The organism is Nocardia sp. GP40 (genome assembly GCF_050434125.1).
GTDB lineage: Bacteria > Actinomycetota > Actinomycetes > Mycobacteriales > Mycobacteriaceae > Nocardia > Nocardia albiluteola.
Genome location: NZ_JBNPVW010000011.1, coordinates 1 through 113,279 on the forward strand (window position 1 = coordinate 1; position 113,279 = coordinate 113,279).

The 113,279-nt window shown below is 68.4% G+C and carries 108 protein-coding genes, 1 pseudogene and 1 riboswitch (1 of these 110 running past the window's edge); of the genes and pseudogenes, 49 read left to right on the forward strand and 60 right to left on the reverse strand.

What is annotated here, in order from left to right:
* Together ABH933_RS29165 and ABH933_RS29170 are read right to left on the reverse strand one after the other, a co-directional pair.
* Nucleotides 1-683 (reverse strand): reverse transcriptase domain-containing protein (locus ABH933_RS29165; protein WP_429422575.1); only part of this gene is annotated, 683 nt, incomplete at its 3' end.
* Nucleotides 684-1,314: 631 nt separating this feature from the next.
* Nucleotides 1,315-2,742 carry a DHA2 family efflux MFS transporter permease subunit gene (locus tag ABH933_RS29170; RefSeq protein ID WP_429422573.1) on the reverse strand — a complete coding sequence of 476 codons (1,428 nt, stop codon included), beginning with the start codon at nt 2,740-2,742 and terminating at the stop codon, nt 1,315-1,317.
* A 135-nt stretch (nt 2,743-2,877) separates the two neighbouring features.
* Between ABH933_RS29170 and ABH933_RS29175 the strand changes: the two genes are divergently transcribed.
* Together ABH933_RS29175 and ABH933_RS29180 are read left to right on the forward strand one after the other, a co-directional pair.
* On the forward strand, nt 2,878-3,444 hold the full coding sequence (locus ABH933_RS29175) for a TetR/AcrR family transcriptional regulator (protein ID WP_429422572.1): 567 nt from the start codon (nt 2,878-2,880) through the stop codon (nt 3,442-3,444).
* Between the two features lie 147 nt (nt 3,445-3,591).
* A complete protein-coding gene (locus ABH933_RS29180) occupies nt 3,592-5,025 on the forward strand; it encodes a purine-cytosine permease family protein (protein ID WP_429422570.1) in 1,434 nt (477 codons plus the stop codon).
* A 62-nt stretch (nt 5,026-5,087) separates the two neighbouring features.
* Here ABH933_RS29180 and ABH933_RS29185 read toward each other — a convergent pair whose 3' ends face one another.
* From ABH933_RS29185 to infC, 4 genes are all read right to left on the reverse strand, one after another.
* Nucleotides 5,088-5,885, reverse strand: a complete 798-nt coding sequence (locus tag ABH933_RS29185) for a TrmH family RNA methyltransferase (protein ID WP_429422568.1) — start codon at nt 5,883-5,885, stop codon at nt 5,088-5,090.
* A 38-nt stretch (nt 5,886-5,923) separates the two neighbouring features.
* Nucleotides 5,924-6,304 carry a 50S ribosomal protein L20 gene (rplT, locus tag ABH933_RS29190; protein ID WP_025348785.1) on the reverse strand — a complete coding sequence of 127 codons (381 nt, stop codon included), beginning with the start codon at nt 6,302-6,304 and terminating at the stop codon, nt 5,924-5,926.
* A gap of 86 nt (nt 6,305-6,390) precedes the next feature.
* Nucleotides 6,391-6,585: a 50S ribosomal protein L35 gene (gene rpmI, locus ABH933_RS29195; RefSeq protein WP_215922975.1), complete on the reverse strand. Its 195-nt coding sequence runs from the start codon at nt 6,583-6,585 to the stop codon at nt 6,391-6,393.
* A 69-nt stretch (nt 6,586-6,654) separates the two neighbouring features.
* The gene (infC, locus tag ABH933_RS29200) at nt 6,655-7,353 is read right to left on the reverse strand and encodes a translation initiation factor IF-3 (RefSeq protein WP_429422608.1); all 699 of its coding nucleotides are present in this window, start codon (nt 7,351-7,353) and stop codon (nt 6,655-6,657) included.
* Between the two features lie 310 nt (nt 7,354-7,663).
* Between infC and ABH933_RS29205 the strand changes: the two genes are divergently transcribed.
* From ABH933_RS29205 to ABH933_RS29215, 3 genes are all read left to right on the forward strand, one after another.
* Nucleotides 7,664-8,011, forward strand: coding sequence for a DUF1844 domain-containing protein (locus ABH933_RS29205; RefSeq protein WP_215922974.1), 348 nt, complete (start codon nt 7,664-7,666; stop codon nt 8,009-8,011).
* 166 nt (nt 8,012-8,177) lie between these two features.
* On the forward strand, nt 8,178-8,471 hold the full coding sequence (locus tag ABH933_RS29210) for a hypothetical protein (protein WP_429422565.1): 294 nt from the start codon (nt 8,178-8,180) through the stop codon (nt 8,469-8,471).
* Nucleotides 8,468-9,775: a hypothetical protein gene (locus ABH933_RS29215; RefSeq protein WP_429422563.1), complete on the forward strand. Its 1,308-nt coding sequence runs from the start codon at nt 8,468-8,470 to the stop codon at nt 9,773-9,775. The genes ABH933_RS29210 and ABH933_RS29215 overlap by 4 nt, the downstream gene beginning before the upstream one ends.
* Nucleotides 9,776-9,812: 37 nt before the next feature.
* On the opposite strand, the gene ABH933_RS29220 is transcribed toward ABH933_RS29215, so the two are convergent.
* Both ABH933_RS29220 and ABH933_RS29225 read right to left on the reverse strand, forming a co-directional pair.
* Nucleotides 9,813-11,081: an RNA polymerase sigma factor gene (locus ABH933_RS29220; RefSeq protein ID WP_429422562.1), complete on the reverse strand. Its 1,269-nt coding sequence runs from the start codon at nt 11,079-11,081 to the stop codon at nt 9,813-9,815.
* Nucleotides 11,082-11,426: a YciI family protein gene (locus tag ABH933_RS29225; protein ID WP_215922970.1), complete on the reverse strand. Its 345-nt coding sequence runs from the start codon at nt 11,424-11,426 to the stop codon at nt 11,082-11,084.
* Nucleotides 11,427-11,647: 221 nt separating this feature from the next.
* On the opposite strand from ABH933_RS29225, the gene ABH933_RS29230 reads away from it, so the two are divergent.
* The 6 genes and pseudogenes from ABH933_RS29230 to ABH933_RS29255 all read left to right on the forward strand — a co-directional run bounded on the left by ABH933_RS29230 (nt 11,648) and on the right by ABH933_RS29255 (nt 17,711).
* Nucleotides 11,648-11,980: an ArsR/SmtB family transcription factor gene (locus tag ABH933_RS29230; protein ID WP_215922969.1), complete on the forward strand. Its 333-nt coding sequence runs from the start codon at nt 11,648-11,650 to the stop codon at nt 11,978-11,980.
* Nucleotides 11,981-12,103: 123 nt separating this feature from the next.
* Nucleotides 12,104-12,988, forward strand: a complete 885-nt coding sequence (locus tag ABH933_RS29235; protein WP_429422559.1) for a TIGR03620 family F420-dependent LLM class oxidoreductase — start codon at nt 12,104-12,106, stop codon at nt 12,986-12,988.
* A 98-nt stretch (nt 12,989-13,086) separates the two neighbouring features.
* A complete protein-coding gene (locus tag ABH933_RS29240; protein ID WP_429422557.1) occupies nt 13,087-14,484 on the forward strand; it encodes a hypothetical protein in 1,398 nt (465 codons plus the stop codon).
* 69 nt (nt 14,485-14,553) lie between these two features.
* Nucleotides 14,554-15,780: an AAA family ATPase gene (locus ABH933_RS29245; protein ID WP_429422555.1), complete on the forward strand. Its 1,227-nt coding sequence runs from the start codon at nt 14,554-14,556 to the stop codon at nt 15,778-15,780.
* Nucleotides 15,777-17,005: pseudogene (locus ABH933_RS29250) on the forward strand (vWA domain-containing protein). The gene ABH933_RS29245 and the pseudogene ABH933_RS29250 overlap by 4 nt, the downstream one beginning before the upstream one ends.
* A gap of 22 nt (nt 17,006-17,027) precedes the next feature.
* On the forward strand, nt 17,028-17,711 hold the full coding sequence (locus tag ABH933_RS29255; RefSeq protein ID WP_429422553.1) for a DoxX family protein: 684 nt from the start codon (nt 17,028-17,030) through the stop codon (nt 17,709-17,711).
* Between the two features lie 467 nt (nt 17,712-18,178).
* Here ABH933_RS29255 and ABH933_RS29260 read toward each other — a convergent pair whose 3' ends face one another.
* Nucleotides 18,179-18,460, reverse strand: coding sequence for an alpha/beta fold hydrolase (locus ABH933_RS29260; RefSeq protein ID WP_429422552.1), 282 nt, complete (start codon nt 18,458-18,460; stop codon nt 18,179-18,181).
* A gap of 114 nt (nt 18,461-18,574) precedes the next feature.
* Here ABH933_RS29260 and ABH933_RS29265 point away from each other — a divergent pair, with 114 nt between their 5' ends.
* Complete coding sequence (locus tag ABH933_RS29265; protein ID WP_429422550.1) at nt 18,575-19,267, forward strand: carbon-nitrogen hydrolase family protein; 693 nt, start codon at nt 18,575-18,577, stop codon at nt 19,265-19,267.
* 37 nt (nt 19,268-19,304) lie between these two features.
* Here the strand turns inward: ABH933_RS29265 and uvrA are convergent, their stop codons facing one another.
* The gene (gene uvrA / locus ABH933_RS29270) at nt 19,305-22,286 is read right to left on the reverse strand and encodes an excinuclease ABC subunit UvrA (RefSeq protein WP_429422548.1); all 2,982 of its coding nucleotides are present in this window, start codon (nt 22,284-22,286) and stop codon (nt 19,305-19,307) included.
* 148 nt (nt 22,287-22,434) lie between these two features.
* Complete coding sequence (locus tag ABH933_RS29275) at nt 22,435-23,586, reverse strand: beta-ketoacyl synthase N-terminal-like domain-containing protein (protein ID WP_429422546.1); 1,152 nt, start codon at nt 23,584-23,586, stop codon at nt 22,435-22,437.
* A gap of 242 nt (nt 23,587-23,828) precedes the next feature.
* On the opposite strand from ABH933_RS29275, the gene ABH933_RS29280 reads away from it, so the two are divergent.
* Both ABH933_RS29280 and ABH933_RS29285 read left to right on the forward strand, forming a co-directional pair.
* Complete coding sequence (locus ABH933_RS29280) at nt 23,829-25,172, forward strand: diguanylate cyclase domain-containing protein (protein ID WP_429422544.1); 1,344 nt, start codon at nt 23,829-23,831, stop codon at nt 25,170-25,172.
* Nucleotides 25,173-25,320: 148 nt separating this feature from the next.
* On the forward strand, nt 25,321-27,615 hold the full coding sequence (locus ABH933_RS29285; protein ID WP_429422542.1) for a HelD family protein: 2,295 nt from the start codon (nt 25,321-25,323) through the stop codon (nt 27,613-27,615).
* Between the two features lie 86 nt (nt 27,616-27,701).
* Here ABH933_RS29285 and ABH933_RS29290 read toward each other — a convergent pair whose 3' ends face one another.
* Together ABH933_RS29290 and ABH933_RS29295 are read right to left on the reverse strand one after the other, a co-directional pair.
* The gene (locus ABH933_RS29290) at nt 27,702-28,157 is read right to left on the reverse strand and encodes a universal stress protein (RefSeq protein WP_429422540.1); all 456 of its coding nucleotides are present in this window, start codon (nt 28,155-28,157) and stop codon (nt 27,702-27,704) included.
* A gap of 409 nt (nt 28,158-28,566) precedes the next feature.
* Nucleotides 28,567-29,430 carry an AraC family transcriptional regulator gene (locus tag ABH933_RS29295; protein ID WP_429422538.1) on the reverse strand — a complete coding sequence of 288 codons (864 nt, stop codon included), beginning with the start codon at nt 29,428-29,430 and terminating at the stop codon, nt 28,567-28,569.
* Between the two features lie 77 nt (nt 29,431-29,507).
* On the opposite strand from ABH933_RS29295, the gene ABH933_RS29300 reads away from it, so the two are divergent.
* Together ABH933_RS29300 and ABH933_RS29305 are read left to right on the forward strand one after the other, a co-directional pair.
* Entirely contained in the window at nt 29,508-29,993 is a 486-nt protein-coding gene (locus ABH933_RS29300) for a VOC family protein (RefSeq protein ID WP_429422536.1), read from the forward strand.
* Nucleotides 29,994-30,002: 9 nt separating this feature from the next.
* Nucleotides 30,003-30,410 carry a DUF3224 domain-containing protein gene (locus ABH933_RS29305; protein ID WP_429422534.1) on the forward strand — a complete coding sequence of 136 codons (408 nt, stop codon included), beginning with the start codon at nt 30,003-30,005 and terminating at the stop codon, nt 30,408-30,410.
* A 62-nt stretch (nt 30,411-30,472) separates the two neighbouring features.
* Here ABH933_RS29305 and uvrB read toward each other — a convergent pair whose 3' ends face one another.
* Both uvrB and ABH933_RS29315 read right to left on the reverse strand, forming a co-directional pair.
* The gene (uvrB, locus tag ABH933_RS29310; RefSeq protein ID WP_429422532.1) at nt 30,473-32,641 is read right to left on the reverse strand and encodes an excinuclease ABC subunit UvrB; all 2,169 of its coding nucleotides are present in this window, start codon (nt 32,639-32,641) and stop codon (nt 30,473-30,475) included.
* A gap of 60 nt (nt 32,642-32,701) precedes the next feature.
* A complete protein-coding gene (locus ABH933_RS29315) occupies nt 32,702-33,712 on the reverse strand; it encodes a hypothetical protein (RefSeq protein WP_429422530.1) in 1,011 nt (336 codons plus the stop codon).
* A gap of 121 nt (nt 33,713-33,833) precedes the next feature.
* Here ABH933_RS29315 and ABH933_RS29320 point away from each other — a divergent pair, with 121 nt between their 5' ends.
* The 4 genes from ABH933_RS29320 to ABH933_RS29335 all read left to right on the forward strand — a co-directional run bounded on the left by ABH933_RS29320 (nt 33,834) and on the right by ABH933_RS29335 (nt 36,366).
* A complete protein-coding gene (locus ABH933_RS29320; RefSeq protein WP_429422528.1) occupies nt 33,834-34,133 on the forward strand; it encodes a PadR family transcriptional regulator in 300 nt (99 codons plus the stop codon).
* Nucleotides 34,130-34,918: a hypothetical protein gene (locus tag ABH933_RS29325; protein ID WP_429422526.1), complete on the forward strand. Its 789-nt coding sequence runs from the start codon at nt 34,130-34,132 to the stop codon at nt 34,916-34,918. Before ABH933_RS29320 ends, ABH933_RS29325 begins: the two co-directional genes overlap by 4 nt.
* A gap of 237 nt (nt 34,919-35,155) precedes the next feature.
* Complete coding sequence (locus ABH933_RS29330; protein WP_429422524.1) at nt 35,156-35,758, forward strand: hypothetical protein; 603 nt, start codon at nt 35,156-35,158, stop codon at nt 35,756-35,758.
* Between the two features lie 80 nt (nt 35,759-35,838).
* On the forward strand, nt 35,839-36,366 hold the full coding sequence (locus tag ABH933_RS29335) for a DUF402 domain-containing protein (protein WP_429422522.1): 528 nt from the start codon (nt 35,839-35,841) through the stop codon (nt 36,364-36,366).
* Between the two features lie 7 nt (nt 36,367-36,373).
* Here ABH933_RS29335 and coaE read toward each other — a convergent pair whose 3' ends face one another.
* Nucleotides 36,374-37,561, reverse strand: coding sequence for a dephospho-CoA kinase (gene coaE, locus ABH933_RS29340; protein WP_429422520.1), 1,188 nt, complete (start codon nt 37,559-37,561; stop codon nt 36,374-36,376).
* 321 nt (nt 37,562-37,882) lie between these two features.
* Here coaE and ABH933_RS29345 point away from each other — a divergent pair, with 321 nt between their 5' ends.
* Nucleotides 37,883-38,095 carry a hypothetical protein gene (locus ABH933_RS29345; protein ID WP_429422518.1) on the forward strand — a complete coding sequence of 71 codons (213 nt, stop codon included), beginning with the start codon at nt 37,883-37,885 and terminating at the stop codon, nt 38,093-38,095.
* A gap of 18 nt (nt 38,096-38,113) precedes the next feature.
* Here the strand turns inward: ABH933_RS29345 and ABH933_RS29350 are convergent, their stop codons facing one another.
* The 3 genes from ABH933_RS29350 to ABH933_RS29360 all read right to left on the reverse strand — a co-directional run bounded on the left by ABH933_RS29350 (nt 38,114) and on the right by ABH933_RS29360 (nt 42,131).
* A complete protein-coding gene (locus ABH933_RS29350; RefSeq protein ID WP_429422516.1) occupies nt 38,114-39,643 on the reverse strand; it encodes an alkaline phosphatase family protein in 1,530 nt (509 codons plus the stop codon).
* Between the two features lie 155 nt (nt 39,644-39,798).
* On the reverse strand, nt 39,799-40,731 hold the full coding sequence (locus ABH933_RS29355) for an SMP-30/gluconolactonase/LRE family protein (protein WP_429422514.1): 933 nt from the start codon (nt 40,729-40,731) through the stop codon (nt 39,799-39,801).
* 125 nt (nt 40,732-40,856) lie between these two features.
* Complete coding sequence (locus tag ABH933_RS29360) at nt 40,857-42,131, reverse strand: sigma-70 family RNA polymerase sigma factor (protein ID WP_429422512.1); 1,275 nt, start codon at nt 42,129-42,131, stop codon at nt 40,857-40,859.
* Between the two features lie 285 nt (nt 42,132-42,416).
* Here ABH933_RS29360 and ABH933_RS29365 point away from each other — a divergent pair, with 285 nt between their 5' ends.
* Nucleotides 42,417-42,641 (forward strand): hypothetical protein, encoded by a 225-nt coding sequence (locus ABH933_RS29365; RefSeq protein WP_429422511.1) that lies wholly within the window; start codon nt 42,417-42,419, stop codon nt 42,639-42,641.
* Nucleotides 42,642-43,413: 772 nt separating this feature from the next.
* Nucleotides 43,414-43,914: a MarR family winged helix-turn-helix transcriptional regulator gene (locus ABH933_RS29370; protein WP_429422509.1), complete on the forward strand. Its 501-nt coding sequence runs from the start codon at nt 43,414-43,416 to the stop codon at nt 43,912-43,914.
* Here ABH933_RS29370 and ABH933_RS29375 read toward each other — a convergent pair.
* Nucleotides 43,874-45,061 (reverse strand): amidohydrolase family protein, encoded by a 1,188-nt coding sequence (locus ABH933_RS29375; protein WP_429422507.1) that lies wholly within the window; start codon nt 45,059-45,061, stop codon nt 43,874-43,876. The two genes, ABH933_RS29370 and ABH933_RS29375, sit on opposite strands and share 41 nt — an antisense overlap.
* A 102-nt stretch (nt 45,062-45,163) precedes the next feature.
* Here ABH933_RS29375 and ABH933_RS29380 point away from each other — a divergent pair, with 102 nt between their 5' ends.
* Together ABH933_RS29380 and ABH933_RS29385 are read left to right on the forward strand one after the other, a co-directional pair.
* Entirely contained in the window at nt 45,164-45,769 is a 606-nt protein-coding gene (locus ABH933_RS29380; protein ID WP_429422505.1) for a nuclear transport factor 2 family protein, read from the forward strand.
* A 53-nt stretch (nt 45,770-45,822) separates the two neighbouring features.
* Nucleotides 45,823-46,065: a muconolactone Delta-isomerase family protein gene (locus tag ABH933_RS29385; RefSeq protein WP_429422503.1), complete on the forward strand. Its 243-nt coding sequence runs from the start codon at nt 45,823-45,825 to the stop codon at nt 46,063-46,065.
* Nucleotides 46,066-46,183: 118 nt separating this feature from the next.
* Here the strand turns inward: ABH933_RS29385 and rpsA are convergent, their stop codons facing one another.
* On the reverse strand, nt 46,184-47,662 hold the full coding sequence (gene rpsA, locus ABH933_RS29390; protein ID WP_215923285.1) for a 30S ribosomal protein S1: 1,479 nt from the start codon (nt 47,660-47,662) through the stop codon (nt 46,184-46,186).
* A 295-nt stretch (nt 47,663-47,957) separates the two neighbouring features.
* On the opposite strand from rpsA, the gene ABH933_RS29395 reads away from it, so the two are divergent.
* On the forward strand, nt 47,958-48,836 hold the full coding sequence (locus ABH933_RS29395; RefSeq protein WP_429422500.1) for a class I SAM-dependent methyltransferase: 879 nt from the start codon (nt 47,958-47,960) through the stop codon (nt 48,834-48,836).
* Between the two features lie 352 nt (nt 48,837-49,188).
* On the forward strand, nt 49,189-50,205 hold the full coding sequence (gene speB / locus ABH933_RS29400) for an agmatinase (RefSeq protein WP_429422499.1): 1,017 nt from the start codon (nt 49,189-49,191) through the stop codon (nt 50,203-50,205).
* A 26-nt stretch (nt 50,206-50,231) separates the two neighbouring features.
* On the opposite strand, the gene ABH933_RS29405 is transcribed toward speB, so the two are convergent.
* From ABH933_RS29405 to gcvP, 6 genes are all read right to left on the reverse strand, one after another.
* The gene (locus tag ABH933_RS29405) at nt 50,232-53,297 is read right to left on the reverse strand and encodes a protein kinase domain-containing protein (protein ID WP_429422497.1); all 3,066 of its coding nucleotides are present in this window, start codon (nt 53,295-53,297) and stop codon (nt 50,232-50,234) included.
* 98 nt (nt 53,298-53,395) lie between these two features.
* Nucleotides 53,396-54,778 carry an L-serine ammonia-lyase gene (locus ABH933_RS29410; protein ID WP_429422495.1) on the reverse strand — a complete coding sequence of 461 codons (1,383 nt, stop codon included), beginning with the start codon at nt 54,776-54,778 and terminating at the stop codon, nt 53,396-53,398.
* Nucleotides 54,779-54,831: 53 nt separating this feature from the next.
* A complete protein-coding gene (glyA, locus tag ABH933_RS29415) occupies nt 54,832-56,100 on the reverse strand; it encodes a serine hydroxymethyltransferase (RefSeq protein WP_429422493.1) in 1,269 nt (422 codons plus the stop codon).
* The gene (gene gcvH / locus ABH933_RS29420; RefSeq protein ID WP_429422491.1) at nt 56,097-56,501 is read right to left on the reverse strand and encodes a glycine cleavage system protein GcvH; all 405 of its coding nucleotides are present in this window, start codon (nt 56,499-56,501) and stop codon (nt 56,097-56,099) included. Before gcvH ends, glyA begins: the two co-directional genes overlap by 4 nt.
* 96 nt (nt 56,502-56,597) lie before the next feature.
* On the reverse strand, nt 56,598-57,713 hold the full coding sequence (gene gcvT, locus ABH933_RS29425) for a glycine cleavage system aminomethyltransferase GcvT (RefSeq protein WP_429422489.1): 1,116 nt from the start codon (nt 57,711-57,713) through the stop codon (nt 56,598-56,600).
* Nucleotides 57,710-60,541, reverse strand: a complete 2,832-nt coding sequence (gene gcvP / locus ABH933_RS29430; RefSeq protein ID WP_429422606.1) for an aminomethyl-transferring glycine dehydrogenase — start codon at nt 60,539-60,541, stop codon at nt 57,710-57,712. Before gcvP ends, gcvT begins: the two co-directional genes overlap by 4 nt.
* 261 nt (nt 60,542-60,802) lie before the next feature.
* Nucleotides 60,803-60,910, reverse strand: a riboswitch (glycine riboswitch).
* Nucleotides 60,911-61,267: 357 nt separating this feature from the next.
* Between gcvP and lipA the strand changes: the two genes are divergently transcribed.
* Both lipA and lpdA read left to right on the forward strand, forming a co-directional pair.
* Nucleotides 61,268-62,203, forward strand: a complete 936-nt coding sequence (gene lipA / locus ABH933_RS29435) for a lipoyl synthase (protein WP_429422487.1) — start codon at nt 61,268-61,270, stop codon at nt 62,201-62,203.
* A gap of 56 nt (nt 62,204-62,259) precedes the next feature.
* A complete protein-coding gene (lpdA, locus tag ABH933_RS29440; RefSeq protein ID WP_429422485.1) occupies nt 62,260-63,633 on the forward strand; it encodes a dihydrolipoyl dehydrogenase in 1,374 nt (457 codons plus the stop codon).
* A gap of 35 nt (nt 63,634-63,668) precedes the next feature.
* Here the strand turns inward: lpdA and ABH933_RS29445 are convergent, their stop codons facing one another.
* The 7 genes from ABH933_RS29445 to ABH933_RS29475 form a co-directional block, all read right to left on the reverse strand.
* A complete protein-coding gene (locus ABH933_RS29445) occupies nt 63,669-65,207 on the reverse strand; it encodes a PucR family transcriptional regulator (protein WP_429422483.1) in 1,539 nt (512 codons plus the stop codon).
* A gap of 193 nt (nt 65,208-65,400) precedes the next feature.
* Entirely contained in the window at nt 65,401-66,903 is a 1,503-nt protein-coding gene (locus ABH933_RS29450) for an aldehyde dehydrogenase family protein (protein WP_429422481.1), read from the reverse strand.
* An 81-nt stretch (nt 66,904-66,984) separates the two neighbouring features.
* Entirely contained in the window at nt 66,985-68,409 is a 1,425-nt protein-coding gene (locus tag ABH933_RS29455) for a purine-cytosine permease family protein (RefSeq protein WP_429422479.1), read from the reverse strand.
* Nucleotides 68,410-68,475: 66 nt separating this feature from the next.
* On the reverse strand, nt 68,476-68,871 hold the full coding sequence (locus ABH933_RS29460) for a hypothetical protein (RefSeq protein WP_429422477.1): 396 nt from the start codon (nt 68,869-68,871) through the stop codon (nt 68,476-68,478).
* Nucleotides 68,872-68,878: 7 nt separating this feature from the next.
* A complete protein-coding gene (locus ABH933_RS29465; RefSeq protein ID WP_429422475.1) occupies nt 68,879-70,519 on the reverse strand; it encodes a GMC family oxidoreductase in 1,641 nt (546 codons plus the stop codon).
* 259 nt (nt 70,520-70,778) lie between these two features.
* Entirely contained in the window at nt 70,779-71,465 is a 687-nt protein-coding gene (locus ABH933_RS29470; protein ID WP_215923270.1) for a response regulator, read from the reverse strand.
* Complete coding sequence (locus ABH933_RS29475) at nt 71,462-73,138, reverse strand: ATP-binding protein (protein ID WP_429422473.1); 1,677 nt, start codon at nt 73,136-73,138, stop codon at nt 71,462-71,464. The genes ABH933_RS29470 and ABH933_RS29475 overlap by 4 nt, the downstream gene beginning before the upstream one ends.
* Nucleotides 73,139-73,324: 186 nt before the next feature.
* On the opposite strand from ABH933_RS29475, the gene ABH933_RS29480 reads away from it, so the two are divergent.
* The 4 genes from ABH933_RS29480 (at nt 73,325) to ABH933_RS29495 (ending at nt 76,658) form a co-directional block, all read left to right on the forward strand.
* A complete protein-coding gene (locus tag ABH933_RS29480) occupies nt 73,325-74,200 on the forward strand; it encodes an ABC transporter ATP-binding protein (protein WP_245402077.1) in 876 nt (291 codons plus the stop codon).
* The gene (locus ABH933_RS29485; RefSeq protein ID WP_429422470.1) at nt 74,197-75,096 is read left to right on the forward strand and encodes an ABC transporter permease; all 900 of its coding nucleotides are present in this window, start codon (nt 74,197-74,199) and stop codon (nt 75,094-75,096) included. Before ABH933_RS29480 ends, ABH933_RS29485 begins: the two co-directional genes overlap by 4 nt.
* 60 nt (nt 75,097-75,156) lie before the next feature.
* Nucleotides 75,157-76,212 carry an ABC transporter substrate-binding protein gene (locus ABH933_RS29490; protein WP_429422469.1) on the forward strand — a complete coding sequence of 352 codons (1,056 nt, stop codon included), beginning with the start codon at nt 75,157-75,159 and terminating at the stop codon, nt 76,210-76,212.
* Nucleotides 76,213-76,343: 131 nt separating this feature from the next.
* Nucleotides 76,344-76,658 (forward strand): hypothetical protein, encoded by a 315-nt coding sequence (locus tag ABH933_RS29495; RefSeq protein WP_429422467.1) that lies wholly within the window; start codon nt 76,344-76,346, stop codon nt 76,656-76,658.
* Between the two features lie 182 nt (nt 76,659-76,840).
* Here ABH933_RS29495 and ABH933_RS29500 read toward each other — a convergent pair whose 3' ends face one another.
* The 4 genes from ABH933_RS29500 to ABH933_RS29515 all read right to left on the reverse strand — a co-directional run bounded on the left by ABH933_RS29500 (nt 76,841) and on the right by ABH933_RS29515 (nt 79,739).
* The gene (locus ABH933_RS29500) at nt 76,841-77,551 is read right to left on the reverse strand and encodes a hypothetical protein (protein ID WP_429422466.1); all 711 of its coding nucleotides are present in this window, start codon (nt 77,549-77,551) and stop codon (nt 76,841-76,843) included.
* 188 nt (nt 77,552-77,739) lie between these two features.
* Nucleotides 77,740-77,931: a hypothetical protein gene (locus ABH933_RS29505; RefSeq protein ID WP_429422465.1), complete on the reverse strand. Its 192-nt coding sequence runs from the start codon at nt 77,929-77,931 to the stop codon at nt 77,740-77,742.
* Entirely contained in the window at nt 77,931-78,803 is an 873-nt protein-coding gene (locus ABH933_RS29510; protein WP_429422463.1) for an SPFH domain-containing protein, read from the reverse strand. The genes ABH933_RS29505 and ABH933_RS29510 overlap by 1 nt, the downstream gene beginning before the upstream one ends.
* 81 nt (nt 78,804-78,884) lie before the next feature.
* Nucleotides 78,885-79,739, reverse strand: a complete 855-nt coding sequence (locus ABH933_RS29515; protein WP_429422461.1) for a helix-turn-helix transcriptional regulator — start codon at nt 79,737-79,739, stop codon at nt 78,885-78,887.
* A 101-nt stretch (nt 79,740-79,840) separates the two neighbouring features.
* Between ABH933_RS29515 and ABH933_RS29520 the strand changes: the two genes are divergently transcribed.
* Together ABH933_RS29520 and ABH933_RS29525 are read left to right on the forward strand one after the other, a co-directional pair.
* The gene (locus ABH933_RS29520) at nt 79,841-80,545 is read left to right on the forward strand and encodes an SDR family NAD(P)-dependent oxidoreductase (RefSeq protein WP_215923262.1); all 705 of its coding nucleotides are present in this window, start codon (nt 79,841-79,843) and stop codon (nt 80,543-80,545) included.
* The gene (locus tag ABH933_RS29525; protein WP_429422460.1) at nt 80,542-80,691 is read left to right on the forward strand and encodes a hypothetical protein; all 150 of its coding nucleotides are present in this window, start codon (nt 80,542-80,544) and stop codon (nt 80,689-80,691) included. The genes ABH933_RS29520 and ABH933_RS29525 overlap by 4 nt, the downstream gene beginning before the upstream one ends.
* Before the next feature lie 98 nt (nt 80,692-80,789).
* On the opposite strand, the gene pspM is transcribed toward ABH933_RS29525, so the two are convergent.
* The 5 genes from pspM to pgsA all read right to left on the reverse strand — a co-directional run bounded on the left by pspM (nt 80,790) and on the right by pgsA (nt 84,805).
* Nucleotides 80,790-81,626, reverse strand: coding sequence for a phage shock envelope stress response protein PspM (pspM, locus tag ABH933_RS29530; RefSeq protein WP_429422458.1), 837 nt, complete (start codon nt 81,624-81,626; stop codon nt 80,790-80,792).
* 323 nt (nt 81,627-81,949) lie between these two features.
* Nucleotides 81,950-82,768 (reverse strand): phage shock protein PspA, encoded by an 819-nt coding sequence (pspA, locus tag ABH933_RS29535; protein ID WP_215923261.1) that lies wholly within the window; start codon nt 82,766-82,768, stop codon nt 81,950-81,952.
* Nucleotides 82,769-83,048: 280 nt separating this feature from the next.
* Complete coding sequence (locus ABH933_RS29540) at nt 83,049-83,417, reverse strand: helix-turn-helix domain-containing protein (RefSeq protein ID WP_429422456.1); 369 nt, start codon at nt 83,415-83,417, stop codon at nt 83,049-83,051.
* A gap of 189 nt (nt 83,418-83,606) precedes the next feature.
* Entirely contained in the window at nt 83,607-84,104 is a 498-nt protein-coding gene (locus ABH933_RS29545; RefSeq protein ID WP_429422454.1) for a CinA family protein, read from the reverse strand.
* Entirely contained in the window at nt 84,101-84,805 is a 705-nt protein-coding gene (pgsA, locus tag ABH933_RS29550; RefSeq protein ID WP_429422452.1) for a CDP-diacylglycerol--glycerol-3-phosphate 3-phosphatidyltransferase, read from the reverse strand. Before pgsA ends, ABH933_RS29545 begins: the two co-directional genes overlap by 4 nt.
* 107 nt (nt 84,806-84,912) lie before the next feature.
* Here pgsA and ABH933_RS29555 point away from each other — a divergent pair, with 107 nt between their 5' ends.
* Together ABH933_RS29555 and ABH933_RS29560 are read left to right on the forward strand one after the other, a co-directional pair.
* Nucleotides 84,913-85,458 (forward strand): amino-acid N-acetyltransferase, encoded by a 546-nt coding sequence (locus tag ABH933_RS29555; RefSeq protein ID WP_429422450.1) that lies wholly within the window; start codon nt 84,913-84,915, stop codon nt 85,456-85,458.
* Between the two features lie 15 nt (nt 85,459-85,473).
* Complete coding sequence (locus ABH933_RS29560) at nt 85,474-85,758, forward strand: YciI family protein (protein WP_429422448.1); 285 nt, start codon at nt 85,474-85,476, stop codon at nt 85,756-85,758.
* Between the two features lie 55 nt (nt 85,759-85,813).
* Here ABH933_RS29560 and ABH933_RS29565 read toward each other — a convergent pair whose 3' ends face one another.
* Complete coding sequence (locus tag ABH933_RS29565; RefSeq protein ID WP_429422447.1) at nt 85,814-86,821, reverse strand: GlxA family transcriptional regulator; 1,008 nt, start codon at nt 86,819-86,821, stop codon at nt 85,814-85,816.
* Between the two features lie 75 nt (nt 86,822-86,896).
* On the opposite strand from ABH933_RS29565, the gene ABH933_RS29570 reads away from it, so the two are divergent.
* From ABH933_RS29570 to ABH933_RS29590, 5 genes are all read left to right on the forward strand, one after another.
* The gene (locus tag ABH933_RS29570) at nt 86,897-87,499 is read left to right on the forward strand and encodes a TetR/AcrR family transcriptional regulator (RefSeq protein WP_429422445.1); all 603 of its coding nucleotides are present in this window, start codon (nt 86,897-86,899) and stop codon (nt 87,497-87,499) included.
* Between the two features lie 140 nt (nt 87,500-87,639).
* Nucleotides 87,640-88,602, forward strand: coding sequence for an alpha/beta hydrolase (locus tag ABH933_RS29575; RefSeq protein ID WP_429422443.1), 963 nt, complete (start codon nt 87,640-87,642; stop codon nt 88,600-88,602).
* A 212-nt stretch (nt 88,603-88,814) separates the two neighbouring features.
* On the forward strand, nt 88,815-90,551 hold the full coding sequence (locus tag ABH933_RS29580) for a thiamine pyrophosphate-dependent enzyme (RefSeq protein ID WP_429422604.1): 1,737 nt from the start codon (nt 88,815-88,817) through the stop codon (nt 90,549-90,551).
* Between the two features lie 63 nt (nt 90,552-90,614).
* The gene (locus ABH933_RS29585; protein ID WP_429422441.1) at nt 90,615-91,892 is read left to right on the forward strand and encodes an MFS transporter; all 1,278 of its coding nucleotides are present in this window, start codon (nt 90,615-90,617) and stop codon (nt 91,890-91,892) included.
* A 23-nt stretch (nt 91,893-91,915) separates the two neighbouring features.
* Nucleotides 91,916-92,347: a TIGR03668 family PPOX class F420-dependent oxidoreductase gene (locus tag ABH933_RS29590; protein ID WP_429422439.1), complete on the forward strand. Its 432-nt coding sequence runs from the start codon at nt 91,916-91,918 to the stop codon at nt 92,345-92,347.
* Between the two features lie 302 nt (nt 92,348-92,649).
* Here the strand turns inward: ABH933_RS29590 and ABH933_RS29595 are convergent, their stop codons facing one another.
* From ABH933_RS29595 to ABH933_RS29620, 6 genes are all read right to left on the reverse strand, one after another.
* Nucleotides 92,650-93,270 carry a hypothetical protein gene (locus ABH933_RS29595; RefSeq protein WP_429422438.1) on the reverse strand — a complete coding sequence of 207 codons (621 nt, stop codon included), beginning with the start codon at nt 93,268-93,270 and terminating at the stop codon, nt 92,650-92,652.
* A 526-nt stretch (nt 93,271-93,796) separates the two neighbouring features.
* Nucleotides 93,797-94,369, reverse strand: coding sequence for a CopD family protein (locus tag ABH933_RS29600; RefSeq protein WP_429422436.1), 573 nt, complete (start codon nt 94,367-94,369; stop codon nt 93,797-93,799).
* 41 nt (nt 94,370-94,410) lie between these two features.
* On the reverse strand, nt 94,411-94,731 hold the full coding sequence (locus ABH933_RS29605) for a type II toxin-antitoxin system PemK/MazF family toxin (RefSeq protein ID WP_429422434.1): 321 nt from the start codon (nt 94,729-94,731) through the stop codon (nt 94,411-94,413).
* Nucleotides 94,728-94,952 carry a hypothetical protein gene (locus ABH933_RS29610; protein ID WP_429422432.1) on the reverse strand — a complete coding sequence of 75 codons (225 nt, stop codon included), beginning with the start codon at nt 94,950-94,952 and terminating at the stop codon, nt 94,728-94,730. Before ABH933_RS29610 ends, ABH933_RS29605 begins: the two co-directional genes overlap by 4 nt.
* Before the next feature lie 61 nt (nt 94,953-95,013).
* Nucleotides 95,014-97,635 (reverse strand): DNA translocase FtsK 4TM domain-containing protein, encoded by a 2,622-nt coding sequence (locus ABH933_RS29615; RefSeq protein ID WP_429422430.1) that lies wholly within the window; start codon nt 97,633-97,635, stop codon nt 95,014-95,016.
* A 251-nt stretch (nt 97,636-97,886) separates the two neighbouring features.
* Nucleotides 97,887-98,723, reverse strand: a complete 837-nt coding sequence (locus ABH933_RS29620; protein WP_429422428.1) for a PhzF family phenazine biosynthesis protein — start codon at nt 98,721-98,723, stop codon at nt 97,887-97,889.
* A gap of 85 nt (nt 98,724-98,808) precedes the next feature.
* On the opposite strand from ABH933_RS29620, the gene ABH933_RS29625 reads away from it, so the two are divergent.
* Nucleotides 98,809-99,684, forward strand: a complete 876-nt coding sequence (locus tag ABH933_RS29625) for a LysR family transcriptional regulator (RefSeq protein ID WP_429422426.1) — start codon at nt 98,809-98,811, stop codon at nt 99,682-99,684.
* 85 nt (nt 99,685-99,769) lie between these two features.
* Here ABH933_RS29625 and ABH933_RS29630 read toward each other — a convergent pair whose 3' ends face one another.
* The 3 genes from ABH933_RS29630 to dapA form a co-directional block, all read right to left on the reverse strand.
* Nucleotides 99,770-100,393 carry a TIGR03085 family metal-binding protein gene (locus tag ABH933_RS29630; RefSeq protein WP_429422424.1) on the reverse strand — a complete coding sequence of 208 codons (624 nt, stop codon included), beginning with the start codon at nt 100,391-100,393 and terminating at the stop codon, nt 99,770-99,772.
* 169 nt (nt 100,394-100,562) lie between these two features.
* On the reverse strand, nt 100,563-102,665 hold the full coding sequence (locus ABH933_RS29635; RefSeq protein ID WP_429422422.1) for an RNase J family beta-CASP ribonuclease: 2,103 nt from the start codon (nt 102,663-102,665) through the stop codon (nt 100,563-100,565).
* Nucleotides 102,662-103,570, reverse strand: a complete 909-nt coding sequence (gene dapA, locus ABH933_RS29640) for a 4-hydroxy-tetrahydrodipicolinate synthase (RefSeq protein WP_429422420.1) — start codon at nt 103,568-103,570, stop codon at nt 102,662-102,664. The genes ABH933_RS29635 and dapA overlap by 4 nt, the downstream gene beginning before the upstream one ends.
* 146 nt (nt 103,571-103,716) lie before the next feature.
* Between dapA and ABH933_RS29645 the strand changes: the two genes are divergently transcribed.
* On the forward strand, nt 103,717-104,232 hold the full coding sequence (locus ABH933_RS29645; protein WP_429422419.1) for a hypothetical protein: 516 nt from the start codon (nt 103,717-103,719) through the stop codon (nt 104,230-104,232).
* Nucleotides 104,233-104,264: 32 nt separating this feature from the next.
* Here the strand turns inward: ABH933_RS29645 and ABH933_RS29650 are convergent, their stop codons facing one another.
* The 4 genes from ABH933_RS29650 to ABH933_RS29665 all read right to left on the reverse strand — a co-directional run bounded on the left by ABH933_RS29650 (nt 104,265) and on the right by ABH933_RS29665 (nt 107,736).
* The gene (locus ABH933_RS29650) at nt 104,265-105,317 is read right to left on the reverse strand and encodes a hypothetical protein (RefSeq protein ID WP_429422417.1); all 1,053 of its coding nucleotides are present in this window, start codon (nt 105,315-105,317) and stop codon (nt 104,265-104,267) included.
* The gene (locus tag ABH933_RS29655; RefSeq protein WP_429422415.1) at nt 105,304-106,659 is read right to left on the reverse strand and encodes a sensor histidine kinase; all 1,356 of its coding nucleotides are present in this window, start codon (nt 106,657-106,659) and stop codon (nt 105,304-105,306) included. The genes ABH933_RS29650 and ABH933_RS29655 overlap by 14 nt, the downstream gene beginning before the upstream one ends.
* A gap of 76 nt (nt 106,660-106,735) precedes the next feature.
* Nucleotides 106,736-107,413, reverse strand: a complete 678-nt coding sequence (locus tag ABH933_RS29660) for a response regulator transcription factor (RefSeq protein ID WP_215923240.1) — start codon at nt 107,411-107,413, stop codon at nt 106,736-106,738.
* 146 nt (nt 107,414-107,559) lie between these two features.
* A complete protein-coding gene (locus ABH933_RS29665; RefSeq protein WP_429422413.1) occupies nt 107,560-107,736 on the reverse strand; it encodes a peptidoglycan-binding domain-containing protein in 177 nt (58 codons plus the stop codon).
* A gap of 167 nt (nt 107,737-107,903) precedes the next feature.
* Between ABH933_RS29665 and ABH933_RS29670 the strand changes: the two genes are divergently transcribed.
* Together ABH933_RS29670 and ABH933_RS29675 are read left to right on the forward strand one after the other, a co-directional pair.
* On the forward strand, nt 107,904-108,083 hold the full coding sequence (locus tag ABH933_RS29670; RefSeq protein ID WP_429422412.1) for a hypothetical protein: 180 nt from the start codon (nt 107,904-107,906) through the stop codon (nt 108,081-108,083).
* 250 nt (nt 108,084-108,333) lie between these two features.
* The gene (locus ABH933_RS29675) at nt 108,334-108,954 is read left to right on the forward strand and encodes a DUF4232 domain-containing protein (RefSeq protein WP_429422411.1); all 621 of its coding nucleotides are present in this window, start codon (nt 108,334-108,336) and stop codon (nt 108,952-108,954) included.
* 13 nt (nt 108,955-108,967) lie between these two features.
* Here ABH933_RS29675 and ABH933_RS29680 read toward each other — a convergent pair whose 3' ends face one another.
* On the reverse strand, nt 108,968-109,774 hold the full coding sequence (locus tag ABH933_RS29680) for an LLM class flavin-dependent oxidoreductase (protein ID WP_429422410.1): 807 nt from the start codon (nt 109,772-109,774) through the stop codon (nt 108,968-108,970).
* 47 nt (nt 109,775-109,821) lie between these two features.
* Nucleotides 109,822-110,274 (reverse strand): flavodoxin family protein, encoded by a 453-nt coding sequence (locus ABH933_RS29685; RefSeq protein WP_429422408.1) that lies wholly within the window; start codon nt 110,272-110,274, stop codon nt 109,822-109,824.
* Between the two features lie 73 nt (nt 110,275-110,347).
* On the opposite strand from ABH933_RS29685, the gene ABH933_RS29690 reads away from it, so the two are divergent.
* On the forward strand, nt 110,348-111,064 hold the full coding sequence (locus ABH933_RS29690; protein ID WP_429422602.1) for a GntR family transcriptional regulator: 717 nt from the start codon (nt 110,348-110,350) through the stop codon (nt 111,062-111,064).
* Between the two features lie 104 nt (nt 111,065-111,168).
* Here the strand turns inward: ABH933_RS29690 and ABH933_RS29695 are convergent, their stop codons facing one another.
* Nucleotides 111,169-112,008, reverse strand: a complete 840-nt coding sequence (locus tag ABH933_RS29695; protein WP_429422406.1) for an SDR family NAD(P)-dependent oxidoreductase — start codon at nt 112,006-112,008, stop codon at nt 111,169-111,171.
* A gap of 68 nt (nt 112,009-112,076) precedes the next feature.
* On the opposite strand from ABH933_RS29695, the gene ABH933_RS29700 reads away from it, so the two are divergent.
* Both ABH933_RS29700 and ABH933_RS29705 read left to right on the forward strand, forming a co-directional pair.
* Nucleotides 112,077-112,670, forward strand: coding sequence for a TetR/AcrR family transcriptional regulator (locus ABH933_RS29700; protein ID WP_429422404.1), 594 nt, complete (start codon nt 112,077-112,079; stop codon nt 112,668-112,670).
* Between the two features lie 189 nt (nt 112,671-112,859).
* A protein-coding gene (locus ABH933_RS29705; RefSeq protein WP_429422402.1) for a pyridoxamine 5'-phosphate oxidase family protein crosses the window boundary here: on the forward strand, nt 112,860-113,279 show its 5' portion. It continues 24 nt past the right edge of the window; only the first 420 of its 444 coding nucleotides appear in the window; the start codon lies at nt 112,860-112,862; its stop codon lies beyond the right edge, outside the window.

A 113,279-nucleotide genomic window follows, 5' to 3' on the forward strand; every position in this document is an offset into this window, starting at 1 on the left:
GCATCCCCATCCGCGAACGCACCCACACCGACACACCCGCCAACGAGAACACCGACACGGAGGGCGAACATTGCCAACTGCGTTGGGGGCGTACACGGCCCGCCCTGCGGGATTCCGCGGTCGCGGGCGACCACGGTCCCATCGGGTTGCTGCAGCCCCGCGGTCAACCACCGCCGCACATACAGCACGATCCACCGCTGATCGGTATGGTGCTCCACCGCCTTGAGAACGAGATCATGATCGAGGTTGTCGAAGAACCCTTTGATGTCGAGATCGATCACCCAGTCCGTTCGCCAGCACCGCTGACGGCACGTCCCGACCGCGTCCAACGCGCTACGGCCGGGCCGATATCCGTAGGAATCGGGATGGAAAACCTTCTCCACCTCCGGTTCCAGATACATAGCCGCCACCGTCTGCGCGATCCTGTCAGCGACCGTCGGCACCCCGAGGATCCTCACCCCACGACCTCCCAGCTTCAGGATCTCCACCATCCGCACCGGCGGAGGGAAATAGCTGCCCGACGACATCCGATTCCACAGCCGATACAGATTGCCCTTCAGGTCAACCTCGAACTGCTCGATCGACTGCCCATCGATCCCGGCCGCTCCCCTGTTCGCCTTGACCCTGCGATACGCCTCGAAAACCATGTGCTTGGAAATACCGAACGACTTTGATCCACTCATCTGGCTCCTCCCGGCACCGCCGGTTGACCACCAAGCAGAACCCGATGATCCGTCCCCTTCGCTCCACCCGCATTACCGGGCTTCCTCACTACTACGAGACGGTCTGCCCCCGTGCCCCGCAACGGTACTCGACCTCTCGCGGTGGTGTCCGCTCGAGGAACTCCCTCTCGTCGCCGGCCAACGGCTCGGCAACAGTGTCGGGGCGACAGGTTCCCACGTTCCGTGCAAGAGCCCGGATCAGGCTCGCGCCGCCTATACGCCGGACGCCATCTGGGCAGTAAACAGGTAGCCCCCAGACTCATCCCGGAACCCAGATCATGCCCCGGTTTCGACGTCACTGTAATCATTTACGACACATCATCAGCGGTTCGCTTGCGCTCGCCTTCCTGACCCATACCTGACGCGATCTCCGTCGCGCCTTTTCCGTAGCGCTCACCACGAGCGGCACTTAACCGCCGCAACCCACGGTGGTTTGGGGCCTCTCCCTGCAGAGCGACCCCGGAGGACCTACCTCCATCTCTCACACAGCATCGCCTCCAGCAGAGCCCGAACTTCCAACTCCGCCTTCGGCGTTCGTGGCACACGACCTGCGCTGATATGGTCGAGTAATGCGTTGCGGCACAGTCCATCTTCAGCTCGCCGGGACGATCCGGCGGGGAAGCAGCAATGCAACGACCGCACCGATCGCCACCACCACAGCGCCCAGCCAGACCGCGGGCACCAACCCGTCGACGTAACCCTGCGGGCTCAGGTACGACCCGCGCGAGGCGAACACCGAGGACAGCACCGCCACGCCCATCGCCACACCCACCTCGCGGACTGTGTTGTTGGTGCCCGACGCCATCGCGCGATCCTCGGGCGCCGCGCTCGCCATCACCACCGTGGCACCCGGCGCGAAGGTCAAACCCATGCCGATGCCGGCCAGCACGAACGGGCCGACGAACGCGCCGAAGCCCGACCCGACCGTGGTGATCGCCGCCATCCAGCCCAGCGCCGCAGCCAGCAGCGCATAGCCGCCCACCAGCAGCGTGCGCGCACCGACTCGATCGACGACCAGCCCGGCAACCGGCGCCACCACCATCGGGGCCATCGTCCACGGCAGGGTGCGGATACCCGACTGCAACGGGCTGAGGTGCTGCACCACCTGGAAGTACTGCGCCAGCAGGAAGATCGCGCCGAAGACGCCGATCGCGAAGGTGAACGACGTCACGTTCGTCACCGCGAACGCGCGCGATCGGAACAGCCGCAGCGGCAGCATCGGATCCGTCGTCCGCAGTTCCCACCCGATCATGACCGCGAGCAGCACGCCGCCGGTCACCAATGCGACCAGCACCCGCGCCGAGGTCCACCCGTCGCCCGAGCCGTGCACGACGCCCCACACCACGGCGAGCACACCACTCGCGGCGAGCACCAGCCCGACCGGGTCCAAACGCCTACTGCCGCTGCGTGATTCGCCGATCACCCGCGCGACGACCGGTAGCACCGCGATGCCGATCGGCACGTTCAGCCAGAAGATCCACTGCCAGCTCAACCCGTCGACCACCGCGCCGCCAACGACCGGACCGACCGCGATTCCCAGCCCGGAGATGCCGCCCCAGATTCCGATCGCAACGCTGCGCTTGTTCTCCGGCACCGCGGCCGAGAGCAACGTCAGCGACAGCGGCATGACCGCCGCAGCACCGAAGCCCTGGACGGCGCGTGCGGCGATGAGCATCCACGGCTCGGTCGCCAGCGCGCAGGCCGCGGACGCCGCGGTGAACAGCGCGATGCCGCCCATAAACATCCGCCGCCGCCCCAGCCGATCGCCGAGCGCCGAGGCGGTCAGCAGGAGCGAGGCGAACGAGAGCGTGTAGGCGTTGACGAACCACTGCAGATCGGTCAGCGAGGCGCCGAGGGCGTGCTTGATGACCGGCAGCGCATTGGTCACGACGAGGTTGTCGAGCGTGACCATGAACATGGGGACACCCACCGCGACCAAGACGGCAGCGATGGACGTGCGGGGGCCGGAATCGGTCGGTGCGAGCCGCGCGGATCGCGCGGGGTCGAGGGTTGTGGCCATGAGTGAGTTCCTTTGTTGTTATCGACTGATAACTTGATGCCGACGACAGTATGCATCCACTGATAAGATGTCAAGAGCTCCGGAATCCGGTCGCAACGACCCGAACTCCGGCCGATACGAGCAAGGAGGGCGACGGTGACCTCGACCCGGATACGCTTGACCGCCGAGGAACGCAGCGAGCAGGTACTACGGGCCGCGGTCGGCGCGTTCGCCGAATCCGGTTACGCCGCAACGAAAACCGACGAGATCGCGCGCCGAGCCGGAGTATCCCAGCCGTACGTCATCCGGCTCTTCGGCTCCAAACAGCGCCTGTTCGTCGCCTCCACGAACCGCGCCTGCGACCGTATCGAGGAGATCTTCCGGCAGGCGGCCGCCCGGATTCCGGCCGACGCCGACCCCGCGGGCAAGCTGCGAACCCTCGGCGGGGCATACCAGAGATTCCTGTCCGAACCCGAACTACCGCTGGTACTGCTGCACGGATTCTCCGCCGGCTCCGATCCCACGATCGGCACCGAGGTCCGCGACCGATTCGGCGGGATGTACCGCCTGATCCGCGAGCTCACCGGTGCCACCCCGGACCAGGCACAGCATTTCCTGGCGACCGGCATGCTCATGACCGTCATGACCGCGATGCAGGTCGTGGGCCCGAACGCCGTGCCGACCCCCTGGGCCGACGAGATCGCCGCCTGCTTCGACGCCTGATCCGCTCGCCGCCGATTGTTGACAACGACCTGTATATACAGGAATATACCTCTGGGTCGATCCAGTGACCCAGAGCACTATCGAACGCATGCTAGATCCCTCGCCGCACGTGATGTAGTTGCTCCCCCTCCTCACGGAAGGCACCGCATGTCAGCCACCGAGCAGTCCGGCACCGGCCGGGCCCTCGAACACCGCACCATCGAGGTCATCCCCGACGCGGAGAGACACGGCACGCCGTTCAATCAATTCACCCTGTGGTTCGGGGCGAACATGCAGATCACCGCGATCGTGGACGGCGCATTGGCGGTGGTCTTCGGCGCCGACGCGCTGTGGGGCATCGTCGGCCTGCTCATCGGCAACGTGCTGGGCGGCATCGTGATGGCGCTGCACTCCGCGCAGGGACCGCGGCTGGGTATGCCGCAAATGATCTCCAGCCGTGCACAATTCGGTGTGCTGGGCGCGGTGGTGCCGCTGGTGCTGGTGATCGTCATGTATCTCGGCTTCGCCGCGACCGGCACCGTGCTCGCCGGTCAGGCCGTGGACAAGCTACTGCACATCCACACCCCCGCGGTCGGAATCATCGTCTTCGGCGCGCTCACCGCAGTCGTCGCGGTGACCGGCTATCGGTTGATCCACGTCATCGGCCGGATAGCGACCGTCGCCGGCGCACTCGGGTTCACCTACCTGACCGTGCGCCTGTTCACCCAGCACGATGTCGGCCACTACGTGGGGACCAAGCCGTTCGACATCGCTACCTTCGTGCTGGCAATCTCGCTGGGCGCCGGCTGGCAGCTGACCTTCGGCCCGTATGTCGCCGACTACTCGCGGTACCTGCCACGTTCGACCAGCGCCCGCGCCACCTTCTGGGCGACTCTGGCCGGCAGCGTGCTCGGATCGCAATGGTCCATGACGCTCGGCGCGCTGGTGGCGGCCGTGGCCGGCAAAGCGTTCCTGGGCGACCAGGTCGGTTTCATCGGCAACCTCGCCGGACCGGCCGTACTCGGGATCCTGATCTACCTGGTGATCGTGGTCGGCAAGCTGACGGTGAACTGCCTCAACGCCTACGGCGGATTCATGTCGATCCTGACCTCGGTGACCGCGTTCACCGCCCGCTCGCGCACCACGCAGGCCGCGCGGACCGCGTACATCGTCGGCTTCATCGTCGTCTCGATGCTCATCGCCATCGCCGCCAGCTCCGACTTCCTCAGCAACTTCGAGAATTTCGTGCTCGTGCTGCTGATGGTGTTCATCCCGTGGAGCGCCATCAACCTGACCGACTACTACCTGATCTCGCGCGAGCGCTTCGACATCCCGGCGCTGTACGACCCGAACGGCCGCTACGGCCGCTGGAACATCGCGGCCCTGGCCTGCTACGTCATCGGCATCGTCGCGCAGATCCCGTTCACCGCGCAGACCCTCTACACCGGCCCGATCGCCAAAGCCCTTGGCGGCGCGGACATCTCCTGGATTGTCGGCATCGTCGTCACCGCGGCCCTCTACTACCCCCTCGCCCGCCGCACCGCCAATCCTCCGGCCCACATGATCTATCCCGAGGAGATCTCGGTCCCCACCGCAGGCTGAACCACGGTGGCACCGCAGCCGGACGGCGCCCGCGAATCTACCCCGCGCGGACCGTCGTCCGGTCAGCGGCGATGCTGGACGCGGGCGCTCGCGTAGAGGCAGATCGCCGCGGCGGCGGCCAGATTCAGGCTTTCCGCGCGGCCGTGGATGGGGATGCGGATGCGGTGGTCGGCGCGGGCGGCGACGGCGGGATCGAGGCCGTGGGCCTCGTTGCCGAACAGCCAGGCTACCGGGCCGGACAGGATGTCGTCGGCGGCGTCGAGATCGATCTCGCCGCGGGCGGTGGTGGCCAGGACGGTGATTCCGGCCTCGGTCAATGCCGCCAGGACGGAATCGATGTCGCGGTCGCGGGCGACGGGCACGTGGAAAAGGCTTCCAGCACAGGCGCGGACGCACTTGCCGTTATGGGGGTCGACCGAATCACCGGCCAGCACAACGCCGTTCGCGCCAACCGCATCGGCGACCCGGATCAGGGTGCCCGCATTGCCCGGATCGGCGATCTCGACGGGTACCGCGAGCATCGCTGGCTGCGGCGAAAGCAGCTGCGCCAGTGGCACATCAACCAGACGGCATACCGCGACCAACCCGGGCGGCGTGACCGTCTCCCCCAGCTGCTCGGCGGCCCGCTCGCTCACCAGCGTGGTGCGCACACCCGCGGCGGCGGCGCCCGCCACCAGCTCGTGCTCGCGTTCGGCGGCGCGGTTCGAATAGAACAGCTCCTCGACGCGCTCGGTATCCAGCGCCGCGGCAACCGAATTCGCGCCCTCGGCCAGGAACAGCCCGGTCCGGCGGCGATGGGCGCCGCGATGCAGCTTGACAGCGGAAACGACCCGGGGATTGCGCTCGGAGAGCGCATCCACGGGTCGTTCCCGATGCTGAGTGTTCAACTGTCGCCGGATCAGGCGGCCGGGGCGTTGACATCCTCCGGCAGGGCGGCCTTCGCGACCGCGACCAGGCCGGCGAATGCCTCGGCGTCGGAGACGGCGAGCTCGGCCAGGATCTTGCGGTCCACCTCGACACCCGCGGCCTTCAGGCCCTGGATGAAGCGGTTGTAGGTGATGTCGTTCAGGCGGGCAGCCGCATTGATGCGGGCGATCCACAGCTTGCGGAAGTCACCCTTGCGCGCGCGGCGGTCGCGGTAAGCGTAGGTGAGCGAGTGCAGCTGCTGTTCCTTGGCCTTGCGGTACAGCCGCGAGCGCTGCCCGCGGTAGCCCTTGGAGGCCTCGAGAACGGAACGGCGCTTCTTCTGAGCGTTGACGGCCCTTTTGACGCGTGCCACTGGTCAGTCCTTGTTCGATAGTGGGGCGCTCACAGCGCCCGAGGTGGTCGGGGATGCGTCCGAGGAACGGATCGCGGGGAGCCGGCTCAGATACCGAGCAGCTTCTTGACGCGACGGACATCGGCTTTCGCGACGACCTCCGTGCCATCCAGACGACGAGTCCGGCGTGTGGGCTTGTGCTCGAGCAGGTGGCGACGGTTCGCCTGCTGACGCAGCAGCTTGCCGCGACCAGTGACCTTGAATCGCTTCGAGGCGCCGCTGTGGCTCTTCATCTTCGGCATGGATTCCTCATATCTGTCTCATGCCACGGGCAGCGCTCAGCGCCGCCGATGGCAACTTTCGTATCGGTTCTACTGCGGGTTGGCCGCTTCGGCCTCCGGCGCGGGAGCCGCAGGAGCTTCCTGGGCCTCCGGAGCGGCCGGCGGCGGCTGCGAGGTCGACTGCTGCGACACCGTCTGCTGCGCCTTCGCCCGCGTCTTTGCGCCCTTGTGCGGCGCGAGGACCATTGTCATGTTCCGGCCGTCCTGCTTGGCCGAAGTCTCCACGAAACCCAGATCGGCGACGTCCGCGGCCAGGCGCTGCAGCAGCCGGAATCCGAGCTCGGGCCGCGACTGCTCGCGGCCACGGAACATGATCGTCACCTTGACCTTCGACCCGGCCTCGAGGAAGCGCATCACGTGACCGCGCTTGGTCGCGTAGTCGTGGTCGTCGATCTTCGGTCGGAGCTTCTGCTCCTTGATCACGGTCTGGACCTGGTTCTTCCGAGACTCGCGCGCCTTCTGCGCGGTCTCGTACTTGTACTTGCCGTAGTCCATGATCTTGCACACCGGCGGACGCGCGTCCGGTGCGACCTCGACCAGGTCGAGGTCTGCCTCCAGAGCGACGCGCAGTGCATCTTCAACACGCACGATCCCAACCTGCTCGCCGCCGGGTCCGATGAGGCGGACCTCCGGTACGCGGATGCGATCGTTGATGCGGGTCTCAGTGCTGATGGGGCCTCCTAGGTCAAGCGGTGTCGTCCAACGACCGCTGTAACTGCAACCCCATATCCAACACGAAAGCCCCGTTTCGGTATTTCAACCGCCACGGGGCCCGAGTGTCGACCGGCCTTCGATGCGCACACGCCACATCGACCTGTGCCGCATCGAGCAGCACACAAACCCATCGCTATACGATGGGCGACCGGACCGTTCAACCAAGCATTGCTGCCGGTAGACGGTGGGAGTCGGGCTCCACTTACTGCCCCGGACACGAGTCCAGGGCGGTCGTTGCCGTACAGCCTAACATCGCCACACTGCAGACTCCCAATCGGCGTCCCCCGCGACCTGCGACATCGGCGTCGATGGGATGCTACCGACCATGAGTGAATCCCCCCTCGACGAGCCGGACGTCCGCGAACTCGCCGATATTCCGGCCGTCGAGGTGATCAGCCGCGCCGCGGTCATGCTGATGAGCTCCGCCGCCGAGAAGCTCGGCCTCGCGGACCCCGATCCCGACACCAGCGCGCGCCGCGACCTGGACGAGGCGCGCCGCGTGATCACCGCGCTCGCCGGGCTCATCACCTCCTCGGTGGAGTACCTCGGCCCACACGCCGGACCCCTGCGCGACGGCCTGCAGTCGTTGCAGCGCGCGTTCCGCGAGGCCTCCGCCCACCCCGACGAGCCGGGCAAGGGCCCGGGCGAGAAGTACACCGGCCCCGTGTACTGACGAACACGACCGCCCGCCATGCCGTTGTGACACAGGACAATCGGCCGCAGTGACGACTATCACTCCATCCGGTATGGTTTTCCGCGACGAAAGTGCCTGACAACCCTATGATTCGGGGTGCGCGCGCACGGGTAATCCCCGCGCCGACGCAAGGTTCAGGAGAGTCATGAGTGAGCGAGTGATGGGCACAGGGTATGGCGGGCACGACCACGCGCAGCGCCGGCGCCGCGGCGGCGTGAACGCGAAAGCCGAACTCGCACAGGAGTTGAACGGCCCCGTCGCCGCGTGCGACCAGCTGACAGATCAGGAAGCGGCGGATCTGCTGGCCCTGTTCCGTTCCGCGCGGCAGGCCGAGGCCGTCGCCCTCGCCACGGCCATCGACGACATGATCGACGTGCTGCCCCGCCCGTTCCGCACCGTTGCCAGGCGAATCATGTTCGGGGACATCGTTCACCGATGACCAACCTGGTAACCCGCGCACAGGTCATCCTGCTGGCGCGCACGCTGCATGTGCCGCCGGAGCGGCTGGCCCATCTGGAACGACTCGGCGCCGTTGCGCTGCATGAGATTCAGGAGCGCATGGCGGGCATCATCTTCGAGCAGCACAAAGAGACCTTCAAGCGCATCAGCCGGCTCGTGCCGTTAATCCCGCTGAACGTGTCGATGCCGCTCGTGCAGCGCATCATCCCGCCCGCCATCACGGGGCGGGCGGCCGGCACCGTCGGCGTCGACCACCCGAAGAAGGCCGCGGAAACCATTGCGCTGCTGGGCACCTCGTACGCCGCGGACAGCGCCGCCTACATGGACCCCGCCACGCTCGGGCAGCTGGCCGATGTCGCCCCGGCCGCACCGCTCATCCGGATCGTGAACGAGATCCTGCGCCGCCACGACTATGTGACGGTCGCCCCGTTCCTGGCGCATGCGACGCCGAGCCTGATCGCGGCCTTGGAACAGGGCGCGCGGGACGACGCCGGCCTGATCCACGCGGCCTCCTACGCCTACTCCGCCGAGAGCGTCGGTGCGATCATGCGCCAGTTGGTCAGCGGTCCCGCACAACGGATTCCGCGGATGGTGCGCACCGTCCTGGCCGGACCGCCGGATCTGCAACTAGCGGCGCTATCGGTCTTCGCCCGCTGTGAGCCCGAGGTGATCCGCACCATCGGAGATATCCTGTTCGCCGTCGGATCACCCCCGGCGATCGGTAATCTCATCACCGGCGCGATCCGCGTCGGCGCGGTCCCGGAAATGCTGGTGCTGGCCGGAAACCTGAGCCGGCAGTCGCTCGGGAAGATGGCCGCAAATCCGGCATTCGACAATTACGACACCATGGGCGCGATAGTCGCGGCACTGCGCGGCCACTCCGAACCGAACTGCTGGCGAGGGTTTTTCGCGCTAGCCGCCCGCACCGGCACCGATGTGCAGCGACGCACGGCACGCCTGCTGGCGGGGCTGCCGGACGCGATGGTGATCGACCTGCCCACGCGCGCCACCGAGGCCGATATGTGGCCGATGCTGTTGCAGCTCATCGCGGTTGCGGATCCGACCGTGCAGGACCGGTTCGGCACGGCCTGGGCGACGCTCTCGGCCGAGCGCCGCGCCGGGCTGCAATGGCACATCCACGAGCATCGCCTCGACGCCAGACTTTCCGCGATCACCGAGGCCGCACCGACGATGTCGGTGGAGGAGGTCTTCTACCAGCGCCGCAAGAGCCGTCGCCACCTGGGCACCGCCGACAGCCCGGCCGACAACTGGAATCCCTGGTAGGCCACGGCATTCCGGCGCGGCATAAGGGGGCGGCGGCTCAGTCCGAAGGCTCGCGCCGCAGGCCGTGCAGGCGGTCCCGCAGGTAGTCCTGTTCGGCCGCATTGGCGGTGAGCGCGAGCGCCGCATTGAACGCCGCCTCCGCCTCGTCGTCGCGTCCCAGTCGGGTGAGCAGGTCACCCCGGACGGCGTGATACAGGTGATAGTCGTCCAGTTCCAGCCCATCGACGAGCGCGAGTCCCACTGCGGCGCCGTCGATCTCGGCGATCGCGACGGCCCGGTTCAGCGCCACGACAGGGCTCGGCGCCACGGCCATGAGCTGGTCGTAGAGCTGCGCGATCTGGCTCCAGTCGGTCGCGGCGGTCTCGATCGCATCCGCGTGCACCGCGTTGATCGCCGCCTGTATCTGATACGGCCCGGGCCGGTTGCGGCGCAGGCACCTCCGCACCAGCTCCTGCCCCTCCGCGATGAGCGCCGGATCCCACTCCCGGCGATCCTGCTGCGCCAGCGGCACCAGCACGCCCGCGGCGGCGGTGCGGGCGGCGCGGCGAGACTCGGTGAGCAGCATCAGGGCCAGCAGGCCCAGGGCCTCGGGCTCGTCGGGCATCAGCTCGACCAGGGTGCGGGTGAGCCTGATCGCCTCCGCGCACAGATCCGGCCTGGTCACACCCTCACCCGCGGTGGCCGTGTGGCCCTCGGTGAAGATCAGGTACAGCACCGTCAGCACGGCGCGCAGGCGCTCGGGCAGATCGGCGTCCTGCGGCACCCGATACGGGATGCGCGCGGCGCGGATCTTGGCCTTGGCTCGCGAGATGCGCTGCGCCATGGTCGATTCCGAGACAAGGAACGCGTGCGCGATCTGTGGAGTCGACAGCCCGCCGAGCAGGCGAAGGGTCAGCGCCACCCGGCCGGCGGGCGCCAGCGCCGGATGGCAGCAGGTGAATATAAGGCGCAGCCGGTCGTCTCGCACCGCACCCTCCTCGACGGGGTCGGATTCGATGTCCAGGTATTTCTCCGCCCCACCGCCCCGCAGCCGCGCGGCCTCGGCCAGCTTCCCCGCCCCGGCCGCATCGCGCCGCAGTCGATCCACGGCCCGGTTGCGGGCGGTCGTGATGATCCAGCCGGGCGGGCTGGGCGGCACCCCCTCGGTGGGCCAGCGCTGGGTCGCGGTGGTGAACGCGTCCTGGACCGCGTCCTCGGCGAGATCGATATCGCCGAAGACGCGGATCAGGCTCGCCACGGCGCGGCCATAGTGCTCGGCGAACACCGCCTCGATGGCCGAGACCGACTCCGCCGCACCGGAACTCATCTATTCGCCCACGAACGGCCGGACCTCGATCGGGAGCCCGCCGAGGATCTCGGCCAGCCGCCGCCCCCACGACATGGCGGCGTCCAGGTCGGCGACGTCGATGATGCTCAGGCCCGCCAGATACTCCTTGCTCTCGACGTAGGGACCGTCGGTGACCAGGGCCTCGCCCCGGTCCGCCCGCACCACGGTGGCGGTGTCGGGCGCGTGCAGGCCGCCGGAGAACACCCACGCACCCGCGGCGCGCAGATCGTCGTTGAACGCCTCCACCTCGCGCATGATCTCGTCCAGATTTTCCGGGGGCGTCCCGCCCTCGGGCTGGTAGATCCCGAGCAGATACCTGGTCATGCCGTGCCCTCCTCGTCGCGCCGATCGATGCGGACCGCGCCGGCGGCCGCCGATGTCATCACGTCCATTGTGTTCGCTCCCATCTCCGAACCGGCCGTGCGCCGGCCCTCGTGATCTATACGAACGGACGGCCCCGGATTCGACATGCCCCGAAGACGCGACGAGGTCCACACATATCGACGTCCTTCGAATTGCCGATTATCGCCGCTTATACTCGAGGCATGGCGACGACTCCGACGACAGCGGATCCTCGCCTGATCCAGGCGCTGCGAGCCCTGGCGAACCCGATTCGCCTGCAGATACTGCAGTGGCTGCGGGATCCCGAGGCCAACTTCGTCCTGGAGGGGGCGATGGCCGATCCGCACGAGGTGGGCGTCTGCGTGACCCACATCCAGGCCACGATCGGCCTGGCACAGTCCACCGTGTCCGCTTACATGGCCGAGCTGGAGCGCGCCGGACTGGTCCGCGCCACGCGGATCGGTAAGTGGACGCATTATCGCCGCGATGAAGAGCACATCGCCGAGCTGGTCACCGCGCTCGGCCGAAATCTCTAGCGGCGCAAGCTGATCCGGACCACCCGGCGCGAAGGCAACCCCACGTCTTTCATATCGATAATTTGCGATGCTACGATACATCGAGAGTTTCCGATTTAACGATGCATTGCAAGGAGTCACCCGATGAACACCATCGCCGGCCAGAACCTGGGCAGGTTCGGGATCTACGCCTTCGGGTTCGAGCACCGATCGGCCGCGGGGATCCGCTCCGATATCGAGGAATTGGAGGAGCTCGGCTGGCCGAGCCTGTGGTTCCCGGAGGTCGGCGGCCGCGAGGCGTTCACGCTCGTGAGCCTCCTGCTCGCCGCAACCCGCCGGATGCGCATCGTCAACGGGATCGCCAGGATCGGGCAGCGCACCGCCACCGCCACCCAGGGCGGCGCCCTGCTGCTCGCCGACGCCTATCCCGGCCGGCACACCCTCGGCCTCGGCATCGGCGACGGGCTACCCGGAGTACCGCCACTCGCCGCCATGAACGGCTACCTCGACCAGCTGGATGCGCTCGCGGCCGGCGCCTCGCAACCGCGGATCCCCCGCGTGCTGGCCGCCTACGGCCCCCGGATGCTCGAACTCGCGCGCGACCGCGCGGCGGGCGCCCACACCTACAAGGTCAATGTCGATCACACCGCCCGGGCGCGAGAAATACTGGGGCCGAACGTATTTCTCGGCGTCGAACACGCGGCACTGTTCGAGTCCGACCCCGCCACCGCGCGCGCGATAGCCCGCGAACACTTGCACATCTACCTCACCACCCCCTTCAACGTGGCCAAGTACCGTCGCCTGGGCTACTCGGAGGACGACATCGCCGGAGGCGGCAGCGACCGCCTTGTCGACGACCTGGTCTACTGGGGCGAACCCGGCGCCGTCGCCGAGAAGTTGCGCGCGCACATCGACGCGGGCGCTGATCACCTTGCCGTGCAGGTGATCGGCGTCGAGCCGGGCCGATCGGCGATGCCGCAGTGGCGACTGCTCACCGAAGCGCTACTCCCCCAGAACATCACCGCATGATTTACCCCTGGCCCGGAACCGGGGCCGTCGTATATGGTCGTTGCGATGACTATTCATTCCGATCAAAGATCGGGGGTCTCGTTCGTGGGTGAGTGCTGATGAGCGCTCCGATCACGAACGGGAACGATTCCCGAATTTCACTCTGGCTGCGCGTGCGCGAGTTCGCCGTGCCGCCCTCCATGATCGAGACGGCGACCACCCGGCGTTGCGCCGGAGACTGGGCCGGGGCATGTGCGGCAGCCGGTTTCGATGTCGACATCGACCTGCGGTCATTGGCCCGCACCCGCGGACGGGAACTTGCCGCGCGCGTGCGGGCCGATCTGCGCCGGCTGGCGCCGGATCTGCTGCGTTGGCACATGCCCCGGATCGCTCCCGACGGGCTGCTTCGGCCCGGCCTGACGATGTCGTTGCTGCGGTATGGCCCCGATATCTCCGGAAGTCCTTCCAGTAGTAGAGATTCGGTGCATCTTGTGGTCCGCACCGCACCCGCGTGGGCGGATGGCGGCCAGCGCATCGGGCTCGCGCTGTGGGACGAATCCCGGCCCGGCAGCGGTCCGCATCCGCATCCACGGCCCGACCCGCGTTTCCGGCTCGACCTCCACCGTCACCTGTGGGACGCCGACCAGGTCGGTGAGTTACGAATCCGCTCCGGGGCAGAGCAATTCACACACGACGACGGTGTGGACCCCGCGGTCCGCGAGCGAGCACCGCGGGGCTGCGCCATCGATCGCTGGGCGGCCGAGGCGGAAATTCTGCTGCGGGCGCAGGGCCGCCCCGCCGGTCCGCTGCTGGTGCGATACGGGGCTCGACGGCGGATGATCCTCGAATTGTCCTCGTACGGAGACGATCCCCCGGTCCTGCGCATCGCCGAGAGATACCCGCCCGCCGAAGTTTCCGCGCTGCCGATGCTGCCGCACGCGGCGACCTGGACGCTGCCCGATCTGGAATTGATTCGCGCCGGGGCGATCTCGGCCGATCGGCTGCATCCACTTGTCGCTTCGGCACTCGTACCCGGCCACACGCCGGACGCGGTTCCCCGCGACGCCGACCGGGCGAGCGGGGAGTATCCGGTGGACTGCCGGGGTGAGTGGCACCGAATCGGGCTGGTGGACGGGGTGCTGACCGCACTGGATCACAGTCCGGCCGAGATTCGGCGGGAAGAGCTGCTGGTCGCACTGACCGGCACTCCGGTGCCCTGCCTGCGGGCCATCGACCAGGCGCATCGCCATCCGGATTGTCTTGCGGGCGTTCGTGAACGCCTGAGTCACGGCGATGTCGCCGGTGCCCTGGCGGTCGTCGAGAGCCTGCTCGGACCGGACGCGTCGCTGCGCGACGGAGCGCTGCGAGACGAACTGGAGTCGGCCGCGCGGCGGCGGATCACCTACGGGCTGTTCCGGGCCGGGCTGACGACGCCGGGTCCGGACTCGACGCACGCTCCCCGGCGCCCGCGCCGCGCACATCCGCGCCGCGCGATGCGCACCACTCCCACGCGCTGATTGCACGCCGCACCAGCCTGCGACCCGCGATATCCACTCAATTCTTTTCTACCCGAAGGTGATTCGCATATGAACGTAACTCTGCCGTCCCCGGCCACCCAGCTCGACATCGCCGCCGACCTGCTGACCCTGCTGGGCGAGACCACCACCGAGCCCCGCACCGATATCCAGCTCGAGGCCCTGACCATTGCCGTAGCCGCCGACCTACCGGTGCTCCTGTGGGGCGAGCCGGGCATCGGGAAGACCGCGGCCCTGACCCAGCTCGCCGAATCCCTGGACCTTCCGCTGACCACCGTGATCGCGAGTGTGCATGAGCCGTCGGACTTTTCGGGCCTGCCCATCATCGGAGACGACCCCGCCGCGCAGGGCATCCCGATGGCGCCGCCGGACTGGGCCGTGCGCCTCGTGCGGACCGGGCGGGGACTGCTGTTCCTGGACGAACTGTCGACCGCACCGCCCGCGGTGCAGGCCGCCCTCCTGCGCCTGGTCCTGGAGCGGCGAATCGGCGCACTCCGGCTCCCCGCCGGTGTCCGCATCGTCGCCGCGGCCAACCCGCGCTCGTCGGCGGCCGACGGCTGGGAGCTGAGCCCGCCGCTGGCCAATCGCTTTGTGCACCTGCAGTGGACCCACGACCACGACGTGGTCGTCCGCGGCCTCGGCGGGACCTGGCCGCGCGCAACCCTTCCCGCGCTCGATCCCGAAAAACTGCCCGACGCTGTGGCTTTCGCTCGGCGTGCGGTCTGCGGACTGCTCGCGGCCCGCCCCAAGCTCGTGCATCAGCTGCCCGGCAGCGAGACACGCCGGGGCGGCGCGTGGCCCTCACCGCGCAGCTGGGAGATGGCCCTGCGGCTGGTCGCCTTCGCCACCGCCGCCGGCGCCGGACCGGATGTGCTCTCCCTGCTGGTGCGGGGCGCCGTCGGGGACGGCCCCGGCTTCGAACTGCTGACCAGCATCGACCGGATGGATCTGCCCGATCCGGAGACGCTGCTCGCCGATCCGGCCGCCGCCGACCTCCCCGAACGCGGAGACCTGCGCCAGGCGGTGCTCGACGGCGTCGTCGCCGCGGTCCGCAAGCGACCGGAACGATCCCGCTGGGACGCGGCCTGGGCGGTGCTGGTCAGGGCCGTGGAGACCGGGGCGCCGGACCTGGTGGTCGTCCCGGCGACCACCCTCGCCACGCTGCGCCGGGACGATTGGGAGGTACCGGCGGCGATCGAACAGCTCGCCGGTGCGGTGTCGATATCCCGGGGAGCCGAACGCGCCGCGGCCCGCATCGCGGCGGGAGCGGCGAAATGACCACGGGGACAATGGAACTGGATACCGACAAGCTGTTCACCGCCCGCCTGCTGGCCGTGCGCGCCCGACCCTACCTGGCGACCGCGCTGTACGCGCTGCACCTGCTCGAGTCGCACGCGGTACCGACGATGGGCGTGGATCGGTACTGGCGGTGCTACGTTTCACCCGCGTTCGTGAACTGCACACCGGTGGAGGAACTCGCCTCGATTCTGGTGCACGAGGTGTCGCATCTGCTGCGCGAACATCACCGGCGCAGTGACCGATTCGCCCGCGAACACGATCTGGCCGGCCCCGCGGAACGACTGCGGATGAACATCGCCGCCGATGCCGAAATCAACGACGACGCGTTCGGCGAGGGATTGGTCCAGCCCGAAGGGGCGGTCATGCCACAGACTTTGGGGCTACCCACCGGCGAGCTCATGGAGGACTACCTGCGCCGGTTCCGGCTGGGACACAACACGCAGGACTTCGCGTGGCTCGACTGCGGCAGCGGCGCGGACGGACTCGACCGGGAATGGGACCTGGGCCCCGACGGCGCGGACGGGCTCAGCGAACAGGAGCGCGAGGCGGTCAGATTCCGTGTGGCACAGGGCATTGCCGGCCACCCGGGAGACGCCCCCCGGGGATGGCGGCGCTGGGCGGAGGAGGCGCTGCATCCGCCCCAGCCCTGGCGTGATCTGTTGCGGGCCGCCATCCGCGCGGCGGCCTCGGCCCCGGCATCGGCGACGACTACACGTACGGTCGGCCCGCGCGCGGCTCGGCCGGGCTACCCGGTGTCGTCTTGCCGAGCCTGCGGCACACGCCGCCCCGGGTCAGCGTCGTCATCGACACCTCGGGCTCGGTCAGCGACGCCGAGTTGGGCAGTGCGCTCCTGGAAACCGCGGCCGTCTCCCGCGCCGTCGGCGGTCGCCGCGACCTGCTCACCGTGCTGTCCTGTGACGCGGCGGCACGGATCGCGGATCCGCTGTGCCGCGCCGACGGGATACCGCTGATCGGCGGCGGGGGCACGGATCTGCGGACGGGTTTCGTCAAGGCCCTACGCGCACAACCCCGCCCGGATGTGGTCGTGGTGCTGACCGATGGTTACACACCGTGGCCCGACCGCCGTCCGGCCTGCCGCACCGTCGTCGGTCTGTTCCGCCGAGAGCGCTCATGGAGCGAGGACAATCCGGACTACATCCCGAAGCGGCCGCCCGCGTGGGCGCGGGTGGTCCACATCGGATGAGGGAGCGGTCGGGTGAGCAGGATTGTCAGCCGGTCTGATCCTGCCGCCGCTGATCGGAATCGCACCCGCATTAGCGATCGCCGCGGCGGTGGGTCTCGTCCTTATTCAGGTCGGAGACATCGCCCTGCACGTGTCCCGGCGCGAGTTCTCCGCGCTCGGACTCAACGTCGTCCTGCTGCCCCTGGCCGGGGTGCTGGCTGGGCACATCCTGGGTCTGAGCACCCGAGCGAGATGCGTTCCATGCCGAGCTGATGCCATGGGTTACGACCTCCACATCACTCGAACCACCGATTGGTCGCGCAGTTCCGAGCGCCCGATCGACGAAGAGGAATGGTGCGCGGCCGCCGACGCTTGGCCGGGCATGAGCCGGCACGACGGCTCCCATTACGCGTTGGCTTACCCCGGCGAGCGCTCGCCGGGGTCGCTGTATTGGCGGGAGGGCGCGATCGTCGTCCGCGTGTGGAAGGTGGAGGCCGACGTCGCTCGGCTCGCGGAGAGTCTGAACGCCTATCTGATCGGCGACGAAGGCGAGCGCTACTACCCCGACAGCACCGTGCGCCGGTCCGGTGAGTTCCCGCCGGACAACCCCCCGGGAGAAGCACAGGACGACGAGCCGGCGATCACACCGCTAGAGCCGCGTACCGTCACCGCAGCGCAGGCCGAGGCCATCCGTGCCTGGGCGCGCAGCAAGGGTCGATCCATCTGAGCAAGGGCACTATATCCGGATGCACCCCGAGGTGTAGTCGGGAAGCGGTTCCGCAGTAGCGGAAGGTAGCGCCGACCACACACTCTGCACGGATCCCTCCCTAGCGCCTATGCCCCGGAAGATGCCGCAGCACAAGCCCGCATGACAACCTCGGCCCACACCTGCGGATCTGTCGCCCAAAAGTTGTGGGCGACACCAGGTATCTCCTCGAAGGCACCGTGCGGCACCAGCGTCGCCAGTTGCCGCAGCGGCCACGAGGGCCGGATATCATGCTGCGGGGCAATGAATTTCATGTGGACAGGGGAGTCGGCCAGTCGCCGCAGCAGGCCGGGCTCGTGGATCCAACGCACGAAGGACTCACCGAGTGCCGCGTGAACGGCCGGCTCCCAGTTGTGCCCTGCCACGCCGACCACGGACCGGACGCGATCGGGGTGATCCAGCGCGTACCGCACCGCCAGGTCGGAGCCTCAGGAGTGGCCGAGCACCGCCCACGCCTCGGCACCCGCCGCCCGGCGCACCGCCTCGAGATCGGCTACCGCCCGGTCCAGGTCGTGCGGCCCGCCCCCGGAGCGTCCGACGCCGCGGGGCTCCGGATACCAGGCCCGCATGCCGCGCGGAGCCAGGCGGTCGTGCTCGAGATAGTGGACGCAGCCCGGCCCGCCGGACAGCACGACGACATCCGGACCGCGTCCGGTAACGCCGACGTGCAGCGGTACACCGTCATCGGCGGTGACCGTCAGTGATCGCATGTCATCCCTCCCCGCGAAGGCGCCGATGCGCCACCTCGCCGTGGCAGCAAATCACATTCGCGGCGCGGGCCGTCACCGGTTATTCTCTGCACGGCTCGGGATCGGAGAAAGAACATGCGTCAGGCCTTGCGAATCGCGGTAGCGCAGCCGCGCTGCGTCGCGCACGACGTCGCCGCGAACGCGGTCGCGCACGCCGAGCTGATCACCGCGGCGAACGCGCGCGTGGTGATTTTTCCGGAGATGTCCCTGACCGGATACGAATTGGACGCGCGGGTCGTCGAGCCACAGGACGCGCGGCTGGCTCCCATCATCGCCGCCTGCGCGCGGACCGGCACGATCGCGCTGGTCGGCGCGCCGGTCCCCGGACCGTCCATCGGCATCCTGGCCGTCGATCACACCGGCGCCCGGGTGGCCTACCGGAAGGTGTACCTGCACGGCAGCGAGGCCGCGCGATTCCGCCCGGGTGAGCCCGCGGTGCTGGAAATCGACGGCTGGCGGTTGGGGCTGGCCATCTGCCGCGATACCGGCCTACCCGAACACGCCGACCGGACCGTCGCGTACGGCATCGACGGCTATGTCGCCGGTGTGGTGCACGGTCGCGACGAGGCCGATCTGCACAGCGAACGCGCTCGCAGGGTGGCGGCCGACCACGGCATATGGGCGGCCACCGCCGCGTTCGCCGGGCCCACCGGCGGGGGTTTCGACAGCACGTCCGGTCGGTCCGCTATCTGGTCCGCCACGGGGATTCCGCTGGCCGAGGCCGGAACCGAACCCGGCGACTTCGCCTGCCACACCTTCGAGCCGTAACTCCCGCGAAGCAAACCCGAAGCACCACACCGGGCTCTCAGCGCAGCGCGGCAGCCTTGCGACGAGCGGCAGCGGCCTTCTTCGGGTCCTTCTCTACCGGCTTCTCGACCGCCGCCTTCTTCGCCGCCGCCTTGCGGGCCGGCGCCTTCTTCGCGGGGGCGGGCGGTGCGGCGAGAACCTCCTTCAGGAACTGCCCGGTATAGCTATCCCCCACCGCCGCAACATCTTCCGGCGTGCCCTGCGCGACGACGGTCCCGCCGCCCGAGCCGCCCTCGGGGCCCATATCGATCACCCAGTCGGAGGTCTTGATGACGTCCAGATTGTGTTCGATGACGATGACGGTGTTGCCCTTGTCCACCAAGCCGTTGATGACCTTGAGGAGCTTGCGGATGTCCTCGAAGTGCAGGCCGGTGGTCGGCTCGTCCAGGATGTAGACGGTGCGGCCGGTGGAGCGCTTCTGCAACTCGGCCGAGAGCTTGACGCGCTGGGCCTCGCCGCCGGACAGGGTGGGGGCGCTCTGGCCGAGGCGGACATAGCCCAGCCCGACATCGACCAGGGTCTTCAGGTAGCGGTGGATCGAGGTGACCGGCTCGAAGAACTCCGCCGCCTCCTCGATCGGCATGTCGAGCACCTCGGCGATGGTCTTGCCCTTGTAGTGCACCTCGAGGGTTTCGCGGTTGTAGCGGGCGCCGTGGCACACCTCGCACGGCACGTACACGTCGGGCAGGAAGTTCATCTCGATCTTCAGCGTGCCGTCGCCCGAGCACGCCTCGCAGCGGCCGCCCTTGACGTTGAACGAGAACCGGCCCGGCTGATAGCCGCGCACCTTGGCCTCGGTGGTCGCGGCGAACAGGGTGCGGATCTTGTCGAAGACGCCGGTGTATGTCGCCGGATTCGAGCGCGGGGTGCGGCCGATGGGGGACTGATCGACCTGCACCAGCTTGTCCAGATGGTCCAGGCCGTTGACCCGGGTGTGGCGGCCCGGCACCTGGCGGGCGCCGTTGAGCTTGTTGGCCAGGACGGTCGCGAGAATGTCGTTGACCAGAGTCGACTTACCGGATCCGGAGACGCCGGTGACCGCGGTGAGCACGCCCAGCGGGAAGGCCACGTCGATGTCGCGCAGATTGTGCTCCGTCGCGCCGACGACGGTGAGCTGCTTCTTCTTGTTCACCGGACGCCGCATCAGCGGCACGTCGATCTGCTCGCGACGCGAAAGGTACGCGCCCGTCAGGGAATTGGAATCCTCCAGCAGGCCGGGATAGGGGCCGCTGTACACCACCTGGCCGCCGTGCTCGCCGGCCATCGGGCCGATGTCCACCACCCAGTCCGAGGCGTGGATCGTATCCTCGTCGTGCTCGACGACGATCAGGGTATTGCCCAGATCCCGTAGGCGCGTGAGGGTTTCGATGAGCCGGCGATTGTCGCGCTGGTGCAGGCCGATGGACGGCTCGTCCAGCACGTACAGCACGCCGACCAGCCCCGACCCGATCTGGGTGGCCAGCCGGATGCGCTGCGCCTCACCACCGGACAGCGTGGCCGCGGCGCGTGAGAGCGTCAGGTATTCCAGGCCGACGTCCAGCAGGAAGCCCAGCCGCGCCTGGATCTCCTTGAGCACCTGCCCTGCAATGGCGGCCTCACGATCCCCCAGGCGCAGCGAGTTCAGGAACTTCGAGCAGTCGCGGATGGAGAAATCGGACACCTCGGCGATCGACCGGCGGCCCTCCTCGCTGTTCAGCGTGACCGCGAGGATCTCCGGGCGCAGCCGCGCACCGTCGCATACCGGGCACGGTACATCGCGCATGTAACCGTCGTAGTGCTCCTTCATCTGCTCGGACTCGGTGTTCTCGAGCCGACGCTGCAGGAAGGGCATCACGCCCTCGAAATCGGCGTAGTACGAACGCTTGCGGCCGTAGCGGTTGGTGTAGGACACGTGCACCTGTTCGGAGCTGCCCTCCAGCACCGCCTTGCGGGCCGCCCGTGGCAACTCGTTCCAGGGCGTGTCCATCGAGAAGCCCAGCGCCCCGGCCAGACCCGAGAGCAGGCGGGTGAAGTACTCCGCGGTCTGCCCGCGCGACCACGGCGCGATGGCGCCCTCGTTCAGGCTGAGCTCCCCGTCGGGCACGACCAGATCCGGGTCGACCTCCTTGCGGATGCCCAGGCCCGTGCAGTCGGGGCAGGCGCCGTACGGCGAGTTGAAGGAGAACGAGCGCGGCTCGAGATCCTCGATGTCCAGGGGATGCCCGTTGGGGCAGGCCAGCTTCTCGGAGAAGCGGCGCTCACGGTCGTGCGCGTGCTCGTCGCGATCGACGAAGTCGAGCACCACGATGCCGTCGGCCAGCCGCAGCGCCGTCTCGATCGAATCGGTGAGGCGCTGCTTGGAGCCGGCCTTCACCGCGAGGCGGTCGACGACCACCTCGATATCGTGCTTCTCCTGCTTCTTGAGCTTGGGCGGCTCGGTGAGCGGATACACCACGCCGTCGACCCGCACGCGCGAATAGCCCTGGGAATTCAGCTGATCGAACAGATCCACGAACTCACCCTTGCGGGTGCGCACCACCGGCGCCAGCACCTGGAACCGGATCCCCTCCTCCATGGCCAGCACCTGATCGACGATCTGCTGCGGGGTCTGCTTGGCGATCAGCTCGCCGCACACCGGGCAGTGCGGGGTTCCCGCGCGCGCGTACAGCAGGCGCAGATAGTCGTGCACCTCGGTGATGGTGCCCACGGTAGAGCGAGGGTTGCGGTTGGTCGACTTCTGGTCGATCGAGACCGCGGGCGAGAGGCCCTCGATGAAATCCACATCGGGCTTGTCCATCTGCCCCAGGAACTGTCGCGCATACGCCGACAGCGATTCGACGTAGCGGCGCTGCCCCTCGGCGAAGATGGTGTCGAACGCGAGACTCGACTTACCGGATCCGGACAGGCCGGTGAACACGATGAGACTGTCGCGCGGCAGGTCGATATCGACCCCCTTGAGGTTGTGCTCACGCGCACCCCGCACCGTCAGGCGATCCGCCACAGGCCGTCCCTTCCCATCCGTCTTTCCGGCATCGACTACTACCCCGCCGCCATGCTAGGCACCCCCACCGACAAGTTTGCTTCGCAGCGGCGAAGGGAGGGCCGGACCAGGGATTTCGGCTGACGTGATCGCAGCCGTACACACCAGACTACTGGGCGCGATGCTCACCCAGAACGACGACCGAATTGTGGCCGCCCATCCCCAGCGACGTCTTCACCGTGATCCCGCCCTCGCACGGGACCGGCCCATCCAGCAGCCGCGGGTGCGCGGGCGCGACGATCGGTGCGGCGGGCACGATGCCGCGCTCGTAGCCCAGTGCGGCCACCGCCACCTCGACCCCCGCGGCCGCGCCCTGACAGTGACCGGTCAGCGGCTTGACCGAGTACATCTCCGGCCGATCACCGAAAATCCTTGCCAGCACCTCGGTTTCGGCCTCGTCACACTGGCGGGTGCCGGGCCCGTGCGCGTTGTAGTACCGCACCTGCTCCGGAGAAACCCCCGAGACGTCGAGGGCGCGGGTGACACAGTCGAAGATCTGTTCGTGGCTCGGCTCGACCGACACCACGTGATAGGCGTCGTTGGTCATGGCGCCGCCGAGCACGTCGGCGTACGGCGCGTCCGCGTCGCGAGTGAGCACGAACGCCGCGGACGCCTCGCCCATGCAGAAACCGCGGCTACCCTGCTGGAACGGGCGGCACGCGTCGAGCGCCTCGGCGTCGTCCACCGCCGCGCCCATCCTGACGAAGTGCTCGAGCATGTCGGGGGTCGCCGACAGGTCCGTGGTCACGCAGATCACGTCGTCGGCGATGCCCTGATCCAGCCACATCCGGGCGGTGATCAGCGCGACGTTCGCCGAACTGCAGGCCGCGGACACGTTCATCGACGGTCCGTGGAAGCCGAATTCCTGCATCAGCACCGCGATCGGCGTGGAGGGTAATAGTCGGAGGTAGTCGCGCGAGCGCCGGTGGCCCTCGTCGACGGTGTAGAAATCCCGCCAGTTGCGCACGTCACCGAGCACGATCGCGTGCAGGACCCCGACCGTGCGGCCGGGCCGCCAGCCCCGCGCGAGCGCGTCCTCGACGGCCTCGCGCGCGGACTCGTGCGTGGACCGCCCGTAGAGCGTGGAACTGATCGCGGGATCGCCGCCGTCGGGTACCAGCGCCACCCATGCGTGCATGTCGCGTCCGGGCCCGTACCCTGGATGTAGCCGAGCGGCCGACTTTCCGCTGAGCAACCCGCGCCACATGGCCTCGCGCCCCCAGCCGTAACCGCTGACGACGCCGATCCCGGCAATCGTCATATGATCTTGGTGTCTCGGGGTGCTGCCTGGCATAGCTCGCTCCTTCACCGGGTTCGAGCAGGATAGCGAATTGTCGGCCATCGCTGAGCAAACTCTTGGTTGTAGTGGTCTCCGATCTACCCCCGATGTAGAACCCGAACTGTGATCGATCCGATAGCGTCGGCGTTGTGATCCTTTGCACGCCGATTCCGAATGATCCCGCGCTGAAAATGACATGAGTAGTCAATGATCAGGGGGCACATGTGGTTGAGGTGGGCAACGACCCGGGTGACGCCGCCATCGACGCCGAACAGCTGGCGCAGCGGTATCGCACCCTGGTCGAACACAGCCCGGACGGTGTCGTCGTACACGAGCGTGGCAACCTCGTCTACGCAAATCCGGCAATCGTGCGGTTACTGGGCGCTACCTGCGTCGCCGAGCTCCTCGGCCAACCCGTCGCCCGCTTCGTCGACCCTCGCGACGCCCCCGGCATGCGGGCCCGCATCGCCTGCCTGACCGAGACCGGTGACGCATCCGAACCCGCCGAGATGACCCTGATCCGCGTCGACGGCCGGCGGGTCGACGTGGAAACCGTGTCGGTGCTGACCGTCTGGTACGACCGTCTCGCCTATCAGGTGGTGATCCACGACCTGACCCCGCAGCGCCTCGCCGAGGCCGCCCAGCGCCGCGCCGAACTGCACTTCACCACCGTCGTGTCCCAGCTGGAGGAGGGCGTGGTCGTCATCGACCGCGGCGGCTGCATCGAGTCGATCAATCCGGCCGCGCTGCGAATCTTCGGGCACGACGGTGGGGACCTGGTCGGCACGGCGATCGCGGCGCTGCCGCTGTCCCTGCTGGACGCGAACGCCCAGCCGATGTCCGCCGCCCGGCATCCCGTCGCGCGCACCCTCGCCACCGGCGAGACGATCGCCAAGTACGTCTTCGGCGTGGACCGCCCCGACGGGCAGCGCCGCTGGCTCTCGGGGTCGTCCCGGCTGCTGAATCCCGGCGATCCGGACTCGCCCGCGGTGTCCTCGTTCAACGACATCACCGAGTTCCGGGCCAGCCGGCGGCAGCTGGAATACCAGGCCACCCACGACCCGCTGACCGGACTGGCCAACCGGTCCCTGGTGCTCTCCCGGCTGACCGCCGCGCTGGGCACCAGCGAGGGTCTGCCCGTGTCGACGGTGCTGTTCATCGACCTGGACGGATTCAAATCCATCAACGACACCCTCGGTCACGCGATCGGCGACACCGTGCTGCAGATCGTGGCCCAGCGCCTGCAGCGCAGCCTGCGCCAGGACGACGTCGTAGGCCGCATCGGCGGGGACGAGTTCCTGGTGCTGTTGTCCGGGCGCACCCTGCCGGTCGATCTGAACGTCTGGGTCCTGCGCCTGCGGCAGGCCATGGCCGAGCCGATCATCGCCCGCGGGCACCGCATCCACATCGACGCCTCCATCGGGATCACCCCGCTGCGTCCCGGCGACACCCGCACGCCCGAGGCGGTGCTGAACGACGCCGACGTCGCGATGTACCAGGCCAAGCCGGCCGCGCATCGCGACGGCGCGCCGATGGGGCTGCGGCCGAACAGCACACACGCCTCCTGAGCCCGGGTTCCCGGGTGGTATTCGTCCCGGCAACCCCGCGTTCACCTGCGAATACGGCGAGCGCGGGCAATGCCAACTAGAATCGACAACTCTGTTTTCCCTTCGCGTCGCGGCCCGCCCGGCCGACCGTGATGACAAGGAGTTCGTCTTGCCCGACCGCCTCACCGAGGATCACCCGGCGACCGGCCACACCGCCGAACTGGCGCGGGAGCAGACCCACCTCACGCTGCTCTACCAGCGTCTGGACGGAATGCGCGAATACGCCCAGCGACGGCTGCGCACGGTGCTGCTGGAGACCGGCGGCACCCCGCAGGCTCGCAGCGAGCGCGAGTCGTTCACCCAGCTGTACACCGAGGACCTGGCCAAGTACGACGCCGCCGAACACGGCCTGTGCTTCGGCCGGATCGATCTGGCCGAGGACGGCACCGCCGAGCAGCGCTACATCGGCAGGCTCGGGATCCTGGACGAGGACGACGACTACGCCACCCTGCTGCTGGACTGGCGCGCGCCGCTGGCGCGCCCGTTCTACCTGGCCACCACGGCTACCCCGGACGGCGTCACGCGGCGTCGGCACATCCGTTCGCGCAATCGCGCGATCACCACGGTCACCGACGAATACCTGGATCTGGACCTGGCGCGCGCCGAGGGCGCAATCGAATCCGACACCGGCGTGGGCAGCGAGAGCGCGCTGCTGACCGCGCTCAACGCCGCGCGCACCGGGCAGATGGCCGACATCGTGGAGACCATCCAGCACGAGCAGGACGCGATCATCCGGTCCGAGCACAGGAGCGTGCTGGTGGTGCAGGGCGGGCCGGGCACCGGCAAGACCGCCGTGGCGCTGCACCGCGCTGCCTACCTGCTGTACACGTACCGCAAGCAGCTGGACAAGTCCGGCGTGCTGATCATCGGGCCCAACTCGACCTTCCTGGACTACATCGGCCAGGTGCTGCCCTCCCTCGGCGAGACCGGGGTGCTGCTGTCCACGATCGGTAACCTCTATCCGGGAGTGCGTGCGACACTGGAGGATTCGCTGCGCGCCGGCGAGCTGAAGGGTTCGCTGGACATGATCGAGGTGCTGAAGAAGGGCGTGCGCGACTGGCAGCAGGTGCCCGCCGAGCCGATCCGGCTGAGCTTCGACGGCTACGAGATCACCATCGACCGCCGGATCGTCACCAAGGCCCGCGGGCGGGCGCGCTCGTCGCGGCGGCCCCACAACCTGGCCCGGCCGGTCTTCGCGGCCTCGGTGCTCGACGCGCTCACCGATCAGCTGGCCCAGACCATGGGCAGGGACCTGTCCGGCGGCCAGAACCTGCTGAGCCAGGCCGATCTGACCGAGATTCGCGACGAGATGCGCGCCGATGCGGAGATCCAGCGCGCGATCGCCGGCCTGTGGCCGATCCTGACGCCGCAGGAGGTGCTGGCGGGCCTGTGGGCCGATCCGGCCCGGCTCGCGCGCGCCGCCGACCAGCTCACGCCGGAGGACCGCAAGGAGCTGTTCCGGCCGGACGACGGCAACTTCGGCGCCGCGGACGCGCCCCTGCTGGACGAGCTGGCAGAGTTGCTGGGCATCGACGACGCCGAGGAACGCGAGCGGGCGCGCCGCCGCTGGCGCGCCCAGCTGGCCGAGGCTCAGGACGCGCTGGACATCCTGACCGGTTCCGCCCCACAGGATCTCGAGGACGATCTGGATCCGGAGATCCTGATGGCCTACGACCTGATCGACGCCTCACAGCTGGCCGAACGCCAGCACGTGCGCACCAGCCAGACCACCGCCGAACGCGCCGCGGGCGATCGCACCTGGACCTACGGCCACGTGATCGTCGATGAGGCGCAGGAGCTTTCGGAGATGGCGTGGCGAATGGTGATGCGGCGCATCCCGAATCGCTGGGTCACCGTCGTCGGCGACGTCGCGCAGACCGGCGATCCGGCGGGCGCCTCGTCCTGGCAGCGCATGCTGGAACCCTATGTCGCCCAGCGCTGGAAGCTCACCGAGCTGACGGTCAACTACCGCACACCGTCCGAGATCATGGCCGTCGCGGCGGACGTGCTCGCGGCCATCGACCCCGGCGCCACCGCGCCCCGCTCGGTGCGCGAATCCGGTTGCGCCCCTACCGCGGTCCGCGTCGCCCCCAGCGAATCGGTGGATACCGTTCGCGCGCTGGTGGATTCGGAGACCGACCGTCCGGGCACCACCGCGGTTCTGGTTCCGCACTCGATCGCCGGCGACTATGCCGAGCTGGCGGGCGACTCGGTGCGCGTCCTGACGGTCCCGGAGGTGAAGGGCCTGGAATTCGACGCGGTGATCCTGGTCGAGCCACAGGACATCCTCGACGAATCCCCCCGCGGGCTCAACGATCTCTACGTCGCACTCACCCGCGCCACCCAGCGACTGTCGGTGGTGTACAGCGGGGAACTGCCCGAGGTACTGCACGCGCTGGGCTGAACGCCCGAACGCGTGACGGCCACTCTCGTGACGAGAGTGGCCGTCAGACATGGTCGAACAAGCGGCGTGTCGCCGCGCGCCGATGCCTACCGCACGGTGTGGACGATCAGGACGTCCGAGCGGGACTTGCGGGCGACGTCCGAGGGGACCGAGCCGAGCAGGCGCCCGGCGAGGGTGTTGAGGCCGCGGTTACCCACGACGAGCAGGTCGGCCTCGACCTCCTTCACCAGGTTCAGCAGCGACTCGACGGGCTCACCGACGACAGCCTTCTCGACGACGTTCGTGGCGCCGGCAGCCAGGGCCCTGTCGCGCGCGATGCGCAGGATCTCGTTGGTGGGCGCGGAGCCGCGAACCTGATAGGCCTCCTCCTTGAGCACATCGGCCGCGGCGGCAACGTCGCGGTCGTCGGTCGGGTAGTAGGCGCAGGCGACGTACAGGGTGGCGCCCGCGGCGCCGGCCAGGGCGGCGGCCTTCTCGACGGCGACGTACGACGAGTCCGAGCCATCGGTACCGACGACAATGGACCGGTAGGCGGTGGTCATCTTTCCTCCAAACGTACAAGTGGTCGGGCGGCGCAGAGGAACCCGATGTTCGGCCTCCGCGCGGCAACTGCGCTAGACCATAACCGCTGCCGAGCCGGAAAAATCCGAAACTGCATCACATCACACCGGCATGCCGTGTCGCGCCCGCCACACATTTCCGAAATGGCCTTCACTACCAGCGCCTATTCCGCCGGACCGGGCAATGCCGCGACGCACACCGCAATCGCGAACGGTCCTGCGGCACTGGGATTTCCGTCACACGAGCGGTGCGAGCGGGCAGCCGATCACGCGAGCAGCTGGAGGTTCGCCCGGAAATACCGGGAGATTATCGTGAATTGTCCCAAATTCCCCCGGTAACAGGGTCGTCGACGCAGCGCCGCACGGCTCGCGGGCAAATGCGTCCCGGCGGTCACACTGCGGATCGGGCGTATTCCAGCGGCGCCATTCCAACCTCCGTCGCGAACTCGCGGCAGAAGTGCGCCTGATCGAAATAGCCGAGTTCGACCGCGAGCGCGGCGAGATCCTCGGTGCGTCCGTCGGCGAGCATTTGCGCGCCGTCCTGCAGGCGATAGCGCCGCAGCACCCATTTCGGATTTACGCCGACGTAGCGCCGGAACAGCCGCTGCAGAGTGCGGATAGACATGTCGTAACGCTCGGTGACCTGGTCGACGCGGGTCAGCTCGCGATCGGACTCCATCGCCGCGATGATCCGCAGGACCAGGCGGTAGGCGTCGTCGACGGTGGCGGTGCGGGCCGCCTCGCCGAAGAAGTCCTCGAGCAGATCGCGGCGGGTCTCGACGGTGGGCGCGGACAGCACCCGTTCGGTCAGACCGCGCGCCCGCGGCAGCACCTCGGTCAGCTCGACCGCCGCATCGCGGAACGATCCGACATCGAGGCCGGTGAACGCGCCGAAGCCGCCGGGCCGGAACTTCACGGCGAACGTCTCGCCCTCCTCGGACAGTTCACGCGTGAATTTCGTGGTGCACACCCCGTTGACGAAGCCGCCTGTCCGGGAGGTGGTGCGTTCGAAACTGACATTGACGCTGGGATACGACAGCACCTCGGCCACATAGGGCGGCTGCCCGCGCAGATCCCACTGCACACACCAGTACCACTCCACGAATTGCGACAGTTCCGGCCCGGCCGGCAACCTGGTCAGCGTGCGGTGCTCCTCCTGCCGTCGCGGGCGCAGGATTCCCTTGGTGACCTCCGGCGGCGGGACCGGAACACGTTTCAGCACAGGGTCTTTCGGGCGATCGGCAGGCGATGTCATCGGATGGCCGCCCCGCAATCCGCGCGCTGTCGCGTTCTTACAAGAGTCGCGCCCGGCAAACCGGCAGAGTTGTGCACATGACGAACAGCGTGAATCCGATCCCCGAGGGCTACCACTCGATCAACTGCTTCCTGGCCGTACCCGATGCCAACGCCGCCATCGAGTTCTATGGCGCGGTCTTCGGCGCCGAAGTGCTGAGCCGCAACGACCTGCCCGACGGGCAGGCCGCGCACGCCGAGCTGAAGGTCGGCGACTCCACCTTCCAGCTGGGGATGCCCATCCCGAGCGAGAACGTGCTGGCCCCGAACCCCGACTGGGTGCACACCAGCGTCGTGCACTACTGCCCCGACGTGGACGCGGTCGCGAAGTTGGCCCGGGAGCACGGCGCCAAGCGCGTGACCGATCCGGAGACCTTCGTCACCGGCGACCGCTTCGGCCTGGTCATGGATCCCTTCGGCCACCGGTGGGTGATCATGACCCGCGTCGAGGACGTCTCCCGCGAGGAGGCGGAGCGCCGCGTCAACGAGTGGATGGCGAACCAGTCGAACGAATCGGACCAATAGGACCCTGCCATGCGAGCAACCGGAACATTCAGCGTGAAATCCTTCGTCCCGACCGACGTGAAACCCGACCCCGCGATCCCCACGGCCGTGCCTGTAGGCGTTGCGCGGATGGAGAAGTTGTTCGACGGCGAGGTGTCGGGACGCTCGGCGACCCTGTTCACTGCGGCGTTCGATCAGGCCGCCGGGGTCGGGACCTATCTGGCGATGGAGTCGTTCGAGGGCAGCGTGAACGGCTCGGCGGGTACCTTCTGCTTCGCACACTCGGCCACGACCTCCGGAACCGACCGGTCCGCGGAGTTCTTCACGATCGTCCCCGCCAGCGGCACCGGCGATCTCGCGGGAATCACCGGTACCGGCGGCATCGCCGTCGACGCCGACAACACCCATCGCATCTGGTTCGACTACGAACTGCGCTGACCGACAACCTGACGAAGGCTCATCCGCCGCGAGTTGTCGCTGGCAGCCCTCCCCCGAGGGACTCATTTCAGCCCGGCGGCGTCCATGCCGCGCAACTCCTTCTTCAGGTCTGCGATTTCGTCGCGAAGTCGGCCGGCCAGCTCGAACTGCAGCTCACGGGCGGCGTTCATCATCTGGTCTGTCATCTCCTTGACCAGATCCGCGAGCTCGGCGCGCGGCATGGACTTGATGTCGCGGCCCTCGAAGACGCCCGCGCTGACCGCGCGCCCCGGCTCGCCCTGGGCGCGGCGGCCACGGCTCGCGTTGCGGCCCGAACCGCCGACCTCGACCGGCTCGTCGGCCTCGCGATACACCTGGTCGAGGATGTCGGCGATCTTCTTGCGCAGCGGCTTGGGGTCGATGCCGTGCGCCTCGTTGTAGGCGACCTGCTTGGCGCGGCGGCGCTCGGTCTCCTCGATGGCGTTGCGCATCGAGGCGGTGACCTTGTCGGCGTACATGTGCACCTCGCCCGAGACGTTGCGCGCGGCACGGCCGATGGTCTGGATGAGACTGGTGGTGCTGCGCAGGAAGCCCTCCTTGTCGGCGTCAAGAATCGCCACCAGCGACACCTCGGGCAGGTCCAGGCCCTCGCGCAGCAGGTTGATGCCGACCAGCACGTCGTATTCGCCCAGGCGCAGCTGGCGCAGCAGCTCGACGCGGCGCAGCGTGTCGATCTCCGAGTGCAGGTACCGCACCCGGACGCCGAGGCCGAGCAGATAGTCGGTCAGATCCTCGGCCATCTTCTTGGTGAGGGTGGTGACCAGCACCCGCTCGTCGCGTTCGGCCCGCTGCCGGATCTCGTGCACCAGATCGTCGATCTGGCCCTTGGTCGGCTTCACCACGACGTGCGGATCGACCAGGCCGGTGGGACGGATGACCTGTTCGACGAATTCACCCGCGCTCTGACCCAGCTCGTACGGGCCGGGCGTGGCCGACATGTAGATGGTCTGGCCGATGCGGTCGGCGAACTCCTCCCAGGTGAGGGGGCGGTTGTCCACCGCGGACGGCAACCGGAAGCCGTATTCGACGAGGTTGCGCTTGCGCGACATATCGCCCTCGTACATGCTGCCGATCTGCGGGACCGTGTTGTGCGACTCGTCGATGATCAGCAGGAAGTCGTCCGGGAAGTAGTCGATGAGCGTCGCCGGGGCCGAGCCGGCCGCGCGGCCATCGATGTGGCGCGAATAGTTCTCGATGCCCGAGCAGAACCCGACCTGCCGGATCATCTCCAGGTCGTACTGGGTGCGCATGCGCAGGCGCTGGGCCTCGAGGAGTTTGCCCTGGCGCTCGAGCTCGGCGAGCCGCTGCTCCAGCTCGGTCTCGATATCGCGGACCGCCCGCTCCATCCGCTCCGGGCCCGCGACATAGTGCGTGGCGGGGAAGATGCGGACCATGTCCACCTGGCGCACCACATCGCCGGTGAGCGGGTGCAGGTAGTACAGCGCCTCGACCTCGTCGCCGAAGAACTCGATCCGGATCGCCAGCTCCTCGTACGAGGGGATGATCTCGACGGTGTCGCCGCGCACCCGGAACGAACCGCGGGTGAAGGACATGTCGTTACGCGTGTACTGCACATCGACCAGCAGCCGCAGCAGCCTGTCCCGCTCGACCTCGGTGCCGACCTCGAGCTCCACCGACCGGTCCAGGTAGGACTGCGGGGTGCCCAGGCCGTAGATGCACGACACCGAGGCGACCACCACGACATCGCGCCGGGAGAGCAGGCTCGACGTGGCCGAGTGCCGCAGCCGCTCCACATCGTCGTTGATCGAGCTGTCCTTCTCGATGTACGTATCGGTCTGCGCGATGTACGCCTCGGGCTGGTAGTAGTCGTAGTACGAGACGAAGTATTCGACCGCGTTGTGCGGCAACATCTCCCGCAGCTCGTTGGCCAGCTGCGCGGCCAGCGTCTTGTTCGGCGCCATGACCAGCGTGGGCCGCTGGGTGCGCTCGATGAGCCACGCGGCCGTCGCGGATTTACCGGTACCGGTGGCGCCCAGCAGCACCACGTCCCGCTCCCCCGCCGCCAGGCGCCGATCCAGCTCCTCGATCGCGGCCGGCTGGTCGCCGGCGGGCTTGTGCTCGCTGACCACCTCGAACCGGCCCTCGGACCGCTCGATCGCGCCGATGGGCCGGAACTCCGAATGCGCCAGCGGTGTGTTGGCGTCTGCGGGAATCTCGGATGCGAAAGCCATGTCCACAGAGTAGGACCACCCACCGACAACAAGCAGCGCTCACCGCCCCGACCGGGCCGGTCACCGTTCCGGAGCCGGAGGCCGGCGACGAACGAGGGCGGCGGCGAACGCCACGGCCGCCGCCAAGGCGGCACCCGCGAGTATCAGCACCAGCAAGTGAGCTACGGAAACGTCGTGGTCGTGACCGATGACGTGGAGGATCCCGGCGCGTACGGCAACCGTCGCGGGGAGACCCAATGCTCCGCATACGCCCGCCGCCCGGAGCGCCCGGCGGGCGCGCCCGGTCGCCCGGGGACGAGCCACCACGACAAGGTACCCGTTGCACATGACCGCGGCCGCGAAGAATCCCCCGGCGGCCACGACCACCGCGAACACGAACAACAGTGGATCGGTCCAGCCCTCGCCGACGGCTTGCGTGAGCGCCAGTGCCAGTGCGGATGTCACCGCCGCGAGCGCGGTGACAGCAATGAAGTGGCGGCGGACGAATGCGATCATCGGCGCGCATCGATGGGCCCAGTGCTCCGGATCGCGGCCCGTCACGAGCGTCACCAGCGGCACCAGATCGTCGAGCCGATCACCGCGGCGAATGTGCGCGGAAGGCAAACGCCCCAATGCATTGCGCTGCACCGCCGCATTCGTCACCGCACCCGCCGTGAGCAGCGCGAGCGCGCCCACGAGCAACGGCGTGGTCGGCGCGCTCCACCTGCGCAGGCCGGCTCGAACCACGACGGCGATCCAATCGGCGATCATGGTCGCCGTCACCAGCAGCGTTGAGGCCGCCGCAGCACGAAGCAGCTGCACGGTGCGATAGCTCGGCTGGGGTTCCCCGCTGCGCCGCAACACCATTCGAGCCACCACCAGGCAGGCCAGGGCCGGGACCAGGAATTCGGTGAAGGACACCACCACGTCGTAGGGGTCGTTCTGCCACGGGCTGGCGGCGCGGACGGTCTTCACCTGCGTGGTGATCCACGCAAACGCCACGAAGCCCGCCGCCACCACCAGCGACCATCGCAGCGCCGACCGGATCTTCCGCTCGAGGTCCAGGTCAGTGCCCGCCACCGACTCCGCCATAACAACCACCACTTTCGTATTCGCTCATCGGGCACGTCTAGTACGCAGAGCGTAGTACGTAGCGCGTATTACGTCATATGTACTAGTGTGCGAGATCACCGGCAGTCCAGGAGGTTCGGCGATGCTCGCCAACGATGCCCAGTTGCTGGTCCTGTGCGCGCTCGCCGCAGGACCGCTGCACGGCTACGCCATCAATGCCGCCATCGAACAGTCCACCGGTCAGCGGCTCGGTCCGGGAAGTCTGTACGGAGCGCTGACTCGGCTGGAGGCGAAGGGGTTGATCGAGGCCGCCGACGGTTCCGGGCGGCAGCGCCCGGTCCGCCTGACCGACCAGGGGCAGGAGCTGCTGGAAAGCGAGTTGCGTTCGATGGCCCGATTCGCGTCGAACGGACTGCGGCAGCTCGGGGTGAATCCGGCATGAGCGTCGTCGAACGGGCACTGATTCGGCTATATCCGAGGCCGTGCCGTGAGCGCTGGGGAGATGAACTGCACGAGACGGTTCGTGCCACCGGTTTCCGTTCCTGGCCGAACGTCGCGACGGGGGCGCTCGACATGTGGCTGCATCCGACACTCTGGCCCACCCGCCACGGCGGTCAGCGCCGCGCCCGTGCCGCGGCCATGGCGATCGCGGTCGCGGGCGACGGCTGGTTCGTCGCGAACCTCACCACCGAGGACGGGGGTTCCCGCTTCCCGCCCATCCTGCACGGCTGCGGACTGGCATTGGCGGTGGGGCTGCTGCTGGTCGCCCCGCGCCCCAGAGGGAATCGCCGCGCCCTCGGCGTCCTGATCCGGCGTTGCGTACTCGGCCTCGCGCTGCCCGCCGTGCTCATCGCGGGGGTGGTGCTCCTGGTTCACACCGGAACAGTTTCCGCCGCTTCGCCACCGGCGCCACGGCTTGCGACGCTCGGAATCTGGTGGGGCGCATGGCTGTTGGCGGCGGCGAACGGCTGCCGGATGCTCGCGAATCTCGGCCCGGACATCGCCGTCGCGCCGGGCCGGCGACGCTCGATCGCCGGGACGGCCGTGCTGACGGCCACCGGCGTGGTCACCGCGGCGGTGCTGCTCGCCTTCGCCGTCACCGACACCGCATTCGATGTGGTTGCCGCGGCATCGGGCGTGCTGCTGTTCGCGCTGGGCATCACCCTCTCCGGAACGGTTCACGAGCTACCCTCGCTCACCGACGATGAAGACGCGACGCGCGCCTGACGCCACCCACACGCCCGGGTAATCACACCATCCACCCCCCTCTCATCTCGGGACAATATCAATTACACATGACCGGATCGCTCCGGTTGTGTCCGAATTGTCCGGTGCCGCAAGCTGGTTCACGATCGGTGGCGAATTCGTCACGACGCGCCACATGTGTGTTTATGCACACGCGCGGCAGGCTATCCAGGTGTACTGTCAACCCGGTTTCCCAGGCAGTTTCAGAAGGGCAGTGCAATGACCGGACTCCAACCATTGCGCACTGCGGCACGCACCCTGCTCGGCAGTGCGCAGCCGCACAGCACCACGCCGCGAGCCGCCGAGGCGCCCGCGCGAGTTCCGCACCGTCCGTCGATCGAATATTTCGACATCGCGGATTGCACCAAGACCGACGCCCGTGGCTTCGTCCACTCGGTGGAGCGCTATCACGCCGAGCCGTGGGGGCTCTATCTGATGCGCTCGGCCGATGCCTCGCCCGAGCGTTTCACCGAGACCTGGCTACTGCCCGAACCCGCGGTGCGAATCACGATGAGCCACGTCAACACCGCGCACGACCGGGACCCGGTGTATCACGTCCACGTCGGCGAGTACTCGAAAATCGAGCCGAAGCGATGGCGCGCGATCTGCCACTACATCGACATCGTCTGCCGCAACGGCCACGCCCCGGAGCTGCACGGTGTGGACGACCTGTTCGCCGCCCACGATGCGGGATATGTCGACGCCACCGAGGCCCAGCGCATCATCGAGCGGGCCAACACCGTGGTCTCCGGCATCGCCGCGCACGGTCATCACGTCGAGCGCTGGCTGGGGTCGCGCGGCATCACCCTCTCCTGGTTGTGACGCCGTGGTTGGCCCGGGGGTTGCTCACCGCGGCGCAAACACAATGACCGCCGGCGCAAACACCGGTAGATTATGCAGGCATGACGCAGGCACCGGCTGTTCATCTGCATCGGCCGAAGGTCGAGTACTTCGATATCGGTGAGCTCACCAACACCGATCCGAAGGGATTTGTGCGGACCGTCGAGCGCTATCACGTCGAGCCGTGGGGGCTGTACATGGCCCGCACGGCCGACCATACCGAGTTCCGCTACCTGGAGTCCTGGTTCCTGCCGTCGGTGTCGTTGCGCGCCACGGTCTTTCACTACACCCCGGCACACAACCGGGACCAGGACTACTACATCGACATCGGCGATTTCGCCGAGGTGTCGCCGGGCCGCTGGCGCTCGATCGACCACTACCTGGACCTGACCGTGCGCACCGGCCGCGACGTCGAGCTGCTGGACGTGGACGAACTACTGGCCGCCCATGCCGCTGGCTTCCTCACCCTGGCCGAGGCGCAGCGCGCGATCCAGGTCGCCACCACCGCCATCGACGGCATCGCCGCGCACGGGCACAACTTCGAGCGCTGGATCACCGAGGCCCACGGCATCACGCTGACCTGGATGTAGCGCGGCGCTACTCCGCCCGCTGAGCCCAGGCCAGTACCCGCGGATAGACCTCGTCGAACCACGGGGTCTTGACGGCGAGGTATGCCTCGATCGCCGCCTCCCCGCTTGCGCCCGCCGCGCTGATCTCCGCCTTGCGCTTGATCGTCAGATACTCCTCGCGCGCCGCGGGCTCCGCGCGCAGCCAGTCGCGGAACGCCAGCGCGAACACCTGCCCCGGCCAGCCGTCGACCCGCACGTGGATGTTGGCCGGACGGCCCGGATCGGCGTTGACATGGATGCGCTTGGCCCACATCGCCGGATCGGTGCCCGGCTTCGGATCGTCGGCCAGATAGGGGGCGCGCGGAAACCCAGCGTCCTGCAACGGTTCCCGCAGCGCATCGGCGGCCGCCAGGTCGGCGACCGTGACCTGGATGTCGATGACATCCTTGGCGGGCAGGCCGGGTACCGCGGTCGAGCCGATGTGATCGATGCGGCGGGCCGCGGCCCCGCAGGCGACCGCGAGCCGCCCGATCAGCCGCTGCGCCTGCGCCGGCCAGGCCGGATCCGGCGCGACCAGGCGCACCTCGCGGCGCGGGCTCCGGGTCCGGGTCCGCAGATTGCGCTCGAACGGCACCAGCCGCTCCTCCCACAGCCGGTGCACCTGCGGCTCCAGCTCGTCGGGGGTCCCGCTGTTGTCCAGCAGCACATCCGCCGCCGCGCGCCGCTGCTCGTCGGTGGCCTGCGCCGCGATGCGCGCCAGTGCGTCCTCGCGCGCGATGCCGCGAAATTCCCCGAGCCGCCGCACCCTGGTCTCGACGTCGGCCATGACCACCAGTACCAGGCTCATCACCGGGCCCAGCCCGTTCTCGACGAGCAGTGGAATATCCTGCACGACAATCGCATCCGCGGGCGCCGCCGCGATCAGCTCGGCTTGGCGCCTGCCGACCAGCGGATGGGTGATGGAATTCAGGGTGGCGCGGGCCTCGTCGCTGGAGAAGGCGACCGCCGCCAGCGCGGGGCGGTCCAGGCTGCCGTCGGCGGCGAGAATGCCGGGCCCGAATGCCTCCGCCAGCGCGGCCAGCCCCTCGGTGCCGGGCGCCACCACCTCGCGGGCGATGGCATCGCTGTCGATCAGGACCGCGCCCCGCTCGACGAGCATCCGCGCGACCGTCGACTTCCCGGCGCCCATGCCGCCTGTGAGACCGATTCGCAACATCCCTTCAGTCTCGCATCCGTCCCGCCGACGTGCGGGGCTCACCCCGCTGGACCGACCGGCCGAGCTCATCCCCTGGTCCGGTAGGCGTCAGCGCCGGACAACTCCGCCGATTACCCAGTTCCCCACCGCATTTCACGGCATATCGGGCACATTTCCCATTCCGTGACAACGACGATACCGATTCGATACTTTTTTCCGGACATCGCCAACCTGGAGCCCGATTCTTCCGGACACGCCGGGACACAAGTCGATCAAAATCAACTGCCGCACACTTTTGTTCCGCTAATGTTCGCCGCAGACCAGCAAAGCAAAGGAACACCATTGGGCATCCGAAACATCCGGACGGGGCGCCACCGACTGGGTACGCCGGGCGGGGTGCACTGCCTCGAAAACCCCGCCGTCGCCACCGCATTGGCGCAATACCGCCGGACCTGGATCATCGCTCTGATCAATCCGGCCCGTCACAGCTGGGCATCCATACGCCGGCGCACCGCCCTGGCCGCGGTTCCCTGGGTGCCCGCGACCGCGGTCTGATACGTCCGCCCGGACCCGCTACACCAATCCGCTGGGGCGGCGCCGGGTACCCCGCGGCTGGGTCGGCATCGAATTCGGCGGCACCGGATAGGGAATGGCTTTGTCCGCCGTGCCGAGCGCCATATTCGGGCCGCACTGTGCGGTTGCGGCGGCGGTCTTGGAATTGGGATCGGTGATTCGCGGCGGCACCGCATCCGGCTTGGACGCGAAATCGAAGGCCGAGGTCATATCGCCGGTGACGCCGCGCCGCCAGGCGGTCAGATTCGGCACCTCGACACCGAAACGCCGTTCCAGCAAACGCAATTGCGAGGTGTGGTCGAAGGTCTCCGAGGCCAGCAGCCCGCCCCGCGAATACGGCGAGACGACGAAACACGGGACGCGATAACCCAATCCGATGGGTCCGGCGACCCCCTTGGCCGCGGGCACCCGCTTCAGATCGACGGACAGGAACTCCCCCGGCGTGCCCGGCGGCGCCGTCGGCGGGGTCACATGGTCGAAGAATCCGCCGTTCTCGTCGTAGCTGACGATCAGCGCCGTCTTCTCCCAGACACGCGGATTCGAGGTGAGAATATCCAGCACCTGCATGATGCCGACGGCCCCGAAGGCGGGCGGCAGCGCCGGATGTTCGCAATTGAGTAGCGGCGGGATCACCCACGACACCGAGGGCAGCCGGTTGGCGGCCACGTCCGCGGCGAAGTCCGCGGGGAAGACCGGATCCTTGCCGCGCCGGGCCAATTCGGAGTTCGGATCCGCGGCCTGCTTGAAACATCCCAGCATGCCGTCCAGGAACACCGAGGAGATCGGGCCGGCGTCGCGGTTGTTGTACATCTTCCAGCTGACCCCGGCCGCGGACAGATTCTCCGGCATGGTGCGCCAGCTGTAGGCGTTCTGCGGCAGTACCGTCGGCGTCTCCACCAGCGGGCCACCGGCGACGCCCTCCGGATCGATGTGGGCCGACATCCAGTAGAGCCGATTCGGATCGGTCGGGCCCAGCACCGAGCAGTGGTAGTGATCGCAGAGGGTGAAGGCGTCCGCGAGATCGTGATGGACCGGAATGTCCTCGCGGGTGTAGTAACCCATCGCCGCGGGGCCGTTTCCGGCGCCGACGCTGGCGATCGACATCGGCATCCACTGATCGTTGCGCCCGCCGTTCCAGGCCTGGTGCATGCCGGGCCAGGTGTGATCCGGATCGTTGATGCACTCCCCGTCCAGGCTCGCGCCACGGGTGGTGTCGAGCCGGAACGGCACGATGTGTCCGTTCGGGGTAGGGCCGACGCCGGGTGCGTAGCCGCGCTGCTGCCAGGCCGCCGACTTGTCGCCGAATCCCCGCACCCCGGGCATCGTCCCGAAATAGTGGTCGAACGAGCGGTTCTCCTGCATCAGCAAAACGAAGTGCTCGATGTCCCCCAGCCCGCCCATGCCGGCGGGATCGGCGGCGTACGCCCGCTCGATGATCGGATTCGCCAGCGCGGCCATGGCGGCCACCCCGCCGGCGGTCATCGCCTTCGCGAGGAAGTCACGGCGATTGATGCCGTCGAAGAGTCCCATGCCGCAGAGCCAGCCTTCCGCATGATGTGAAACAGGTCAATTTCAAGCCCGAGGCGAGGCTACCGAGCAATCAGCCGAACGACCACCGGGTGGGGCCAAATCACAGACATACCTTAATGACCATGAATGGACCGATCGCCGAGGCGCGGGTCTCCTCAGCCGTCGAGCTGGACGCGCAGCACGTCGCCGCGGCCGGTGGCGACCATCAGATCGCCGCGGGAATCCGTGGCCACCGCCGCCATCGGGCCCGCGGTGAGCAGGGTACAGGTGCCGTGGCCGCCGGGGTCCACACGGACCAGATGACCGGAAGTAGTTGCGACATACAGGAATCCGCCGGGGCCGACGGCGAGGTCGTCGGCCAGGCCCAGGCCGGCGACCGGGTAGCTCCGGGAGGGAGCGGCGATCGGAATCCGCAGGATTCGCCCCTGTCCGGTCAGGTAGACCGTCGTGTAGACCGAATCACCGTCCACCGCAAGGCCGTTCACTCCGAAAACCTTGGTCTGCGCGGTCCAGGCCGTGTCGATGGTGGCGTCGCGGCGAACACGGACGACGCCGGATCCCGTATCGGCCACATACAAATTGCCCGCGGCGTCGAACGCGGCGCCGTTGGCCATGGTGAGTCCGCGCACGAAGGTCTCGGGCCGTGGCGCGACGGCGGTGGGGTCGAACCGGACGACACCGCTGTCGTGAACGCCCGGCAGCAGATTCGTCGAATTGTCACCGTAGACCACGTAGAGCAGTCGATCGGGACCGAGACGGATCGCGCCCGGCGAGGGCACGGTGACCGTCGCGGTGATGCGGCCTGCCCGGTCGTACCGTTGCACCTCGTTCCGGTACAGCCGCGATACCCACAGGTTGCCCTGCGCGTCGTAGCCGAGATTCTCGGCCCAGTCGACATAGGGGATGCCCGCGGCGACGACGGTGGTCGCGGTGGCACGCGGGCAGGACACGGGTTGCGACCGCGCGATCGCTGGCCCCGCGACACCGGCGGCCGCGAGGGTGAGAAAGGTGGCGCACGACAGGGCGATCCGGCGACGACGAATCCGGCGACGGGGCTGTACGGGCGCGGTCGGCCGCATATCCGGCACGAGTCCTCCTGCTTCACGAGGGTATTGCTGCAAGAGCGGCTCGCAGCGGGCTCAGTAATGGTAGGCACGGTGGCCGTCCGCGTGCCTGGGTGTGATGCCCCCAGGCACACGGTCACCGCGACCGGCTACCGTCGGCCAATCGGGCCAGCGCGGCCGCACTGGGGCTGTCCGGCTCGGACAGATAGACCATCAGCCGCTGGCCCACGGCCCCGCGCACGTCGAAAATAGGAACGCCACAGCTCGGCGAATTCGCCACTGGCTTCGGTGAGTTCGCCGATCACGTGCCGTATCCGGGAATCGTCCGGATACAGCGCGCCGGCCTGCCGCAGGCCCGCCACCATCGCCTGGCACGTCCACGTCCAGTCCACGCAGAAGCGGCGGGCGACCGGTTCCAGGAAGGTCATCCGCGCCAGATTGTCGATTCGCGGGAACGGCGAGGAGAACGCCTCGGCCATCCCGTTGACGGCCAGCATGTCGAAGGCCGGATTCAACACGAAAGCCGGTGCGGCCGAATAACTCTCCAGCAGTTGCCGCAGGGTGGCGCCGACCGTCTCGTGCGAGGCACGCGCGCGGGCGGTGCGATACCGGCCAGCTGGTACAAATGGCCATGTAGCGCCTCGTTCAGCAGCAGCGCCCGGCTCAGCGCCTCGAGTATCTGCGCGGAGGGGCGCCGCTCGCGCCCCTGCTCCAGGTGCGCGCTTGACCGGCGACGGTGTGAAGCCCGCCCGCACCGCGCCGGCGAGCCGCTGCGGGGTCGAGTACCGGATCAGCTTCTCGGCCAGCCCCAGCCCCGCAGCGTCGGAAATGCCGGTCGCGTCGTCGGTCAGTAGCGCAACCAGCCGCTCGGTCCGGCCAGAGGAGGCGGCAGCGACGAACGCCTCGACGACTCGGCGCGCGGAGGCACGGTCGATCTGGGAACTGTTGCCAGCGACAGCGATTCGACGCCGGGCTCGGTGGGCGTGTTGCTGGCTCCCGGACTCGGTGATGCCGAGGATTTCGGCGATCTCGGTGTGGCTGTAGGCAAAGGCCTCGCGCAGTACGTAGACGGCTCGTTCGACCGGCGACAGGCGCTCCATGAGCGTCAGCACCGCCAGGGTCACCGATTCGCGCTGCTCGACGGTGTCTGCCGGGCCCAGCATCGGGTCACCAGCGAGGAGCGGTTCGGGCATCCAGGCGCCGACCGCGCGCTCACGTCGCGTCGTCGCCGAACGCAGCCGATCGAGCGCCAGGTGGGTAACGATCTTGGTCAACCAGGCCTCGGGCACCTCGATGTACTGCCGGTCGGCGGCCTGCCACCGCAGGAACGCGTCCTGCACCGTGTCCTCGGCGTCGGCGGCCGAGCCGAGCAGACGGTAGGCGAGCGAGGCCAGTCGAATCCGGCTGGCCTCGAATCGCGCCACGTGCCTTCGGATTCGGCTACGACGAAATCGCGGCCGCAGTCGACAAGACTGCCGCCGCCGTGCATCAGATCGCCCACCGCGCCCCCCGCCACGTCGAAGCCCGCCGACCACGCCGCACGGTCACCACGCGCCAAGCCCAGGCAACCGTCGCGGCGTTCCGGCGCGCGCTCGAGACACGCGACCTGCAGGGCCTGCTCGACGTCCTTGCACCCGACGTCGTGGCGATCAGCGACGGAGGCGGTATCAAACAGGCCACACCCCCGGCCGGTCATCGGCGCCGACAAGGTGGCCCGGTTCATCGTCGGCGGCCTCACCAAGAACGACGTCACCCTCACCGTCGAGCCGACCACGATCAACGGCAGCGCCGCGCTGGCGCTGCACGTCTGCGGGGAGCTCGACGGCGTCATCGCGCTGCACGTCGAAGACACCCGCATCATCGGCCTCTACTTCGTCCGCAACCCACAGAAACTGACCCGTATCTACGCCGAAACCCCGCTCACCCTGCGGTAAACACCGGTCTCGGCCCTAATGTTCGAGGAGCAGACATGCCCGCACGAGTACCCCTCGCCACTGATCCGCTTCCTTCGCGATGGCCGACGGTGGCTACAGCAGTCCTCCTGTTGACCACGATCGTCGGCGTGTTGCTCATCGCCTTCGCCTGGCCGTCGGCGCGGTCGTCGGTCCACGATGTTCCGATCGCCGTGGCCGGACCGCCTGCTGCGGTCGCGCAGATCCGTACCGGACTCGACCACCGTGTGCCGGGTGGATTCGACATCACCGAAGTCGCCGACACCGCGGCCGCCGAACACCTCATCCGCGACCGGCAGGTATATGGGGCGATCGACCTCAGCACCGGCAGCTCGCAGGTCTTGGTCGCCTCCGCCGCCAGCACCGCTGTGCGCCGGGCCCGTCGGCGATGGTGCCTGTCTCGGCGCGGTGTTCCTTCAGCTCCGGCCAGTCTTCGCCGAGCTTCACGCGGTGACGGTGCGGTACTCGGTCAGCTTCGACCGACACTCGGAGCGGTTCGACGAGGCCGACGTGTTGTCGGCCCCTGAAAGGCCGTAAGCAGCGGCGAAAGTGCTGCTGGATCAGCTGATCTGGTGGGCGAGGGCGCTGCGCGAGGCCCGCGCGGGTCAGCCGTACCCGGAGGGCCCAACGCGGCCGCCGGCGGTCCTGAAAAGGGTGTAGCGGTCAGGCAAGTCGCGCCAGGGCTCGGCCGGTCGGAGCACCCGCATATACGTGTCCTTATATAAGGAGCGGGAGATCGTCCTACACTGTGGGGATGACAGCCGATCAGGATGTGCCCAGCGGTGTAGATGTCGCGGTGCTGCTGCGGCGGGCGCAGCTGCGCAAGCAGATGGCCTGCGAGGCCGCGCTCGCCCGGGTGGGGATGACGTTGCCACAGTGGGGCATACTGCTGGCCGTCGCGGCCGAGCCCGATTCCTCGACCCACGCGCTGGCACTGTTCACCGGGCAGTCCGATCAGTCCGCGGGCGCTGTGGTCGCCCGCCTCGAACAGCGCGGATTGCTCGAACGCAGGCCCGGTGTCGGTAAGGCGATTCTGCACAGGATCACCCCGGAGGGCGACGAGCTCGCGCGACGTTGCAACACCATCGTCGAGGACGTGATGACTCGTCTGCTCGCAGGCCTCACCGACGGAACTCTTCGGACACTGCGGACCTCGTTGCAGTCGATCGCGCAGGCCGCCCTCCCGGCCTCGACCAGGTCGGACCCCGATGATCTCAGCGGGCTGTCCGGGATCCGCTCCGCCACACATCCCTGATCGACAGGGTGTCCTCGATCCTGCCGGTGGGATCGCCGTCCACCAGCAGCAGATCGGCGCGCGCGCCCGGTGTGATCCTGCCGCGGTCGGCGAGGCCGAACGTCGTCGCGGGCACGCTGGTGGCGGCCCGCAGCGCCTCGGTCGGGGTGAGACCGGCCCGCACGAGCAGCTGCAGTTCGCCGTGCAGGCTGACCCCGTGTGCCATGCCGGGCGCACCGAGGTGGGAAGCGTCCGTGCCGGCGAGGATCGGCACGCCGGTCGCGTGCATTGCCTTCACCGCGGCCAGGGCGGCATCGAAGTCCCCGGTCGGGAATCTGTTGAAGTCACCGCTGAGATTGTCCATCCAGGACTGCGGTAGGCGACCGGTGACCCGGCTGTCGCGCGCCAGGTCGGCACCGAAGTGCTGGTTGGTGAGTGAGGCCAGCACGCTCAGCGTCGGGGTCAGGAACACCCCTCCCGCACGGAACGCCTCGACCAGATCGGGCGTGCCTGGACCGTCGATGAACAGGTGTGCGAACCCGTCCACACCGGCGGCCAGCGCCTGCCGGGTCGCCTCGATGGTCAGCGCGTGGGCGATCACCATGCGGTCGCGATCGTGTGCGGCGGCCACCGCCGCCTTGACGACGCCTTCCTCGACGACGGGGACGTCTTTGCCGAGTGTCTTGCCGCTCTCGATGAGCACCTTGATGTAGTCGGCGCCTTCCGCGATCCGCTCGTCGACGAAGCTGGCGGCGTCCTCGGCCCGGGCGACCGTCGGCAGTTCCGGGTCGTTCTGATTGCCTCGGAGCTGCGTCGGATGCCCGCCAGGTGCGGTCAGACCCACCGAGGCCGAACGGACATCCGCGATGTCGGTCCGTTCGGCGGCGGCGCGCCGAACCTCCGCCATCGTTTGCGGGAATGAGAACAGGTCGAGCTCGGTGGTCACCCCGAATCGCAGGGCATGGCCGAGCGTTTCCAGGTCGGCGTGGGTGTGCGCGTCGATCAGGCCGGGCAGCAGGGTGGCACCACTGCCGTCGACTCGCTCGGCCGCCGCAGGCACGGGTGCGCCGACCGCGACGATTCGCGACCCCTGCACTTCCACGGTCCGCACTCCGATCAACTGCTCGCCGTCGAACACTCGGGCACCCTCGATGACATATCGCGCCATGACTTCTCCTATATAAGTGTTGGTATATACTAAACCATAGACGCCGGCGCGGTGGCGTCAAAGCGACACGACAAGACTTCGGTCCGACCAAAGGAACGTGTGATGCGGCCCATCTCCGAAAACGACTCCGACCTGGCCAGTGTGCTGACCCTGGTCACCCATGAGCGGCAAGCCCGCGACCGGGGCTGGTGGTCCATCCTCGCGCGGTGCTACACACCGGAGGCAACGATCCAGTCGAGCTGGTTCGACGGCACCGCGGTCGAGTACATCGAGTTGTCCAAGCGAATGTTCGACCAGACCCCGTCCGGCCACCGCCTCGGACTGCCCGTCATCGACGTCAACGGCACCCGCGCGATCGTCGAGGTGCCGATGACCATCGAGTTCCGCGGCACTTTCCGCGGCGTCGAGGTCGACGTCGCCGCGCACATGCGGATGCTGCATCGCGCCGAGAAATGGGATGGCGGCTGGCAGTTCGCCATGTCCGTCGCGATCTTCGACCACGACACGATGACCCCGGCCATCCCCACAGCCACACCGACGCTGAACCCGGACGACCTTGCGCGCACTCGGCCGTCCTATCGCATGTTGAGCCTCTGGATGACCGAGCTCGGGTACACCATCCCGGCCGATCGCTACGGCGTCGACCGGCCCGCCGAGCTCACCGCGCTGTACGACGACGCCTACGCCTGGGCCGGCCTGCCGCACTGACCCGGCCTGCCACCCACAGCACATCGATATCAAGACCGGAGGGAAGCGGGACAATGCGGGAATTCATCGTCGAGCTCACCACCACCATCCCCGAGGGCACCGAGCAGTCCGAGGTCGACGCCCGCCGGGCCGCCGAAAACGTGCGAGTCAAGGAACTCACGGCGACCGGACACCTGGCCCGGTTGTGGTGGCTGGCGGTGCTGGGCACACTGCCGTTGCGACCGTGGATGGACGTCAAGGTCACCGCGCTGCGGCCGCACCACAACGACCCGACAGCGATACGTGGGTCGCGCTAGACGGACGGTCGTATGGGATCCCGGCTACGTGCGGATTGCGACCGACCGCGGCAGCCCGGTGATCCGACGAAAAAGCCCCCGGATCCGAATGGATCCGGGGGCCCTTCGAGCATGCGAATTACGCGTTGCCGGAGAGCTTCTCACGCAGCGCGGCCAGCTGCGCGTCGCTCGCGAGCGAACCGCCGGCCGACTCCGACGAGGAGGAAGACGACGACGAGCTGCTCGCCTGCGCGCCACTCTCGGAGGAGTAGTTCTGCGGTCCACCGTTGGCGGCCTCGGCGGCGGCGTCGGCGGCCATCTTCTCCATCTGCGCGGTGTGCATCTTGTGGCGACGCTCCGCCTCGGCGTAGCGGCCCTCCCACTCCTCGCGCTGCTTCTCGAAGCCCTCGAGCCATTCGTTGGTCTCGGGGTCGAAGCCCTCGGGGAAGATGTAGTTGCCCTGATCGTCGTAGCTGTCGGCCATGCCGTACTTCGACGGGTCGAACTCGGCGTGGTAATCCTCGTTCGCCTGCTTCAGCGACAGCGAGATCCGGCGACGCTCCAGGTCGATGTCGATGACCTTGACCATCGCGTCGTCGCCGACCGCGACAACCTGGTCCGGCACCTCGACGTGGCGCTCGGCCAGCTCGGAGATGTGCACCAGGCCCTCGATGCCCTCCTCGACGCGCACGAACGCACCGAACGGAACCAGCTTGGTGACCTTGCCGGGCACGATCTGGCCGATGGCGTGGGTGCGGGCGAACTGACGCCACGGGTCTTCCTGAGTCGCCTTGAGCGACAGCGATACACGCTCGCGGTCCAGGTCGACGTCGAGAACCTCGACGGTGACCTCCATGCCGACCTCGACGACCTCGGACGGGTGGTCGATGTGCTTCCAGGACAGCTCGGAGACGTGCACCAGGCCGTCGACACCGCCGAGATCGACGAACGCGCCGAAGTTGACGATGGAGGAGACCACACCCTTGCGGACCTGGCCCTTCTGCAGCTGGTGCAGGAACTCGCTGCGGACCTCGGACTGGGTCTGCTCGAGCCAGGCGCGGCGGGACAGGACCACGTTGTTGCGGTTCTTGTCCAGCTCGATGATCTTGGCCTCGATCTCCTTGCCGACGTACGGCTGCAGATCGCGCACGCGGCGCATCTCGACCAGCGACGCCGGGAGGAAGCCACGCAGGCCGATGTCCAGGATCAGGCCGCCCTTGACGACCTCGATGACGGTGCCCTTGACGGCCTCGTCCTTCTCCTTGAGCTCCTCGATCGTGCCCCACGCCCGCTCGTACTGCGCGCGCTTCTTCGACAGGATCAGGCGGCCTTCCTTGTCCTCCTTGGTGAGAACAAGGGCCTCGACCTCATCGCCCACGGAAACGACCTCGTTGGGGTCGACATCGTGCTTGATGGACAGTTCGCGAGACGGGATCACGCCTTCGGTCTTGTAACCGATGTCGAGCAGAACCTCGTCGCGGTCGACCTTGACGATGGTGCCTTCGACGATATCGCCGTCGTTGAAGTACTTGATCGTCTTGTCGATTGCGGCGAGGAAGTCCTCGGCAGTGCCGATGTCGTTGACGGCTACCTGCGGCGAGGTGATGGTGGTGGGCATATGTGGGGTTGCTCCGGACGGATTGTGGTCGGTAGTGGACATTGGAACTCTCGGTTTTGCTGTGACTGCACAGCTAGGGGGCTACGTTGGACCTTGCACAGCACATCGCCGTGTCAGCGCACAACGCTGTCCTGCCCTGAACTCACAGCTCACGAGTGATAACGGCATGTGCGTACCGGTACGCAAACACCGATGACACTCGCGGGAAACAGCGTACGCGACGGGTGTTGTACCAAGCAAACAAGGGTCCACCGTGTCGGAACCCTCGCCCCATGTCAGTCGATACCCTTCCATCATGCCGCAGGATCACCCCGACGTCCCGTCCGACGACCCCCACGCCCAGGCCAACGCGCTACTCGGCGCCGTCGGAATAAGCCGTGCGCAAATAGATTCCGTGGCCAGCGCGCGGGCCAACCGCCGTTGGTGGGACGCCGATGCCGAGCAGTACCACGTTGCGCACGCCGAATTCCTGGGCGTCGACTCCACCGACGGTGAGTTCGTGTGGTGCCCGGAGGGGATGCACGAGGGCGACTGGCATCTGCTCGGCGACGTCACCGGCAAGCGGATCCTGGAGATCGGCTGCGGGTCCGCCCCGTGCTCGCGCTGGCTCGCGGCCCAGGGTGCGCACCCGGTCGGGCTGGATCTCTCGCGCGGCATGCTCGAGCGCGGCCTGGCGGCGATGGCCCGCGGCGGTCCGCGGGTTCCGCTGGTGCAGGCCGGGGCCGAGGCGCTGCCGTTCGCGGACGAGAGCTTCGACGCGGCCTGCTCGTCCTTCGGCGCGATCCCCTTCGTGGCCGATTCGGCCGGGGTGATGCGGGAGGTGGCGCGAGTACTGCGGCCCGGCGGGCGCTGGATCTTCTCGGTGAATCACCCGATGCGCTGGATCTTTCCCGACGATCCCGGCCCGGACGGCCTGCGCGCCACCATGCCGTACTTCGACCGCACGCCCTACGTGGAGGTCGACGCCGACGACAACCCCACCTATGTCGAGCACCACCGCACCCTCGGCGACCGGGTGCGCGAGATCGTCGGCGCGGGCCTGGTCCTGATCGACCTGATCGAGCCCGACTGGCCGGAATGGCTCGACCAGGAATGGGGGCAGTGGAGCCCGCTGCGCGGCGAGATATTCCCCGGCACGGCCATATTCGTCACGGAGAAGCCCGCAAGTCGATAGTTCGGAGCGCCCTGTGACGGCCGGCCATGGTCACCGATCGCGGGCCTCGGAAGTTCGACCCCGATAGCGGTCGAGGTAGAGATCGCAGCCGGGCCACCGCGAATTCAGCAGGCGGCACCGACCCACAACCAACTGGATTGTGCGATCGCTCAAAACGTACGCACAGGATTTGCGCGTTGGTTACTCGTCAGGGCATGCCCGGATGGGTGATTCTGTGTCGGAGCGCACTCATCGGACGTCCGCGGCCGGGCCGCCGCTGCCGGTCCCCGGCACGGTTCGCACCGTCTGAATCGCACCCACCCTCGACCCGCCGGCATCCGCTGCCAGCCCTGATACCGGAGTGAGAAGAACAATGAACCAGCCCAAGAATCACCTGATCGGCGCCGTCCAGGCCACCGAGGTTCCTCGCTACGCGGGGAAGGGCACCTTCGCGCGCATCGCCGACATCCACGAGGTGAGCGACTACGACATCGCGATTCTCGGCGCACCCTTCGACGGCGGCACGTCCTACCGGCCGGGTGCCCGGTTCGGCCCGCTCGCTGTCCGGCAGGCGGCCCGGGCACTGCGCCCCGGCTACCACGTCGAACTCGGTGTCGCGCCGCTCGAAGAGGTCCAGGTCGTCGACGCCGGCGACATCACGGTCACCCCGTACGACATCGCCGAGGCCTGCAAGCAGATCGAGGACCATGCCCGCGAGATCCTCCGCGGCGGGGACCGCAGGGTCGTCTCGATCGGTGGCGACCACACCATCGCCCTGCCGAATCTTCGTGCGCTGCACGCAAAGCACGGCCCGGTCGCGCTCCTGCACTTCGACGCCCACCTCGACACGTGGGACACCTACTTCAACGCTCCGGTGACGCACGGGACGATCTTCCGCCGCGCCTTCGAAGAGGGGCTGTTGATCGAGGACCACTCGATCCATGTGGGTATCCGCGGCCCGATCTACGACCAGATGGACCTCAACGACGACGCGCGGATGGGGTTCCGGATCATCCGGGCCGGCGACCTGGACGTCATGGGCGTCGAGGCGGCCGTCGACGTCGTGCGCCGGCGCATCGGTGACGCCCCGGTGTACGTTTCCATCGACATCGACGTGCTCGACCCGGCGTTCGCACCGGGCACCGGCACGCCCGAGGCCGGCGGGCTCACCTCGCGGGAGCTGCTGCGGATGCTCCGCCGGCTGACGGGTCTGAACATCGTCGGCGCCGATGTCGTCGAGGTCGCCCCCGCCTACGACCACGCCGAGATCACCTGCGTTGCGGCCGCCACGCTGGTGTTCGACCTGGTCTCGCTGATGGTGTCCGGTTCGTCCGCGAAGGCCGTCTCCGCAGCCGCCGCGTCACCCGAGGAGTCCGCGACGGCGAGGTAGCCGCGCTGACCGGGGCGGGCGCAACCTCAGTCTCGCTCCCCGAGAGCAACGGAAATGCTCTCCCGCAGGGACGTCCGACCGCCCCGCCGCAGCAGCCGATCGAACGACGACTCCCCCAGTTCGGCGCGGATACGAGCGCTGGCCTCGTCGTGCCCGTCGCGCATACCGCCGTAGCCGAGCATAAACGTCTCCCCCGACGCCCAACTGGCGGCCGCGGCCCCCTGCATCCGCGCGGCCAGTTCGGCGTCGCCGCGCTGGACCGCAATCCAGGACATCACCTCCAACACCCAGGCGCACAGGATCCGATCGCCGAATCCCCTGACGAGCCGCAGACACTCGCGTTGACGGTCGAGGGCATCCGAGAGGTCCCCCGCGAAGAAGGCATCGTATCCACGCACGAAGGTGAGGTACGCGAGGGTCCACTTGTCGCCGGCCGCCGTGCACAACGCCTCCGCCTCACGGCAGAGCGCGACACCGTGGGGGTCGCCGCGCGGCGGCAGACTGGTGAGCAGCCCGGCGATGGCGACCGCGAGCCCCTCGGCGTCGCCGGAGTCGCGTTGGCACTGCACCGCCTCCTCGTAGTGCACCCGGGCGAGCTCGAGTTCGCCACCACAGGTCGCGGCGAATCCCAGCGCGGCGGCGGCGTACCCCCGGTCGCGGTGATCGCCGCGTGCGATCGCGAGTTCGCGCGCCCGGGTGGCCCGATCGAGCGCCGTCGTCCGGTCACCCTGCAGCATCACCACGACCGACGAACTCCACTGCGCCCGTGATCGATTCGCCTCATCCATCGAGGGGGACTCGAGCGCCGCCGACAACCAGCGCCGGGCCTCCGACAGGCTGGAGCTGGCCAGCCAATAGAAGTGCAGCGACGTCACGATCTCGATACCGGCCGGGGACAGCTGCCCGTCGCTGCGGCTGTAGGAAAGGGCCGCGCGGAAGTTCTCCCGCTCGTCGTGGACCATGTTGTACAACCCCTGCTGACCGGGGCCGAACCACCCCCGCCGGAACTCCACGGCCAGGCGCCGGTACCGGGCGACGAATCGTTGCAGGCACGCCTGCCGCAGGTCGGTCTCGGCCAGGCGCTCGCTCCCGAAGTCGCGCAGCGTCACCAGCAGCCAGTAGCGGCGGACACCACCGACGGTGCCGGACAACAACATCGACTTGTCCACCAGCGACGCCAGAATCAACCGGACATCCCGTTCCTGGTATCCGGGACCCGCGCAGACCTCCGCCGCAGCCGCAGCGGTGAAACGTCCCGTGAATACCGACATCATGGCCCACACGTCGCGTTCCTGGGCGGTGAGCAGGTCGTAGCTCCACTCCACCAGCGCCTGCAGCGAGCCGTGCCGCGGATCCGCAGGCCGGCCGGCGGCGGCGAACATCCGGAACCGGTCGGCGAGCATCGCCAGCATCTCGTCCAGTCCGTACGCGCGCAGCCGGGCGGCCGCCAACTCGATGGCCAGCGGCATCCCGTCGAGTTGCTCGCACAACCGGGCCACCGCGGCCCGGTTGTCGTCGGTCAGCGCGAAATTCGGTTCGGCCGCCCGCGCGCGCTCGGCGAGCAGGGCGACCGCCTCGGATTCGGCCCCCTCCTCTGCGCCGGCGGCGGTGGTATCGGGCAGTGAGAGCGGCATGACCGGATAGACATGTTCACCATTGACGCCCAGCACCCGCTGACTGGTCACCAGCACGCGCAATCCGCCGATCGACTGCAGCAACTCCTCGACCAGCGGGCCGCACGAGTCGACCAGGTGCTCGCAGCTGTCCAACACGATCAGGGCGTCGCGATCGCCCCACGCGTCCGAGATTCGGTCGACCAGGGCCCGGATCGGGCTGCGCACGCCGGTCGGTTCGTCGGCGAGTCGCAGGTCGTCGGCGATCTTGTCGATGAGCAGTTCCGGTTCGAGCACGGTTCCCAACTCGACGAGCCAGGTGTTCGCGTGCAACGGCGACGCCGCCGCCGCCTCCATCGCGAGCCGGGTCTTGCCCACCCCGCCCGGGCCGGTGAGCGTGACCAGACGCGCCGTCGTCAACAGTGCGCCGACATCGGCAAGCTCAGCCCGCCGTCCGACAAAGCTGGTCAACTGCAGCGGCAAGCGCGGAGGTCGCGCGGTCCAGCCCGACGGGGAGCGCTCCCGCGCCGGTCTCGGGGCGGACGTGTCCCGCGATCCCGTCACGCCGGGCAGGGCCATCTCGTCGATCGGCAGGCCGCTGCGCAGCTCGACCTCGCGCACGAGGTTTCCGAACTCCACCGCGGTGTGCGGGCGTTCGACCGGATCGCGCGCCATCGCGGCTTCGATCAGCTCGCACGCGACCCCGGGCACTCCCTGCTGGCGCAGATCGGGGATGTGATCCCGGACGATCCGCAGCAGCTGCGCGACAGCCTGCTCCCCCTTGCGTCGTTCGAAGGCGGCATGACCGGAGACCAGGTAGAACAGTGTGGCACCGAGCGCGTAGACGTCGGACTCGACGCTCGGCGGCCCGCCCTCGAGCACCTCGGGGGCGGTGAACGCCAGAGTGCCGGTCACAGTACCGGCGGTGGTCTCGAACCCACCGGTGGTGCGGGCGATGCCGAAGTCGGTGAGCTGTGGCTCGCCGTAGTCGGTCAGCAGGACGTTCGCCGGCTTCACGTCCCGGTGCAGAATCCCCGCACCGTGGGCCGTCTCGAGGGCGCCGGCCAGCTTCACGCCGACATGCAGGGCCTCCGACCAGGTCAGCGGCCCCTGTCGCCGGATTCTCACCTCCAGCGAGCCCGCACCGCAGAACGGCATCACGATGAAGGGCCGGCCGCTGGCGGTGACCCCCACCTCGTAGATCGACACGATGTTCGGGTGCCCCGAGAGCGTGCCCATCGCGTATTCCTCGCGCAGGAAGCGTTCCCGATTCTCGCGGTCGAGGGACGACGAGAGCACCTTGACCGCGACCGTCCGGCCGAGGGCACCCTGCCGGCACCGAAGCACGACGCCGAAGCCGCCGCGGCCGACCTCGTGTGAATCCTCGAATCCGGCCGCGCTCAGTTCAGCTGCAACTGCCTCGATCGGATCGAATCCGCCGAGGTACGCCTGGGTCGCCAGTGGGTCCGGATCGGCCACGGCACGCTCTCTCCTCGAACACCCGTGTCACTGCCTGCAGAGCGTTTTCCAGACTACCCGCGGGCCGGACCGTTCGTTTGCTCGCCTGTTGCCCTCCATCAGCATTCGACGACGTTGACCGAGACGTTGACGGCGAGCCCGCCCATGGACGTCTCCTTGTACTTCGAACTCATGTCCAACCCGGTCGCGCGCATCGTCTCGATCACCTGATCGAGGCTGACACGATGAGTTCCGTCCCCGCGCAATGCCATCCGGGCGGCATTGATGGCCTTGCCCGCCGAGATCGCGTTCCGTTCAATGCACGGGATCTGGACGAGCCCGCCGATCGGGTCGCACGTCAGGCCCAGGCTGTGCTCCATGGCGATTTCCGCGGCATTCTCCACCTGCGCCGGCGTACCGCCGAGGATCTCCGCGAGCCCCGCCGCCGCCATCGAGGCGGCGGACCCGACCTCGCCCTGGCACCCGACCTCGGCGCCGGAAATCGAGGCGCGTTCCTTGTAGAGTGACCCGACCGCACCCGCCGCCAGTAGGAAGCGAATGGCCGTGCCGTCCGGATCGGACTTGCCCATGGGCGTGTAGTTGGTGGCGTAGTACAGCACCGCCGGAATGATCCCGGCCGCACCGTTGGTGGGAGCGGTGACGATCCGTCCCCCGGAGGCGTTCTCCTCGTTGACCGCCAGGGCCACCAGATTCACCCAGTCCTCGGCAAAGGCGGGGTCCCGGTCGGGATCCTCGCGACGTAGACGTTCGTACCAGTCGCGGGCCCGGCGCCGGACGCGCAATCCACCCGGCAGGTAACCCACCCGCGAAATACCCAGTTCGAAGCACCCCACCAGCACGTCCCTGATGTGCAGCAACCGGCTGCGGACCTCGCACTCGGGCCGGGCCGCACGTTCATACTCGAGCATCACGTCGCCGATCGAGATCCCGCGGTGCTCGGTGATCTCCAGCAACTCCTTCGCGGAACCGAACGAGAGCGCCGGCGGGCCCGCCTGCGCCGGCGCGGCCGTCTCGAACTCGGTGACCACGAAGCCGCCGCCGATGGAGTAGTAGGTCTCCCGCAGCAGTTCCTGCCCGCCGTCGCCGGTCGCGGTGACGGTCATCGCGTTCGGATGAAAGTCCCGAACGGTCAGCGGATGCAGCACGATCTCGTCTTCGGCGAGATGGATCTCCCGGACGCCACCCAGCATGATCCGGCGGGTCTCCCGCAGTGTCGCAAGGCGACTGTCCTTCTCCTGCGTCTCGATGGTCTCCGGCCGGTACCCCTCCAGCCCGAGCAGGATCGCGGAGAAGGTGCCGTGGCCGGCGCCGGTGGCCGCGAGCGATCCGTAGAGGTCGACGCGGACACCGGCGACGGCATCGAGCACCCCGAGGGAAGCGAGGGCCGCGGCGAACATCCCGCCCGCCCGCATCGGGCCGACGGTGTGTGAACTGGACGGACCGATGCCGACCGTGAAGAGGTCGAACACGCTGATGGTCATGAGTCGGGGTCCTTCCGGATCATCACAGCGAGTACCCGCAGCGCAGCCATGCTCTACAGCTCCGGGTAGAGGGGGTACTTGTCGGCGAGTGTGCGCACGTCGATCGCCAGCGCCGACACGTCCGCCTCCGGCGCCGCGATCAACGCCCGGGCGATGAGGTCGGCGACCTTCTCGAAGTCCCCGGCGTCGAAACCCCTGGCAGCCAGGGCCGGGGTACCGATCCGCAGCCCCGAGGTCACCATCGGCGGACGCGGATCGAACGGCACCGCGTTGCGATTGACCGTGATTCCGATCGCGTCGAGGCGATCCTCCGCCTGCTGGCCGTCGATCTCCGCGTCCCGCAGGTCGACGAGAACCAGGTGCACGTCGGTCCCGCCGGTCAGCACGGAGATGCCGGCGCCCTGCACGTCCGGCCGACCCAACCGCTCGGCGAGGATCTTGGCGCCGTCGAGGCAACGCTGCTGCCGCTGCGCGAACTCGGGCTGGGCGGCCATCTTGAATGCGGTCGCCTTGCCTGCGATGACGTGCTCGAGCGGCCCACCCTGCTGGCCGGGAAACACCGCCGAGTTGATCTTCTTCGCGATGTCGGCCTCGTTGGTGAGGATGATGCCGCCGCGCGGTCCGCCGAGCGTCTTGTGGGTCGTCGAGGTGACCACGTGCGCGTGCGGGACCGGTGACGGGTGTAGCCCGGCCGCGACGAGCCCGGCGAAGTGGGCCATGTCCACCATCAGGTAGGCGCCGACCTCGTCCGCGATCTCGCGGAAGCGGGCGAAGTCCAGGTGCCGGGGGTAGGCCGACCAGCCGGCGATGATCAGCTGCGGCCTGTGCTCGCGTGCCGCCCTGGCCACCTCGTCCATGTCGATGCGGTAGTCGCTCTCCGAGACCCCGTACGCCGCAACGTGGTACAGCTTCCCGGAGAAGTTCAGCCGCATGCCGTGCGTGAGGTGTCCACCGTCGGCGAGGGACAGACCGAGGATGGTGTCGCCCGGCTTGATCAGCGCGTGCATCACCGACGCGTTCGCCGTGGCTCCGGAGTGGGGCTGCACGTTGGCGAACTTCGCGCCGAAGAGTGCCTTGATTCTGTCGATGGCGAGCCGCTCGATCCCGTCGACGTGCTCGCACCCGCCGTAGTACCGGCGCCCCGGGTAGCCCTCGGCGTACTTGTTGGTCAGCACCGAACCCTGCGCCTGCATGACGGCGATCGGAGCGTGGTTCTCGGAGGCGATCATCTCGAGCCCGGTGCGCTGACGCTCGAGTTCCTTACCGATGAGGGCGGCGACGTCGGGATCGAAATCCGCGAGGGTCTGGTCCAGGATGCTCATGCCACGATTCCGTTCTTCTCCGCGTACTGGGCGGCGGTCAACAGGTCACCGGCGGCGGAGGGCTGCACGGCGAACAGCCAGCCCTCCCCGTAGGGGTCGGAGGTGACCAGACCCGGGTCGTCGACGACGGCGCTGTTGACCAGGGTCACACGGCCGCTGACCGGCGGGTACAGCTCGGAGACGGTCTTGGTGGACTCGACCTCACCGCAGCTCTCGCCGGCGACTATGGTGGCGCCGACCTCGGGCAGGTCCACGAAGACCAACTCGCCGAGCGAGTCGACGGCGATCGAGGTGATGCCGACCCGGACGGGGTAATCGGGGAGCTCGGCTCCCGGTCTGATGGCCACCCACTCGTGGGCGTCGGTGTAGCTGCGGTCGTCGGGCAGATCGAATGAGGACATGGCGGTACCTTCTCGAGGGCTCTGGTTGGTGACTGGGTAGGTCGATAGTGTTCGAGCGCTGCGTGTTCGAGCGCGAAGTGTGCGAGCGCTACGGCGTCAGGAGCGGCGATAGAAGGGCGAGGGAGTGACCACGAAGGGTTCCTTCTTGCCGCGGACGTCGACGGTCAGCTCCGTCCCGGACTCCTGCGCAGCCGCGTCCACGAAGGCGAGCGCGACCGGGTAGCCGAGCGTCGGCGAGAGCGCACCGGAGGTGACGACACCGACTGCCCTCTCGCCCGCCGCGTCGTACACGGTGTAGTCGGCGCGGGCCGCTCGCCGGCCGGTGCCCTTCAGTCCCACCAGCACCCGCTCGACGGGCCGCTCCGAGAGTTCCTGCAGCGCATCGCGTCCCACGAACTCCTTGCCCAACCGGACCACCTTGCCGAGGCCGGCCTCATAGGGGTTGGTGTCCAGGGTCAGCTCGTGACCGTACAGCGCCATACCCGCCTCGAGCCGCAAGGTGTCGCGGCAGGCGAGACCGGCCGGCACACCCCCACGGTCCGCGGTCGCGTCGAGCAGTGCCCGCCACAGGTCCACCGCCTGCGCGTTGGGCACATACAGCTCGAAGCCGTCCTCGCCGGTGTACCCGGTGCGGGCGAGCAGCACGTCGATGCCGGCGACCGACGCGGGGGTGACCGCGTAGTACTTCAGCTCCGTCACGACAGCGACCTGCTCGTCCGGCACCAGTGCCTGCACGATGTCCTGGGCGGCCGGACCCTGCACGGCGATCAGCGCGGTCCGCGCCGACTGGTCGTCGACCTCGGCATCGAATCCCTCGGCGCGCAAGACTAGTTCACGTGCCACGGTCGGCGCGTTGGACGCGTTGGCCACGACCAGGAAGTGCTCGTCGGCGAGCCGATAGACGACCAGGTCGTCGATCACTCCGCCGTCGGCGTTGCACAGCAGCGAGTACTTGGCCCGCCCGATGCCGATCTTGGAGAGTTCGCCGGCAAGCGCGTAGTCCAGCAGCGCGCCGGCGGCGGGGCCGGTGATCGCGATCTCGCCCATGTGCGAGAGGTCGAAGAGTCCGGCAGTGCTGCGCACGGCCCGGTGCTCGGCGAGTTCGCTGTCGTACTTGAGTGGCATCTGCCAGCCGGCGAAGTCGGTGAAGCTGGCCTCGAGGTTAGCGTGCTCGTCGAGCAGCGGAGATGCGGGGGATGTCGAGACGGTCATGCGAAAGCCTCCTCGCGGGTGTCGACGTTCGCCGCGGTGTCGGTGTCGTTGTGGCTGGTCGGGGTTTCGAATGCCGTGGGCGCCGGGCAGGAGCAGACGAGGTTGCGGTCCCCGTGTACCCCGTCGATCCGGCGTACTGGTGGCCAGTACTTCGCGGCGCGCAGGGAGGCGACGGGGAAGGCGGCCAGGTGGCGGGGGTAGGGCAGCGTCCACTCGTCGGCAGTGACCTGTTCCGCGGTGTGCGGCGCCTGCCGCAGCGGGCTGCGCTCGAGCGGCCACACCCCGGCGCCGACCAGGTCGATCTCCTGCCGAATCGCGACCATCGCCTGGATGAACCGGTCCAGCTCGGCCAGGTCCTCGGACTCCGTCGGTTCGACCATCAGGGTGCCGGTCACCGGGAAGGACAGGGTCGGCGCGTGGAATCCGTAGTCGATCAGTCGCTTTGCGACGTCCTCGGCGGTGACACCCGTTTCCTTGGTGATGGCGCGCAGGTCGAGGATGCACTCGTGCGCCACCAGACCCGACGGTCCGGTGTAGAGCACCGGGAAGTACGCGTCGAGCGACTTCGCGACGTAGTTGGCCGCCAGCACCGCGGTCTCGGTGGCGCTGGTCAGGCCGTCCGGGCCCATCAGCGCGAGGTACGCCCAGGTGATCGGCAGGATGCCGGCCGAGCCGTAGTTGGCGGCCGAGACCGGGGCTCCCCCGTCGCCACCGCCGAGCGGATCCCCGGGCAGGAACGGTGCGAGATGCTCGCGCACAGCGACCGGTCCGACACCGGGTCCGCCGCCGCCGTGCGGGATGCAGAAGGTCTTGTGCAGGTTCAGGTGCGAGACGTCGCCACCGAACCTGCCCGGCTGGGCCAGGCCTACCAGCGCATTGAGGTTCGCGCCGTCGACGTACACCTGACCGCCGGCCTCGTGCACCAGGTCGCAGACCGTGCGCACGTCGTTCTCGTATACGCCGTGAGTGGAGGGGTAGGTGAGCATGATCGCGGCGACCTTGCCCTCGTGGACCGCGATCTTGGCGCGCAGATCGTCGATGTCGATGTTGCCGTTGGCCGCGGTGGCCACCACGACCACCTGCATCCCGGCCAGGACCGCCGAGGCAGCGTTCGTTCCGTGTGCGGACTGCGGAATGAGACAGATGTTGCGGCCGCTCTCGCCGCGGGACTCGTGGTATCCGTGGATCGCCAGCAGTCCGGCCAGCTCGCCCTGAGATCCGGCGTTGGGCTGCAACGAGACTCGATCATATCCGGTGATCTCCCCGAGCCACCGCTCGAGGTCGCCGATCAGCTCCAGGTACCCGCCGGTCTGCTCGACGGGCGCGTAGGGGTGGATGCCGGCGAATCCGGGCCAGCTGATGGGCTCCATCTCCACCGCGGAGTTCAGCTTCATCGTGCACGACCCGAGCGGGATCATGGTGCGGTCCAGGGCGAGATCCTTGTCCGAGAGCTTCCGAAGGAACCGCAGCATCGCGGTTTCCGAACGGTGCTCGTGGAACACCGGGTGCTGCAAGAACGTCGAGGTGCGGTCGAGTTCTGCCGGCAGCCCGGAGACCGCGGTCGGCGTCGGGGTCACCGTCGCGCCGAAGGCGGCCACGACGCGACGCACCACGTCGTCGGTGGTGCACTCGTCGCAGGAGATGCCGACGTGGTCGTCGTCCACCAGGCGCACGTTGATGCCGAAACGATCGGCGTTGGCGACGAACTCCCCGGCCCGGCCCGGCACCCGGACCTGCACGGTGTCGAAGAAGTGGTCGTGCACGATCTGGTGGCCGGCCGCCCGCAGGCTCTCGGCAATCGTCACGGCATGGCGGTGGACACGGGTTGCGATGGCGCGCAGACCCTCCGGACCGTGGTAGGCCGCGTACATGGCTGCCACGTTGGCGAGCAGTGCCTGCGCCGTGCAGATGTTGCTGGTCGCCTTGTCGCGGCGGATGTGCTGTTCGCGGGTCTGCAGCGCGAGCCGGTAGGCGGGGGCTCCGTCGACGTCGACCGACACCCCGACCAGGCGGCCCGGGAGCATGCGCTCGAGCCCGGTGCGCACAGCCATGTAGCCGGCGTGCGGGCCGCCGAAGAACAGCGGCACGCCGAAGCGCTGCGCGGATCCGACCGCGATATCGCAGCCCAGTTCTCCGGGCGGCGTCACGATCGTCAACGAAAGCAGGTCGGCGGCCACCGTGGTCAGCGCGCCGCGCTCGCCCGCGGCCGCGATCAGCGGCGACAGGTCGCGGACGGCGCCGCTCGCGCCCGGCGCCTGGAACACCACACCGAATGCGTCGGCGTCGGGCAATTCAGTCGAGAGATCCGCGACCAGCACCTCGATGCCGACGGACTTGGCGCGCCCCCGGACGACCGCGAGGGTCTGCGGCAGGCAGTCCGCGTCGACGATCACCCGGTTCGTGGCTGACTTGGACTTGTTCGCCCGCCGCATGAGCAGCACGGCCTCCATGACGGCGGTGGCCTCGTCCAGCAGGGAGGCCCCGGCCAGGGGGAGCGCGGTGAGATCCTCGATCAACGTCTGGAAGGTCAGCAACGCCTCGAGCCGACCCTGGGAGATCTCCGGCTGGTAGGGCGTGTAGGCGGTGTACCAGGCCGGTGATTCGAGCATGTTTCGCCGCAAAACCGCAGGTGTGACGGTGTCGTGGTAGCCGAGACCGATCATCTGGACACGTGTCTGATTGCGGTCGGCGAGGGCGCGCAGGTCGGCGAGGACCTGCGGCTCGCTCCGGGCCGCCGGCAGGTCCATGGCCTGCTCACTGCGGATCTGGTCCGGCACCGCGGCGTCGATGAGCTCATCGAGCGTCTCGTAGCCGAGTGCCTCGAGCATGTGTTGTGCCGCGGACGCGTCGGGACCGATGTGACGCGAGGGAAAGTCGCTGGTAGAGGGCCCACCATTGGGGGCAATACGGGTTTCAACCGACACGAGGTGACTCCGGTTTCGCTATGTCCGGACCGCACCGGACATCGACTAAGGGACACCTCCCCGCTCTGTCCTGAAACCTGAGAGTTGCACATTGCCGCGGCTACGGCGCTGCTCTTCACCTTCGGTAAGTACCGGCCTGCGGCCGTTCCTGTTCTCCAGAGTTGCCTCGGCGCTGCGGTACTGGGGCCTGAGAGATTCCCGGGGAGGAAGTTGCTCCTACGGCGCCTCGGAGTTCAGAAGCCTGAAACTCGGAGGTTCTCCCGCTGCGCGTCATCGGCGTCTTCAGTTGTGACGTGCAGGACTGTACACACTCCCCCGGGGTTTGTCTGCCACCAACTTCTCGCCGGCCACTCGACCGCCGATCACCCTTGCCAAAATGCGGCAGCGTTTGGCATCCTCGCTCTGGAACTCGCTCACTGTGACCGCACACATCGAGCATTCGGCGTCCCGATACCAAGTCCCGCAAAGGTATTGAGGGCCTGCTTCCTCTCCTCTGCCGACACCGCGTCCTGCGAGCGTTGCCCGGCCATGATCGTGCGGGTCTCACATCACCGGCGACTTCGCGTCGCCGCACAGCAGCCGGATCCTGCCAGCGAGATCGCACAGGCTCCGGCTATCGAAGGAGTTCCCATGAGCACCCCCCTCGCCCCGGACGGCCGTCGACTGCTTCGGCTCGAGGTTCGCAACGCCCAGACTCCGGTCGAACGCAAGCCGCCGTGGATGAAGGTGCGGATGCGCACCGGGCCCGAGTACCGAGCGCTCGCCGCCCTCGTCGAACGCGAGAACCTGCACACCGTCTGCCAGGAGGCGGGGTGCCCCAACATCTTCGAGTGCTGGGAGGACCGCGAGGCGACCTTCCTGATCGGCGGAGACCAGTGCACACGGCGCTGCGACTTCTGCCAGATCGACACGGGTAAACCCGTCGACCTCGACCTCGACGAGCCGCGACGGGTCGCCGAGTCGGTGCGCGCGATGGGCCTGCGGTACGCCACGGTGACCGGCGTCGCTCGCGACGATCTACCGGACGGCGGCTCCTGGCTGTATGCCGAAACGGTGCGCCAGATTCGCCGGCAGAGCCCGGGCACCGGCGTAGAACTGTTGATTCCGGACTTCACCGCGGATCCCGGACAACTGCGTGCGGTCTTCGACACCCGTCCAGAAGTGCTGGCGCACAACGTCGAGACCGTTCCACGCGTGTTTCGCCGGATTCGGCCCGCCTTCACCTATGCGCGGTCGCTCGAGGTGATCACCCGGGCCAGAGCGGACGGTCTGATCACGAAGTCGAACCTCATCCTCGGCCTGGGCGAGACCACCGACGAGGTGATCCAGACACTGCGGGACCTGCACGACGCGGGCTGCCAGCTGATCACGATCACCCAGTACCTGCGGCCGTCGTCCCGGCACCATCCCGTCGAGCGGTGGGCCGAGCCCGCGGAGTTCGCGCACCTCGAGCAAGTCGCCCGCGAGATCGGATTCCTCGGCGTCATGTCGGGTCCACTGGTCCGGTCCTCCTACCGCGCAGGCCGCCTGCATGCCGAGGCGATGGCCGCCGCCGATTCCCGGTAGATCCACGAAATGCCTTCATCCACACAGCTTTCACATTCCACACCAGGAGTATTCACATGACCGCACGATCCGCAGACGTGGTCGTTCTCGGCGGCGGTTCCGGCGGGTACGCCGCCGCCATCCGCTCGGCCGAACTCGGCCGCTCGGTCATCCTCGTCGAGGAGAACGAGCTCGGTGGCACCTGCCTGCACCGCGGGTGCATTCCCACCAAGGCGCTACTGCATGCCGCCGAGGTGGCCGACAATGCCCGCACGGCTTCCCAATTCGGTGTCGATGCGTCGTTGCGAGGCATCGACGTCGAGAAGGTGCTCAGCTACAAGGACACCATCGTCACCCGGTTGCACAAGGGCCTGCAGGGCCTGATCAGTTCGTACGGCATCGAGGTGGTCAACGGCCGCGGCCGGTTCGTCGCACCGACTGGCGTCGAGGTCGACGGCGAGTTGATCACCGGCACCGACGTGATCCTCGCGACCGGGTCGCACCCCAAGTCGCTGCCCGGGATCAGCATCGGCGGCCGGGTGATCACCAGCGACCAGGCCCTGACCCTGCCCGAGGTCCCGGCCAAGGCCGTGATCCTCGGCGGCGGCGTCATCGGCGTCGAGTTCGCAAGTGTCTGGGCATCATTCGGCGCCTCGGCGACGATCGTCGAGGCGCTGCCGCGGCTGGTCCCGAACGAGGACGAGGCGCTCTCGAAGTACCTCGAACGGGCCTTCCGGCGGCGCAGGATCACCGCCAAGACGGGCGCCCGGGTGACCGAGGTGGCGCAGGACGACGACGGCGTGCGCGTCACCCTCGCGTCCGGCGACGTCCTCGATGCCGACGTCGTGCTGGTCGCGGTGGGCCGAGGTCCGAATACCGCGTCGATGGGCTACGAGGAGGCGGGCATCGTGCTCGACCGCGGCTTCGTCACCACCGACGAGCGACTGCGCACCGCACTGCCGAACGTGTACGCGGTCGGCGACATCGTGCCCGGACTCCAGTTGGCCCACCGCGGATTCCAGCAGGGCATCTTCGTCGCCGAGGAGATCGCGGGACTGAACCCCGACCCGATCGACGAGACCGGCATCCCCCGCGTGACCTACTCACACCCCGAGGTGGCGTCGGTCGGCCTGACCGAGGCCGCGGCACGGGAGGCGTTCGGCGAGGAGATCAAGACCGTGACCTACGACCTCGCGGGCAATGGTAGGAGCCAGATCCTCAAGACCTCGGGAGCAGTCAAACTCATTGTGGCGCCGGATGATTCGGTGATCGGCGTGCACATGGCCGGCGATCGGGTCGGCGAGCTGATCGGCGAGGCACAGATGCTCTACAACCTGAAGGCCGATGCGGGCGAGGCCGCGAAGTTCGTGCATGCCCATCCCACGCAGGGCGAGGCACTGGGCGAGGCGTTGCTGGCCGTCTCCGGAAAGCCCCTGCACGTACACGGATAGCCCTGCCACCCCGGTAGGGGAATGATGCACGCGGGTTACTTCAGACGTCTACTCGGAGTTGTCTCGGTCCTCGAAAATGAGAGCAGCTCGGCCGCCCGCACGGCCAGCCATAGCTCTGCCAGTGCGTTCGTATCCGCCACGTCGCGGTCGGTGAGCGCCTCCACCTTCCGGATTCGGTACATCACCGTCTGCCGGTGGATGTGCATGGCCTGTGCAGTCCGTTGCCACGACCGCTGGTTCTGCAGAAATATGTCGAGGGTTTCCACGAGTTGCGACTGGTGCTTCTCGTCGTAGTCCAGGACCGGCCGCAGGATGCGGTCGACCAGGGTCTGCGCCTCGGCCACGTCGGACAGGCCGATCCAGGGTACGGCGCTGCCGTACCGAGACACGACGGTTCCCTGGCGTTCCGCGATCGACAACGCCCAGGAAGCCTCGCGGGCCGCATCCTGAAACCTGCTGAGCGAACCGATCTTCCCGCTTACTCCGATCCGGGCGGTCGGGCCGAGCGCCCGGATCAGGACGGCGTCGGTATGGGTGTCATCGGGCACCAGAACGTGGGCCGTGTCCATCCGGAGCCGGCACAGATTGGGCAGTGACCGTCGCCACAACGAATTGTGCAGGTCCAGCATGCGATTCGGGTCGTCGCTGCGGGCGACGACGAGCACCGCGGACGCCGGATCCAGGCCGAGTTCGGCGAGCTGATCGGCGGCAGCGGGAATGTCCATCCGCCCTTCGAGCATCTGAGTGAGCAATCCCGACTTGTAACGCCGCTCGTGTTCGAGCATGAGCCGGGTCTGGGAGAGCTCGATCGATACGACGGTGGCCGCGTGCTGGAGTTGGATCGGGTCGACGCCGACCTTCGGGTCGCTGAGCGCGACCAATGCGGCATCCGCGTGCCGTGGGATATCGGTGAGCATGGCCGCGCGGTCACCGATGGACGGCAGGCCGTATGCTCCACCGGCCACGTTCTTCGACGAGTCCGACAATGCCGCGATGGCGTCGCTGACGGTCGGATCCAGTGGCGGCGTGTCCGGGAACCATGGCTCGCCGGTCGCGCGTTCGCATACCTGGATCTCACATCCCAGCTCGCGCGCCAGCGCGGACAGGACGGTGGCTGGGTCGGCGCCGTGCGCGGTGTGGCGGCGGATCAGGTCATACATCCGGACCGTGCGACTGAGCCGCTGCGACTGGTCGACAAGGGTGGCCTCCGCGACGGCCCGCGAGATGGCGACGAAGGGCAGTGGATACCGGATCCACAGCAGCGGAAACCCCAGTTCGTCACTGATCCTCGACACTGCCCTGGTGAGCGGCGGGCAGTACATGTTCTCGCCGATGCCGAGGCCGGCCACGCCCTTCGCGGCGAGCTGTCGCACCAGGTCGGCCTGCGCTTTCGCTGATTTCGGAAACGACATACCGTTGGTCATCAGGAACTCGCCGCCGGTCACCCAGCGCCAGGGTTCGGGGAGATCGGTGACGTGTGTCCACGCGACTTCACGCCCGAGACCAGCCGCTCCGGAGTGCACTTCGAGTCGGAGGTGCGGGATCTCCGTGAGCTCGCCGATAGTGATTGCCACGATCGCATCCTAGGCCCCGGCGCACAGGCCGTTTGTGCGATCGAATAGAACATCGGGCCGACCCCGCCCGAAGGGGTGGAGCAGTGTCCGGCAGTACACCGCTCCACCCTTCTGGTGGACTGGAGCCTCAGCTCCGTCTCATCGGCACAGCATGGCCGAGTTCACTTCCAGTTCCGGTGCTCGTCGCCGGGGCTCATGCACCGTGGTTGATCATGACGTGCTTGGTCCGGGAGAAGTCGTCGAGCGCATAGAGCGAGAGGTCGCGCCCGTAGCCCGATCCCTTGAACCCACCCCACGGCGCCTCGTTTGCGAACACCAGGTGCGAGTTGACCCAGACGGTGCCGAAGTCGAGCCGCTTGGGCACGTCGAGGGACAGACCCGCGTCCTGGGTCCAGACCGACGCCGCGAGTCCGTACGGTGTCTCGTTGGCCCTCGCAACCGCCTCGTCGGTGGTGCTGAACGATTCGACCGTCACGACGGGGCCGAAGATTTCGTGCTGGGTGATCGGCGCCCCGGCCGGCACCCCGCTGAACACCGTCGGTTCGATGAAGTAGCCGGGGCCGCCCAGGACCCCGCCGCCGACGGCCGCATGCAGGCCGGCCGCGGTTGCCTCGGCCAGCGCATCCCGGACGCGCTCGAAGTGCGGGCGGGAAACCACGGGACCGATTTCGATGTCGTCCCCGGCGGCCGGCGCGCCGACCACCAGGCGGCCGACTTCCTCAACCAGGAGTTCGGTGAACTTTTCCGCCACCGATTCGTGCACCAGCACCCGGCAGGCCGCGCCGCAGTCCTGGCCCCCATTCCAGAATCCGGCGTTACGCACTCCGGTCGCGGCCGCACCGAGGTCGGCGTCGGCGAAGACGACGACGGGTGCTTTGCCACCGAGTTCGAGGTGAACGCGTTTGACCGACCGCGAGGCAGTTTCCGCGACCGCCTGGCCGCTGAGAACACTTCCTGTCACCGCGACAAGTGCGATGTCGGGGTGTTCGGCCAGGCGCTGTCCCACTGTCCGGCCGCGGCCGGACACGATATTGACGATTCCGTCGGGGATCTGTCCGGCGACGAGTTCGGCCAGCTTCAGTGTCGACAGCGGCGTCTGCTCGGAGGGCTTGAGCACCACGCTGTTTCCGGCGGCGAGAATGGGGGCGATCTTCCAGGCGGCCATCAGCAGCGGATAGTTCCAGGGCGTGATCACCCCGACCACTCCGACCGGTTCGCGGAGAATGACCGAGGTGTGTCCCTGCGCGTAGTCTCCAGCGGCCAGGGAAGTCAGCGTCCGCCCCGCCCCCGCCATGAACCGGAACGTGTCGACGGTATTGGAGATATCGTCGTCGGCGACGCTGCGGGGCTTGCCGGTATTCGCGGACTCGAGCACTGCGAGTACTTCGCGGTTGGCCTCTACGATGTCCGCGATCCGGGAGAGCACCTCGGATCGCTCCCTCGGCGTGGTGGCGCCCCACGACTTCTGAGCCTCGACGGCTCCCGCCACGGCCGAATCGACATCCTGGACGGTTCCTGCCGGGACGGATCCGAGGACCTTCTCCGTGGCCGGATCGACGACGTCGATGACCTCGGTGGACGAGCCCTGGACAAACGATCCGCCGATGAAGTGGCCCACGGGCGGCAGGTCGGCGACGGGAACCTGATCCGGAGCGGGCCGCCGTACCGTGAATCGCCTGATTTCGGTTGATGCCATGATCATTCGCCTGTACTTTCTGCGCCCGGTCCGGCGCCTGTAGATAGGTTCTTCGTTTCGCTCACGCGGCGGTGGGGTGGTTCATACCGGTTGCGTGACTGGTTCCATCGAACGATTGCTGCGGCGGGCAAAAGCCGTGGCTATGACGTAGTAGAGCGGTGAAACGACAGCCAACCCGACGATGAACGAGATATCTGTGTTGCCGAGCATCTTGGCGAACGGCCCGACGAAGGCGGTCCCGATGATCATGAACGGGAGCTGTACCGCGACACCGATGAGGTAGCAGCTGACCGCGGGCCAGTTGACCCGGCCGTAGCGACCGCCGTCGCGCTTGTAGAAGTCCTCGACGACGTAGTCCCCATGCCGGACCAGGTAGTAGTCCACCAGATTCACCGCGGTCCACGGGACCAGCGAACCGAGCAGCAGAACCAGGAAGTTGTTGTAGATGGAGACGAAGCCGCTGCCCGCGGTGAGCGCGACACACACGGCCAGCGCGCAGAGCCCGACGGCGATCAAACCGCGTTCGCGGCCGCGTGGATTGAAGCGCGGCACGATCGTCTGCGCAATCGTGATCGTGCACAGCGTGCTGCAGTACAGGTTCATCGCGTTGGTAGCGGCGACTCCGATGCTGAAGACCACAACCACCAGGACGCTGATCCCGGCGGTGGCCTTGGTCAGGGCGATAACCGGGTCGGTGTTGGGGAGCAGCAATCCGACGCCTGCCCCGAGGAACATCGGCAGGATCGAGCCGATGCTGGTGCCCCAGTAGCTCATCCAGAATGCCGGCTTCGAGCCCGTCTTTGCCGGCAGGTAGCGCGAATAGTCGGAAACGTATGGGGCATAGGCGATCTGCCACACCGCGCACGCCCCGAACGTGCTCAGGAAGCCGGCCAGCGTCGCCGTGCCGGTGCTGAAGAAGTGAGCGGGCACCGGGTGGACGATGAACGCCCAGACGAACGCCGCCAGCAGAACCAGCCCCGACGCCCACGTCATGATGCGTGCGTAGGCGTGGATCAGGGCGTAACCCCAGATGGCCGCGCAGAGGCTGATCGCCGCGAGCACCACGATGCCGGCCTTACCGCTCAGGAAGGGTATGACCGAGGCGAGCGACTCCCCGCCGAAGACGAGAATCGAGATGAAGAACCCGAGGTACATGACGACGACGACTGCGACGATGAGAATCGATCCCAGCGAACCGAATTGTCCCTTGGTCTGCACCATCTGCGGAACACCCAGCCGCGGCCCCTGAGCAGAGTGCAGCGCCATGAAGATCGCACCGAAGAGGTTTCCCGCGATGACCGCCAGCGCGGCCGACCACGCGGGCTGCCCGAAGAGGGTCGTCGACAACGCCCCGGTAACGATCGCCAGGATCATGATGTTGGTGCCGAACCAGATCGTGAACATGTCCCGATTGCGCCCGTGGCGCTGGTCGGCCGGAATCGGTTGGATGGTGGCCGATTCGATGGTGGAGACGGATTCCTCACGCCTGCTGTTTTTTACACTCACTGCTTGTTTCTTTCGCTCGCCCGGGGGCAGTTTTGGAGACTGTGGTTTCGGCCGCGACGGGCTTGCTCAGCGGATGACGAAGCCGCGCTCGACGACGCCGGCGAGAAGATCCACGTAGGAATCCATGTCCTCGCGGGCCGGACGCGGTGCCGCGGCATAGGGCATCGCGGCCTTCACGGCGGGACTGAGGAAGTACGCGCCCGCCGCCAGCACCGTCAGCGCCTCGAACTGGTCGGGCCTGCCCGCAGCGAGCTCATCGAGAGCGGCTTCGGGGTCCTTGCCGGTACAGGACGCAACGGCGGCGGCGAATGCTTCCGCGATATCGGGCCGGTAACCGAGAACCTGGTCGAGCAACGCGTCGGATACTCCGGCGGCGCTCGCTGAGGGCATGGAGCCGGATGCGGGAATCAGGGTGTCGGCGAGAAGCGCGAAGGTGCGGCGCTGGTCGGAATCGAGCATCATGCTGTCCTTAGAACGCGGTCTGGATGCTGTGGCGGGTTTCGGCGAGGTGCCGCATCGAGCGCAGGGCAATCGCCATGATGGTCGCGGTCGGGTTCACGCCCGTGGAGGTGACGAAGACGCTGCCGTCGATGATGAACAGGTTGGGTACGTCGTGTGCCCGGCCCCACTGATCGACGACGGAGGTGGCGGGGTCGGTGCCCATGGCGGCCGTCCCGAGCAGGTGCCAGGCGCTGTGGCGTACGACTGGGATCGGGTGGACTTCGACCGCCCCGGCGGCCTGATGCGCCTCGATCGCCCGCTCCACGTTGAATTTGAGCATTCGCTCACAGTTCTCACCGATGGTGTAGCGGATTTTCGCGGCCGGGATCCCGTCGGAGTCCGTGACGTCCGGGTCGAGTACGACCGCGTTGTGCTCATCGGGCAGGTCTTCGGTGGTGATCCCCCACTCGGTGTAGCGCCCGAATGTGCGCTCGAGACGGCTGTGGAAGGCGGATCCGAAACCCTCACGCCAGTTGTGGCCCCGCTCCCACAGGGTGTGGGCGAGCGGGCCACCGGTCGGCATCAGGTTCCACTTCGCTCCCCGGACGAAACCGCGGTCGGTGTCGGTCTCGTAGAACTGCATCGACTGCAGCGCCTGTCCTGCCGGGCCGAGCCAGGTTTCGAGCTCTTCGTCGTAGGCGCCGTATACCGAGGCGTACGGGTGCGTCATCAGGCGCTTGCCCACCAGCCCGGAGGAGTTGGCGAGGCCGTTGGGGAACAGCGACGAGGTCGAGTTCAGCAGCAGGCGCGGTGTGCCGACACCGTTCGCGGCCATCACGGTCACCCGGGCCGACTGGTGTTGCAGGTTGCCGTCGCGGTCGATGTACTCGGCGCCGGTGACCAGGCCGCGGTCGTTCACGGTGAGCCGGCTGACCCGGGCACCGGTGATCAGCACCGCACCCAGTGCGATCGCGTCACGCCAGTGGGTGAGGTCGGTGCTGGCCTTGGCTCCGGTCGGGCATCCGGACTCACACGCGCCGTAGCGCAGACAGGCCGGGCGGTTCTTGAAGTTGCGCGACGCGATGGCATTCGGCGCCGGCCACCAGTGCCAGCCCAGCTTGTCCATCCCCTTGGCCCCGACCAGACCGTACTTGCCGATCGGCAGCGGCGGCAGCGGAAAGGTGTGCGGATCCGGATAGGCGGGGTCACCCTCCAGCCCGGACGCGCCGATATGGTGGGTGACCTCGTCGTAGAACGGTCGCAGATCGTCATAGGTGAACGGCCAGTCCTCGGCCACGCCGTCGAGTGTCCTGACCCGGAAGTCCGACGGCATCGCGCGAACCCAGTGCCCGGAGAACATGATTGTGCTGCCGCCGACGCCGTTGAACATCAGCGGTTCGACCGGGCTCTCGGTGGCGTCGACCGGATAGTCGGCCGGGTTCTGACGCACATTCGGGCTGGCGTTCCACTGCTTCAGACGGGTGAGCTCCCACGACGGCTTGTCGCCGGTGAAATCGTCGGGCAAGTTCCAGTTTCCCTGTTCCAGACACACGACCTCGAGGCCCTTGCTGGCCAACTCGAGTGCTGCCACCCCGCCGGATGCTCCGGCGCCCACGATGAGGACGTCGACTCCTTCGGCGGTGTCGTAGTCGATGTGCTGTGTATTCATCGGCTGTGCTCCCTCAGCTCAGGCCCAGCCGAAGCCGGTCGCGCCCACGGGTCCTCCCCCTGATCGGGGTGTCACGAGCAATGATGCGTGGGTCACACTTCGGCCGCTAGCGTCGATCCGCAACAAACCGGCGAACCGGTCTTGTGCATCCGCACAACGAGACGGAGGGCACACCTACCGCGACTGCTCGCACTGGCACTGCTCACCGCTCGGCCGTCGCCGCCGACCACCCCGACCACGTCATCGACGGACTGATCGCCTAACGGTCGCGGTTCTCCGCCCATCGGTAGGAATGTTCCGGCCGCCCGGCCGTGCCGTAACGCGGGACGATCTGCACAGCCCCGGTGTCGTGCAGGAACTTCAGGTAACGCCGCGAGACGGCCTGACTGAACCCGATCCGCTCGGCGAGTTCCGTGGCGGTCACGCCATCCTGCGTCTTGCGCAGCGTCTCGGTGACGTGGTCGAGGGTGGTGTCGGAGATGCCCTTGGGCAGCGATTGCTCGCCGCTCGAGCGTAGCCGCCCGTACAGCCGGTCGATATCGCGCTGCGCGGGGACGCTCATCCGGTCCAATTGAGTGCGCGCCGCGGCGTAGCTGTCCAGCCGCTCCCGAAAGATACGGAAGGTGAAGGGTTTCACGATGTAGTGCACCACACCCAGGTGCATGGCCGAGCGCAGGACGTCGACATCCTTGGCGGAGGTGATCGCGATGACATCGACCGCCGCTGCGTTGGAGGCTCGGATACGGCGCAAGATGTCGATGCCACCCAGGTCGGGTAGGTACATGTCCAGCAGGATCAAGTCCGGTCGCACCGTCTCGAGCGCGCGCAGCGCGGCTGCGCCGCTGGTGGCCTCGCCCACCACCTGGAATCCGCCGACACGTTCGGTGAATTGGCGATGCACCGATACCGCCATCGCGTCGTCGTCGACGACCAGGGTCCGAATCACCGCTCGGCACTTTCGGTTTCGCCGGTGCCGGAGATCGCGGCCCGCTCCCGCAGCGGGATGGTGACCGTGAACAGCGCACCGTCGACATTGCGGACGGCGATGTGGCCGCCCCGGGCGCACACCTCGCGGCTGACCAGCGCGAGTCCGATGCCGCGGCGGCGGTTGCCCGCGTGCGCCGCCTTCGTGGTGAACCCGTGACGGAATATCTCGTCGGCGAGCGATGCGTCGACACCGGGCCCGGTGTCGCGCACGGTGATCTCCAAAACGCCGGTGCGCGTGGTGATTCCGACATCCACCCGGCCTCCCTCGGGGCCCGCCTGGGTGACCGATTCCAGCGCATTGTCGATCAGGTTGCCCAGCACGGTGACCAGGCCCTGCGGTTCGTCGAGATCGGCGGGCAATTCGCCGGTCGCCGACACCGACAGCGTGATGCCGCGTTCGCCGGCGACCGCCGCCTTGCCCAGCAGCAGCGCGGACACGATCGGGTCGCTCACCCCGTCGACGAGCTGGGCAGCGAGTTGCTGGTGCAGCACCGAGGTGTGGTTGATGAACTCCACGGCGTCGTCGTACCGGCCCAGCTCGATGAGCCCCCCGATGACGTGCAGCCGGTTGGCGAATTCATGTTCCTGCGAGCGCAGTGCGTCGGCCAGCGACCGGCTGTCGTCCAGCTCTCGCAGCAGTCCCTCGAGTTCGGTCCGGTCGCGTAGCGTAATCACCGCACCGATGGGACGGCCGCGGACATCGACCGGCATGTGGTTGACCACGAGGATGCGCTTGCCCAGCAGGACGATTTCGTCGCGGCCCGGCACGTGCCCGCCCAGCACATCCCGCACCCGGCCCGCGGGGACGAATTCGGGGAGCCGGCGCCCGAGGACATCGGTCCGCTCGATACCCAGCAAACGCTGCGCCTCGTCGTTGATCATGGTCACGTGCTCGGTCAGGTCGAGGGTGATTACGCCCTCGGCGATGCTGTGCAGCATCGCTTCGCGATGTTCCAGCATCCCGGTGATCTCCGCGGGTTCGAGTCCATAGGTCTGCCGCTTGATTCGGCGCGTCAACAGCAGTGTGCCCGCCACCGACAGCGCCAGGGCCAGCAGCGGCGGGACGAACGTCGAGGGCAGGCGGGACAACAGCTGGGAACTCACCGTGTCCTCCAGCGTGCCGACCGACACCAGGCCGATGACCTGCCCGGCGCCATCGCGGACCGGGACCTTGGCACGCATCGACCGGCCGAGCGAACCGTTCTGCACCCCGATGTAGGTGCCACCGGACAGGACCGCGGCCGGGTTCTCCCCCGGATCGTTGAGCAGTGACGTGCCGATCAGGGAGCTGTCGGGGTGCGAGTACCGAATGCCCTGGCGGTTGGTGATCACGATGAAGGTCGCGCCGGTGGCCCGGCGGACGGTTTCGGCGGCCGGGTCGATCGCCCGTGCCGGGTCGGGTGCGGCGAAACCGTCGACAATCGTCGGATCGGTCGCGACCGATCGCGCGATGCGCAGCGAATTCTGACCCGCCTGCCGATCCATGTCGGAACGGATCTCCCGGTAGGTCAGGGCCGCATCGACAACCGCGGAAATGAGCAGAATCCCCAGCAACAGAACGAGCACCTGGGTGGACAAACGCAAGCTCCGACGCCGGGTGGTGAGGGGCGTCACCACGGCATGGTAGCGCATCTTCAGCTCCCATTTCGTGAGCGTAATGCGCGGAAATGCGCGTAATAGTCATGAACCGTCGTTTGCTGCCCACATGGTGGACGTGACACGGGTCACGGAGCACTGTCGTTCGCATAACAGCACACGGACCGCCAGTCAACGGAGACCACCCCGGCGGACGAGAACGACACCAAGGAGATAGCGACAATGGCTGCGTCAGCCGGAAATACGGTGGCCGACCCCCCGACGGCTCCCCACCGCTCATCGGACGCCCGGATCGAGCTGTCCGCGGTCACCAAGCGTTTCACCAGCCCGACCGGCGAGACCTTCACGGCCCTGCGCGAAGTGAGCCTGACCATCGAGCCCGGCCAGTTCTGCGCGATCGTCGGGCCGACCGGCTGCGGCAAGTCCACCACGCTGAGCCTGGTATCCGGCCTGGACCGCCCCACCGCCGGATCGGTGCGCGTGGCCGGGCAGCCGGTCAAGGGCATCACGCCGGGAACGAGCTTCATGTTCCAGGCCGACGCCCTCCTGCCCTGGAAGAATGTGGTGTCGAACGTGGCACTCGGTCCTACGTTCCGGCACGTGCCCAAGCGCACCGCGCGGGCGCAGGCCACGGAGTGGCTGCAGCGGGTCGGGCTGGCCGGATTCGAGGACCACTACCCGCACCAGCTTTCCGGTGGCATGCGCAAACGCGCCAGCCTGGCCGCCGCGCTGATCAACGAGCCGTCGCTGCTGATGATGGACGAACCGTTCGGCGCCCTGGACGTGCAGACCAAGGCAATCATGTCCAACGAGCTGCTGCAGCTGTGGGAGCAGACCCGCCCCACCGTCCTGTTCATCACCCACGACCTGGAGGAGGCCATCGCGCTGGCCGATGTGGTCGTCGTGATGACCTCGCGTCCGGGGACCGTCAAGGACGTCTACCAGATCGACCTGCCCCGCCCGCGCGGCGCGGTTCAGGAGATCCGGTTCGAGCCGCGGTTCCTCGAACTGCACCAGCAGATCTGGGAGTCCCTGCGGGAAGAGGTCGAGCAGGCATACGCGGCTACCGCCGCCGCACAGCAGGGAGAAAAGCCGTGACAAGCGCATCGAATGTGTCCGACGCCATGACGACCATGCAAACCGATATCCGGCATGTGCCCAACGAGGCTGACATGTCCGACCTGGCCCGGCGGCGCGCCCGGATGCGCAAACTTCGCGTGTACCTGGCCCGGCTGGCCGTCGCGGTCGTAGTGATCGGCGGCTGGCAGTTGCTGACCGGCTGGAAGGTCATCGATCCGTTCTTCTTCGGCAGGCCCAGCGGGATCGTGTCCACGCTGGTCGACTGGGTCGAACACGGAACCCAGTACGGCTCGGTGTGGTCACAGATCGGGATCACGATGAAGGAGGCCCTGCTCGGCTTCGTCTACGGCACCGTCGGCGGCGTCGTCGCAGGGGTCCTGCTCGGGCAGTTCCCGTTCCTGGCCGACGTGGCCGGTCCGTACATCAAGGTGCTCAACGCCATGCCGCGGATCGTGCTCGGCTCGATCTTCGTGGTCTGGCTCGGGCTGGGCACGCCGTCGAAGGTGCTGCTCGCGGCGGTCCTGGTGTTCTTCGTCGTGTTCTTCAATGCCTTCCAGGGCGTGCGTGAAGTGGACCGGAACCTGCTTGCCAACGTCCGGGTGCTCGGCGCATCACGCTGGCATGTCATCCGGCATGTGGTGCTGCCCTCCGCGCTGACCTGGATCACCGCCAGCCTGCACGTCGCCTTCGGGTTCGCAGTGATCGGCGCGATCGTCGGTGAATTCCTCGGCGCTCAGCACGGGCTCGGCCTGGTGATTTCCACCGCGCAGAACAACTTCGAACCCAACGGCGTGTTCGCCGCGATGGTCATCATCGCGATCATCACCCTGACCGCGGAATTCATCCTCACCCGGGTGGAGAACCGGTTGCTGGGCTGGCGCCCGGCCGCACACTCGGAGGCTGCCGGAATCTGAGACCTCGAAATCCCCTGAACCCCAATAGATCAACCCCGTTCTCATCGAGGAGAATTACTGATGAAGCGCAGTATCGTGGCCCGTGTGGTGGTGGCCGCCACCGCCGTCGGGCTCGCCGTCGGCCTCACCGCCTGCGGATCGAGCAGCGACAAGGCGAGCAATGGCCTGCCGACCGTGACCATGATGGTCGGTGGCATCGACAAGCAGATCTACCTGCCGTACCAGCTCGCCGAGGGCCTCGGCCTATACAAGAAATACGGCGTGAACATGTCGTTGAGCACCGAGACCACCGGCGGTGTCGGCGCCGAGGACGCGATGGGGTCGGGGCAGGTCGATATGGCCGGTGCGTGGTACATCCACGCCGCCGAATTCCAGTCGAAGGGCAAGGACGTCATTTCGGTCGCCCAGTTGTCCGGCGCCCCGGGCGAACGCGAGATGTGCGCGACCGGCTCGAACGTACATTCCCCCGCCGACTGGAAGGGCAAGAGCGTCGGCGTGACCGACCTCGGCTCCGGCACGGACGACCTCAGTCAGTACCTTGCCGCACAACAACACCTGGGCACGAAGGATTACAGCCGGGTCGGCGTCGGCGACGGCAGCACGCTCATCTCCTCGCTGAAGCAGGGCCGGATCGCCTGCGCCATGACGACGCAGCCGACCGTGGCCGCGATCGAGAAGACGGGCGTCGGCTACTCCGCGACCGACCTGGCCAGCACCGCCGGCTCGCAGCAGTGGCTCGGCGGCGTGTACCCCGCGGCCGCTGTCCTGTCCCGGACGGACTGGGTGAACTCGCACAAGGATCTGGTGCAGAAGGTGGTCAACGCACTCGTCGAGACCATGCACTACATCAACACCCACAGCGCCGCCGACATCGCGGCGCACCTGCCGCCGAAATTCGTGTCCAACGAACTGGTCACCAAGGATGACTACATCAAGGCCCTCGACCAGGACAAGGGGCAGTTCCTGCCCGATGGCATGATGCCGGCCGGCGCCGCGCAGACCGCGATCGCAATCGACAAGTTCGTCGGGAAACTGGACGGCTCGGTCGATGTGTCCAAGACCTACACAGACAGCTACGTCATTCAGGCGAACAAGACCGTGGGCAGCGGCAATTGAGCTGAGGTCCTGGCGATGAGGGGCGGCTCCGAGCGGACGGTCAACGTCCCGCTCGGAGCCGTTGTCGTCGCCGATCCTGGCTCTGCCCGGTCTCCACATTCACACAACCCGCACACGACACCGAGACAGCCATGCTCGCCTTCGTACTGTTAGCCGTCCTCGCCGCCGCGGTGACCGCGCTCGCCGCCGCCTTGTTCCTCGCACCGTCCCGAGCCGCGCAGGACATCCCGGAAACACTGCCGGACAAGGCGATCCGCACGGACGGTGGGCACAACTCACACCGTGCACCCGATACCGCATTGCCGATCCCGGATGCTCACCGGGCAATGCGCGACCATCGCTCCTGCCGCATGCGTGACTGCCCCCGCAAGCGCGCCGCGTACACCGCGCTGCGGGACGCCGGGAAGCTCGTTCCGGATCTGCGCGTGGCGAGATGGATGCAATGACTCCCTCGATCCGAACGCCCGCTGTCTACCGGACAGCGGTGCCGTAACAGTAGGCCGTTCAGCCGGGCACAACCGCCGGATCCCCAGTTGTGCCATGGGAATTCGCGCGGCGATGGACGCAATGAGCATTGGGCGAAGTAGTCCTCGGACCGCGCACGGCCGGAACGAATGTGCTGGTACGCCTAGGACTTGGGAATCGGCCTGGTCTCCGCGGACGGCGGCACCGGCGCGATCGGCATGGCCTCGGTGACCGAGCTGCTGGACACGTCCGAATTCGCGCCGCTCGAGCCCACGCTCACCGTGGCCGGACCCGTGAAGGCCGGCAGCGCTGCATAGCGAGGATCGATCTTGGCGGTGCGGCTGGCGTTCACGATCCAGCGGCGGGCACGGGTGAGCGCGTGGGTAGGGAACATGGAATCCCAGCGCATGTCGTCCGCGGCGTTGTACGGCAGTTTGCCGCGGACCTCCGGCGCGTAGGGGTGCGGCGGGAACATGTTCGGGAATCCGACCCTCGGCACGACCGCGGCCTCACGGGCGCCGGGGCGGCCGTTCTCCGGGCACATGATCTTCAGGATCGCGCAGCAGCTGGCCTTGGGCACCACGATGCCCGCGGTGAACCCCAGGCCCGCCTCGCGGTCCGGCAGCGGGAACTTCTCCAGCCGCAGCAGGGCGGGCTGGCCGTTGACGGTGATCGAGTGGGCCTCGAGCAGGCAGCCGAACTCGGCCTGCAGCTCGGTGAGCTTCAGACGCAGGGTCTCCTCGTCCTCCAGCGGCGCGGGGAGGTCCGGCACGGCCTCGATATAGGTCAGCGTGATGATGTCCCGGGTGACCGGATCGCCCCAGGTGCTCTGGTCGAGTTGTTGCAGTCCCCCGGTTTCGAACGAGATTGGCACGCGACCACGCTACCTACTCGATATGTATTCGCACGTCCTAGGTCGTTTTGTGCTCAATACGTGACATACTGGAGGACACTTCCAGGCAAAACAGGCGTTCGGTCTGTTTTGTACCCGTGAGACGACCTCCGCTTTGCGCGAGCCGGACCGGGGTCCTGTCAGACCCCGGTCCGGCTCGATCGCTTTCGTCATTCCACGCCTGGCGCGGGCTTCGAGTTCGGCGGTTTGACCGTCCTGCCCGCCTGCTCGAGGGCCCGGCGCAGCGCGTACTCGATCTGGGCGTTGATGCTGCGCAGGTCGTCGGCCGCCCACTTGGCGATCGCCTCGTAGACGGCCGGATCGAGGCGCAGCAGCACTTTCTTCGGCTCCCGCGCGGCCATCAGGAGTAGAGGGTCCCGGTGTTGACCACGGGCTGGGCGGCGCGGTCGCCGCACAGCACGACCAGCAGGTTCGACACCATCGACGCCTTGCGCTCCTCGTCGAGCTCGACCATGCCCTCGTCGGCCAGGCGCTGCAGGGCCATGCCGACCATGCCGACCGCGCCGTCGACGATGCGGCTGCGCGCGGCGACCACCTGGCTCGCCTGCTGGCGGACCAGCATGGCCTGGGCGATCTCGGGCGCGTAGGCGAGGTGGGTGATGCGGGCCTCGAGGATCTCGATGCCGGCCAGCGCGGTGCGTTCGCGCAGTTCGACGGTCATCTCCTCGGCGACCTCGGTGCCGTTGCGCAGGCTGGTGCGGGACTGGTCGTCCGAATCGTAGGGATGCGTGGTGGCCAGGTGGCGGACGGCGGTCTCGGACTGGGTGCGCACGTACTCCTCGTAGTTGTCGACGGCGAAGGCGGCCTTGAAGCTGTCCACGACGCGGTAGACCGCCACGGCCGCGATCTCGACCGGGTTGCCGTCCGAATCGTTGACCTTCAGCTTCTGGGTCTCGAAGTTGCGCACCCGCAACGAGATTCGGCGCTTGGCGGTCAGCGGCACCACCCAGAAGAATCCGGCGTCGCTCACCGAGCCGATGTAGCGGCCGAAGAACTGCAGCACCTTCGCCTCGTTCGGCCCGACCGTCGTGAGTCCGGTGAGCAGCAGCACCGCCAGCACCAGGATCACATACCCGATCACCGCACCGGCACTGGCCCCGGAGCCGTGCGAACCCGAGCCGCTGACCCCGAGCACCACGCCGACGATGCCGACGGCGAGCAGCAGCAACAACATGAAGAACCCGTTGACCCGAAAGGCCGGACGCAGCTCCATGACATCCTCCCAATATCTAAGTGATATCACGACGATAGCGCTGAGCGGTTCGCGCGTCCAGAGGGAAAATTCGCCGGTGTGCTAGGAGGATTCGGCCAGGGACTGCGTGCCCAGCACCGCGAGCAGCGCCAGCCGTTCGGCGTCCTCGGTGCCGGGTTCGGCGGTGTAGATCATGATCCGCAGATCGCTGCCCGCCACCGTCATCACGTCGCAGTCCAGGGTCAGCGAGCCGACCGCGGGGTGCTCGATGGTCTTCGGGTGGCTCGTCCTGCGGCCCACGACGCCCGAGTCCCAGAGTTCGGCGAATCGGGGGCTGCCGGTGCGCAGGGTGGTGATCAGCTGTTGCAGCTGATGGTCGGCCGGATAGCGGGTCGCAGCGGTGCGCAGGTCCGAGACCAGCGCGGTCTCGTACTCCAGCAGGGCCTCCGGGGTACGCCGGACGGTGCTGCCGGAGTTGCCGGTGCCGAGGAAGTGCCGCCACACGCCGTTGCGCTCGATGCCGCGCACCCCGGACTGATCACCGACCAGCGCGGCATGCTGCGGATTGGCCACCAGCAGCGTCCAGGTGGCGTCGTACACCGCGACCGGCGTCCCGGTCAGGCGGTCCAGCACCCGCTGCACGCTGGCGGTGATGTGGGACGGCACGAGTTCGGGCTCCGGCAGCGCCAGCCCCGCGAGCCGGAACAGGTGCGCGCGCTCGGTGCCGGACAGCCGCAGCGCCCGCGCCAGTGCCTCGACCACCTGGGTCGAGGGATTCGACGCGCGTCCCTGCTCGAGACGGGTGATGTAGTCCACCGAAATGCCCGCCAGCAGCGCCAGCTCCTCGCGTCGCAGCCCGGGCGCGCGGCGCTGGCCCCCACTGGGCAGCCCCGCGTCGCCCGGTGCGAGCCGGTCCCGCCATCGCCGCATCGCCCTGCCCAGTTCCGAGGTCGCCATACCTCCAGTGTTCCGCGTCGGCAGGTACCGTGCCTGGTATCGGCAGTCCCAGGAAGGTCAGGGAGCTGGCTGTCCCATCCCACGACGGCGAGGCTGGAGTCATGACAACGACACTGATCACAGGAGCCAACAAGGGCATCGGGTTCGCGACCGCGCGCCGGCTCGTCGCCGAGGGCCACACCGTTTACATCGGGTCCCGCGACCTGGAGCGCGGCCGCGCCGCCGCCGAGCAGATCGGGGCGCGCGTCGTCCAGCTCGACGTCACCGACGACGCGTCGGTCGCCGCGGCCGCGAAGGCCGTCGAGGCCGAGGGCGGGCTGGACGTGCTGATCAACAACGCGGGCATCGAGAGCCGCAACCCCGACGGCAGCGTGCCCACCGCCGCCGACCTCACCGGCGACACGATACGAGAGGTGTTCGACACCAACGTCTTCGGCGTCGTCCGGGTGCTGCACGCCTTCCTGCCGCTGCTGGAGCGCTCCGCCGCACCGGTGGTGGTGAACGTGAGCAGCGGGCTGGCCTCGTTCGCCGGTATGACCACCCCCGGCCCCGCGTCCGCCTATCCCGGCGTTGCGTACCCGACATCCAAGGCCGCGGTGAACATGCTCACCGTGCAATACGCCAAGGCGTTCCCCCAGATTCGGATCAACGCGGTCGAACCCGGTTACACCGCAACCGATCTCAACCATCACCAGGGGATCCAGACGATCGATCAGGCCGCCGAGGTCGTCGCGCGTGCGGCCACCGTCGCACCGGACGGGCCCACCGGAAGCTACTCCGGCCCCGAGGGCCCCATGCCCTGGTGACGGCCCGGATCAGTCCGGCAGCCACCACTTCCGTGAACACCGCCCAGCAGGACGCGGCGGGCGTCATCCTTCGCCTGGCGACGGCGGCACCCGACGGACACACGGGGGAGCTCTACCCCGGGCCGGTGCGCCCGATGCCCTGGTAGTGGCCCGAATCAGTCCGGCAGCCAACCGCTTCCGGGCTCGGTCCAGCGGATGGACTCGAGCATCGCGCAGTGGCCCGCGGCGGCGGGGCTTCGCCCGCTCAGCGGCGCTCGGCGAGATCGGCCAGGGCCTGGGCCCAGCCGTCGAGGCGGTCGGCACAGTCGCGCAGGTTGAGCAGATCCATATCGAATTCGGTTGGCGCGGTAACGGACTCGGGAGCCGCCAGGATCCGGGAGGCGGCGGCCACCAGGAGCTCGTATTCGGCGATACCGGCGGACAGTCGTGCGGCGCCGGCGCGCAGCGGCGCGGCCATGTCGACCGCTGGCGCAGCGCTTCCCCGCGCGACGACCTCCGCCGCCTTCTCCATGGCGACCACGTCGGCGGCCAGGGTATGCAGGGCCGCGGCGCTGGAGGCGGCGGTCTCCACCGTGTCGGCCAGATCCTCCTCGGGAAGCCTACGGCCCCGGACGATCTGGGCAACGAGTGTGTGGAACACCTCCTCGGCGCGGACCAGGCGGGCCACCGGTTCCCGGGTGATCGAGCGGACCGGGGGCAGCTTGCGGGGTACGAAGGCCGCCTGCGGCAACGGATTCCGGCGCATGACCAGATAGCGCCGCGTGGTGACGGCCGCCCCGGTGACCATGACCACCGCACCGCCGCCGACAATGATCACCGCCCAGGCGGGCGCGGCCAGAATCGCCAGACCCGCGGTGCCCGCGGCGGTGATGCCCGACGCGGTCCCCCACCGCAGGGTGCGCCGACGGGCCCGGCGGCGCCGCCGCAGCTCCCGCTCGCGCGGCTCGGCCCAGCTGCGCACCGCGTGCATCGCATGTTCGCCGACTTCGCGCAGGGTATCGGGCAGGCGCCGCGCCCTTTCAATCTCCCGATCGTCGATTCCGTACTGGGACAGTGCATCCCGGAGGCCGCGCGTTGCCAATTCCCTGGACGGCCGGGAGTTCGACCGCGTGTGCGTCGCCCGCGGTTTCCGCTCACCGGATCCACGCTCCGCCGATCCGTTTCCCCGCTGCGAGGTCGGCACCTCGGAGACTGTTCCTCTGGTGTCCGGCGAGGAGGGAGCGTCCGAGGTTCCCGCAGGCAGCGCGCCGGGCTGCGGAAACGCCTGCGCTGCACGCGGATCCGGTGCCGAACGCGCCTTCCGCCGCAATCGGGCGCGGCCGGACGCGGACTCGTTACCGGTCCGCGATCTGGCCATCGCTCCTGACTACCTTTCGAACGTCGGCGGCTCTCGCCGCCACCGGCCTACTGCTGCTGGGGCGAGGCCTGGCCCTGGTTGATCTGCGGCTGCGCCGCGGGCTGCGCGATCTGCGGCGCGGCATCGCCCGCGGGCAGCGCGTCGCCGCGCATGGAGGCACGGATCTGCTCGAGGCGGCTGTGGCCCGCCATCTGAATGCTGGCCTGCTGCACCTCGAGCATGCGGCCCTGGACCGAGTTGCCCGCGAGCTCGGCGGCGCCCAGCGCATTGGCGTAGCGACGCTCGATCTTCTCGCGCACCGCGTCCAGGCTCGGGGTGGTGCCCGGCGCGGACAGCGTCGAATCCATGCGCTGCAGCGAGGCGGACACCTGCTCCTGCATCTTGGCCTGCTCGAGCTGGCTGAGCAGCTTGGTGCGCTCGCCAACCTTCTGCTGCAACAGCATCGCGTTCTGCTCGACGGCCTTCTTGGCCTGCGCGGCGGCCTGCAGCGACTGATCGTGCAGCACCTTCAGGTCCTCGACCGCCTGCTCGGCGGTGACCAGCTGCGCGGCGAACGCCTCGGCGGCGTTGGTGTACTGGATCGCCTTGTCGGTATCGCCGGCCGTGGCGGCCTGATCGGCGAGCATGACCGCCTGCCGGGCGTTGGCGTTGAGCTTCTCCACCTCGTCCAGCTGGCGGTTCAGCTTCATCTCCAGCTGACGCTGGTTACCGATCACCGACGCGGCCTGCTGCGAGAGGGCCTGATGCTGGCGCTGGGCCTCCTCGATGGCCTGCTGGATCTGCACCTTCGGATCCGCATGCTCCTCGATCTTGGAGTCGAAGAGGGCCATCATGTACTTCCAGGCCTTGACGAACGGATTAGCCATCGATTGATCCCGCCTCCATCTGACGCGCCGCGCTCCAACGCGACTGTAGTGCGCGACCGTCACGCACCCCTGGTGTCCCTATCTCCATTGCCCGGCGCCGCGAGCGGAGAACCCCGCCCGTGACCGTTGCCTATAGAGAATCTATCCGTTTCCGTCCCGTCGTACAGCCTTGCCGAGTCTTTGGGCCTCCGCGGTGCCCCTTCGCCCCGCCGGTCTGGGCCTCATTCGGGCGCGGACCATCTCCCGCACGGCCTCGGCACCCCCCGATCAGCCAGCGCGTTCAGTTCGCCTGCACCAGCACCAGCTTGTCGGCGCTGGGCGCGGGGATGACGATCCTGGTCTCGCCCGCGATCCGGCCGAACGCGGACGCCTTCGCGACACCCGCGGGCTCGGCCGCCGGGTGCGCCGCGGCGAAGTCCGCATCCGCCAGGGCGGTGCTCACGTCGGACAGGACCTGGGACAGCGGCACGTCCAGGGCCTGGCAGATGGCCGCCAGCAACTCGCTGGACGCCTCCTTGCGACCCCGCTCCACCTCGGACAGATATCCCAGACTCACCCGCGCCGAGGTCGACACCTCGCGCAGGGTCCGGCTCTGAGCGATCCGAGCATGCCGCAAACTTTCCCCGATAGCCTCTCGCAGCAGCGTCATCTCGTTCTCCTTACGGTTCATGCCTCGCCGGACCGAGCCTCTGCACTGACAACGTCATACAGCGCCGACCGGTTCCCACGTCTTTCTATCCATACCCTCGCCCGGCCGCCCCGGTCGACTTCCCACCGATGCCACTACCTTGCCGACACTCGGCGGTGGCCCGGGCAGAAGCCCAGCTGTACCCATTGCTCACTCGCTTCGCTCGCCCAGGCTGCGGGCCAGCTCGGTGACGGCCGCGTGGACCGCCTCCAACCTGATCGTCCACCGGTCTCCGGACAGTTTCAACCGCAAAACCTCGGTGCTCTCGGGACCGGCGATGCCCAGGAACACGGTGCCGACGTCTTTGCCGTCCTGCGAATCCGGGCCCGCGACCCCCGTCAGGCCGATGCCCCAGTCCGCACCGCAGACTGTCCGCGCGCCCACCGCGAGCTGTTCGGCGGTGCCGGCCGCGACCGGCCCGTCCGCCGCCAGGGTGTGCTCGCTCACCCCCGCCAGGGTGTGTTTGAGGTCGGTGGCGTACACGATCAGGCCGCCGCGCAGGGTGGCGCTCGCGCCCGGGACGCCCGCGATCGTGGCCGAGAGCAACCCCGCGGTCAACGATTCGGCGGTCGCCACGGTCGCGCGGGCGGCAATCAACAGGCGTACCAACTCGGCGGCCGGAACCGCCGCGGTCAGCGGATCGGTCATCGCCGGGTGGCCGGACCCGACCACAGCCGGGCGGCCTGCACGACGTAATCCAGCCCCGTCACCACGGTCAGCGCCACCGCCAGATACATCAGCCACAGGCCCGCGGTGGCGAACGCGCCCGACAGCGGCAGCAGCAGCACCGCGATCGCGAGGGACTGCACCAGCGTCTTGAGCTTGCCGCCGCGACCCGCCGGAATCACCCCGCGCCGCACCACCGCCAGGCGCAGCAGCGTGATCCCCAGCTCGCGGACGATGATCACGACCGTGATCCACCAGGTCACATCGCCCAGCGCGGACAGGCCGATCAGCGCGGCGCCGATCAGCGCCTTGTCGGCGATGGGGTCGGCGAGCTTGCCGAAATCGGTGACCAGGCCGTACTTGCGCGCCAGCTGACCGTCGATGCGGTCGGTGATGGCGGCCAGGCCGAACAGGGCCGCGGCCAGGACGCGCCATCCGGTGTCGTGCCCGGTGCCCGCGAACAGCGCCAGCAGGAACAGCGGCACGATCAGGATCCGCGCCATCGTGAGAATGTTCGCGATGTTCAGCAGCGGCACCGCGGCCGGCTCGGTCGTACTCGCCGTCGCCGGGATCAGATTGGCCCGCGCCCTGGTGGTTTCGGATCGGGGTTTGGCCGCCTCCGGCTGCCGCGGCCGCAGGGCCTCGGTCCAGCCGCCTTCCATATCGTCGCTCTGCACGGTCACCGGTGCCCTCGGCCGAGATGGGCCCGGACGGATTCGGGCGGGCGGGCGGGGTGGATGTGCGGCACCACACCAGACTATCGGTACCCGCGCCGACTACTGTGCACCCCATGACGACACGGGCACCACACAGCGGATCGATCGACGGGGTTGAAGCAGGCACCCCGATCGTCCGCCGTGCCCGCACCTCCGACGTGCCGGGGATCAAATCGCTGGTCGATGTCTACGCGGGCAAGATCCTGCTGGAGAAGAACCTGGTCACCCTGTACGAGGCCGTGCAGGAGTTCTGGGTGGCCGAATTGGACGGCGAACTGGTCGGCTGCGGGGCGCTGCACGTGCTGTGGTCCGATCTCGGTGAGGTCCGCACGGTCGCGGTGCATCCCGAGGTCAAGGGCAAGGGCGTCGGGCGGCTGATCGTGGACCGGCTCATCGAGACCGCGCGCGAGCTGCAGCTGCGGCGGGTGTTCGTGCTCACCTTCGAGGTGCCGTTCTTCGAGCGGCACGGTTTCGCCGAGATCGATGGCACGCCGGTCACCGCTGAGGTGTTCGCGGAGATGTGCCGCTCGTACGACACGGGCGTCGCGGAGTTCCTCGACCTCAGCTACGTCAAGCCGAATACCCTCGGCAATACTCGTATGCTGCTGACGCTGAGCTGAATCAGGAGACTTTTCATGCCCATCTTCGCCGCCCTCTACACCTATGCCGAGTCCGAAGCGGCCGTGCGCGACGAGCACCGCCCGGCCCACCGCGCCTGGTTGCAGGATCTGGTCGAGCAGGGCACGGTGCTGACCAGCGGCCCGTTCCCCGATGGCTCCGGCGCGCTGATCCTGGTCAGCGCGGCGGACCAGGCCGCGGTCGAGAAGCTGTTCGCCGACGATCCGTTCGCGAAGAACAAGGCGCTCCACGAGGCGCGCTTCGTGGAGTGGAAGCCGACGATGGGCGCCTTCGCCGAGTAGCGGCGCACCGCACAACACGACACGGATCATCCCGCGCCGACGGGCCGCCTCCGCATCAGGACGCGGCCCGCTCCGGCTCGTCCGCCGCGGCGGACCCGGTCGAGCGGAATCGCTGCTGATACTTGCGCGGTGAAATGCCCAGGCGCCCAATGAATGCCCGGCGCATGGCCTCGCTGTTGCCGTAGCCGGCGGCGACGGCGGCCTCGGTCACCGAATGCCCAGCGTGCAGCAGGTCCCGGGCCGTGCAGAAGCGGACGAAGCCGACATACTCCGCCGGTGAGCGTTCCAGCTCGGTGCGGAACAGGCGGGTCAGGTGGCGCGGACTCACCTGGGCGTACGCGGCCAGGGTCTGCACGGTGTGCGGGTAGGCCGGATCGGCGCAGATCAGATCGACTACCCGGCGCACCAGCGCGCTGCGGGGCGCGGGGCCGTTCAGCGAGGCGGAGAACTGTGACTGCCCGCCGGCGCGCTGCATGTGGACCACCAGCGACTGCGCGACCCGCCGCGCCACATCCGGCCCGTGGTCCTCCTCCACGAGGGCCAGCGCCAGATCCACGCCCGCGACGACTCCCGCCGAGCTGTACAGGTTTCCGTCACGCACGAAGATGGAGTCGGGCCGCATATCGATCGCCGGGTACCGGCGCCCGAGTTCCCGCGCGAACTTCCAATGCGTGGTCGCCCGGCGGCCATCCAGCAACCCGAGCTCGGCAACCACGAACGCGCCGCTGCAGATCGAGGCGAAGCGCCGCGTGCGGGCCGAGAGCGAGCAGGCCGCGGCCAGCACCTCCGCGGTGACGAACCGCCCGGGCGGCGCCTCGCTGCCCGGAATCACCACGGTGTCGAAGCGCCCGGGGTCCGCGGCCGCCCCGTTGACCTCGATCCGGGTGCCGAGCGACGTCTGCACGGGCAGCCCGTCGGGAGACAGCAGCGTCACCTCGTAGTCGTCGACGGTCTGATTCGCCTCCACGAAAACCTCGGCCGGGCCCACGAAGTCGAGCGTCTTGACACCGTCGAAGATCAGGAAACCGATGCGCTTGCGCGGTGTTGCCGCGTCAGTGGACATGTCACCAGTATTATGGAGTCGTGCCTCCAGAACAAGGGGAGGCCATCGGCGCACGTGGATTGGTACGGTGACCCCATGGGACGGCCGAGACAGTTCGACGAACCGAACCTGCTCGACGCCGCCATCGAACAGTTCTGGTCCAAGGGCTTCGACGACACGTCGGTAGAAGAGATCTCGCAGATCGCCGGCGTCGGCAACGGCAGTATCTATGCGGCATACGGCAGCAAGCGCGGTTTGTTCCTGGCCGCGTTCGCCCGCTACTGCGATCGCCGGGCCGCCTTCATTCGCGAAACGCTGTTCGCCGCACCGGGTTCCATCCGCGCGGCGATGCTGGCGCTACTGTGCGCCGTCATCGAGGACTGCGTCGCGCAACCCCGCCGCCGCGGCTGCCTCATGATCAACAGCGTCGCCGCCCTCGGCGCGCGGATCCCGGAAGTTGCCGAGATCGGCGCCCGGACCACCGCCGCCATGGAGGACGCGGTGGCCGAATACCTCCGCCGGGCCGCACCCGCCGCCGACCACAACGCGATCCCCGCACTCAGCGCCCACATCATCCTGGTCTCGCAGGGCCTGATCCAGCTCAGCCGCCTCGATGCCCCGGCCCGCCGCCTGCATCAGATCGCGGAGGTCTCCCTGTCCACGCTGTCCCCGGCCTGGGCGGACCGCGTCGTCGTCTAGGCATACGTGCGCCGGGCGATCGGTGTCCCAATTTCAGGGATTCCTGGCCCGCGTGGCGGGGCCGTCGTTCGCCCTCGTGCCGAAGACTGGCAGGGCGCGCGCACCGCGCGCACTTCGACGCGACCTCAGGGAGAACGACTATGGCTGGCAACCCGCACGGCATCTCACTCGAACCCGCCGCCCAGGCCTTCGTGGACGCGACCTCGGAACCACCCTTCCTGTACCAGCTTGCACCCGAGGAGGGCCGCAAGACCGTCGACGGCGTGCAGGACTCCCCGATCTTCAAGCCGGAGATCGACGAGGAGTGGATCACCGTCGAGGGCGGACCGACCGGGCAGGTGCGAGCACGCATCGTCAAACCCAAGAACGCCACCGGCACCCTGCCGGTCATCATCTACACCCACGGCGCGGGCTGGGTCTTCGGCGATGCCCACACCCACGACCGCCTCGTGCGCGACCTCGCGGTCGGCGTGAACGCGGCCGTGGTGTTCCCCGAATACGACCGCTCCCCCGAGGTGCATTACCCGGTCGCCAACGAGCAGTCCTACCGGGTCGCGCAGTGGGTGACCACCGACGGCGCGTCCAAGGGCCTGGACACCACTCGCATCGCCATCGCCGGCGACTCGGTCGGCGGCAACATGGCCATCGCGCTGACCCTCATGGCCAAGGAGCGCGGCGATGTCTCCTTCCGTCAGCAGGTGCTGTTCTACCCGGTGACCGATGCCAACTTCGACACCGGCTCCTACCGCGAGTTCGCCACCGGCTATTTCCTGAGTCGCGAAGGCATGCAGTGGTTCTGGGATCAGTACACCACCGATGAGTCCGACCGCTCGCAGATCACCGCATCCCCGCTGCGCGCGTCGCTCGATGAGCTCGGCGGTCTGCCGCCCGCCCTGGTCATCACCGCGGAGAACGACGTCCTGCGCGACGAGGGCGAGGCATACGCCGCCAAGCTGCGCGCGGCCGGCGTGCCGGTAACCGCCGTCCGCTACGGCGGGATCGTCCACGACTTCGTCATGCTCAACACCCTGCACGACACCAATGCCGCCAAGAGCGCCGTAGCGCAGGCTGTCAGCGTGCTGAGCCAGGCTCTGCGAGACTGATCCCGATCCGGGCCCCGGCGGGCGACCTACCTCGCCCGCCGGTCCCGCTCTGCCACATCCACCGATCACGGTGCCCGACAACAGAATCCGAGGTTCGACATGACGACGTCAGAGAAAGTGTCCGATCTCGTCCGCTTCGAGATCGTCCGGCCCCGGCCGGGACATCACAGCTACCTTCTCGCCGCCGACAGTGGGAGCCTCTGATGGCCGCGTTGCATCGCTCGGTGGCGGACGATCTGGTCGAGACACTCGTCCACGCCGGAGTCAGCCGAATCTACGGGCTGGTCGGTGACAGCCTCAACGCCTTCAGCGACGCCGTGCGCCGTGACGGCCGCATCGCCTGGATCCACGTGCACAACGAGGAGGCGGCCGCCTTCGCGGCGTCGGCCGAGGCCCAGCTGACGGGACGCCTCGCGGTGTGCGCAGGCAGCTGCGGCCCCGGCAACACCCATCTGGTCCAGGGCGTGATGGACGCGCATCGCTCCGGAGCGCCGGTGCTGGCGCTGGCCTCGCACATCACCAGCCGCCAGATCGGCACCGGGTACTTCCAGGAGACCAAGCCCGAGGCGCTGTTCGCGCAGACCAGCCACTACTGCGAGACCGTCGCGCACCCCGATCAAATGAATCGCCTGGCGCGCAGCGCAATTCAGAGCGCGATCCTGGATCGCGGAGCGGCGGTGCTGGTGCTGCCGGGCGACATCCTGGCCGAGCACTCCGCTGGGGAACCGCCCGGTCGGCCCGTCCTCGCGGCCGGATCGCGCCGGGTGCCGGATCCCGCAGCGGTGGACGAACTGCTCACTCGAATCGAATCCGCCGAACGGATAACGATTTTCGGCGGCATCGGCTGCGCGGACGCGCGCGAGCAGGTGCTTCGGCTGGGCGGGCTGTTACACGCCCCGATCGGACACACCCTGCGCGGCAAGGACATCCTGGACTACGACAACCCCAACAACGTCGGCATGACCGGCCTGCTCGGCTACGGCGCATGCTATCGAGCGCTGCACGACGCCGATCTGGTGCTGCTGCTGGGCACCGACTTTCCCTACGACGATTTCCTGCCGCGGCGCAACAACATTCAGATCGACCTCGACCCGGTGCGACTGGGGCGGCGCGCGCCGCTGGCGCAGGGGATCGTCGCGGACATCGGCGCGGTACTGGATGCGGTGCTGCCCCGCCTATCCCAGCGCGTCGACCGCGGCTTCCTCGACGAGATGCTGCACGCCCACGAGCGGGCGCTGCGACACAGCGTCGACACCTACAGCACCCACATCGCCACCCACCGGCCGATCCACCCCGAGCACCTCGCCGCGCTCGTCGACGAACTCGCCGCGCAGGACGCCGTTTTCACCGCCGATACCGGCATGTGCTGCACCTGGGCCGCGCGCTATATCACCCCGAACGGGCGACGGCGGCTCATCGGTTCGTTCGTGCACGGTTCCATGGCCAATGCCCTGCCCATGGCGATCGGCGCGCAACTCGCGTATCCGGGCCGCCAGATCGTCTCGCTGTCCGGGGACGGCGGGCTGGCGATGCTGCTGGGTGAGCTGCTCACCGTCAAAACCCACCGCCTCCCGGTGAAGGTGGTGGTGTTCAACAACTCCAGTCTGGGCATGGTGCGGCTGGAGATGATGGTCGCGGGCGATCCGCCGTTCGAAACCGACCACGACGAGGTCGACTACGCCGCCATCGCTGCGGCCGCGGGCTTCCACACCCGCCGCGTCACCGAACCCGGCGAGCTGCGCGAGGCTGTGCGCGATGTGCTCGGACACGACGGCCCGGCGTTGCTGGACGTGGTCACCACTCCCGACGCTCTGGAAGTCCCCTCCCACCTGACCGTCGAGGAGGCGCGCGGGTTCGCCCTAGGCCTCGGCAAGACGATGGTGACCGGAGGAGTGGGCGAGATCGCCAACATCGCCCGCCTGAACCTGCGCAACATCCCGCGCCCCTGAGTCCCTCCGGGATCGGGGCGGTTCGGAATACTATGCGGGAACGATAGGCAGGAGAAGTACAGGATGGATCGCGTCGCACTGGCGGTGATGCCCGAGGCCGTGGCGGCGCACGAGGTTCCGCGGGAAGGCCGGGCCAATGCGTTCCGGGCGCTGCGGTCACGGCCGTTCCGGATCTACTTCGCGGGGCAGATCGCCTCCGCCAGCGGCACCTTCGTGCAGGTGACCGCGATCGGCTGGCTGGTGTTGCGGCTGACCGGATCCCCCGCTTCGCTGGGCATGGTGCTGGCCGCCGGTGGCCTGCCGCCGCTGTTGCTGGGGCCGTGGGGCGGAGTGGTCGCCGACCGGGTCGACCTGCGGCGCCTGCTGATCGGTACCCAGATCGCCTTCGGGCTGCTCGCGACGGCGTTGTGGCTGGCGGCGGCGACCGGACACGCGGGGGTGCCGCTGGTCATCGGCGTCACCATGGCCGGCGGGTTCGTGCAGATCGTCGACGCACCCGCGCGGCAATCGTTTGTCGCGCAACTCGTTCCGCCCGCGGACCTGGCCAGCGCGGCCAGCGTCAACGGGGTGGTGGTGAACAGCGCCCGGGTCGTCGGGCCCGCGCTGGCCGGGGTGCTGATCGCGTTCGTCGGAACGACACCGTGCTTCGCGGTCAATGCCGTCTCCTATCTCGCGGTGGTCGGGGCGCTGGTGGCGATCCGACCCCTCTCGGCCGCCGCCGCTGTCCGCGCGGGCTCGGGCGGGGTAGGGTCCGCGCTGCGTTATGTCCGCACCCGGCAACAACTCTGGCTGCCGCTGACGATGATGGCGCTGGTCGGCCTGTTCTCCTTCAACTTCCCGGTCATCCTCCCGGTGCTGGCGGAGCGCACCTTTCACGGCACGGGCGGCACCTACGGCCTGCTCTCGACCGTCCTGAGCGTCGGCTCGGTGGCCGGATCACTGGCGGTCGGGCTGGTGCGCCACCCCCGCCGTCCCTATCTGGTGGCGACGGCGGCGGCCTTCGGCGTCGGCCTCGCGGTCACGGCGGCCGCGCCGAGTCTGCCCCTCACCTGTGTGGCGCTGATCGTGAGTGGCTTCGCCGCCTTCAGCTTCGTCACCCTGGCATCGACCGCGCTGCAATTGCATTCGGATCCGAGTTATCGCGGACGGATCATGGCGCTGTGGGTGTTCGTGTATTTCGGCACCACCCCCATCGGCAGCGTCATCACCGGCTGGATCATGAACGCCTCCGGTCCACGCGCGGCCCTGCTGGTGGGCGCCGCCGCCTGCCTGGTCGCCAGCGCGATCGCCGCCCGGGTGCACACGCCGCCGCATCCGGACGGACCCGACCCGGCCGCGTGAGTATCGGGCGATAGCCTGTTCGCATGCGGATGACCGAGCGGGCGGCGCTGGTGCGGTTCCGCGATGCACGGGTGGCCCGCCTCGCCACGGTGAGTGCGGACGGCCTGCCGCATCTGGTGCCGGTGACCTTCGCTCTCGCGATCGAGAAACCGTGCCCCGTCGCAGTTTTCGCCATCGATCACAAGCCCAAGACGACCACGAATCTCCGGCGGCTGCGCAATATCGCGGCAACAGGCCGGGTTTCGCTGCTGGCCGATATGTACGACGAGGACTGGACCCGGCTGTGGTGGGTCCGCCTCGACGGCGCGGCCCGCATACTGACGGCGCCGCAAGACCGCGCGGCGCCGATCGCGTGGCTGACCGCGAAATATCCGCAGTACCAAGACAGTCCGCCGCAGGGGCCGGTGGTCCGGATCGAGGTGGAAACCGTCGCGGGCTGGTCCTGGAGCGAATAGTTCAGCAGCCGGTCGGCGACCCCCCTACCGTGTTACGATTCGGCATGCATCGATACCAGGGCATGGGGTATCCGCGACATTAGCCGTGGACTTGCCTTCGATGTATGAAACGGAGATGTCATCGCCACGGCGGTGATATCCGAGGGTGTGACCTGGGTTGAGCTGCTGGCACGGCCCAACCCAGGCATATTTTCCCACCCACACCTCATCGACGGCGGCAGGCGCTGCCCATGCGCACAGGGCTCACCGCAAGTGCGGGTTCACATTCCCTGGCACCCGCCGGCCGCCGTCGCCCTGTCGACTCAGCTGATGGTTGTCGAGGTGAGAGCCGAGTTCGGATTCGGATAGCAGACCGTGGCGACGTTCTGCGCACCGAACGGGGTCTGCACGTTGACCGTCAGCGTCATACCGGGACTGGAGAAGCTGGTACCGGCGTACTGGACAGTCATGGTCTTACCCGAGGCGCCGGCGGTGGTCTGGATCGCCTCCGCCGGCGGGGTGTAGGTGGTCCCACCCGATATCGGACCGGGCACGGTCAGCACCACGTTGCCGCCGGACACCGCGGCCGTGCCCGCGACGGAGCCGCCGGATGCCGTGACGCTGTTGGCCGTTCCGTTTGTCACCGTGGCGGTCATCACGATGTTGCTGACGTTGTTGACGGTGAAGCCGGAGGCGTTCGAGGGGACTGTCACCGAACCGGGGGTCAGGGTGACCGATACGGCCGACCCGGCGGTGGCGGTGGCGGGCGCTGTGCCGGTCACCGAGGTGCTCATGCTCGAGTTCGCGGCGATACCGTCGACTGTGCCCTGGCAGGTCCAGTTGATGGTGGTCGCGGCGTTGGCGGTACCGGCCAGACACAGCGTGCTGATCAGCGCCACCGGAGCGAGTGTCGCGACGCGAATGAGCGCAGCAGTAGATCTCATGACTGTCTTACTTTCTCGAGGGGTGCGTCGACGAAGTGGGGTGACCGCGCCGACACTGAAACGGACTCAAAATGTAACCTGTTCTCCCCACTCGCGTGACGCGAATCGCTTGCAAAATTTCGGTAAAATTTCCGAACGGTATCGATGACACCGCGAATCATGCTCAGCATCAGCATGTTTGACCGAGACCAATACCCAAACGGGTGACGTGTCACAAATGAGTCGCCGAAAATCGCTGTTCCGCAACGAAGTTGACCTTGAATAAACGCCTGTCACTGCAACGCGTTTCAAGGGATAAGCCCTCGAGTGATCTCGTACGCCGCGGCCATGGCGCCGAAAATCGGCACCGCATAAGATCTTTCCGCCACTGGCTCCCCAATCATGGTGAGCACGCTGAAGGAATGCGGAATATCGGGATTATCAATGTGATTCACTCACATCGTCACTCACTCACCGAAACATAAATGGTCGGCGGCGAGATCGCCGCACCGGTTGCTACCGAGTTACCCGATCGCGTACACGCGTTTCATTCTGCGCCACACCGTATCTCGCGCACCGGCGCCCGTCTCACTCGCGCCCGGCCACCCGCCCACAGCGCGGCAACCACCAGCGCGACGAAGGGCACGCCGGTACCGAAGAGCGTCGGATCGAATGCGCGCGCGGCCGGCCAGCCCGCCTGCGTGCGCCCCGAGCCCGCGAGAAACGGCACCACGAGCAGTACCCCCACCGCCAGTATCGCCTCGACCGCGACCGCGACCGGAAAGTTCCGCAGCGCCGACAGTCCGGCCGTGGCGTGATCGCCGCGTTCGCGCGCGGCGGCGATCCCCGGCAGCAGCACCCGGGAGTTGTATGTCCCGACGGCCGGCATCGCCGCCACCATGACCAGCTTCACGGTCAGGTGGCGGCCGTACGGGGTGGTCAGCATCTGTACGGGTGTTCCGATGTGCGTCCAGGTAAGCCAGGCCCCGCTCACGATCAGCACGCCTACCGCACAGATCGCGACGGTGCCGAACCTGACCCGCCGCATATGGCGCCGCGCCGCGCTCCGGATCGAGACGGAGCCGGCCGAAATCCGTTCGCGCTCAGCGGTTTCATACACGCACAGCACCGCTCGAAGGCGATCGATGGCCCGGACGGACGCTAGAACAGGCCGAGTTTGAGCATGAGGGCACGGTCCAGTGCGGCGATCTCACGACCATCGAGACTGCCTTTGAAATCGCCGAGACGCTCAGGCGACACCGTGTAGATCTGATCGGCGAGAATGCGGGTCTTGGTCCCGTCGAATTCGATTTCGGGTCGGTACACGGCCTGTCCAGCACTGGTGGATATCATGGCGACGATCACCGTGCTGGATGCGAACCGATCGGACTGGATGATGACGGCATAACGGCGGCCCTGCTGTTCGTGACCGCGTGCGCCGGGAAGTGCTTTGATCTCGTAGATGGCCCCCCTGAAGATCACGCGATGCCCATGAATCGCTGGATTGCCAGCATCTCGGCCTGATCATCGGCGTCGTCCGCGAGTCGCTGGGCATCGCCGTCGGCTCGCTGCAACAGCAATTGCTTGTAGGTTTGCAGCAGTGCGTAGCGGACTGCCTCAGATCGGGTGGTGTGCCGTGCAGCGGTAAGTTCGACCAGCGCTGCTTCCATCGCGTCGTCGGTGCGTACGTTCAAAGTTCCCATATCCAAGTGTAACGCAATTTGTGTTACAGCCATGGCGTGGTGTGGCGCTCGGACCGCCGGTCTACTCCTCCGGCCCGTCGGCATCCGGCGAGGGCTCCGGATCTCCCCCACCGCGGATCGTGTAGAGCAACCCGTCCAGTTCGTCGGGCTTGATCAGCACGTCGCGGGCCTTGGAGCCCTCGCTGGGGCCGACGACGCCGCGGGTCTCCATCAGATCCATCAGGCGGCCAGCCTTGGCGAAGCCGACCCGCAGCTTGCGCTGCAGCATGGAGGTGGAGCCGAACTGCGAGGTGACGACCAGCTCGACCGCCTGCACGAACAGGTCCAGGTCGTCGCCGATATCGGGGTCGACGTCCTTCTTCTCCCCGGCCTTGGCGGCGGTGACGCCCTCGGTGTAGTCCGGCTCGGCCTGGTTCTTGGCGAAGTCGACGACGGCCTGGATCTCCTCGTCGGAGATGAACGCGCCCTGCAGGCGGGTCGGCTTGGACGCACCCATCGGCAGGAACAGCCCGTCGCCCATGCCGATCAGCTTCTCCGCGCCCGGCTGATCCAGGATGACCCGCGAATCGGTGAGCGAGGAGGTCGCGAAGGCCAGCCGCGAGGGCACGTTGGTCTTGATCAGGCCGGTGACGACGTCCACCGACGGCCGCTGCGTGGCCAGGACCAGGTGGATACCGGCCGCGCGGGCCTTCTGGGTGATGCGCACGATCGCGTCCTCGACGTCGCGCGGCGCGGTCATCATCAGATCCGCGAGCTCGTCGACGATGGCCAGGATGTACGGATACGGCCGGTAGACCCGCTCGCTGCCCAGCGGAGTGGTGATCTGCCCCGACTTCACCTTCTTGTTGAAGTCGTCGATGTGCCGGACCTTGCTGGCCTGCATGTCCTGGTAGCGCTGCTCCATCTCCTCCACCAGCCAGGCCAGCGCGGCGGCGGCCTTCTTGGGCTGGGTGATGATGGGGGTGATCAGATGCGGAATGCCCTCGTACGGTGTGAGTTCCACCATCTTCGGGTCGATCAGAATCATCCGCACCTCCTCGGGGGTGGCGCGGTGCAGCAGGGAGACCAGCATCGAGTTCACGAAGCTCGACTTGCCCGAGCCGGTGGATCCGGCGACCAGCAGATGTGGCATCTTCGCCAGGTTCGCCGAGAGGTACTCGCCCTCGATGTTCTTGCCGAGCCCGATGAGCAACGGGTGGTGGACGTTTCGTGTGGACGGCGCCTTGAGCACGTCGGCCAGGCGGACCAGCTCGCGGTCGGCGTTGGGCACCTCGATACCGACCGCGGACTTGCCCGGGATGGGCGCGAGCAGCCGGACGTTCTCCGTCGCAACGGCATAGGCGATATTGCGCGCGAGCGCGGTGATCTTCTCGACCTTCACACCGGGCCCGAGCTCGACCTCGTAGCGGGTGACGGTCGGGCCGCGCACGAATCCGGTGACCGCGGCGTCGATCTTGAACTGCACCAGCACCTCGGTGATCGCCTCGATCATCGATTCGTTTGCGGCGCTGCGCTTCTTGGGTGGTTCGCCGTCGGTGAGCAGCGTCAGCGGCGGCAGGTGGTAGTCGCCGTCGACCTCGCGCTCGGTGACGAACTCGAGCTGCTGCGGTTCCGGGGGCGGCGGGGTCTGATCGATGACCTTGGGCGCCTTGCGCTTCGGCTTCTCGACGGGCGCGGCCGGGGTTTCAACGGGCGGCTTGTCGGCGATCGCCTTGGCGGCCTGTAGCGGCGGCTCGCCGATTGCCTCGGTGACCGCATCAGATCCGCCGAATTCGTCGGTCGGGTAGTTCTCCCGCGGTGTGCGACCGCGTTTGCGGGAGCTGTTCCGATGGAGCGGAAAACCGTCCTCGTCATAGCCTTCCGCGTCGTACAGCCCGTATTGGTCGTCGTAGGAGTCGTATTCGTCGCCGCCGACGCCGAACAGCCAGCGCAGCCGCTCGGGCACCTCGCGCACCGTGGTCCCGGTCAGCAGGAGAATGCCGAATGCCATGGCCAGCAATAGCAGCGGCACCGCGAGCCACGAGGTGAGACCATTGCGCAGCGGGCCGCCCATGACGTATCCGACGAATCCGGCCGCGTGCGCGCGCCCGTGGGCATCGGCCGGCGAACCGGCGGCGATGTGCCACAGTCCCAGGAACGGCAGCGCGACCAGCACGCCGCCCAGGACCAGCCGTGGCCGGATCTCCGGATGGGGTTCGGTGCGCATCAGGATCACCGCTATCGCGCAGGCCACGAACGGCAGTGCCGCTGAGGCGGACCCGGTGAACAGGCGCACCGCGGTATCGATCGCGTGCCCGATCGGACCGCCCGCACCCAGCCACACCGCCGCCGCGATGACGACGCTGAAGGCGACCAGCGCCAGCGCGATGCCGTCGCGCCGGTGCCCGTGTTCGATCTCCCCGGCCCGGCTCAGCGTGCGGGTGGTGGCGCCCATGCCGCGCGCGAGCATCGTCCAGCCGTTGCCGACGCCCCGCCGGAATACCGCCAGCGGCGCGGTGTTCGATTTCCGGCGCGGGGCCGGGCGGCGGGCCGAGGCCTTGCGCGCGCGGGGCGCGGCCGCCCTTGTCGAACCTCCGGTGGATCCGCCGCGTGAACCGGCCGAACGGGACCGTGCCGGAGCCCGCCCCCGCGCCGATCCCGCCCGCGAACGAGACGCCGTGGTACTGCGGGACTTGCCTGCCATGACTCACAGGCTAGCCGCAACAGCCCCATCGAGACCATCCGCAACACCCACACCACGGACATCACATGACGAAATCTCGGCCACGTTCGGGCAACGGCGTCCGCGCGACCCGCGAAACCAAGATCCGGGTCACAGATTAGCGGTCGGCCCCGCCGAGTCGGCCAGACACGCCGCTGGCGCGTCCAAGCCCACACCTCCGAGACCTGTCTCGCACCGACATCCGAGGCCGACAGCGCCCCCGTCACGGTGAATCAGTCGATCCGCACTGCATGTCCGGTGACCCGAATGCCGGCTGCGGCTGGATCGAGGTCGACCAGCAGCCGGCTCGGCCGACCCATATCCGCGCCCTGGGTGATGGAGATTCGGCCAGATTCGGCATAACCGATGTCGCGGAGGTATCCGCCGAAGGCCGCCGCTGCGGCACCGGTTGCGGCGTCCTCGACGACTCCGCCGATGGGGAAGGGGTCGCGGGCCTGGAAGCGGCGATCGTCCTGGTGCCAGAACAGGTGCACCGTCGTCCACCCGGCCTCGCGCATGACCGCGCCGAGGGCGTCGAAGTCGTAGTTCAGGGCGGCCAGGCGTTCGCGGGACGCGGCGGCCAGCATCAGATGCTCGTTGCCCGCATAAGCCACCCGGGCGGGAAAGGCCGGATCGAGATCGGCCGGGTCCCAGCCGAGTGCTTCCAGCGTGCCGGAGATCTCGGTCGCGGTCGCCGCCCTGGAATGCGTTGCGACGCTGGTCAATGTCGCGGCCGGGTGATCATCGGCGGCACTGGTCTCGACGACGACGTCGCCGGTGTTGGTTCGGAAATTCAGGGTGCCGGGGCCGATGCGTTCGGTGAGTGCGACCGCGGTCGCGATGGTGGCGTGGCCACAGAAATCGACCTCGGCAAGCGGGCTGAAATAGCGAACCCGGTAGTGCCGGTCGTCTGTGCGGTTCAGGAAGGCAGTCTCCGAATAGCCGACCTTCCCGGCGATCCGCTGCATCTCGGAGTCGTCGAGTCCGGCCCCGTCGAGGACGACCCCGGCGGGGTTGCCGCCGGCCGGATCGGTACTGAATGCGGTGTAGCGCAGTACTTCGGTGCTCATATGTCTTATGCTCGCATCGCGCGGCGATCGGGTCCAACGATGTATTTTGATATTCTCTATCGGATATTCCGATAGCATCGGCGGTATGGACACCCGGGTACTCGCCACCTTCGTCGCACTCGCGAGGACCGGCAGTTTCACTGCGACCGCGGCCGAATTACACCTCGCCCAGTCGACGGTGACCGCACACATCAAGACGCTGGAGACCGAGCTCGGGCTGCGGCTGTTCGATCGGCTGCGGCTCGGCGCGACGCTGACCGACGCGGGGCGGCGGACCCTGGAGAAGGCCGGTCTGGTCCTCGATGCCGAGGCAGCGCTGCGCGCCGATCCGGATGTAGCCGGCCCGATCCAAGGCACGGTCGGCATCGTGGCGCCGGAATCCCTGTGCGGGCACCTGCTTCCCGGAGTGATCGCGGCGTTGCACCGACGTCATCCCGGGGTCGAGGTCACGCTGTCGCCGGCGGGCACGGCCGACGCGATCGACGCGCTACGCGCCGGCCGCTATGCGCTCGCACTGATGCTCGAGCCGTCGCTCGCGGCGCCCGATCTCGTTGTCGATCAGCTGGGCACTCTCGAACTCGCATTCGTCACCGATCGGCGGCAATCGGTGACGGCGCAATCGTGGGCGGAGTTGGCGGAGCAGCGATGGTTCCTACTCGAAGAGGGCTGCACCTACAGCGACGAGGTCGCTCGGTGCCTGCGGGACAGTGCGGCGGTGGTTCGCACGACTCGGCTGGGCAGTATCGAGGCCACCCGGGCCTGCGTCGCGGCTGGACTCGGACTGGCCGTACTGCCCGTTTTCGCCGTCGACGAGCGGCGGCTGGCTCGTTTCGCCGGGCCGGCGATCGCCGAACCCGGATTGCTGCTGGCCCGTCACCGCCGCCGGTCGACCGGCCGTACGCTCGACGCGGTGATCGAGGAAATCCGGCGCGGTGCAACGAAGCTGCTTTCCGGCGGGTAATCCTATTCGCCCGCCATAGCGAGCAAGGAGGGGCAGCCGCATCCGGTGTGGGTGACCTTCGCGCTAGCGGTCGAGGAGACGCGGCTCAGATACTGCGATTGCAATCGTGCACCGCGCGGACATCCGCCTCCGCGCCCGCGGCCTCGAGGCGAACCTCGTTGCGGCCGAAGGCGTGGAACAGCAGCTCCGAGGGCTCGCCGGTGAGCACGACCTCCGGACCGGCGCCCTTGTGCGCGGTGACCCGATCACCCTGCGGCGTGGCCAGCACGACGGTCACCGGGGCCTTGCGGTAGGCCATCCGGGCCATCCGGCGCACCGTGTTCCACAGCTGCTCCTGATCCGCGACAGCCAATTCCCTGGGCTCCCAGTCCGGTTGCGCGCGCCGCACGTCCTCGTGGTGCACAAAGTATTCGGCGAGGTTGGCCACCGCGTCGACCGGGCGCAACGGCGACCACCAGGGCGGGCCGGTGCGCACCTGCTCGAGCAGCTCTGCGAAGGGCCGCCCGGCCGCCTTGGCCTGCACCGAATCCAGGTATCCGGCAAGGGGTTTGATCATGATGCCGGGGGCCGCGTCGGGCCGCCGCTCGCGAACGACCAAGTGCGCGGCCAGATCCCGGACGGTCCACTCACCACAGAGCGTCGGGGCGTCGGGCCCGGCCGCGGTCATGGTGACGACCAACGCGCGCCGTTCGCGCTGAGCCATACTCATGAGGTGAGCCTAACGGAGTCGCACCCGCACCGCTCCACAGGCGACCACGGGCCCGAACAACCTGAACACCTACCCCTCCGAGCGACCGACGGCAGTCCGATGACCCCGCTGTGACGCCACGACAACGGCCCTCCGCCTCGACGAGACAGAGGGCCGTTGCGTGAAAATCTCAGACCCCGATGACGGTCGGCACGATCATCGGACGACGCCGGTACGCCTCGGCGACCCAGCGCCCCACCACCCGGCGTACGCCCTGCGCGATCCGGTGGGTGTCGGTGACACCCTCCCCGGCCAGGCGCAGCAGCTCCGACACGACCAGCTCCTGCGCGCCGGTCAGCGCCTCCGGATCGTCGGAGAAGCCGCGGCCGCTGACCTCGGGCGCGCTGACCGCCTTGCCGGTGGTCGCGTCGACCGCGACGGTGATCGAGATGAAGCCGCCCTCGCCGAGCACCAGGCGATCGGACAGCGTGGATTCGCCCACGTCGCCGACCGAGAGCCCGTCGACGTACACCTGACCGACCGGCACCCGGCCCACGATCGAGGCGATGCCGTCGACCAGGTCCACGACCACGCCGTCCTCGGCCAGTATCACCCGGTCCTCGGGCACGCCGGTCGCGGCCGCCAGGGCCCCGTTGGCGCGCAGGTGCCGCCATTCGCCGTGCACCGGCATCGCATTGGTGGGCCGCACCGCGTTGTACAGGTACAGCAGCTCGCCGGCCGAGGCGTGCCCCGAGACGTGTACCTTCGCGTTCTGCTGGGTGACGACGGTCGCGCCCAGCCGCGCCAGCCCGTTGACGACGCCGAAGACGGCGTTCTCGTTGCCGGGGATGAGCGAGGAGGCCAGCACCACCAGATCGTCGGCGCGGATGTTGATCTGCCGGTGCTCACCGCGCGCCATCCGCGACAGCGCCGAGAGCGGCTCGCCCTGCGAACCGGTGGAGATCAGCACCAGCTTGTGCACCGGCAGGTTGGCGGCCTGATCGAGATCGACCACGACCCCGTCGGGAATCTCGAGGTAGCCCAGATCCTGCGCGATCTGCATGTTGCGCACCATGGACCGCCCGACGAAGCACACCCGCCGGTCGTACCGCTGCGCGACCTCGACCACCTGCTGGATGCGATGCACGTGGCTGGCGAACGAGGCGACGATGACCCGGCCCTTGGCCTTGCCGATGACGCTGTCCAGCACCGGGCCGATCTCGCGCTCGGGGGTGACGAAGCCGGGCACCTCGGCGTTGGTGGAGTCGACCAGGAACAGGTCCACGCCCTCGTCGCCGAGCCGGGAGAAGCCGGCCAGGTCGGTCAGGCGCCCGTCCAGTGGGAGCTGGTCGAGCTTGATGTCGCCGGTGTGCAGCGCCAGGCCCGCGGGGGTGCGGATGGCCACGGCGATGGCGTCCGGGATCGAGTGGTTGACCGCGAAGTACTCGCACTCGAACGGGCCATGGGTCGTCTTCTCGCCCTCGGTGACCTCGATCAGCTTGGGCTGCAACCGATGTTCGCGGCACTTGGCCGCGACCAGCGCAAGCGTGAACTTCGAACCGATCACCGGGATGTCGCGCCGCAGCCGCAGCAGGAACGGCACCGCGCCGATGTGATCCTCGTGCCCGTGCGTGAGCACGACCGCGACCACGTCGTCCATCCGGTCCTCGATCGGCCGGAAGTCGGGCAGGATCAGGTCGACGCCGGGCTGCTGATCCTCCGGGAACAGCACGCCGCAGTCGACGATCAGCAGCTTGCCGCCGAATTCGAAAACCGTCATGTTGCGGCCGATTTCGCCGATGCCGCCCAGGGCGAAGACGCGTAATCCGTTGCGCGGCAGCTTCGGCGGCAGGCCTGCGGGCTGCTGCTCGGCCGAAACCGGGTGCGGCGCAGACTGATCGAAGCGGCCGCGGCCGCCACGGCCACGCGCGGGGCGGCGGGCGGCGCCGTTGCGCTCGGCGGGCGCCTCGGACTTCTCCTGGCGGGCCTTGGCGGGCTGGGACTTCGTCGCCTTCGCGGCACGGGATCGCGTCGCCTTCGCGGGCTGTGCGCCCTCGGCATCCTGCTTCGCCGAGCCGCGCGCGGGCTGCTCCGGCTGCGCCGCGTCGGCGTCCTGCTTGGCGGAACTCCGCGAGGCCTTCTTGGGCTCGGCCGACACCGGCTGTGCGGCAACGGGTTCCGGCGCGGGCGCGGGCGCGCCGGCGGACCGGGAGGCCGCCCTGCGGGGGCGGCGGGCCGGGGCGACGGGGGCGCCGCTGTCCTGTTCGTTCGAACCTGCGGTCTGGTCGTTCACGAGAGCACCCCCGCGATCCGCAGATCCGCGGCGATCGCGTCGATCTGCTCGGTGTCGGGCATCAACTGGGGCAGGCGCGGCTCGCCGACCTCCACTCCGAGCAGCCGCAGCGCCGCCTTGGTCATCGACACGCCGCCGACCCGGGCCATCGCCCGGCACAGCGGCAGCATGCCGACGTGCAGCTCGCGCGCCCGCACCACGTCACCGGTGAGGTAGGCGTGCCGCAGCTGGCGCAGCCGCTCCGGCACGAGATGTCCGATGACGCTGATGAATCCGGTCGCGCCGACCGATAGCCACGGCAGGTTGAGGATGTCGTCTCCCGAGTAGTAGGTCAGGTCGGTCTCCGCGATCAGCTGGGCGCCACCGGCCAGGTCGCCCTTGGCGTCCTTCACCGCGACGATGCGCGGGTGCTCCGACAGGCGCAGGATCGTCTCCGAGGCGATCGGCACCACCGAGCGGGGCGGAATGTCGTAGAGGGTCACCGGCAGATCGGTGGCATCGGCCACGGCGGTGAAGTGGGCGATCAGGCCCTCCTGCGAGGGGCGCGAGTAGTACGGGGTAACCACCAGCAATCCGTGCGCGCCCGCGCGCTGGGCGTTGCGGGCCAGCTCGATGCTGTGCGCGGTGTCGTAGGTGCCGGCGCCGGCGATGACGGTGGCGCGCTCGCCCACCGCCCCGACGACCGCATGCAGCAGATCGAACTTCTCCGACTCGGTGGTGGTCGGCGACTCCCCGGTGGTGCCGGATATGGCGAGCAGGTCGACACCGCGATCGACCAGGTGAGCGGCCAGGGCCACTCCGGCATCGACATCGAGCTTGCCCTCGGCGGTAAAGGGGGTCACCATCGCGACACCGACCGTGCCGGAGGCGCGCAGCTCCGTTCCCGTCGATTCACCGTTCGTCATGGTCAGAAAGGCTACCTGGTCGCCATGTACGGCCCGAACGGTCGCCCTCCATACCCGCTGGGCCCCAGGGCGAATTCGAAGCACATTCACTGTTGCGGCGCCAGATTTGCCTTGAATGACGCCACATTTGACGTCATTATGGTGTCATGGATTTGAACAAGTACACCGCCCGCCTCCGCGAGGACCTGGTCACCGCCGCGGCCCTGGGGGACGAAAAGACCCAGTCCACCGCGGCGGCCCTGGCCTCGGCCACCGAGAACGCCGCCCGGCTGACCCTGCTGGCCGCGCTGTCGGATCTGGCCGCGGAGATCAGCGAATCGCTCGGCGACCGCACGGTGCACGTCTCGGTGGACGGCACCGACGCGCACGTCGATGTGCGCGGGAACGGGTCGCAACCCGGCCAGGAGGCACCCACGTTCGAGGACATCACCGGTGACATCAGCCGAGTCACGCTGCGCATGGTCGACGAGATCAAGAACCGTGCCCAGCAGGCCGCCGCGCAGAGCGGGATGTCGCTGAACTCGTGGCTGGGCGCGACGGTGCAGGACGCCCTGCGCGATCAGATGCGGCCGCGCCGGCATTACCACGCCGAGACGTTCCGGGAGGATGCTCCGAACGGCGAGGCGAAGCAGGATCGGCCGAAGGACCACGACGAAGCCTGAAATATCCTCGCGCACAGGGTATCTCGTCGGGCTCAGCTCGTGACCGCGACGTTCCCCTCGGTGTCGATCTCGGTGCGGCGGTCGTAGTCGGGGGCGTGCGCCAGCACCGTGGCCAGCACCCGGCGGCCCGGCGGCAGCACCCGCACGGTCACCGAACCCGCGTTGGCGGCGTCCAGTTCCGTTGCCGCCGAGTCGATCACACACCGGCGTACACCGGGCGGCGCGTCCGCGAAGCCGCCGTCGTCCAGCAGCACCACCTCTACCCCGCGCGCCCGCGCACCCCGGGCGGCGCTGCTGAGCTCCTCGGTCACCAGCTGCGGGGCCCGGAGGCCGTCGCGCAGCTCGGCCTCCAGCAGCCGGCACTGCTCGCGCTCAGCGCCCGTCAGCACCGCGCCGTCGGCGATCCGCTCCAGGATCGGGCGCGCGACCCGGTCCAGACGGCCGAGCTGCCGGATCCGTTCGCCGTCCGCGGCGGCCATCGTGGCCGCCGCGGCCGCGCGCCTCTCCGCCTCCTCGCGCAGCATGCGCAGTGACCGCTGGGTAGGTCGCATGATCACCGAGAACACGGAGATGGCCGTCACCGTACCCACCGGGACGATCGACGCGGAGACGACGGTGTCGGCGGGCACGCCGTACACGGCCGCGGCGGCAACGAGCACCGCGGCCGACGCCGCCACGCTGAGCCACGCGGCCCCGATCCGCCTGCGCAGCACCAGCACCGCGACCACGTACGAGGAGGCGAAGGTCGTCCAGACCAGATGCCGGGCCGGTGCGGAGTTCAGGGTCGTGGCGGTCAGCACGGTGGCGACCGGCCCGCCTCCGGCAACGATCGCGGTGACCGGCAGCGGCAGCGGATCGGTCGGCGCCATCAGTACAAGCGCCCCGGCGACCGCCATCACCACCAGCGCGCTCAGCGCGCGCACCGGCGATGCGGCGCCGAGGTTGCCGAGCATGTACAGCACGATGGTCAGTTCCAGGACCAGCAGGAACAACCATGCGACGCCGCCACGCAGGCCGAGCAGATCCCGCAGGTCGAAACCGGATTCCGGGTCGGCATCGGGGGATTCCGGGTCACGGAAGGTCATCGCCGCCCCACACCAGCGTCACCGTGACGCCCTCTCCCGGGCGTGATTCCACGAATCCGGCACCGCCGGGCAGCTGGCGCATCCGCCCCAGGATGCTGACCGCGATGCCCAGGCGGTCGGCGGGCACCTGCCGCACGTCGAACCCCGCTCCGTCGTCGGCGAATACGAGCCGGATGCTGCCGGCGCTGATCGTGCAGGTCACCGTGCGGCAGACCGGGCGTCCCTCACCGGCGGCGTGGCGCAGACTGTTTCGCACCGCCTCCCCGAGCGCCGCGGCCAGGGTCCCGGCGACCGCGACGGGCATGCGCATATCGTCGTAGCCGGGCCAGGTACGGGTGGCGAACCGGATACCCGGATTGATCTCGTGCACCGCCGAACGCAGATAGATCACTGCCGACCTGGCGTCGAGCACATCAGGCCCGGGCGCATCGAGACGGATTTCGTCGAGCTGAGTCAGAGTCGCCCGAGCCTGTCTGCGCACAACCGAGTTCACCGGGGCCGACCCGGTCGAGTCGACCACCCGCTGTGCGGTCGTGAATGCCGGCGCGTCCGCGGCAGTGCACGTCTCGTTGCCTCGCGAGGCATCGAGCAGGGTAGACAGCACGGCGTCGTGGATGAGCGCGGCGAACCGGGCACGCTCGTGATCGCGGGCGGTCGTAGCGGCGGCCGCTGCCGCGCGCCGCCCGGCGATCGCAGATTCCCGATCCACCCGCGCGCCGGCGCGCCGCGCGCAGGTCATGCACCACAGGAACAGCGTCGACAGGCCCAGCGCCCGCACGAAGTCGTTCGCCGCCAACAACGTTGTGATCGGTTGGGCCAGAAAGATATCGGTGCATACCACCGCGGTCGCACCGATCAGGAGGTAGCCGATCGCGACCGGCAGCGGCCAGGCCAGCGCCGCGACGAGTACGCCGAGCGGCAGCATCCGGTAGAGCCACACCGACGAGGCGTCGAGGGTGTGCGGGTGCAGCGCGAACAACGTGATCGCCAGAGCCTCCAGGTAACTCACCGCCGCCAAACCGGCCACGGCACGGACCGTCGTGGGCCTCGACCACACCGACATCCCGGCCAGCACCGGGAAGAATCCAAAGGTCAGCACAACGGCGATCGGGGTCCACCCGCCGGGCGCACCCCGGCCCTGCTCCACGATCTCCGGCAGGTCGACCAGCCCCATGATCACCCCGCCCAGCCCGATCGACAGCCCCACGCGCCGCACGATGCCGTCCGTTGCCGACCACGACACGGGTTGTGCCGCGGCGACTCTCCCCCACCATCCGGGCCCGGCCGGCACCTGGGGCCTGGTGTGCGCACGCCGGGATTTCAGGGCGCCCGCAGCGGTCATGTCTGTGCCTCGCCGGCGCTCGGCTCCGACATGCCCGCTGTGGCGGCTGTGCCGATCAACCGCTCGCCGCGCTCGCTCATGCCCGCGGATTGCGCTCGGGCACCGGCAGCCAGCCGTCCTCGACCGCCCGCTTGTACAGGTCGGTCTTGGTGGGGGCGGGACGCCCGGCATCGGCGTACTTCTGGCGGATCCGGCCGAGATAGTCGTTGACGGTCTGTTCGGACAGACCCGTCATGCGCGCGACCCGCGAGGCCTTCTCCCCCGACGCGTACAGCGTGAGCACCTCCTGCTGACGTGGGCTGAGCCCGACGTCGGACAGCTGCGGGTCGCCGTCGATGGCCGCGGCCCAGTCGGTCGTCACGACCTGCTCGCCCGACGCGGCCGCGCGCACGGCCGACACTACGGTCTGCACGTCCTCGGACTTGCGGACGACCCCCAGCACCCCCGCCCGGGCCGCCGCCCGCACCAGGAACGGATTGTCGGCCCCGGTGAACACCAGTACCTCGAGGCCGGCCTCACGCAGCGCGCGCACATTGTCCTCGGGCGCGGAACCGTCCGCGAGTCGCAGATCCAGCACCACCAGATCCAATTCCGGTGCGGCATCGAATAATTCGGCCACCGTCCCGGCGGTGATCACGAGTTCGAGGTCGTCCTGCGGCGCCAGCATGCTGGCCAGCCCCAGCGCGACGGACTCGTGATCCTCGACCAGCCCGATCCGCCGCGGCGCGGCCTGCCCCTGATATGCCCCGTCCATACCGCTGTCACCTCTTCCCAGCTCCCGAACACCTCGCCCCCGGTGGCGGCGCGCGCGTACGCCGCCGGAACCCGGAAACGTACTGGATTCGAGTATGCAGGTGCGGGAGGCCGAGCGTCAGCCATTGGTTTCGGGGGGTCGCGGCGTCAGTGGAAGCCGAGTGCCGCCCACGTTTTCGGGCCGACGACACCATCGGCGGCCAGACCGGCGTGCTGCTGGAAGTAGACAACCCGGTCGTGGGTCGCCGCACCGAACACGCCATCGACCGCCAGCGCGGGCAGTTTCGGATACCAGCGGTTGAGGGTCTGCTGCAGCTTGGTCACCGCCTCACCGCGGGATCCGTTCTGCAGCGTGGGCAGGCCGGAGGGTCCCCTGGCGTCTGGGTGTCCATGATATGTCTCCACTTCTTTTGTGGTTCTTCACAATTCGATGCGCGCCCACTCCGCCCAGAGACCTGGGGGCTTGCACCCTTTCGAGGCGCGCTACCACAATGGCGATCCGGCCGAACGGCCAGGAAAAGCACGGCCCGGAAACAATCTCGGCCCGGCACGTTGGGATGGACATGAACCAGGGGGACGATCTCGGTCGTCCCGCAATTCTGGGAGTCGAACTGCGCCAGGACGATCCGCGGGTGCGGGTGAGCGGCGCGGCGGTGGCACTTCCCGACTGATCCGATGCGTGGCGGCCGGCGGCCGTCGCCCTGCCCCGAGTGATCCCGTGCGGGCGTAGCGCTGTCGGACGGATCCGATGTGCGGCAGCCGTTCACGCACGCCCGCACCGGATTCGACCGGCCGCACAAGGCGCCGCCGCGAATACACCGGAGGACCACAGCGTTTGGATCCCCGGCCGGAAGGCTAATCTGCAGCTCACGGCCGAGCGCGCGGGGAGGCGCGTCCGGCATCGACACCCGAGGGACGGATATGAGCGTGACAAATCGCTGGGCACTGGGAGTGGTGGCAATCGGCGCGGCGGCAACGGTATTGACCGGCTGCTCGAACAGTCAGAAGGACGCATCCCCCGCGGCGAGCTCGGCCTCGCAGCAGACCGCCACCGCGACCGCCGCGCCCAGCCACCCCGCGAAGGCGACCGCGTCGAGTTCCGGCGGCTGCACGAGCGCGCACGTCAAGGCCACCCTCGGCAAGCTCACCACGCTGACGCCGGGGCAGAACACGCAGCCGGTGACGTTGACCAACACCTCGGGCGCACCGTGCAAGCTGAACGGATTTCCCGACGTCGATCTGGTCGGCACGGGCGAGAATGTGGTCGGAACGACCGGCGCGTCACCGAACTACAAGTGGACGCTGGAGCACTCCAACGCCACCGCGGCCACGATCACCCTCCCGCCGGGCGGCGCCGGGAGCTTCGACATCACCTACCTTGCCGACGCCGGCGGCGACCCCGTACTGAAGGTCGCCTCGATCCAGCTGACCCTGCCGGGCGACAGCGCCCATACCGCCGTCGCCTGGAACGCGGCGGTCATGTTGCAGGACATGGCAACCCACCCCGGAACCTACTCCGGACCGTTCGTCGCCGCGCACTGACGACCGGTCGGCACTACTTCCCCGCGAGCTCCGCGACGATCGGAGCGAACCGGTCGGCGAAGTCGGCCCCGAAGACGAAGTAGGAAAAGCCGATCTCCTCGCGCCGCCGCTGGATTTCCTCGGCGGCGGCCGCGGGGTCGTCCGGGAGTACGGTCATCGCGTCAGCCGCGCGCAGAGCGGCGGTATCGGTGTCGGGACGCGCCATGTGTGGCGCGACAGTGTCGCCGATGACCGGCACGGCGAGCGCGAGTTCGACGCGCCCCTCGGTACGGAAATCCCGTGCCAGCTGCTCGACCTCGCCCCGGGGCTGATCCCCCAGCACGAAAGTGACGGTGTCCGCGACTTCGGCGGCCAGCGCGCGGGCCTTCAGCCCCATGACGGCCATCGCCACGGGCGTGTGCCGGTCGGGGCCGTCGAAATCGCGCAGCCGCCTGACGGTCTCACGCACCTGTGCCAGCCGCTCGCTCCGCGCCGGCACGTCGGGCACTCCCTTCTCGCGCAGCTCGTCCTCGATTCCCGGTCGGCCGGTGCCGATGCCCATCTCGAAGCGGCCGTCGGTCACCAGCGACAGCGAGTGCGATTCCCATGCAGTCAGCCAGGCCGGACGCAGCGGGGAGGCGTAGACCCAGCTGCCCACGCGCAGGTCGGTCACCGCGGCGACGGTGGCAAGCATGGGCCCGGGCGCCGGTTGCATCAGCGGGAAGTCGGGCATCAGCAGCGTCGAGTAGCCGCTGTCGGCAATGCGCCGCGCCCGGTCCAGCCACGTCGGCAGGTCGGTTCTGAGCGGGGCAACGACACCGAATCGAAAAGGTTTGGTCATGCCTGCTTCGACGACGGGTCCGCCCCGGATTCATCGGTACGCGGCGCTCATTCCATGAGCTGCGCCGCCACGGTCGCGCCGAGTTCCCAGCAGGCTTCGAGATCGTTCTTGGCCGGTTTGCCCGACACCACCACGTACTCGGCGGCCTTCACCCACCCCAGCCCGGTCGTGATGGCGGTGACGCCCTTCTCCGCGCCCTCGGTGCCCTCGTTGCCGTGCAGGTAGAGCCCGAACGGACGCCCGCGCGTCGAATCGAGGCAGGGGTAGTACACGACGTCGAACGCGTGCTTGAGGGCGCCACTCATATAGCCGAGGTTGGCCGGGGTACCGAGCAGGTACCCGTCCGCCTCCAGCACGTCGGTCGGCGACACGGCCAGCGCCGCGCGGCGCACGACCCGCACGCCCTGGATCTCCGGATCGGTCGCGCCGGACACCACGGCCTCGAACATCGCCTGCATGAACGGCGAGGGGGTGTGGTGGACGATCAGCAGGGTCGGCACGGGTCCAGGCTAGTTGCGGTATCACCCGAAACGGGTGACCGGATACCGTACATCGGTGACCTCCCGATCGCGCCTGCCCCGGCTGCCCGACCTCGCACCATCCGCGGATCCTCGCCGCGGCTACTCCCAGCAGGAGATCCTGACCGGACTGCGGCAGCTGATCCTGGACGGGAACCTGCCGCCGGGCACCGGATTGCCGCTGCGCGAATTCGCCCAGCGGTTCGACGTCAGCCCGATTCCGGTGCGGGAATCGCTGCAGACCCTGATCGGCGAGGGGTTGATCGAGCATCGGCCGAACTTCGGCTACACCGTGACCCGGCTGACCGCGGCCGAGCTGCGCGAGCTGTATGTGGCGCGCGAGCGCCTGGAGTCCGCGGCGCTGGCCGCGGCGGTACACCGGGCCGGGCCGGAGGATCACCGCATCGCCAACGAGGCGCACGCCCGGCTCGAACAGGCTGTGCTGCAGGACGATCCGGCCGCCTACCACCGCGAGACCCGCAATTTCCACCTGGCGCTCACCCGACCGTCGGGCATGGCCCGGCTCGTGCACATGCTCGAATACGCCTGGAACATCACCGAACCCGTGCAGCCGATGGTGCACACGACCACGGCGGACCGGGTGGTGCTGCAAGCCGACCACAGCCGCCAGCTGGCAGCATTCCTGGCCGGGGACGCCGAGGAACTGCTCGCGGCGACCGAGGTGCACCACTCCCGCATCAACGGCGTGGTTGCCGGATTGCCCACGGACCGGGGGCTTTTCGCCGAGACCGACAAGCCCGAGGACGAGTAGAGCCGTCATCGCGCCGCTGCCCCCACGGGGCCGGGTGGCGGCCCGACGCCAGGAGTCGTGCCCCTGGCCGAATGAGGCCCGCGCACAATGCGGCTGCAATCCGCTCACTCGACCAGCGTGGCCAACGTGTCCCATTCATCCAGCTCGGCAAGCTGATTGGTCAGCTTGGCGCGGATCGCGGTGACGGCGTCCCGTCCCAGCGGCAGCCGCAGGGGCGGGTTCGGGGATTCGACGGCGGCGACGATGCGCCGTGCCGCCTCGACCGGGTCACCGTAGACGCCGGCGTCGAGACCGGACAGGCGCTCGTGGGTGCTCGCGACGCTCGCGGCGTAATCGGGGTGACGCACGGGCGTATTCGCCAGCGCCCCCACGAAATTCGTGCCGAACATGCCCGGCTCGACGATGGTGACGCCGATTCCGAGGTGGGCGACCTCCTTGGCCAGCCCCTCGCTCATACCCTCGACCGCGAACTTCGTGGCCGCGTAGAGGCCCAGACCCGGTGAGGGAGAAGCGACTCCGGCTGTCGAGGAGATCTGCACCAGGTGGCCGTGCCGCTGCACCCGCAGCACGGGCAGGCAGGCGCGGATCACATTCAGCGATCCGAAGACGTTCGTATCGAACGCCTCTCGCACCGCACGGTCGGGAATCTCCTCCGTCGCACCGAAGATCCCGTAGCCCGCGTTGTTGACGACGACATCGAGGCGGCCGAACTCCGCCGCCGCACGCGCCACCGCGTCGCGCGCCTGCTCCGCGTCGGTGACATCCAGGGCCACGACGAGCACGCGATCGGGATGAGCCGCCGCGAGCTCCCGCAGCGCCGCGGCGCGCTCCGGGCGGCGCGCGGTCGCCACCACCCGACCTCCCTCCGCAACCACCGTCCGGCTGATCTCGAGGCCGAATCCCGATGACGCGCCGGTCACCAGCCACACCCGATCCATCTCCATTGCAAGCTCCTCAACAGGCCATCTTTTCGATACTGATCGTACAGTATCGAAACTGCTACACTGTCGCAATGCCAGCACAGAACGGTGGGCGCGGACCGGGACGACCGCGCAGCGAGCGATCCCGCCGGGCGGTCCTGGACGCGGCGGGCGAGCTGCTGACCGACCGCGGCCTCCCCGGAATGACCATGGACGAGATCGCCGCGCGCGCCGGGGTCAGCAAGAACACCATCTACCGCTGGTGGCCGACCAAGGCGGCGGTGGTGATGGACGCCTTCACCGATGCCTTCGCGGGGCGGATGGAAGCGCCCGCTCAGGGAGATGCCCTGACCCGCTTACGAATTCAGGTCCAGCGCGTGGCACGGCTGATGAACACCCCCGAGGCCCGTCGCCCGTTCGTCGCCCTCGTCGCCGCGGCGCAGCACGATCCCGAACTCGCCACAGCGCTACGGGAACGATTCATTGATACCCGACGCGCCGGAGTGATCGAGCTCATCACCGCTGGCATCGAGGAAGGCCGGCTCGCGGCCGACACCGACGCCGACATCGTCATCGATCTGATCTACGGCGCCCTCTACTACCGCCTCCTGATCAGCGGCGGCGAACTCGACCCGGCCTACGCCGACCGGCTCGTCGATACGCTGGCGCCGGTCCTGCGCACCTGAACCCGGTCGCTACGCCGCGCCCAGCGTCTCCCGCAATCGACGGCGCCGGCGCCGGAAGCCGAAGGCCGGCGAAAACCGTTGCGCGGGTTCGGAGATGATCGGGACAGCTCCACAATTTCCGTCGAGCGTGGCGATCGTGCCCGTTGCCGCGGCCTGGTCCGCGGCCCGCGGTCCTCGTAGACTCCGGCTATGAGCGATCTTGCTGACTTCGCCCGTCTCATCGGCGGCGATCACGGGCTCTGCGTCGTCTCGACCGCGCGGGCCGACGGCACCGTGCAGTCCACTCTCGTCAATGCCGGTGTGCTGGCACATCCGCAGACCGGTGAACGCATGGTGGGCATGGTGATTCGCGGGGGCACCCGCAAGCTGGCCAATCTGCGCGCGCGGCCGCGCATGACCGTCGTCGCCCGGGTCGGCTGGGAGTGGGCCGCCGCCGAGGGGCCCGTCTGGATCTGCGGACCAGACGATCTGGTGCCCGGCATCGATGCCGAACGGCTGCGCCTGCTGCTGCGCGAGGTGTTCACCGCGGCCGGCGGCACCCACGACGACTTCGAGGAATACGACCGGGTGATGGCCGACGAGCGCCGCGCGGTCGTCCTGGTGACGCCC

Bases quoted from the DNA above. Each gene is read 5' to 3' on its own strand.
- ABH933_RS29675 (WP_429422411.1), top strand. From the start codon at position 108,334: ATGAGCGTGACAAATCGCTGGGCACTGGGAGTGGTGGCAATCGGCGCG.
- dapA (WP_429422420.1), bottom strand. From the start codon at position 103,570: ATGACGAACGGTGAATCGACGGGAACGGAGCTGCGCGCCTCCGGCACG.
- ABH933_RS29220 (WP_429422562.1), bottom strand. From the start codon at position 11,081: ATGAGTTCCGGTGCGGCGGAGTCGGTCTCGGCCATCGAGGCGGTGTTC.
- ABH933_RS29475 (WP_429422473.1), bottom strand. From the start codon at position 73,138: ATGCGCTACCATGCCGTGGTGACGCCCCTCACCACCCGGCGTCGGAGC.
- ABH933_RS29265 (WP_429422550.1), top strand. From the start codon at position 18,575: ATGCGTCAGGCCTTGCGAATCGCGGTAGCGCAGCCGCGCTGCGTCGCG.
- ABH933_RS29465 (WP_429422475.1), bottom strand. From the start codon at position 70,519: ATGAATACACAGCACATCGACTACGACACCGCCGAAGGAGTCGACGTC.
- glyA (WP_429422493.1), bottom strand. From the start codon at position 56,100: ATGAGCATCCTGGACCAGACCCTCGCGGATTTCGATCCCGACGTCGCC.
- ABH933_RS29585 (WP_429422441.1), top strand. From the start codon at position 90,615: ATGGATCGCGTCGCACTGGCGGTGATGCCCGAGGCCGTGGCGGCGCAC.
- ABH933_RS29385 (WP_429422503.1), top strand. From the start codon at position 45,823: ATGCGGGAATTCATCGTCGAGCTCACCACCACCATCCCCGAGGGCACC.
- ABH933_RS29240 (WP_429422557.1), top strand. From the start codon at position 13,087: ATGAGCGCTCCGATCACGAACGGGAACGATTCCCGAATTTCACTCTGG.
- ABH933_RS29180 (WP_429422570.1), top strand. From the start codon at position 3,592: ATGTCAGCCACCGAGCAGTCCGGCACCGGCCGGGCCCTCGAACACCGC.
- ABH933_RS29625 (WP_429422426.1), top strand. From the start codon at position 98,809: ATGGACACCCGGGTACTCGCCACCTTCGTCGCACTCGCGAGGACCGGC.
- ABH933_RS29210 (WP_429422565.1), top strand. From the start codon at position 8,178: ATGAGTGAGCGAGTGATGGGCACAGGGTATGGCGGGCACGACCACGCG.
- ABH933_RS29375 (WP_429422507.1), bottom strand. From the start codon at position 45,061: ATGGCGCGATATGTCATCGAGGGTGCCCGAGTGTTCGACGGCGAGCAG.
- ABH933_RS29350 (WP_429422516.1), bottom strand. From the start codon at position 39,643: ATGGGACTCTTCGACGGCATCAATCGCCGTGACTTCCTCGCGAAGGCG.
- ABH933_RS29560 (WP_429422448.1), top strand. From the start codon at position 85,474: ATGCCCATCTTCGCCGCCCTCTACACCTATGCCGAGTCCGAAGCGGCC.
- ABH933_RS29205 (WP_215922974.1), top strand. From the start codon at position 7,664: ATGAGTGAATCCCCCCTCGACGAGCCGGACGTCCGCGAACTCGCCGAT.
- ABH933_RS29660 (WP_215923240.1), bottom strand. From the start codon at position 107,413: ATGGACGGGGCATATCAGGGGCAGGCCGCGCCGCGGCGGATCGGGCTG.
- ABH933_RS29395 (WP_429422500.1), top strand. From the start codon at position 47,958: ATGCCGCAGGATCACCCCGACGTCCCGTCCGACGACCCCCACGCCCAG.
- ABH933_RS29620 (WP_429422428.1), bottom strand. From the start codon at position 98,723: ATGAGCACCGAAGTACTGCGCTACACCGCATTCAGTACCGATCCGGCC.
- ABH933_RS29645 (WP_429422419.1), top strand. From the start codon at position 103,717: ATGGATTTGAACAAGTACACCGCCCGCCTCCGCGAGGACCTGGTCACC.
- ABH933_RS29700 (WP_429422404.1), top strand. From the start codon at position 112,077: ATGCCAGCACAGAACGGTGGGCGCGGACCGGGACGACCGCGCAGCGAG.
- ABH933_RS29610 (WP_429422432.1), bottom strand. From the start codon at position 94,952: ATGGGAACTTTGAACGTACGCACCGACGACGCGATGGAAGCAGCGCTG.
- ABH933_RS29480 (WP_245402077.1), top strand. From the start codon at position 73,325: ATGGCTGCGTCAGCCGGAAATACGGTGGCCGACCCCCCGACGGCTCCC.
- ABH933_RS29695 (WP_429422406.1), bottom strand. From the start codon at position 112,008: ATGGAGATGGATCGGGTGTGGCTGGTGACCGGCGCGTCATCGGGATTC.
- ABH933_RS29590 (WP_429422439.1), top strand. From the start codon at position 91,916: ATGCGGATGACCGAGCGGGCGGCGCTGGTGCGGTTCCGCGATGCACGG.
- ABH933_RS29275 (WP_429422546.1), bottom strand. From the start codon at position 23,586: ATGACGATTGCCGGGATCGGCGTCGTCAGCGGTTACGGCTGGGGGCGC.
- ABH933_RS29650 (WP_429422417.1), bottom strand. From the start codon at position 105,317: ATGACCTTCCGTGACCCGGAATCCCCCGATGCCGACCCGGAATCCGGT.
- rpsA (WP_215923285.1), bottom strand. From the start codon at position 47,662: ATGCCCACCACCATCACCTCGCCGCAGGTAGCCGTCAACGACATCGGC.
- ABH933_RS29230 (WP_215922969.1), top strand. From the start codon at position 11,648: ATGGCGACGACTCCGACGACAGCGGATCCTCGCCTGATCCAGGCGCTG.
- ABH933_RS29315 (WP_429422530.1), bottom strand. From the start codon at position 33,712: ATGGCGGAGTCGGTGGCGGGCACTGACCTGGACCTCGAGCGGAAGATC.
- pspA (WP_215923261.1), bottom strand. From the start codon at position 82,768: ATGGCTAATCCGTTCGTCAAGGCCTGGAAGTACATGATGGCCCTCTTC.
- ABH933_RS29370 (WP_429422509.1), top strand. From the start codon at position 43,414: ATGACAGCCGATCAGGATGTGCCCAGCGGTGTAGATGTCGCGGTGCTG.
- ABH933_RS29330 (WP_429422524.1), top strand. From the start codon at position 35,156: ATGACCGGACTCCAACCATTGCGCACTGCGGCACGCACCCTGCTCGGC.
- gcvP (WP_429422606.1), bottom strand. From the start codon at position 60,541: ATGCTCGAGGCACTCGGCTACGAGACGCTCGATGAGCTCATCGACGCC.
- ABH933_RS29655 (WP_429422415.1), bottom strand. From the start codon at position 106,659: ATGACCGCTGCGGGCGCCCTGAAATCCCGGCGTGCGCACACCAGGCCC.
- ABH933_RS29490 (WP_429422469.1), top strand. From the start codon at position 75,157: ATGAAGCGCAGTATCGTGGCCCGTGTGGTGGTGGCCGCCACCGCCGTC.
- ABH933_RS29570 (WP_429422445.1), top strand. From the start codon at position 86,897: ATGGGACGGCCGAGACAGTTCGACGAACCGAACCTGCTCGACGCCGCC.
- ABH933_RS29380 (WP_429422505.1), top strand. From the start codon at position 45,164: ATGCGGCCCATCTCCGAAAACGACTCCGACCTGGCCAGTGTGCTGACC.
- gcvH (WP_429422491.1), bottom strand. From the start codon at position 56,501: ATGTCCTCATTCGATCTGCCCGACGACCGCAGCTACACCGACGCCCAC.
- ABH933_RS29540 (WP_429422456.1), bottom strand. From the start codon at position 83,417: ATGACGCTGCTGCGAGAGGCTATCGGGGAAAGTTTGCGGCATGCTCGG.
- ABH933_RS29565 (WP_429422447.1), bottom strand. From the start codon at position 86,821: ATGTCCACTGACGCGGCAACACCGCGCAAGCGCATCGGTTTCCTGATC.
- ABH933_RS29670 (WP_429422412.1), top strand. From the start codon at position 107,904: ATGGCGATCCGGCCGAACGGCCAGGAAAAGCACGGCCCGGAAACAATC.
- ABH933_RS29520 (WP_215923262.1), top strand. From the start codon at position 79,841: ATGACAACGACACTGATCACAGGAGCCAACAAGGGCATCGGGTTCGCG.
- ABH933_RS29170 (WP_429422573.1), bottom strand. From the start codon at position 2,742: ATGGCCACAACCCTCGACCCCGCGCGATCCGCGCGGCTCGCACCGACC.
- gcvT (WP_429422489.1), bottom strand. From the start codon at position 57,713: ATGACCGTCTCGACATCCCCCGCATCTCCGCTGCTCGACGAGCACGCT.
- rpmI (WP_215922975.1), bottom strand. From the start codon at position 6,585: ATGCCGAAGATGAAGAGCCACAGCGGCGCCTCGAAGCGATTCAAGGTC.
- ABH933_RS29215 (WP_429422563.1), top strand. From the start codon at position 8,468: ATGACCAACCTGGTAACCCGCGCACAGGTCATCCTGCTGGCGCGCACG.
- ABH933_RS29295 (WP_429422538.1), bottom strand. From the start codon at position 29,430: ATGACATCGCCTGCCGATCGCCCGAAAGACCCTGTGCTGAAACGTGTT.
- ABH933_RS29450 (WP_429422481.1), bottom strand. From the start codon at position 66,903: ATGGCATCAACCGAAATCAGGCGATTCACGGTACGGCGGCCCGCTCCG.
- ABH933_RS29575 (WP_429422443.1), top strand. From the start codon at position 87,640: ATGGCTGGCAACCCGCACGGCATCTCACTCGAACCCGCCGCCCAGGCC.
- ABH933_RS29305 (WP_429422534.1), top strand. From the start codon at position 30,003: ATGCGAGCAACCGGAACATTCAGCGTGAAATCCTTCGTCCCGACCGAC.
- ABH933_RS29225 (WP_215922970.1), bottom strand. From the start codon at position 11,426: ATGACCAGGTATCTGCTCGGGATCTACCAGCCCGAGGGCGGGACGCCC.
- ABH933_RS29630 (WP_429422424.1), bottom strand. From the start codon at position 100,393: ATGAGTATGGCTCAGCGCGAACGGCGCGCGTTGGTCGTCACCATGACC.
- ABH933_RS29510 (WP_429422463.1), bottom strand. From the start codon at position 78,803: ATGGAGCTGCGTCCGGCCTTTCGGGTCAACGGGTTCTTCATGTTGTTG.
- ABH933_RS29495 (WP_429422467.1), top strand. From the start codon at position 76,344: ATGCTCGCCTTCGTACTGTTAGCCGTCCTCGCCGCCGCGGTGACCGCG.
- ABH933_RS29300 (WP_429422536.1), top strand. From the start codon at position 29,508: ATGACGAACAGCGTGAATCCGATCCCCGAGGGCTACCACTCGATCAAC.
- ABH933_RS29335 (WP_429422522.1), top strand. From the start codon at position 35,839: ATGACGCAGGCACCGGCTGTTCATCTGCATCGGCCGAAGGTCGAGTAC.
- ABH933_RS29680 (WP_429422410.1), bottom strand. From the start codon at position 109,774: ATGACCAAACCTTTTCGATTCGGTGTCGTTGCCCCGCTCAGAACCGAC.
- ABH933_RS29320 (WP_429422528.1), top strand. From the start codon at position 33,834: ATGCTCGCCAACGATGCCCAGTTGCTGGTCCTGTGCGCGCTCGCCGCA.
- ABH933_RS29505 (WP_429422465.1), bottom strand. From the start codon at position 77,931: ATGGCCGCGCGGGAGCCGAAGAAAGTGCTGCTGCGCCTCGATCCGGCC.
- ABH933_RS29290 (WP_429422540.1), bottom strand. From the start codon at position 28,157: ATGACCACCGCCTACCGGTCCATTGTCGTCGGTACCGATGGCTCGGAC.
- uvrB (WP_429422532.1), bottom strand. From the start codon at position 32,641: ATGGCTTTCGCATCCGAGATTCCCGCAGACGCCAACACACCGCTGGCG.
- ABH933_RS29595 (WP_429422438.1), bottom strand. From the start codon at position 93,270: ATGAGATCTACTGCTGCGCTCATTCGCGTCGCGACACTCGCTCCGGTG.
- ABH933_RS29245 (WP_429422555.1), top strand. From the start codon at position 14,554: ATGAACGTAACTCTGCCGTCCCCGGCCACCCAGCTCGACATCGCCGCC.
- ABH933_RS29260 (WP_429422552.1), bottom strand. From the start codon at position 18,460: ATGCGATCACTGACGGTCACCGCCGATGACGGTGTACCGCTGCACGTC.
- ABH933_RS29325 (WP_429422526.1), top strand. From the start codon at position 34,130: ATGAGCGTCGTCGAACGGGCACTGATTCGGCTATATCCGAGGCCGTGC.
- lipA (WP_429422487.1), top strand. From the start codon at position 61,268: ATGAGCACCCCCCTCGCCCCGGACGGCCGTCGACTGCTTCGGCTCGAG.
- ABH933_RS29615 (WP_429422430.1), bottom strand. From the start codon at position 97,635: ATGGCAGGCAAGTCCCGCAGTACCACGGCGTCTCGTTCGCGGGCGGGA.
- lpdA (WP_429422485.1), top strand. From the start codon at position 62,260: ATGACCGCACGATCCGCAGACGTGGTCGTTCTCGGCGGCGGTTCCGGC.
- ABH933_RS29460 (WP_429422477.1), bottom strand. From the start codon at position 68,871: ATGATGCTCGATTCCGACCAGCGCCGCACCTTCGCGCTTCTCGCCGAC.
- speB (WP_429422499.1), top strand. From the start codon at position 49,189: ATGAACCAGCCCAAGAATCACCTGATCGGCGCCGTCCAGGCCACCGAG.
- ABH933_RS29555 (WP_429422450.1), top strand. From the start codon at position 84,913: ATGACGACACGGGCACCACACAGCGGATCGATCGACGGGGTTGAAGCA.
- ABH933_RS29545 (WP_429422454.1), bottom strand. From the start codon at position 84,104: ATGACCGATCCGCTGACCGCGGCGGTTCCGGCCGCCGAGTTGGTACGC.
- ABH933_RS29410 (WP_429422495.1), bottom strand. From the start codon at position 54,778: ATGACCATCAGCGTGTTCGACCTCTTCACGGTCGGCATCGGTCCGTCC.
- ABH933_RS29235 (WP_429422559.1), top strand. From the start codon at position 12,104: ATGAACACCATCGCCGGCCAGAACCTGGGCAGGTTCGGGATCTACGCC.
- coaE (WP_429422520.1), bottom strand. From the start codon at position 37,561: ATGTTGCGAATCGGTCTCACAGGCGGCATGGGCGCCGGGAAGTCGACG.
- ABH933_RS29515 (WP_429422461.1), bottom strand. From the start codon at position 79,739: ATGGCGACCTCGGAACTGGGCAGGGCGATGCGGCGATGGCGGGACCGG.